At 62.7% G+C, this 113,840-nt stretch carries 108 protein-coding genes and 1 pseudogene (2 of these 109 only partly in view); 75 read left to right on the plus strand and 34 right to left on the minus strand.

Annotated elements, in window-relative coordinates:
• The 12 genes from KIO76_RS16895 to KIO76_RS16950 form a co-directional block, all read left to right on the plus strand.
• Positions 1-270, plus strand: the end of a protein-coding gene (locus KIO76_RS16895) for an ArdC family protein (RefSeq protein ID WP_132004686.1). Its footprint begins 675 nt before the window's first position; 270 of the gene's 945 nt are visible here — the last part of the coding sequence; its start codon lies off the left edge, out of view; its stop codon occupies positions 268-270.
• Entirely contained in the window at positions 267-671 is a 405-nt protein-coding gene (locus KIO76_RS16900; RefSeq protein ID WP_104959423.1) for a DUF2958 domain-containing protein, read from the plus strand. Before KIO76_RS16895 ends, KIO76_RS16900 begins: the two co-directional genes overlap by 4 nt.
• A gap of 123 nt (positions 672-794) precedes the next feature.
• Positions 795-2,921, plus strand: a complete 2,127-nt coding sequence (locus KIO76_RS16905; protein ID WP_213324346.1) for a ParB/RepB/Spo0J family partition protein — start codon at positions 795-797, stop codon at positions 2,919-2,921.
• Positions 2,922-3,345: 424 nt separating this feature from the next.
• On the plus strand, positions 3,346-3,510 hold the full coding sequence (locus KIO76_RS16910; protein ID WP_104959421.1) for a hypothetical protein: 165 nt from the start codon (positions 3,346-3,348) through the stop codon (positions 3,508-3,510).
• Between the two features lie 194 nt (positions 3,511-3,704).
• On the plus strand, positions 3,705-4,253 hold the full coding sequence (locus tag KIO76_RS16915) for a hypothetical protein (RefSeq protein WP_104959420.1): 549 nt from the start codon (positions 3,705-3,707) through the stop codon (positions 4,251-4,253).
• A 64-nt stretch (positions 4,254-4,317) separates the two neighbouring features.
• Positions 4,318-4,734, plus strand: a complete 417-nt coding sequence (locus tag KIO76_RS16920) for a hypothetical protein (protein ID WP_104959419.1) — start codon at positions 4,318-4,320, stop codon at positions 4,732-4,734.
• Entirely contained in the window at positions 4,727-5,371 is a 645-nt protein-coding gene (locus KIO76_RS16925) for a DUF8835 domain-containing pootine (protein WP_132010642.1), read from the plus strand. The genes KIO76_RS16920 and KIO76_RS16925 overlap by 8 nt, the downstream gene beginning before the upstream one ends.
• Before the next feature lie 150 nt (positions 5,372-5,521).
• Entirely contained in the window at positions 5,522-9,841 is a 4,320-nt protein-coding gene (locus KIO76_RS16930; protein WP_213324347.1) for a strawberry notch-like NTP hydrolase domain-containing protein, read from the plus strand.
• On the plus strand, positions 9,841-10,878 hold the full coding sequence (locus KIO76_RS16935) for a DUF7146 domain-containing protein (protein WP_213324348.1): 1,038 nt from the start codon (positions 9,841-9,843) through the stop codon (positions 10,876-10,878). The genes KIO76_RS16930 and KIO76_RS16935 overlap by 1 nt, the downstream gene beginning before the upstream one ends.
• Before the next feature lie 342 nt (positions 10,879-11,220).
• The gene (locus KIO76_RS16940; protein ID WP_213324349.1) at positions 11,221-12,147 is read left to right on the plus strand and encodes a DUF2493 domain-containing protein; all 927 of its coding nucleotides are present in this window, start codon (positions 11,221-11,223) and stop codon (positions 12,145-12,147) included.
• Positions 12,148-12,413: 266 nt separating this feature from the next.
• Positions 12,414-12,854 (plus strand): hypothetical protein, encoded by a 441-nt coding sequence (locus KIO76_RS16945; protein ID WP_132010650.1) that lies wholly within the window; start codon positions 12,414-12,416, stop codon positions 12,852-12,854.
• Between the two features lie 600 nt (positions 12,855-13,454).
• The gene (locus KIO76_RS16950; protein ID WP_144705347.1) at positions 13,455-13,781 is read left to right on the plus strand and encodes a DUF736 domain-containing protein; all 327 of its coding nucleotides are present in this window, start codon (positions 13,455-13,457) and stop codon (positions 13,779-13,781) included.
• A gap of 65 nt (positions 13,782-13,846) precedes the next feature.
• Here the strand turns inward: KIO76_RS16950 and KIO76_RS16955 are convergent, their stop codons facing one another.
• Both KIO76_RS16955 and KIO76_RS16960 read right to left on the minus strand, forming a co-directional pair.
• Entirely contained in the window at positions 13,847-15,088 is a 1,242-nt protein-coding gene (locus tag KIO76_RS16955; protein WP_213324350.1) for a type II toxin-antitoxin system HipA family toxin, read from the minus strand.
• Positions 15,081-15,386 carry a helix-turn-helix domain-containing protein gene (locus KIO76_RS16960; protein ID WP_213324351.1) on the minus strand — a complete coding sequence of 102 codons (306 nt, stop codon included), beginning with the start codon at positions 15,384-15,386 and terminating at the stop codon, positions 15,081-15,083. Before KIO76_RS16960 ends, KIO76_RS16955 begins: the two co-directional genes overlap by 8 nt.
• A gap of 306 nt (positions 15,387-15,692) precedes the next feature.
• On the opposite strand from KIO76_RS16960, the gene KIO76_RS16965 reads away from it, so the two are divergent.
• The 6 genes from KIO76_RS16965 to KIO76_RS16985 all read left to right on the plus strand — a co-directional run bounded on the left by KIO76_RS16965 (position 15,693) and on the right by KIO76_RS16985 (position 18,814).
• Positions 15,693-15,941, plus strand: a complete 249-nt coding sequence (locus KIO76_RS16965) for a helix-turn-helix domain-containing protein (RefSeq protein ID WP_047166147.1) — start codon at positions 15,693-15,695, stop codon at positions 15,939-15,941.
• Between the two features lie 117 nt (positions 15,942-16,058).
• The gene (locus KIO76_RS16970) at positions 16,059-16,319 is read left to right on the plus strand and encodes a DNA -binding domain-containing protein (protein WP_132010652.1); all 261 of its coding nucleotides are present in this window, start codon (positions 16,059-16,061) and stop codon (positions 16,317-16,319) included.
• 176 nt (positions 16,320-16,495) lie between these two features.
• Positions 16,496-16,771 (plus strand): transcriptional regulator domain-containing protein, encoded by a 276-nt coding sequence (locus tag KIO76_RS31070; RefSeq protein WP_291977455.1) that lies wholly within the window; start codon positions 16,496-16,498, stop codon positions 16,769-16,771.
• A gap of 46 nt (positions 16,772-16,817) precedes the next feature.
• Positions 16,818-17,261, plus strand: coding sequence for a DUF2285 domain-containing protein (locus tag KIO76_RS16975; protein ID WP_291977453.1), 444 nt, complete (start codon positions 16,818-16,820; stop codon positions 17,259-17,261).
• 135 nt (positions 17,262-17,396) lie between these two features.
• Positions 17,397-17,678: a helix-turn-helix transcriptional regulator gene (locus KIO76_RS16980; RefSeq protein WP_213324352.1), complete on the plus strand. Its 282-nt coding sequence runs from the start codon at positions 17,397-17,399 to the stop codon at positions 17,676-17,678.
• A gap of 20 nt (positions 17,679-17,698) precedes the next feature.
• The gene (locus tag KIO76_RS16985; protein ID WP_213324353.1) at positions 17,699-18,814 is read left to right on the plus strand and encodes a replication initiator protein A; all 1,116 of its coding nucleotides are present in this window, start codon (positions 17,699-17,701) and stop codon (positions 18,812-18,814) included.
• Here KIO76_RS16985 and KIO76_RS16990 read toward each other — a convergent pair.
• From KIO76_RS16990 to KIO76_RS17005, 4 genes are read right to left on the minus strand one after another with little or no spacing between them, the layout of a single operon-like run.
• Positions 18,786-20,333, minus strand: a complete 1,548-nt coding sequence (locus KIO76_RS16990) for a TniQ family protein (RefSeq protein ID WP_213322900.1) — start codon at positions 20,331-20,333, stop codon at positions 18,786-18,788. The two genes, KIO76_RS16985 and KIO76_RS16990, sit on opposite strands and share 29 nt — an antisense overlap.
• Entirely contained in the window at positions 20,320-21,216 is an 897-nt protein-coding gene (locus KIO76_RS16995; protein ID WP_249729550.1) for a TniB family NTP-binding protein, read from the minus strand. Before KIO76_RS16995 ends, KIO76_RS16990 begins: the two co-directional genes overlap by 14 nt.
• A complete protein-coding gene (locus KIO76_RS17000) occupies positions 21,213-22,883 on the minus strand; it encodes a TnsB C-terminal domain-containing protein (RefSeq protein ID WP_213322902.1) in 1,671 nt (556 codons plus the stop codon). Before KIO76_RS17000 ends, KIO76_RS16995 begins: the two co-directional genes overlap by 4 nt.
• On the minus strand, positions 22,880-23,491 hold the full coding sequence (locus KIO76_RS17005; RefSeq protein WP_249729551.1) for a TnsA endonuclease N-terminal domain-containing protein: 612 nt from the start codon (positions 23,489-23,491) through the stop codon (positions 22,880-22,882). The genes KIO76_RS17000 and KIO76_RS17005 overlap by 4 nt, the downstream gene beginning before the upstream one ends.
• A 282-nt stretch (positions 23,492-23,773) precedes the next feature.
• On the opposite strand from KIO76_RS17005, the gene parA reads away from it, so the two are divergent.
• The 22 genes from parA (at position 23,774) to KIO76_RS17115 (ending at position 43,619) form a co-directional block, all read left to right on the plus strand.
• Positions 23,774-24,427, plus strand: coding sequence for a ParA family partition ATPase (parA, locus tag KIO76_RS17010; RefSeq protein WP_213324354.1), 654 nt, complete (start codon positions 23,774-23,776; stop codon positions 24,425-24,427).
• On the plus strand, positions 24,424-24,678 hold the full coding sequence (locus KIO76_RS17015) for a ribbon-helix-helix protein (protein WP_213324355.1): 255 nt from the start codon (positions 24,424-24,426) through the stop codon (positions 24,676-24,678). Before parA ends, KIO76_RS17015 begins: the two co-directional genes overlap by 4 nt.
• Complete coding sequence (locus tag KIO76_RS17020; RefSeq protein WP_502761861.1) at positions 24,675-25,196, plus strand: DUF2840 domain-containing protein; 522 nt, start codon at positions 24,675-24,677, stop codon at positions 25,194-25,196. Before KIO76_RS17015 ends, KIO76_RS17020 begins: the two co-directional genes overlap by 4 nt.
• Positions 25,193-25,738: a S26 family signal peptidase gene (locus KIO76_RS17025; protein ID WP_213324356.1), complete on the plus strand. Its 546-nt coding sequence runs from the start codon at positions 25,193-25,195 to the stop codon at positions 25,736-25,738. The genes KIO76_RS17020 and KIO76_RS17025 overlap by 4 nt, the downstream gene beginning before the upstream one ends.
• A gap of 67 nt (positions 25,739-25,805) precedes the next feature.
• Complete coding sequence (locus KIO76_RS17030; protein ID WP_213324357.1) at positions 25,806-26,144, plus strand: DUF736 domain-containing protein; 339 nt, start codon at positions 25,806-25,808, stop codon at positions 26,142-26,144.
• A 3-nt stretch (positions 26,145-26,147) separates the two neighbouring features.
• Positions 26,148-26,918: a lytic transglycosylase domain-containing protein gene (locus KIO76_RS17035; protein WP_213324358.1), complete on the plus strand. Its 771-nt coding sequence runs from the start codon at positions 26,148-26,150 to the stop codon at positions 26,916-26,918.
• A 243-nt stretch (positions 26,919-27,161) separates the two neighbouring features.
• Complete coding sequence (locus KIO76_RS17040) at positions 27,162-28,901, plus strand: relaxase/mobilization nuclease domain-containing protein (RefSeq protein WP_213324359.1); 1,740 nt, start codon at positions 27,162-27,164, stop codon at positions 28,899-28,901.
• A 23-nt stretch (positions 28,902-28,924) separates the two neighbouring features.
• Positions 28,925-30,904, plus strand: a complete 1,980-nt coding sequence (locus KIO76_RS17045; protein ID WP_213324360.1) for a conjugal transfer protein TraG — start codon at positions 28,925-28,927, stop codon at positions 30,902-30,904.
• Positions 30,905-30,909: 5 nt separating this feature from the next.
• Positions 30,910-31,341: a CopG family transcriptional regulator gene (locus KIO76_RS17050; protein WP_213324361.1), complete on the plus strand. Its 432-nt coding sequence runs from the start codon at positions 30,910-30,912 to the stop codon at positions 31,339-31,341.
• Between the two features lie 313 nt (positions 31,342-31,654).
• Positions 31,655-32,764: a phospholipase D family protein gene (locus KIO76_RS17055; protein WP_213324362.1), complete on the plus strand. Its 1,110-nt coding sequence runs from the start codon at positions 31,655-31,657 to the stop codon at positions 32,762-32,764.
• A gap of 241 nt (positions 32,765-33,005) precedes the next feature.
• Entirely contained in the window at positions 33,006-34,010 is a 1,005-nt protein-coding gene (trbB, locus tag KIO76_RS17060; protein ID WP_213324363.1) for a P-type conjugative transfer ATPase TrbB, read from the plus strand.
• Positions 34,007-34,339: a TrbC/VirB2 family type IV secretion system protein gene (locus KIO76_RS17065; RefSeq protein ID WP_191320908.1), complete on the plus strand. Its 333-nt coding sequence runs from the start codon at positions 34,007-34,009 to the stop codon at positions 34,337-34,339. The genes trbB and KIO76_RS17065 overlap by 4 nt, the downstream gene beginning before the upstream one ends.
• Complete coding sequence (locus tag KIO76_RS17070) at positions 34,339-34,620, plus strand: VirB3 family type IV secretion system protein (protein WP_213324364.1); 282 nt, start codon at positions 34,339-34,341, stop codon at positions 34,618-34,620. Before KIO76_RS17065 ends, KIO76_RS17070 begins: the two co-directional genes overlap by 1 nt.
• A 10-nt stretch (positions 34,621-34,630) precedes the next feature.
• Positions 34,631-37,123 (plus strand): conjugal transfer protein TrbE, encoded by a 2,493-nt coding sequence (gene trbE / locus KIO76_RS17075; RefSeq protein WP_213324365.1) that lies wholly within the window; start codon positions 34,631-34,633, stop codon positions 37,121-37,123.
• On the plus strand, positions 37,120-37,902 hold the full coding sequence (trbJ, locus tag KIO76_RS17080) for a P-type conjugative transfer protein TrbJ (RefSeq protein WP_213324366.1): 783 nt from the start codon (positions 37,120-37,122) through the stop codon (positions 37,900-37,902). The genes trbE and trbJ overlap by 4 nt, the downstream gene beginning before the upstream one ends.
• 20 nt (positions 37,903-37,922) lie before the next feature.
• Positions 37,923-38,207: a putative entry exclusion protein TrbK-alt gene (gene trbK-alt, locus KIO76_RS17085; RefSeq protein ID WP_213324367.1), complete on the plus strand. Its 285-nt coding sequence runs from the start codon at positions 37,923-37,925 to the stop codon at positions 38,205-38,207.
• A gap of 6 nt (positions 38,208-38,213) precedes the next feature.
• Positions 38,214-39,578, plus strand: coding sequence for a P-type conjugative transfer protein TrbL (trbL, locus tag KIO76_RS17090; protein ID WP_213324368.1), 1,365 nt, complete (start codon positions 38,214-38,216; stop codon positions 39,576-39,578).
• Entirely contained in the window at positions 39,575-40,264 is a 690-nt protein-coding gene (gene trbF / locus KIO76_RS17095; RefSeq protein WP_213324369.1) for a conjugal transfer protein TrbF, read from the plus strand. The genes trbL and trbF overlap by 4 nt, the downstream gene beginning before the upstream one ends.
• Complete coding sequence (gene trbG, locus KIO76_RS17100) at positions 40,261-41,253, plus strand: P-type conjugative transfer protein TrbG (protein ID WP_213324370.1); 993 nt, start codon at positions 40,261-40,263, stop codon at positions 41,251-41,253. The genes trbF and trbG overlap by 4 nt, the downstream gene beginning before the upstream one ends.
• Before the next feature lie 35 nt (positions 41,254-41,288).
• Complete coding sequence (locus tag KIO76_RS17105; protein WP_502761891.1) at positions 41,289-42,389, plus strand: TraB/TrbI/VirB10 family type IV secretion system protein; 1,101 nt, start codon at positions 41,289-41,291, stop codon at positions 42,387-42,389.
• Between the two features lie 2 nt (positions 42,390-42,391).
• Entirely contained in the window at positions 42,392-42,622 is a 231-nt protein-coding gene (locus KIO76_RS17110; RefSeq protein ID WP_213324372.1) for a DUF2274 domain-containing protein, read from the plus strand.
• Positions 42,623-42,758: 136 nt separating this feature from the next.
• Positions 42,759-43,619, plus strand: coding sequence for a WYL domain-containing transcriptional regulator (locus KIO76_RS17115; protein ID WP_213324373.1), 861 nt, complete (start codon positions 42,759-42,761; stop codon positions 43,617-43,619).
• A 106-nt stretch (positions 43,620-43,725) separates the two neighbouring features.
• Here KIO76_RS17115 and KIO76_RS31075 read toward each other — a convergent pair whose 3' ends face one another.
• Positions 43,726-43,998 carry a hypothetical protein gene (locus KIO76_RS31075; RefSeq protein ID WP_249729626.1) on the minus strand — a complete coding sequence of 91 codons (273 nt, stop codon included), beginning with the start codon at positions 43,996-43,998 and terminating at the stop codon, positions 43,726-43,728.
• Here KIO76_RS31075 and KIO76_RS17120 point away from each other — a divergent pair.
• From KIO76_RS17120 to KIO76_RS17140, 5 genes are all read left to right on the plus strand, one after another.
• Positions 43,981-46,875 carry a helicase-related protein gene (locus KIO76_RS17120; protein WP_249729627.1) on the plus strand — a complete coding sequence of 965 codons (2,895 nt, stop codon included), beginning with the start codon at positions 43,981-43,983 and terminating at the stop codon, positions 46,873-46,875. The two genes, KIO76_RS31075 and KIO76_RS17120, sit on opposite strands and share 18 nt — an antisense overlap.
• Positions 46,872-47,621 (plus strand): DUF4391 domain-containing protein, encoded by a 750-nt coding sequence (locus tag KIO76_RS17125; RefSeq protein ID WP_213324375.1) that lies wholly within the window; start codon positions 46,872-46,874, stop codon positions 47,619-47,621. Before KIO76_RS17120 ends, KIO76_RS17125 begins: the two co-directional genes overlap by 4 nt.
• Before the next feature lie 10 nt (positions 47,622-47,631).
• A complete protein-coding gene (locus KIO76_RS17130; RefSeq protein WP_213324376.1) occupies positions 47,632-49,512 on the plus strand; it encodes a site-specific DNA-methyltransferase in 1,881 nt (626 codons plus the stop codon).
• An 8-nt stretch (positions 49,513-49,520) separates the two neighbouring features.
• A complete protein-coding gene (locus KIO76_RS17135) occupies positions 49,521-52,640 on the plus strand; it encodes a type III restriction-modification system endonuclease (RefSeq protein ID WP_213324377.1) in 3,120 nt (1,039 codons plus the stop codon).
• Between the two features lie 267 nt (positions 52,641-52,907).
• Positions 52,908-54,488, plus strand: coding sequence for a DEAD/DEAH box helicase (locus tag KIO76_RS17140; protein WP_213324378.1), 1,581 nt, complete (start codon positions 52,908-52,910; stop codon positions 54,486-54,488).
• Positions 54,489-54,527: 39 nt separating this feature from the next.
• On the opposite strand, the gene KIO76_RS17145 is transcribed toward KIO76_RS17140, so the two are convergent.
• Both KIO76_RS17145 and KIO76_RS17150 read right to left on the minus strand, forming a co-directional pair.
• Positions 54,528-55,199, minus strand: coding sequence for a HEPN domain-containing protein (locus KIO76_RS17145; RefSeq protein WP_249729628.1), 672 nt, complete (start codon positions 55,197-55,199; stop codon positions 54,528-54,530).
• 20 nt (positions 55,200-55,219) lie between these two features.
• Positions 55,220-56,203, minus strand: coding sequence for a helix-turn-helix transcriptional regulator (locus KIO76_RS17150; RefSeq protein ID WP_213324379.1), 984 nt, complete (start codon positions 56,201-56,203; stop codon positions 55,220-55,222).
• 148 nt (positions 56,204-56,351) lie between these two features.
• Here KIO76_RS17150 and KIO76_RS17155 point away from each other — a divergent pair, with 148 nt between their 5' ends.
• The 6 genes from KIO76_RS17155 (at position 56,352) to KIO76_RS17180 (ending at position 66,733) form a co-directional block, all read left to right on the plus strand.
• Complete coding sequence (locus tag KIO76_RS17155) at positions 56,352-59,615, plus strand: TM0106 family RecB-like putative nuclease (RefSeq protein WP_249729630.1); 3,264 nt, start codon at positions 56,352-56,354, stop codon at positions 59,613-59,615.
• The gene (locus KIO76_RS17160; RefSeq protein ID WP_249729631.1) at positions 59,616-62,846 is read left to right on the plus strand and encodes a DUF8426 domain-containing protein; all 3,231 of its coding nucleotides are present in this window, start codon (positions 59,616-59,618) and stop codon (positions 62,844-62,846) included.
• Positions 62,846-64,162, plus strand: coding sequence for a 5-methylcytosine restriction system specificity protein McrC (locus KIO76_RS17165; protein ID WP_213324381.1), 1,317 nt, complete (start codon positions 62,846-62,848; stop codon positions 64,160-64,162). The genes KIO76_RS17160 and KIO76_RS17165 overlap by 1 nt, the downstream gene beginning before the upstream one ends.
• A gap of 151 nt (positions 64,163-64,313) precedes the next feature.
• Positions 64,314-65,348, plus strand: coding sequence for a hypothetical protein (locus tag KIO76_RS17170; protein ID WP_213324382.1), 1,035 nt, complete (start codon positions 64,314-64,316; stop codon positions 65,346-65,348).
• Between the two features lie 15 nt (positions 65,349-65,363).
• Positions 65,364-65,861 (plus strand): TIR domain-containing protein, encoded by a 498-nt coding sequence (locus KIO76_RS17175; protein ID WP_213324383.1) that lies wholly within the window; start codon positions 65,364-65,366, stop codon positions 65,859-65,861.
• The gene (locus KIO76_RS17180; protein WP_213324384.1) at positions 65,858-66,733 is read left to right on the plus strand and encodes a DUF4231 domain-containing protein; all 876 of its coding nucleotides are present in this window, start codon (positions 65,858-65,860) and stop codon (positions 66,731-66,733) included. The genes KIO76_RS17175 and KIO76_RS17180 overlap by 4 nt, the downstream gene beginning before the upstream one ends.
• Before the next feature lie 333 nt (positions 66,734-67,066).
• Here the strand turns inward: KIO76_RS17180 and KIO76_RS17185 are convergent, their stop codons facing one another.
• Genes KIO76_RS17185 through KIO76_RS17195 form a run of 3 tightly spaced genes read right to left on the minus strand, consistent with a single transcriptional unit; the run spans position 67,067 to position 70,405 of the window.
• The gene (locus tag KIO76_RS17185) at positions 67,067-67,996 is read right to left on the minus strand and encodes a plasmid partitioning protein RepB C-terminal domain-containing protein (protein WP_213324385.1); all 930 of its coding nucleotides are present in this window, start codon (positions 67,994-67,996) and stop codon (positions 67,067-67,069) included.
• Positions 67,989-68,888, minus strand: coding sequence for a plasmid partitioning protein RepB C-terminal domain-containing protein (locus tag KIO76_RS17190; RefSeq protein ID WP_249729633.1), 900 nt, complete (start codon positions 68,886-68,888; stop codon positions 67,989-67,991). Before KIO76_RS17190 ends, KIO76_RS17185 begins: the two co-directional genes overlap by 8 nt.
• Positions 68,888-70,405: a recombinase family protein gene (locus KIO76_RS17195; RefSeq protein ID WP_291977033.1), complete on the minus strand. Its 1,518-nt coding sequence runs from the start codon at positions 70,403-70,405 to the stop codon at positions 68,888-68,890. Before KIO76_RS17195 ends, KIO76_RS17190 begins: the two co-directional genes overlap by 1 nt.
• 163 nt (positions 70,406-70,568) lie before the next feature.
• Here KIO76_RS17195 and KIO76_RS17200 point away from each other — a divergent pair, with 163 nt between their 5' ends.
• The gene (locus KIO76_RS17200) at positions 70,569-71,234 is read left to right on the plus strand and encodes a DeoR family transcriptional regulator (RefSeq protein WP_213324387.1); all 666 of its coding nucleotides are present in this window, start codon (positions 70,569-70,571) and stop codon (positions 71,232-71,234) included.
• 48 nt (positions 71,235-71,282) lie between these two features.
• Here KIO76_RS17200 and KIO76_RS17205 read toward each other — a convergent pair whose 3' ends face one another.
• The 5 genes from KIO76_RS17205 to KIO76_RS31620 form a co-directional block, all read right to left on the minus strand.
• A complete protein-coding gene (locus tag KIO76_RS17205; protein WP_249729634.1) occupies positions 71,283-74,063 on the minus strand; it encodes a UvrD-helicase domain-containing protein in 2,781 nt (926 codons plus the stop codon).
• 136 nt (positions 74,064-74,199) lie between these two features.
• Positions 74,200-74,397, minus strand: coding sequence for a hypothetical protein (locus KIO76_RS17210; protein ID WP_213324388.1), 198 nt, complete (start codon positions 74,395-74,397; stop codon positions 74,200-74,202).
• Between the two features lie 13 nt (positions 74,398-74,410).
• On the minus strand, positions 74,411-74,608 hold the full coding sequence (locus KIO76_RS17215; RefSeq protein ID WP_104959394.1) for a hypothetical protein: 198 nt from the start codon (positions 74,606-74,608) through the stop codon (positions 74,411-74,413).
• Positions 74,609-74,634: 26 nt separating this feature from the next.
• The gene (locus KIO76_RS31080) at positions 74,635-75,054 is read right to left on the minus strand and encodes a toll/interleukin-1 receptor domain-containing protein (protein WP_291977015.1); all 420 of its coding nucleotides are present in this window, start codon (positions 75,052-75,054) and stop codon (positions 74,635-74,637) included.
• Positions 74,954-75,586, minus strand: coding sequence for a DUF1883 domain-containing protein (locus KIO76_RS31620; protein ID WP_349629412.1), 633 nt, complete (start codon positions 75,584-75,586; stop codon positions 74,954-74,956). The genes KIO76_RS31080 and KIO76_RS31620 overlap by 101 nt, the downstream gene beginning before the upstream one ends.
• A 119-nt stretch (positions 75,587-75,705) precedes the next feature.
• Here KIO76_RS31620 and KIO76_RS17230 point away from each other — a divergent pair, with 119 nt between their 5' ends.
• The 6 genes from KIO76_RS17230 (at position 75,706) to chrA (ending at position 80,085) form a co-directional block, all read left to right on the plus strand.
• Positions 75,706-76,068 carry an ArsR/SmtB family transcription factor gene (locus tag KIO76_RS17230; protein ID WP_213324390.1) on the plus strand — a complete coding sequence of 121 codons (363 nt, stop codon included), beginning with the start codon at positions 75,706-75,708 and terminating at the stop codon, positions 76,066-76,068.
• The gene (locus tag KIO76_RS17235; RefSeq protein WP_213324391.1) at positions 76,061-76,603 is read left to right on the plus strand and encodes an arsenate reductase ArsC; all 543 of its coding nucleotides are present in this window, start codon (positions 76,061-76,063) and stop codon (positions 76,601-76,603) included. The genes KIO76_RS17230 and KIO76_RS17235 overlap by 8 nt, the downstream gene beginning before the upstream one ends.
• An 8-nt stretch (positions 76,604-76,611) precedes the next feature.
• Positions 76,612-77,037: an arsenate reductase (glutaredoxin) gene (gene arsC / locus KIO76_RS17240; RefSeq protein ID WP_213324392.1), complete on the plus strand. Its 426-nt coding sequence runs from the start codon at positions 76,612-76,614 to the stop codon at positions 77,035-77,037.
• Positions 77,038-77,046: 9 nt separating this feature from the next.
• A complete protein-coding gene (gene arsB / locus KIO76_RS17245; RefSeq protein ID WP_213324393.1) occupies positions 77,047-78,108 on the plus strand; it encodes an ACR3 family arsenite efflux transporter in 1,062 nt (353 codons plus the stop codon).
• Positions 78,102-78,815, plus strand: a complete 714-nt coding sequence (gene arsH, locus KIO76_RS17250) for an arsenical resistance protein ArsH (RefSeq protein ID WP_213324394.1) — start codon at positions 78,102-78,104, stop codon at positions 78,813-78,815. Before arsB ends, arsH begins: the two co-directional genes overlap by 7 nt.
• A 70-nt stretch (positions 78,816-78,885) precedes the next feature.
• Complete coding sequence (gene chrA / locus KIO76_RS17255; protein ID WP_213324395.1) at positions 78,886-80,085, plus strand: chromate efflux transporter; 1,200 nt, start codon at positions 78,886-78,888, stop codon at positions 80,083-80,085.
• A 29-nt stretch (positions 80,086-80,114) separates the two neighbouring features.
• On the opposite strand, the gene KIO76_RS17260 is transcribed toward chrA, so the two are convergent.
• The 3 genes from KIO76_RS17260 to KIO76_RS17270 form a co-directional block, all read right to left on the minus strand.
• Complete coding sequence (locus tag KIO76_RS17260; protein ID WP_213325317.1) at positions 80,115-82,046, minus strand: heavy metal translocating P-type ATPase; 1,932 nt, start codon at positions 82,044-82,046, stop codon at positions 80,115-80,117.
• A 218-nt stretch (positions 82,047-82,264) separates the two neighbouring features.
• Entirely contained in the window at positions 82,265-82,663 is a 399-nt protein-coding gene (locus tag KIO76_RS17265) for a cupin domain-containing protein (protein ID WP_213324396.1), read from the minus strand.
• 102 nt (positions 82,664-82,765) lie between these two features.
• Positions 82,766-83,482 carry a LysR substrate-binding domain-containing protein gene (locus KIO76_RS17270; RefSeq protein ID WP_213324397.1) on the minus strand — a complete coding sequence of 239 codons (717 nt, stop codon included), beginning with the start codon at positions 83,480-83,482 and terminating at the stop codon, positions 82,766-82,768.
• 107 nt (positions 83,483-83,589) lie between these two features.
• Between KIO76_RS17270 and KIO76_RS17275 the strand changes: the two genes are divergently transcribed.
• Positions 83,590-84,696: a heavy metal translocating P-type ATPase gene (locus KIO76_RS17275; RefSeq protein WP_291977036.1), complete on the plus strand. Its 1,107-nt coding sequence runs from the start codon at positions 83,590-83,592 to the stop codon at positions 84,694-84,696.
• Between the two features lie 161 nt (positions 84,697-84,857).
• Positions 84,858-85,433 carry a DUF924 family protein gene (locus KIO76_RS17280; protein ID WP_502761862.1) on the plus strand — a complete coding sequence of 192 codons (576 nt, stop codon included), beginning with the start codon at positions 84,858-84,860 and terminating at the stop codon, positions 85,431-85,433.
• A 551-nt stretch (positions 85,434-85,984) separates the two neighbouring features.
• Here the strand turns inward: KIO76_RS17280 and KIO76_RS17285 are convergent.
• Together KIO76_RS17285 and KIO76_RS17290 are read right to left on the minus strand one after the other, a co-directional pair.
• Positions 85,985-86,113, minus strand: a pseudogene (locus tag KIO76_RS17285) (nucleotidyl transferase AbiEii/AbiGii toxin family protein); the annotation flags it as partial.
• Positions 86,113-86,961 (minus strand): type IV toxin-antitoxin system AbiEi family antitoxin domain-containing protein, encoded by an 849-nt coding sequence (locus tag KIO76_RS17290; protein ID WP_213324399.1) that lies wholly within the window; start codon positions 86,959-86,961, stop codon positions 86,113-86,115. The pseudogene KIO76_RS17285 and the gene KIO76_RS17290, both read right to left, overlap by 1 nt.
• 651 nt (positions 86,962-87,612) lie before the next feature.
• Here KIO76_RS17290 and KIO76_RS17295 point away from each other — a divergent pair.
• The 3 genes from KIO76_RS17295 (at position 87,613) to KIO76_RS17305 (ending at position 90,328) form a co-directional block, all read left to right on the plus strand.
• Positions 87,613-88,641 (plus strand): DNA topoisomerase IB, encoded by a 1,029-nt coding sequence (locus KIO76_RS17295; RefSeq protein WP_213324400.1) that lies wholly within the window; start codon positions 87,613-87,615, stop codon positions 88,639-88,641.
• A 165-nt stretch (positions 88,642-88,806) separates the two neighbouring features.
• Entirely contained in the window at positions 88,807-89,712 is a 906-nt protein-coding gene (locus KIO76_RS17300; RefSeq protein WP_213324401.1) for a DUF72 domain-containing protein, read from the plus strand.
• 1 nt (position 89,713) lies between these two features.
• A complete protein-coding gene (locus KIO76_RS17305; RefSeq protein WP_502761863.1) occupies positions 89,714-90,328 on the plus strand; it encodes a UdgX family uracil-DNA binding protein in 615 nt (204 codons plus the stop codon).
• A 22-nt stretch (positions 90,329-90,350) separates the two neighbouring features.
• On the opposite strand, the gene KIO76_RS17310 is transcribed toward KIO76_RS17305, so the two are convergent.
• Complete coding sequence (locus KIO76_RS17310) at positions 90,351-91,013, minus strand: helix-turn-helix transcriptional regulator (RefSeq protein WP_249729635.1); 663 nt, start codon at positions 91,011-91,013, stop codon at positions 90,351-90,353.
• Positions 91,014-91,221: 208 nt separating this feature from the next.
• Positions 91,222-91,671 (minus strand): PACE efflux transporter, encoded by a 450-nt coding sequence (locus KIO76_RS17315; protein WP_213324403.1) that lies wholly within the window; start codon positions 91,669-91,671, stop codon positions 91,222-91,224.
• A gap of 100 nt (positions 91,672-91,771) precedes the next feature.
• Here KIO76_RS17315 and KIO76_RS17320 point away from each other — a divergent pair, with 100 nt between their 5' ends.
• From KIO76_RS17320 to KIO76_RS17350, 7 genes are all read left to right on the plus strand, one after another.
• Positions 91,772-92,665 (plus strand): LysR family transcriptional regulator, encoded by an 894-nt coding sequence (locus tag KIO76_RS17320; protein WP_213324404.1) that lies wholly within the window; start codon positions 91,772-91,774, stop codon positions 92,663-92,665.
• 54 nt (positions 92,666-92,719) lie between these two features.
• A complete protein-coding gene (ybaK, locus tag KIO76_RS17325; RefSeq protein WP_213324405.1) occupies positions 92,720-93,193 on the plus strand; it encodes a Cys-tRNA(Pro) deacylase in 474 nt (157 codons plus the stop codon).
• A gap of 164 nt (positions 93,194-93,357) precedes the next feature.
• Entirely contained in the window at positions 93,358-93,966 is a 609-nt protein-coding gene (locus tag KIO76_RS17330; RefSeq protein ID WP_213324406.1) for a superoxide dismutase, read from the plus strand.
• 350 nt (positions 93,967-94,316) lie between these two features.
• A complete protein-coding gene (locus tag KIO76_RS17335) occupies positions 94,317-94,631 on the plus strand; it encodes an ArsR/SmtB family transcription factor (protein WP_213325319.1) in 315 nt (104 codons plus the stop codon).
• Positions 94,628-94,987 (plus strand): SRPBCC family protein, encoded by a 360-nt coding sequence (locus tag KIO76_RS17340; RefSeq protein WP_213324407.1) that lies wholly within the window; start codon positions 94,628-94,630, stop codon positions 94,985-94,987. Before KIO76_RS17335 ends, KIO76_RS17340 begins: the two co-directional genes overlap by 4 nt.
• A 41-nt stretch (positions 94,988-95,028) precedes the next feature.
• The gene (locus KIO76_RS17345; RefSeq protein WP_213324408.1) at positions 95,029-95,652 is read left to right on the plus strand and encodes an ATP-dependent Clp protease proteolytic subunit; all 624 of its coding nucleotides are present in this window, start codon (positions 95,029-95,031) and stop codon (positions 95,650-95,652) included.
• A 79-nt stretch (positions 95,653-95,731) separates the two neighbouring features.
• Complete coding sequence (locus tag KIO76_RS17350; RefSeq protein ID WP_213324409.1) at positions 95,732-96,190, plus strand: NUDIX hydrolase; 459 nt, start codon at positions 95,732-95,734, stop codon at positions 96,188-96,190.
• A gap of 64 nt (positions 96,191-96,254) precedes the next feature.
• Here the strand turns inward: KIO76_RS17350 and KIO76_RS17355 are convergent, their stop codons facing one another.
• Together KIO76_RS17355 and KIO76_RS17360 are read right to left on the minus strand one after the other, a co-directional pair.
• The gene (locus tag KIO76_RS17355) at positions 96,255-96,920 is read right to left on the minus strand and encodes a Vgb family protein (RefSeq protein ID WP_213324410.1); all 666 of its coding nucleotides are present in this window, start codon (positions 96,918-96,920) and stop codon (positions 96,255-96,257) included.
• Positions 96,921-96,929: 9 nt separating this feature from the next.
• Positions 96,930-98,150, minus strand: coding sequence for a helix-turn-helix domain-containing protein (locus KIO76_RS17360; RefSeq protein ID WP_213324411.1), 1,221 nt, complete (start codon positions 98,148-98,150; stop codon positions 96,930-96,932).
• A gap of 117 nt (positions 98,151-98,267) precedes the next feature.
• Between KIO76_RS17360 and KIO76_RS17365 the strand changes: the two genes are divergently transcribed.
• Both KIO76_RS17365 and KIO76_RS17370 read left to right on the plus strand, forming a co-directional pair.
• Positions 98,268-99,074, plus strand: coding sequence for a DUF899 domain-containing protein (locus KIO76_RS17365; RefSeq protein ID WP_213324412.1), 807 nt, complete (start codon positions 98,268-98,270; stop codon positions 99,072-99,074).
• Positions 99,062-99,916, plus strand: coding sequence for a DUF2182 domain-containing protein (locus KIO76_RS17370; protein WP_213324413.1), 855 nt, complete (start codon positions 99,062-99,064; stop codon positions 99,914-99,916). The genes KIO76_RS17365 and KIO76_RS17370 overlap by 13 nt, the downstream gene beginning before the upstream one ends.
• Before the next feature lie 92 nt (positions 99,917-100,008).
• Here KIO76_RS17370 and KIO76_RS17375 read toward each other — a convergent pair whose 3' ends face one another.
• Both KIO76_RS17375 and KIO76_RS17380 read right to left on the minus strand, forming a co-directional pair.
• A complete protein-coding gene (locus KIO76_RS17375) occupies positions 100,009-101,406 on the minus strand; it encodes an RtcB family protein (protein WP_213324414.1) in 1,398 nt (465 codons plus the stop codon).
• Positions 101,407-102,301: 895 nt separating this feature from the next.
• Positions 102,302-103,861 (minus strand): vWA domain-containing protein, encoded by a 1,560-nt coding sequence (locus KIO76_RS17380; RefSeq protein ID WP_213324415.1) that lies wholly within the window; start codon positions 103,859-103,861, stop codon positions 102,302-102,304.
• Between the two features lie 207 nt (positions 103,862-104,068).
• Here KIO76_RS17380 and rtcR point away from each other — a divergent pair, with 207 nt between their 5' ends.
• Both rtcR and KIO76_RS31625 read left to right on the plus strand, forming a co-directional pair.
• A complete protein-coding gene (gene rtcR, locus KIO76_RS17385) occupies positions 104,069-105,676 on the plus strand; it encodes an RNA repair transcriptional activator RtcR (RefSeq protein WP_213324416.1) in 1,608 nt (535 codons plus the stop codon).
• 149 nt (positions 105,677-105,825) lie between these two features.
• Positions 105,826-106,296 carry a GNAT family N-acetyltransferase gene (locus tag KIO76_RS31625; RefSeq protein WP_213324417.1) on the plus strand — a complete coding sequence of 157 codons (471 nt, stop codon included), beginning with the start codon at positions 105,826-105,828 and terminating at the stop codon, positions 106,294-106,296.
• 121 nt (positions 106,297-106,417) lie between these two features.
• Here KIO76_RS31625 and KIO76_RS17395 read toward each other — a convergent pair whose 3' ends face one another.
• The gene (locus KIO76_RS17395; RefSeq protein ID WP_213324418.1) at positions 106,418-107,125 is read right to left on the minus strand and encodes a GntR family transcriptional regulator; all 708 of its coding nucleotides are present in this window, start codon (positions 107,123-107,125) and stop codon (positions 106,418-106,420) included.
• Positions 107,126-107,221: 96 nt separating this feature from the next.
• Here KIO76_RS17395 and KIO76_RS17400 point away from each other — a divergent pair, with 96 nt between their 5' ends.
• Positions 107,222-108,457, plus strand: coding sequence for a benzoate/H(+) symporter BenE family transporter (locus KIO76_RS17400; RefSeq protein ID WP_213324419.1), 1,236 nt, complete (start codon positions 107,222-107,224; stop codon positions 108,455-108,457).
• Between the two features lie 393 nt (positions 108,458-108,850).
• Here the strand turns inward: KIO76_RS17400 and KIO76_RS17405 are convergent, their stop codons facing one another.
• The 5 genes from KIO76_RS17405 to KIO76_RS17425 all read right to left on the minus strand — a co-directional run.
• Positions 108,851-109,867 carry an amino acid ABC transporter substrate-binding protein gene (locus tag KIO76_RS17405; protein WP_213325320.1) on the minus strand — a complete coding sequence of 339 codons (1,017 nt, stop codon included), beginning with the start codon at positions 109,865-109,867 and terminating at the stop codon, positions 108,851-108,853.
• A 153-nt stretch (positions 109,868-110,020) separates the two neighbouring features.
• Positions 110,021-110,674, minus strand: coding sequence for a L,D-transpeptidase (locus KIO76_RS17410; RefSeq protein ID WP_213324420.1), 654 nt, complete (start codon positions 110,672-110,674; stop codon positions 110,021-110,023).
• 33 nt (positions 110,675-110,707) lie between these two features.
• Entirely contained in the window at positions 110,708-111,271 is a 564-nt protein-coding gene (locus KIO76_RS17415; RefSeq protein ID WP_249729636.1) for a hypothetical protein, read from the minus strand.
• Positions 111,272-111,488: 217 nt separating this feature from the next.
• Entirely contained in the window at positions 111,489-113,411 is a 1,923-nt protein-coding gene (locus KIO76_RS17420) for an HlyD family type I secretion periplasmic adaptor subunit (RefSeq protein WP_213324421.1), read from the minus strand.
• 225 nt (positions 113,412-113,636) lie between these two features.
• Positions 113,637-113,840: the 3' end of a type I secretion system permease/ATPase gene (locus KIO76_RS17425; RefSeq protein ID WP_249729758.1), read on the minus strand. Its footprint extends 1,578 nt past the window's final position; only the last 204 of its 1,782 coding nucleotides appear in the window; the start codon falls outside the window, past its right edge — the gene reads right to left on this strand; it ends in the stop codon at positions 113,637-113,639.

A 113,840-nucleotide genomic window follows, 5' to 3' on the forward strand; every position in this document is an offset into this window, starting at 1 on the left:
GGGCGGGATATGTCGGGCCGCTTCGGCACCAGGAAATACGCATTCGAAGAATTGGTCGCCGAAATGAACGCGGCCTTCTGCTGCGCCTCGCTCGGCGTTGTGCCGACCGTACGCCATGCCGACTACATCGGCTCCTGGCTCGAGGTGCTGCGCGAGGACAACCGCGCCATCGTCCGCGCCGCTTCCCAGGCCAGCAAGGCGGCCGATTGGCTGCTGGCGCATCTGCCCCGCGAAGATACAGCATCGACGGATCGGAGGGCTGCGGCATGATCCTCCTGACCAGCACCCAGCGCGAGCAGCTCCTCGCCAATGGCCGCCAGAGCGATGTCGACCCCGTCCCCGTGGTAAAATTCTTCAATCCGTTGGGTAGCGGCGTCTGGCTTGCGACCGAATTGGATAGCGACGGTGACACCCTTTTCGGCCTTGCCGATCTGGGGTTTCCAGAGCTTGGAAGCTGGAGCCTTGGCGAAATGCAGGCGATCCGCTTGCCCTTTGATATGAGGATCGAGCGCGATCTGCACTTCACCGGCGATTTCCCGATCTCGGTCTGGGCTGACATGGCGCGGCGGGCCGGTGGCATCCGCGAGGCCGAGCGCATTCTTTACTCCGGCGCCCGAGCCGCCTCCACGCCGACCCGGAAACAGACCGATACACAGAGCCGGAAACACTGAATCCCGCTTCTCCGGCTTTACGATTTGCGCCGCTCTCTTGAGAGGAAGAGGGCGGCGCTTTGCTTCGTGACGGGTTGGTGGCCGGAGAGAGAGGCTCCCGGCGCCCGTCATGGAGTAAGGCATATGGCTGCTGCCGTTCAGAAGATCACCCTCGCGTCCTCGCGCGATATCCCGTTCAACAAGCTGGCGCTGAGCCAGGCCAATGTCCGGCGCGTCAAAGCCGGCATCTCGGTCGAGGAACTGGCCGAATCCATCGCCCGCCGCGGCCTGATCCAGTCCCTGCATGTGCGGCCAGTCCTCGACCCTGAGGGCAAGGAAACCGGCATGTTCGAGGTGCCCGCAGGCGGTCGCCGCTATCGGGCCCTTGAATTGCTGGTCAAGCAGAAGCGTCTCGCAAAAACTGCACCGGTACCATGCGTCATATCCGAGGCCGATGCCGACATCCTGATCGACGAAGTCTCGCTCGCGGAAAATATCGAGCGCGCGCCGCTTCATCCGCTCGATCAGTTTCGGGCCTTCCAGGCGCTGCGCAACAAGGCGATGAGCGAGGAAGCCATCGCAGCCGCCTTCTTTGTCGACCCGAAGGTCGTCAAGCAGCGCCTGCGTCTTGCTGCGGTCTCGCCCGTGCTTCTCGACGTTTACGCCGAAGACGGCATGACGCTCGAACAGCTCATGGCCTTCACCGTGTCGGAAGACCATGCCCGGCAGGAACAGGTCTGGGATGCGATCAAGGATTCCTGGCAGAAAGAGCCGCACTATATCCGCCGTCTCCTGACTGAAACCGCAGTGCGCGCCTCTGACAGGCGAGCGCTTTTTGTCGGTATCGAGGCCTATGAAGCCGCCGGCGGCTATGTGCTGCGCGATCTCTTTCAGCGCGACGACGGCGGCTGGCTTCAGGATCCGGAGCTGCTCGATCGCCTAGCAGGCGAAAAGCTGAAAGCCGAAGCCGAGTCCATTGCGGCCGAAGGCTGGCAGTGGGTCGAGGTAGCGGTGACCTTTCCCTATGGCCACGACCACGGCCTGCGGGAACTCGAGGGCTCGGTCGCCGATCTGACCGACGATGAGCGCGCCACCCGCGAATCCCTGCGCGAGGAATATGACCGGCTCGAAGCCGAATATGCCGAGGCCGACGAGCTGCCCGATGAGGTCGATCAGCGGCTTGGTGAGATTGAGCAGGCGTTGGAAGAATTCGAGCGCAGGCCGATGATCTATGATCCCGAACAGGTTGCGCGGGCGGGCGTCTTCGTCAGCATCGATGGGAACGGCAAGCTGCGGGCCGAACGGGGTTATGTTCGGCCCGAGGATGAAGCGGCGATTGATGGCGAAGATCCCGATGGCTCCTCCGGCCCGGCCACAGAGGGCGCAGTAGCTGGTGTGTCGCATGCGGTTGTCCAAGTCGGTGGCGGCAGCGAATCTCCGGAGGACGACGATGAGGCCGAGATTGTGCGGCCGCTGCCGGACCGGTTGATCAGCGAGCTGACCGCGCATCGCACGCTCGCGCTGCGCGATGCTGTTGCGATGAATCCCCATATTGCGATGACCGCGCTGCTGCATCGGCTGGTGATGGACACCTTCCTGCCGCAGCCCGCCAGGGGATGCCTCGAGGCCCATGTCCGCCAGGTTCACTTGCCGGCACAGGCTGAGGATTTGCGCGACAGCGTCTCGGCGCGGTCTGTTACCGAACGGCACGAACGCTGGGGCGATCACATCCCGGCTGACGATGAGGCGCTCTGGAACTGGCTGATCGATCTCGATGAGGAGTCCCGCATGGAGCTTCTCGCCCATTGCGTCAGCTTTGGCATCAACGCCCTTTACGAAAAGCCCAATCCCTATAGCGGCACGGGCGTCAGCCAACACGGGCTGGAGGTGCGTCTCTCCCAGGCGAACCGTCTGGTGTGCGCTACCGGTCTCGACATGGTGGTGGCGGGCTGGAAGCCGACCGTCAGCAACTATCTCGGCCGTGTGACCAAGCCGCGCATCCTCGAGGCGGTTCGCGAAGGTGCAGGCGAACGGGCATCGGAGCTGATCGGGCATCTCAAGAAGGGCGACATGGCCAAGGAAGCCGAGCGCCTGCTCGCCGATACCGGCTGGCTGCCCGAGCCGCTGCGCACGATCGATCCTGCTGCGGAGCCTGACGCTTCGGCGGAAGGCGATGTCGATGTGGACCTTCCTGAATTCCTCGCAGGCGACGCCGAGAATGACATTGTCGACGAAGAGGATGAGGCGCAGCAGGTGATCGCCGCGGAATGATCGTCACGCGGGGCGGCTCCGGCTGCCCCGTCTCTTCCTGACGCAATCGGGATGGAGCAAGCCGCGCCAGGGTCGCCCCAGGATCAATCCCCGTCATGGCTGGCGCAATGGGTGCCGTCCCCGGGGCTGAAGGATCATCGCTTATTGCCCGCGTGGTAACCAGGCTGGCGCGGCGAACCGATCCGCAACGGATATGCGGATTCCTGTCAGAGGCAGAACACCCCCCCCGCTTCCATTCGCAAACCTTGGTCTGAGCCGTCGTCTTTGCATTCAACCCGCAAGGGGTCGGCTTGACGCTTTGCGTGCCGCCCTCGCGGATCCGGACAAGCCGAACGCGCGAGGGTGATTGCAGATCCGGTCAGACACTTCGGGTGCCTGTCGCGCGGGGGATGGTCCCCCGCCTCCAAAACAGGAGCCGGAACCCATGTCCTATGCAGATGCCACCGCCTTTGCCGCCAGCCTCGCCACCACGCTGATGACTGTGATCGTCGTGTTCCAGGCCGGGGACGGCACCCATGGCGCCATGCCCGCCAATGAGTTCGATGGCGACGAAGAGATGGTGAAACTCGAACTTGATCCGTGGATCTGAGGCACGAGAAGAGCCTCATCCCGATGGCCCGGCGCGCAGGCAACGCAGCCGAGCCATCGCTTTGCGGATAATCTCTCACTGCCGGCGGTAGCGGCCATACCGCGATACGAAAGAGTTAGAGTGCGGGCCGGTTGGCCGTGACGGGTTGGTGGCCGGAGAGAGAGGCTCCCGGCGCCCGTCGCGGAGTAGTTCCCATGTCCCTCCACCGCTCATCCGGCTTCCGCCCGATCGGCGAAATCCTCGCCCGGCAGGTGCTGCCCGGGCTGCGTAGCGCCCTTCGGTATCCGCTACGGGTTTCCTGCCTCGGCACTGTCAGTTTCGTCGACGATCACGATACCAGCCAATTCGACCGGACTATCGTTCTCGGTGAATGTACCACTCCCGAAGACGCCATGACGATCGCGGCACAGCGCGTTTCGCGTGACGATATTCGCGTTGGAGAGGACGACACGCTGCGCTTTGAGGCGCGCATTGCCGCAATTCATGACTCGACCTACGGTCTGGTCCTCGCCGGAGAAATCCGGGCTCGGGCCATTGTCTGGCAGCAGCCTGTCATCTCTGACGCGCAAGCCCGCCGTATCGTGAGCGAGGCAAGCCGGTTGCGCGGCAGCGCCTCGGCGGCTTGCGATGCCCGGTCGGCGCGGAACCTGCGCTACCGCGCCAGTCTGCTCGAAACACGCCTGGTCGATCGCGGCTGGCGGGAGACCGCTGCGGAACTGCTTAGCCTGCCCCGCGCCGCCTGATTTTCACCTCTTCCACGCAATCGGCCTGGTCCTGCGCCAGGCCTCCTCATGTCCGGAGGCCGTCATGGCTGACTATTACACCCATTTTTCCTGCCTGCTCGATGTAGGCACCCCTGAGAACGCTGTCCGTGCGCTCGAACTCTATAATGCGCTGGCGGACGAAAATGCAGCCGAAGATCCCTCATCGGATGGCTTCCTGCTGTCGATCCAGCCCGAACATGGCGGTACGCAGCTCTGGATACGCGACGATCCCACCGGCGATCCCGAGCACGTTATCCAATTCGTCAGGCGCTGCGCCGCCGTGTTCGAGCTCAAGGGCCGGTGGGGCTTCCAATATGCCAACACCTGCTCGAAGCCGCGCCTCGATGGCTTCGGCGGTGGCGCACACGTACTCGATCTTTCGACCGGCGAGACAGTGGATTGGATCTATACCGACGGCTGGCTCTCGACCGTGCTGGAGGGAGGCGATCCCCATGCCTGAAATCATCGAAACCACAGTCTATCGCCTCGACGAACTTTCCGAAACGGCGAAGGACAAGGCCCGCGCCTGGTATCGTGAAGGCGGCTTCGACTACGATTGGTACGACGCCGTTTATGAGGATTTCCAGCGCATCGCCGAGATCCTCGGCATCCGCCTCAAGACCCGAACCGCTCGCCTGATGGGCGGCGGATCGCGGCAGGAACCCTGCATCTGGTTCCGGGGCTTCTGGTCGCAAGGTGACGGCGCGTGCTGGGAGGGGTTCTACTCCTACTGCAGGAACGCCTCTGCCGCGATCCGGGCTTACGCGCCGCAGGACGAGATGCTGCATGGCATCGCAGATGCGCTTCAGGATGCCCAGCGGCGCAACTTTTATCAGCTTCGCGCTGACGTCGGTCATCGCGGCCATTACTACCACGAATACTGCATGGACATTGCGGTAGAGCGGGCCAGCCCGAACTGGCAGGACATGACCGCCGACGCGGAGGACGTCGTCGCCGAGGCGCTGCGTGATCTCGCCCGCTGGCTCTATCGCCAGCTCGAGCGCGAATATGACTACCTGTCCTCGGATGAGGTGGTGGACGAGACCATCCTCGCCAATGGCCACACCTTCACCGAAGGCGGACTTCGTTTCGGCTGATCCCGCTTGAAGCATCCCCGCCTCATGGTCGGGGCGCTCTTCATGTCGCTCCAGCCAGAGTGAGAGGGCCGCCGGAATGGGTGAGCCTGGGCGGTCGAGAGAGAGCGCAGTCCGGGCTTTCCCGTTTCCGCTCTCCCGAGGTTCCCTTCCATGAATATGGTGTCTCCCGTGACCGATCCGGTCACGTCCTTAGCCGCAGCGCCCGCCATCCTCGCTGCGGCAACCACACTCCTTGGCCATCTGGAACGCGGCCAGCACGTCAGTGCCGCCACGCTTCGCGATGCGATGGAGGCGGCTTTCGGCGCTTCCGATTCGACCGGCGCCTGGGACTGGAAGATGGGTTATGAGACTTGCGAAGTCGCCACAGTCCTTTTCCTACGCAAATACGGAAAGGCGCTTTTCCGGAAAGCCGCGTCTCCGGCTACACGGTTTTCCGCAATTGCCCGGATCGTGGACCGGTTGCCGACCCACACGCGCCGATCCGAGGAAGGCCAGGCGCTCCAGCAATTCTCGACGCCCGCGCCGCTCGGTCTCGCGGCCATGGCAGCCGCCGCAATCACCCCCGGTGACGTGGTGCTGGAACCGTCGGCCGGAACCGGCCTCATGGCGATCCTGGCCGAGATTGCCGGCGGCAGGCTGGTGCTGAACGAGCTCGCCGATACCCGCGCTGAGCTGCTTTCTTCCCTCTTTCCGGCTGTTTCCACAACCCGCTTCGATGCCGCACAGATCGACGATCACCTCCAACCGGCAATCGTCCCCTCGGTCGTGCTGATGAACCCGCCATTCTCGGCGATGGCCAATGTTTCGGGACGAATGGCTGACACGGCGTTCCGCCATGTTGCTTCTGCTTTGGCGCGGCTGGCCGATGGTGGGCGGCTCGTAGCCATAACAGGAGCGAATTTTGCTCCTGATCAAGCTGGCTGGCGGGATGCTTTCGTCCGCTTGCAAGAGCAGGGCCGCCTTGTCTTCAGCGCTGCCATCGCCGGATCGGTATACGCAAAGCATGGCACGACCTTCGCGACGCGCCTGATCGTTATCGACAAGACGCCGGCCGAAGATCCATCTCAGTTCTCTCCCTCATCCGGCACTGCGCCCGATGTTGCGACGCTGCTCGCTTGGGTCGAGGCGCAAGTTCCACCACGCTTGCCGGTCGCAAGCCCGAAATGCCGGGAATTCATCCCGGCGGCCGCGCCAAAGACAGTGCGCGGCTATCGCACGGGCGTGGCCCCGGTGCGATCCGTCACCGATACAGTTGGCGATCCCGAGGGCGTCGAGCTCGCTTATGAGACGGTGGACTGGGCACCGCCCGAGGGCACGCGACTAAGCGATGCGATCTATGAGCAATACGGATTGCAGTCGATCCGGATTCCCGGTGCACAGCCACATCCAACCAAGCTTGTCCAATCGGCTGCGATGGCGTCGGTTGCACCACCAAAGCCGTCTTATCGGCCGATCCTGCCTGCCGACATCCGCGAGCGCCTCTCCGATGCCCAGCTCGAGACAGTGATCTATGCCGGTGAGGCCCATGCCGATTATCTGGCCGGCGCCTGGTCCGTGGACGAAACCTTCGAGACGGTCAGCGCGGCGCCCGCGGACGCAGAAGGCGCTGTACGGTTCCGCCGGGGGTTCATGCTCGGTGATGGCACCGGAGCCGGCAAAGGCCGTCAATCGGCCGGGATTATCCTCGACAGCTGGCTGCGCGGGCGGCGCAAGGCGGTCTGGATCAGCAAGTCGGACAAGCTGATCGAGGACGCGCAGCGCGACTGGTCGGCGCTCGGCATGGAGCGACTTCTGATCACGCCGCAATCGCGCTTCTCGCAGGGCAAGCCGATCACGCTGTCGGAAGGCATCCTTTTTACCACCTATGCCACGCTGCGCTCGGATGATCGCGGCGAGAAGGTTTCGCGCGTCCGGCAGATCGTGGATTGGCTGGGATCGGATTTCGACGGTGTCATCATCTTCGACGAGAGCCATGCCATGCAGAACGCCGGTGGCGGCAAGGGAGAACGCGGGACTATCGCGGCATCGCAGCAGGGGCGTGCCGGGCTGCGGCTCCAGCACGCCTTGCCCGATGCCCGGATTGTCTATGTCTCGGCCACGGGCGCAACGACGGTGCATAACCTCGCCTATGCCCAGCGGCTCGGCCTCTGGGGCGGCGAGGATTTCCCTTTTGCCACCCGTGCCGAGTTCGTTGAGGCGATCGAGGCTGGCGGCGTGGCGGCGATGGAGGTGCTGGCGCGCGATCTGCGTTCACTTGGGCTCTATACCGCGCGGTCCCTTTCCTACGATGGCGTCGAATATGAACTGGTGGAGCATCGGCTGACGGACGAGCAGCGCCGCATCTATGATGCCTATGCCGGCGCTTTTGCGGTCATTCACAATAATCTCGATGCGGCGATGGAGGCGGCCAACATCACTGGCAGCGACGGTGCGCTGAACCGCCAGGCCAAAAGCGCCGCCCGATCCGCCTTCGAATCCGCGAAACAGCGCTTCTTCGGGCATCTGCTGACCAGCATGAAAACCCCGACATTGATCCGGTCCATCGATGCCGATCTTGCGGCCGGGCATGCCGCCGTCATCCAGATCGTCTCGACCGGCGAGGCGTTGATGGAGCGCCGCCTCGCCGAACTGCCGGCTGAGGAATGGAACGACGTCCGCGTCGACATCACGCCAAGGGAATACGTACTCGATTATCTCGCCCATTCCTTCCCGGTGCAGCTCTACGAACCCTTCACCGATAGCGAGGGCAATCTCTCCTCGCGGCCGGTATTTCGCGATGGCCAGCCCGTCGAATGTCGGGCGGCCGTTGCCCGGCGCGACGCGATGATCGAGCACCTGGCCTGCCTTCCGCCCGTTCCCGGCGCCCTGGACCAGATCGTGCAGCGGTTTGGGACCGATGTCGTGGCCGAGGTCACGGGCCGTTCGCGCCGGATCATCCGCAAGTGCGAAAGCTCAGCGGCAAGGCTGGCGGTCGAGAACCGCGCACCCTCCGCGAACCTTGCCGAAACCGCCGCCTTCATGGACGATCGCAAGCGCATTCTGGTCTTTTCCGATGCGGGCGGCACCGGGCGCAGCTACCATGCCGATCTCGGGGCGCGGAACCGGCGCCTGCGGGTCCACTATCTTCTCGAACCGGGCTGGAAGGCAGACGCGGCCATTCAGGGGCTGGGCCGCACCAATCGCACCAACCAGGCGCAGCCGCCGCTGTTCCGACCCATCGCGACCGATGTGAAGGCCGAGAAGCGTTTCCTTTCGACCATCGCACGGCGTCTCGACACGCTCGGCGCGATCACGCGCGGTCAGCGCCAGACCGGAGGTCAGGGCCTCTTTCGGCCCGAGGACAATCTGGAAAGCCCCTATGCCCGCGATGCCTTGCGGCAGCTCTATATGCTGATCGTGCGCGGCAAGGTGCAAGGCTGTTCGCTCGGCCGTTTCGAGCAGATGACCGGTCTGAAGTTGATGGATGCGAACGGCATCAAGGACGACCTGCCGCCGATCACCACCTTTCTCAACCGGCTGCTGGCGCTGACCATCGACCTGCAGGCCATCTTGTTCTCGGCTTTCGAGCAGCTCCTCCAGGCGCGAGTCGACGGGGCTATCGCCTCCGGCACATACGATCTTGGTCTCGAAACGCTCCGCGCCGAAAGCTTCACTCTGACCGGCCGTCAGGTCATTTACACCCACCCCGCGACTGGCGCTGAGACCCGGCTGCTTTCAATCAGCGAGCGCAAGCGCAACAGGCCGATGTCGCTCAATGCGGCCCTGCGTGAACTGACCGATCCGCGGGCAAAACTGCTGGTGAATGAACGCTCGGCCCGCGCCGCCGTCCAGGTCCCCACCACCAGTGTCATGCTGGACGATGGCGAGATTGAGCCGCGCGTACGACTGCTCCGGCCGATGGAAAGCACGACCTTTGCTCTTCGGGCGATGGGCGAAACGCGCTGGATCGAAGCCGATCGGGACAGCTTTGCGGCCATGTGGAACCGGGAAGTCGCGCAGGTACCGGCCTATTCCGAGGGCACCCTTTACATCGTGGCGGGATTGCTCTTGCCGGTCTGGAAGCGGCTGCCGCAGGATTCCACCCGTGTTTATCGGCTCCAGTCCGATGACGGGGAGCGCATCATCGGCCGCCGTGTTTCGCCCGCATGGGCAGCCAGCGTCACCGCCACAGAAAGCGTCAGCCTGACGGCCAATGAGGCTTACGCCGCTTTGATCGACGGGCGCACAATTCTCGACCTAGCCGAAGGGCTGCAACTGCGCCGCGTCCGGGTCGTGGGGACTCATCGCATCGAACTTACAGGCTTCAGCGAAGCCATGCGCGAACGCCTGCGCGCCTATGGGCTCTTCAGCGAAATCATATCGTGGAAATTGCGCTTCTTTGTGCCGGTCGGGGCAGCCGGCACCGGGATTATCGGCAAGCTTGTCGAGCGCTTCCCGATCGAACGCATTGCCGAACGGGAGGCGGCCTGATGTCCCGTCTTTACGCCACCGATCTGGCGCAGCGTCTCGGCCGGCAGGCCGAGTCGGTTTGCCGTCACTACCTCTCGAATGGCCATAAACAGGGCCATTACTGGCAGGTCGGCGACGTCCGCAATTGCGCGGGACGCTCGATGTTCGTGCGGCTGCATGACAGCGCCAGGGGGCCGGCGGGCAAATGGTCCGATGCCGCCACCGGCGAGCATGGTGATCTGCTCGATGTAATCCGCGAAAGTCTCGGTCTCCTCGACTTCGCCGAGGTCGCTGCGGAAGCCCGCCGCTTTCTGAGCCTTCCCCATCCAGAACCAGTCCCCACCGGGCGGCGTCGCGGAACTCCGGCTATATCGGGTACGGCAGAGGCCGCACGCCGGCTCTGGCGCATCGCACAACCGATCACGAGCACGCTCGCAGAGACGTATTTGCGGAGACGCGGCATTACGGATTTGCACGGGACCGGCGCGCTGGGCTTCCATCCGAACTGCTACTGGCGGCCCGAGCATGAAGGGCCGACCGAGACCTGGCCGGCGATAATCGCGGCGGTCACCGATCGCGATGGCGACATAACCGGCGCTCACCGCACCTGGCTCGCGCGTGACGGGTCGGGCAAGGCGCCGCGTGATCCGCCGCGCAAGGCCATGGGGGACCTGCTTGGTAACGCCGTCCGGTTCGGAAGGGCACAAGATGTCATGGCGGCGGGAGAAGGCATCGAGACCATTCTGTCGCTGCGGCAATTGCTGCCACAGATGCCGATGGCCGCCGCACTCTCGGCCGGGCACCTCGCTGCTTTCCTGTTCCCGGCCCATCTGCGCCGGCTCTATATCGTGCGTGACAACGATCCGGCAGGCGACAGCGCACGAGACAGGCTCGTCGAACGGGCGCTGGCGGCCGGAATCGAGACCATCACGCTCTCGCCGATAATGGGTGACTTCAACGAAGACCTCACTTCGTGCGGGCTGGATGCATTGCGGGTACGGCTTCGCAGGCAACTGGCTGCAGACGATGTCAGCCGTTTCATGGCTTTGGCTGCATAGCCGGGATGAGAAGCGGGCGGGGGCTCGCGTTCCGTTGCGGCATACAGGAAGCCTTCCCTATTCGGCAGGGGACCGCGCCACGGCCTTCGAGAGGGCGAGCGGCCCACAAACGGCCGGGCCGGGCAATGGCGGCGCCCGACTGATTTCCGTCGGCGGCCCGCCACCCCACGCGACGAGTCGCGTGGGGACCCCGTCTCCCCCGCCTTTACAGCGCGAAGCAAATCAGCCGGGCTTTGCCATCGAGACCCTCGCGAAAGGCTCGGGCTGCCTGGCCGGACCGCCTGCGGGCTTGTCGTCGCCATGAGGCCGCGACGGTCGCGGTCCTTGCCATCGGAGCCTGCCATGTACACCTATGACGAACGCGAACCCGATCACGCGACATCTGCCACCGGCCATGTCATCGAGGAGCTTGAGCTTTACGGCTATCGTCCGTCAGAGGACGAGCCCGATCCCCGGATCTCGCCCGAGGATCACATCATCCAGAGCGCGGTCGCTGATATTTTCGACGCCCTGATCTCCACCATGGCCGACACCAGTCTCGATTTCGACCTTGCCGAGATCCTCTGGTCGAGCGTCAATACCTTCCACCGTGCTGTCGAACGGATCGAAAAGAAGCTCGACGACAACGAGCAGGCCCAGAAGCGCCTCCAGTGCGAACAGGACGGGTCCGAGGTGAAATCCGTCCAGCTCGAGACCCTGATCGGGGTCGGGCAAAGTCTCATCGAACGCCGTGACAGTCTTGAGCTTTTCCGCGAGACCGCTGCCGATATCTATCTGCGCACCCTCGGTACGCCTTGGTCGCAGCGCTCGGGTTCACGGGTCAATCATCGCCAGATGACAGCGGCCATGATCGATAGCCGGGACTTCATCGCCGCCAAGCGACGCGCTGACAATGAGGTGCTGCTACCGGCCGGCACGAAGATCGCCTTTTCGGGTGGCGAGACCACCGATCATCGATTGATCTGGGACAAGCTCGACCAGGTTCATGCCAAGCATCCTGACATGGTGCTGCTGCATGGTGGATCGCCGAAGGGCGCCGAGCGCATCGCCGCCACCTGGGCCCACAATCGCAAGGTGCCGCAGGTCGCCTTCAAGCCCGATTGGGCCAAACACGCCAAGGCTGCGCCCTTCAAACGCAACGATCAGATGCTCGGCACGATGCCGATTGGGGTCATCATCTTTCCCGGCACCGGCATCCAGGACAATCTCGCCGACAAGGCGCGCAAATTGGGCATTCCTGTCTACCGCTTCGGGACGGGCGGCGCGTGAGCGCTGCCCGCCATTCCTCAAGGCCGTCGACGAACCGGAAGCGCCTCGACGGCCTATCATGCCGGCGAAACACATCGCCTGTAGGGCGATGGGCCGCTGGATCCGACCATGTGCAGGCAGAACAAGGAAGATGGCCGGACAGGGTCAGGGGATCTCTTTGATCCCTATTTGTTCTTAATGATCGCGGGCACTTCTGCTACTGTTCCGATCGCGCCGTGGAGGTGGTGGCAGGCGCACCGTCCAATCCATTGCACGGAGACACCACCATGACCTTTCTCGGTATTCTCGTCGCCATGGCCGCCATAGGCTTCATGTGCTGGCTGCTGTTCAACCTTGCCGTATTTGCGTTGCCCTTCTTCATCGGGGTGAACGCCGGTATCTGGGCCTACGGCACCGGCGCGGGCTGGCTTGGGGCCGTTCTTGTCGGATTACTCGCTGCCGGCCTGACCTTGGCGGCAGCCCAAGGCCTACTCATTCTGGTCCGGCCTCTATGGGCGCGGTTGCTGATCGCACTCGCCTTTGTCGCTCCGGCAGTCGTCGCCGGCTTCTACGCCACGCTCGGCATCGTCAAACATATGATGCCGTCCGAGACCTGGCAGCTCATCTTCTCGGTCATTGGCGCAATTGCCGTGGGAGTGACGACCTTCCTGCGGCTTGCGGCGATGGCGTCTGCCGAGTCTGCTGGCACGGGCCATGCGCGCATCTAGCTGCGTGCAGAATCTGGTTGGAAGCTAGAACAGAGAGATAAACTCGCCGTCCTCAGAGATAAGGGGCGCGGGATCGGCGTAATGAACTCACATCAATCTAGTGGAGTGATGCGGCACATAGCGGGAGCAGGACGGGTGGCGCGAATTTCGCGGGCACATTGCGAAACCCAGACGGGATGCGTTCTCGCAGACTTCGGTTGGGTCAAATAGCGGTACGCGTGCCAAGGACAGGGGCGACGTCACGGGCATCCGTCGCCACCGGTCCGGCGGAACTCGAATGCGCCAGACTCTACGTTCTTCTCGTATCTCTGACCGCTCCAAACGGCCTCTTCCATGGCCTGATCTGGTCGAAGACCAGCGCGCGGGGGCGCGCTTCGATCGCTTTGGCGCAACAGCGTCGTCACAACTTTCTTCCCCTGACGGCCCCACCCCATGTTCCATGGGACCCCGAGGCGCGCCATTCCTCGCGCGAGCAAGAAAGTCCCTCCTGTGCTGTCCAGTCCCCGCAAACGGGGATGCGCCAGCGATCGTCTCCGTCCCGTCGATCGCCATCGAGGCCGCAATGGTGCGGGCTCGAAACCGGAAAACGGAGATTTGAAAATGGCGACCATCGGTACCTTCAAGAAGACCGGTTCGAACGAATTCACCGGCGAAATCGTCACCCTCAGTGTCCAGGCCAAGGGCGTGCGTATCGTTCCCGACATCCGCGCAAACGGCGAGAACGCTCCCAGCCACCGGGTCCTGGTCGGCCGCGCCGAGATCGGTGCCGCCTGGTCCAAGCGCTCGGGCGAAGGCCGCGATTATCTGGGTCTCAAGCTCGATGATCCGAGCTTCACCGCCCCGATCTACGCCAACCTCTTCGATGACGAGGACGGCGAAGCCTACTCGCTGATCTGGTCCCGCCCCAGCCCGCGTCGCGGCGATTGAAGCGCAAATGGCCCCGGCGACACAGCCGGGGCCATTTCTCTGTCAGGCGCACCAATGAACGGCGCTCAGTCCAAGAGGACAGGCGTCATGGCCCTCACATGGGCGTCGATCCGCTCCAGAACGATCGATGGTATCGCATCACGTTCCGGCAATTTCCACCAATGCGCATCGATACGCCTTACAGTTTCGCTGACAGTTTTCAGGACGGCGGGCTCTGGAAGCCGCGCCCGATTGGCGAAAGCCTTCCACCGCGACAGCGTCAGTGCCTTGAACGCGCGTTCGCCGCCAAGCGACAAAGCCAGATTGTCAGCCGGGATATAGGGAACCGTCGAAAGCACGTCGTAGATCGGCGCCAGGGCGGGCGAATTGCCGTCACCGGGATAGATCAACGACCAGTTTTTCAGGTGCATGTCGCCATTACCCATGACCACCGACAGGGTCAGGCGGCGGACGAACTCCAGCGCCGCTATCGGCGAGATCGCCACATTCAGCGCTGCGGCTATGTCATGATAGGCCGCGCCTTCATATTTTCGTGCCGGATAGATACCGAAGACCTGGGCGAAATCCTCGATATGAATTCGTCGCGCGCCGGAGGCGCGATCGAACCGCCGGATAAGAAGGACCAGACCCTCGGCCAGGGTCTCGAACTCTCCAGGGATGCCTTCGAACTGGTCTTTGCCCACCAGTTCGCGTTCGGGCACGTCCATGCCGATGGCTTCGGCCAGCGCGAGATTGGCGAACTCGTTCTCCGACACGCCTGGAAAGGCGGTCGAAGGAAACTTGGCGATGTACTGACCGTCGCTGTCCCCGAGCGGCACTGTCAACCCGCCGCCCTTGCCGGTGTTCTTCATCACCGAAAGCTTCATCTGCACGCCGGCGAGCGAGAAACGCGCTTTCGGCTCGCCCTCAACTGCAGCGGTTGCAGCGACGATATCTCCGTTACTCGGGATAACCCGCACAGCGCCTGGCAGGTCGGCGCCCAGCGCGGCCAGCAGATCGAAATCATTGCCAGGCCGGACGGTCCGGGCGTGATGCTTTTCCATCGCCTCGCGCAGCTTGTCCTCGGGCAGGAGGTTGGCAAAGAAGGGCGGCAAGGCGCCTGCCACCGGGCGTGGATCCTTGCGCAATCCTCCCGTCGCCGCGCGGAAGGACAGGCTCAACACGGGATGCCCTCCGCTCGCGCGGTAGGCAGGATCGAAGCTGAAGGCGTTGAAGTCGCCCGGTGTCCTGACGATCGTGCCGACCTTCACCTCATTGAGGAGAACATCGAGAGACAGGACGGTTTCGGCGGAGCGGGCTCTATTCATCGTCACCCTCCGCTTGTGGGCTGAAAGCCGGCCGGTCGTCCTCGCCCTCATGGCTGAGCAGCGCCTCAATGGCCGGGACCATCGCCTGAGGAACCAGCATCATCTCCAGGCCAAGCGCCCTTGCAACATTGATCAGAGTCGTGGCGCGTGCCGCTGCGGCTCCGGTTTCGATGTCGCGATAGCGGGGACGGGATATGCCGGCGAGATCGGCGACCTGTTCCTGCGTCAGGCCCGCCGCTAGCCGTGCGCGCCGAAAATGGTCGCCGATCATATCCAGAGCCTCTGCTTCGGTTTTCATGTGAATCCTTTACAGATCAATTTGCTCGATTTGATTCGGAAACGTATCACAAGGCGGTCTGGAAGGCAAGAATTTGATCCGCAAACATATCTCAGTAGGGCGGATTGATACGTTTGAGCGTCATTCAGCGTTCTTTGGTGGGTCAATCCATCAGCCTTGGGCGGCCGAATCAGTCGTCCGACAACAAAGGTCAGCGACGCCGTAGCTGAGGAACAGAGGCCCAATTACCGATGACTATTTGCCCAGAACGACTATTATAGTCGTAGTTCTGGAGTGCGCGCCGGTCGCAATGGGAGGTGATCATGCATGATCACCGCCCGACAGTCGCGGGCCGCGCGCGCCTTGCTGGGTTGGACACAGGAGACGCTTGCTGACAAGGCCCGTGTATCACTGACCGCGCTCAAGCGCCTCGAATCCGAAAGCGGCCTCGAGGTGTACGAAAGCACGCGCGATCAGGTCCGTCGGGCTCTCGAAGCAGCCGGTGTCGTCCTTCTGTCGACCGAGCGTGGACACGGAGTGCTGCTGGTCCATGATGGTGGTGACAAAAAGCGCTGACAGGCAAGCGGCAGACGCCGTATTCCCTCCAGGCGATATTCTCCCAAAACACACAATCCTGGAGTATCTGGTATTACCCCGCGTCCTGCAGTGGGCAGCACGCACCAGGCAACTGACATGCCCCCGATAGAACCCTTCGAGGATGCTCCGCCGGTCTCCAGCGAATTAACCGCCTACGATCGTGCCCATATCAAGCTTTACATGCGACTGCTGGATGCCGCTGCCGATGGTGCCGAGTGGACCGAAGCCGCTCAAATCCTGTTTGGCATCGACCCCGCCCTCGAGCCGGATCGCGCGCGCCGAGTCCATGATGCTCATCTGGCGCGCGCCAAATGGATGGCGCAGACCGGTTACCGTCATCTTCTCTGGAAGCGCTAGGGCTGATGTTCGCGTCAGGCGCGGCGCACGGAGACGCGCGGGGGAAATACGGCGTTTCGCGGCCTGTCGGCAGATTTTCCGCATTGCTGGCCGCCCTGTCATGCTGCTGCAACAGATCTTGTCGTAAATAGCTCGGCGAAAAATCTGACCTGCGCTTTGCACGTGAGGAGGGACGGGTGCGACCGGACACTTCCCATTGGCGAGACGGTCGTCGCTATGAATTCTTCGACACGCTCTCGGTCGAAGGGCTCGCATGGGAATGTTTGCGGCGGTTTGAACGCTACCAGGAGCATTATGGCGAACTCGTCGCCATGAAGGCCGAAGATCATCCCTATTCAACCGACGCCCAGCGTCACTGGGGGTTGCGATTTCCCGGCTCGTCCGAGCCTTTCCGCGCTTCGTCAGGACATCCTATGGTCGCCGCTCGCCAATCCGGCGGTCTTGCTTGCTGACGACGCTCCGGAATTTCTGCCTCCGTCACCATCTCCGTCGCCGGCCGTGTCTGCTGCCGTTCGCCCGAGTCCGGAAGGTCTTCATGCCATCCATCGCGGCGGCATCGTCGCGCAGATCCTGCTGCTGTCGGGCCGAAAGACCGATAGAGCCTCGGCTGTCATCCTGCCACTCGACGACAATCTGCCCGATCGGGTCGAGGCAGTGCTGCGGCTCTGGCAAGCGCTGAGCGCGCGCCCCGTTACGCGCGACGGACGCATCACGCCGTATCAGCGTCGACGTATCCGACTGATGATGCGAGCCGCTGACGGCCGGGCCAATGGCGCGACCTATCGCGAGATCGCCATCGCTCTGTTCGGCCCCGAGCGGGTTGCGGCCGAGCCCTGGAAGACCTCATCCTTGCGTGATGCCGTGATCGGGCTGATCGAAAGCGCCGGGCCGCTCATCAATGGCGGCTATCGCAAATTGCTACGGCATCGTCGCCGATCCTGAGCGCGCTTCGAGCCCGGGGTGGGGATTGTTCGCCTGTAATCTTCCCCATCCACCCCGCCTGCATTCCTTCGCCACCGTGATCGCGATCCGCCGTTGCTCCGCAGCGGCGCCCGGCAACGCCACGGAGGCCCGACAATGCGACCCAATCTCGCCGCCCTGCCGCCACGCTACCTGCGCACCAAGGAAGCGGCGGTGTTTCTCAGCCTTTCGGCGCGCACGCTGGAAAAGCACCGCACCTATGGAACCGGCCCGGCCTATCGCAAGCTCGGCGGGCGCGTCGTCTATTCGGTAGCCGATCTCGAAGCCTGGGCTTCGCGCGGCGCGGTCACGTCAACCTCCGATCCGCGCGGACAGGTTCTGCCAGCCAAACGGCACATGCCAGCGGCCTGTGGGTCGGCCGGCGGCATCAATCGCTGACCATCGCGCGAGGATTACCCATGGCGATCCGGCGACGTTCCCCGTCCGAGCGCGGGCAGCTCAACCTGTTCAGAGCGCTTCCCGGTGACTTCGCACCGCGGGACGCGCAGGACCTCATGGCGTATCCATTCTTCTCGCTCGCCAAATCACATCGCATCACCCCGATCGACTTCACCGCCGGAAAAATTGCGATCCGCGTCGAGGCGGTTGCCGACCACGGCATGGCAACGATCTGGGACGCTGATATCCTGATCTGGGCTGCCAGCCAGATCGTCGAAGCGCGCGATACAGGCCTGCGCACCTCGCGGCTCATGGCGGCGACGCCCTATGAGATTCTCACCTTCATCGGCCGCGGCACCAGCCTGCGCGATTACCAGCGCCTCAAGGCGGCACTCGACCGGCTGCAATCCACCACCATCTCGACCACGATCCGCCAGCCCGCCGAAGGACGGCGACACCGCTTCTCCTGGATCAATGAATGGCAGGAGCGAACCGACGGCAACGGGCGCCCCGACGGTATCGAACTGATCGTGCCGGACTGGTTTTATCGGGCTGTCCTGGACGATGCGCTGATCCTGACCATCGATCGGGCCTATTTCGATCTGACCGGCGGGCTCGACCGCTGGCTTTACCGGCTCGTGCGCAAGCATGGCGGTCATCAGAAGGGCGGATGGCGGTTCGATTTTCGTCATCTGCACCAGAAGTCTGGCTCTCTCTCGCCCTATAAGCGCTTTGCCTTCGAACTGCGCGATATCATCCGCCGCCAGCCGCTGCCCGGCTACAGGCTCTTTACCGAGATCGAGACCGGGCGCCGGGCGCTGCTCGCCTTCGAGCCATGGCCGGCCTGTGGAAAAGCTGTGGACGGCCTCGTGCTATCGGGAACCCGAACTATCGTGCCATCGGGAACCGGTGGCTCGTGCTATCAGGAACCCGATCCGGGTTTAAGGCACGGAGATCGTTCGGCAAATCGCGCCCGTAACAGAGAGTCTAACACAGAATCTAACCTTGAAGAGCGCAGGCGCGATGTTGAAAACCTCTGTCGGGGTGCCAGGTTTCGCGAACCGGGGCGAGGTTTCATGAACTCGCTCCAGGAAACGCGAACCGGATTCACGAACCGGGAGCCGGATCATGAGTAGATCCCGCTCCGCGCCTCGGGCCGTATCTGGGTGCCCACAAGCGGCAACGCTTTCCTCGCTTCGGCTTTCGGTGTCTCACCAGCAGCTTGGTAGCCGCATCGCCGTTGATGTCGATGCCAAGGGTTTCCCTGGCCCGCTTGAGTACGGCCTGCCGGTTCTGGTGCCTGTGATCGAGTGCGATCCATTTTCCCAGAGCTTCGGCCTGAGCACTGGTGAGCGCAGGCTTGCCGGTTGGACGTTCGAGCGCGGCTTCAAGACCGTTGGCCGCGCCGCGATGAAGCCAGCGATAGATGGTTTTTATATCGACCCCGACGAGCGCCGCTACGGCTTCGACCGACGCACCGTCTCTGAGTTCGGCCAGCGCCCGCAGTCTTTGCCGTCGATGCCTGTAGCGCTCCCGCCCGGCTTGTTCGCGCAGATCGGCGGCGACGAGCCCGTCAAGCCACGGCTTCCATGCACGCCGTCCCTGCGGCGATCTGGTCCGCGCGGCGGAGAGGATTACGCGCAAGCTGTCGCTGGTCAGTTCATCGAGGTCTGTGAAGGGAGCGAGAAGCCCTTCGAGGCGCGGCGTGCGGAGCGTGGCAATGGCCCTTGGCAGGCGGCGATCGAGATCGCCGAACAGCCAGGCCAACAGCAAAAGGCCGCCGTAATTCTCTTTCCACGGGATGCGTTCCCACGCGCCCACGGCCATTCCCATATCGCTGCCGATGGCGGCGAAGAGGCGATCGCGCTGCCGTGGCGCCCAATGGTCGCGTTTGTTCTTCGGGCGCCTGGTCCAGACCATGGCGAGCAGCACGTCGGCGAGCGCCATGGCCGTGGGCCAGTCGAGCGCGCCGATGCCGGGAAGGATCACCGTCCCGCCGTGCTTGCCGGCGATGAGCGCGGCCTGCAAGGCGAGCACGGCAGGATGTGCCGGGGTTCCCTCCGCATCGGACAGCGTCGCATTGCAGCGCCCGCAGCGCAGGTCGATCGGCTCCGAGCCATTCAGCCCGCGCAACCTCAGCCTTGTGCCGCAGGAGGGGCATCGGCTGGTCAGCATCGTTCCGTGACGAGGGCATGCGCCCGTCCAGCCGAGCGTCCAGTTCAGCCGAAGGTGCGGACGCCGCGCCTCGGCGAGGCAGAGCGCGCAGACATCCATGCGGGCCAGGCGTTTTTTGCCCTCAGCACCGGCAGTCCAGCGCTTCGCGGCGAACCGGTCAGGATCGTCGTCGCCAGGCGCAGCAGCCCAGCCATCCAGCGTCATTCCGGCCAGGTGATCGAGATCGAGGCCGGTCAGGCTGCCGATCCGCTCAAGGGTCACGGAGGCAGGCCGACGCCACCAGCCGGGGTTTTGCCGGACGTCGATGTGAAGCGCGTCGCGGCAGAAGACGCGCGGCGTCATGCCGAGAACGGCAGAGATCGCCGCCACCCAGGACAGCAGCGCCTCGCCTTCGACCGGGGCGACATGCCCCGGCAGGCCGATGCGGCCGGGAGCCGGCATCGGGGACGCCGACACCTCGAACAGATCAGACCACGACACGACGACGCTCGGAGGGACGAATGAAGCCTGTATCCTCGATCATGCGCGTGGAGATCGCTTCCGCGCCGGTCTCCACCGCCCGCACCGCCGCCCGGATGACGACGGCGATCATCTCGCCGAGCACGCCTTCGGACGCCGAGAGAATGCGTCCGGCAAGCGCGGAATCGGCAAGATGGGACGGCTTGCGCAGCGGCAGCACGGCTTCCAGCGTGCTCAGCAGACGGCGATACTCGTCGTCGTCGCCCCACAATGGCAGCGGATGCGGCTCGAAGCGGTTGACGAGTTGGTCGTCGCTGCGGATCGCGCGCAGCGCCTCTGCCGTGCCGACGCCGACCAGCGGAATCCGCAACTCGTTGCCGAGCCAGCGCAGCAGGTTGAGCAGCCGGCGCTGCTGCATCGCCGAGCCGGACAACACGTTGTGCAACTCGTCGATCACCAGCATGCGCGCGCCCATCGCCTGCATGACACGGACCGCCGTGTCCTGCTTGGTGGCGATCCGGTCGCGCGGGCTGAACGGCATTCCGAGCGCATGGAGGATGGCCCCGAAGAACCGGCCCTCGTCAGGACCGGGCGGCATCTGCACCTTCACGACGGGAAGGAGTGCCAGACCATCCTCGCTCTCGGCGGCGGCCGTTCCCGGATGCGCGCGCCGGAACTTCTCGACGATCATGGTCTTGCCGTTGTTCGTCGGTCCGACCAGCAGCAGGTTCGGCATCCGCGTCCGCGTCGGAAAGCTCAGCAGGTCCTCCAGCGCCGCCAGGACGGCTTCCGCCCGTGCGTAGCCGATCCAGCGATCCGTGCGGATGCGCCGTATCCGCGAACTGGCGTCCTCGTCGGCCAGGTGCCGGACAGACGGATGTAGATGCGCATAGCCACCGCTCATTCCCATTCCTCCACCGGGAACATGCGTTCATGCGGAGGAGTGTCAGCACCGATCTGCCGGAAGCGATCAGTCTCATCCGGCTCGACCGGGAGCAGATCGCCACGGGCTTCGGGAGCGACCCGCAGACGCCGTTCACGCTGGCGACGCGCTGCTTTGCTGGCACGGACCGCTCCATCCGCGATGGTGCGCATGGCCTCGATCGTGCGGAAGATCGCTTCCTCATCGACCAGCGACCGGCCTTCGTCCCGCAGCCGCTTCAACGCCAGGCGGTGCTCCCACAGGCTGATCGGCGGCCGCCGCAGGTCGCGGTAGCTGAGGTTGTAATAGGTGCCGTCGGGGCCGAGCAGATAAATCCGGCTGAGATCGCGCGGGTCATAGCGCACGATCATCTGCTCGGGATGGCCGATCCAGGTGCCCAGCACATCCGCCCAATAGGCGATGGAATGCAGCGCCACCCCGTCACGGCGAACCCGGCGACGCGCGATCGGCAGGAAGTCGATCAGGAAGCGGCGGGCATCGGTAACGGCAGTCGGCTCCCCGCGTCCCAGCGTCGTGCCGTCTCCGGCAATGCCGCGCTGCCACGCCGCCAACGGCGTGATGCCGAGGCCACGATGCAGATCGCGGTGATAAACGCCGGCGATCGCGTATCCCAGCCAGCGCTCAACCTCGTCGAGCGTCATCGCTGCCGTCTTCTCGGGGTTGAGATCGCCCTTAGCCCGCACGTCGGAGAAGGTGGTGCCGGGCAGCAGATGGACCTTGCCCATCATCGTGCCGATCAGCCGCTCGATATGGCCGCCGTAATGCGGCGTGCGCACCGGCCTGTAGTCGATGGCGATCCCATACTGCTCGCAGCCCCGCTTCAGCGCCTCGGACCGGAACTCCTTCGCGTTGTCGAGATGCAGGCGTTCGGGAATGCCACGCACAGGCCATTCCGCATCGATGCCGCGCTCGGCCAGCCAGCTTTCCTTGGAGAGAGCGGCGTGCGTCAGGCACAGTGCCACGGAGGTTGCGGACGGCGGTTCCAGCGACAGGTGGAAGCCGGCCACGCATCGCGAACACACGTCGATCGCCAGCGTGAGCCAGGGCCGCTGGATCGGCGCGCGCGTCTCGCTGTCGACCACGATCACGTCGACCAGCGTGTGGTCGATCTGGATCAGCGACAGCGGCCAGTGGGCTTCCAGAGAACCGACCACGGGCAGATACCGCTCGCGAACGGCCTTGCGGCCCTCACGCTTGGCGGCGACCTCACGGGCAGGACGCGCCTTCACGCGTGCGGTGATCGCCTTGCGGCTCGGAACCCGCAAGCCTTCCGCTTTGCAGCGCCGCCGCACTTCTTCAGCCAGATCGGCAATCCTTGGCCGCTGGCGCGTCAGATAGACAGTGTCGATGACATCGCGGATGACGGCGTCCACATGCTCGTCGAGCAGCGAGATGCCGCGCTCGGGGCCACGCCGACGCGGCAGCAGGCTCGTCAGACGCGCATCGGCGAGATAGCGACGCAGCAGCGCATAGGCGTGCGTCGGACCGCAACCAAGTTCGACCGCAGCCGCCACCACGTCGCCTCTGGTGCGCGCCGGGTTCTCCGCCAGACGGCGGATCACCGGCAGGCAGCGCCGCGCTTCGTCCCAGGCAGAGGCATCGACCATGGAGAGATCGGGCGCGCTCATCGCGACATCACCCGTGTCTGCGCCGTGATCGGTGCGGCCAGATCGACGACAAGCGCACCCCGCGCGATCAATCGCCACACTACGGCAAGTCCTGCTTCACGCGAGGCGGGCAGCATACCGACCAGATCGGCGAAGCTCACCGCATTGTCGCGCACATGGGCAAGCGCACGTTCCGCCAGCGCCGTGTCGATCGGCGCAGTCCTGAGCGGCAGCAATCGCTTCGCCGCATCGAGTTGCGGTCCGCGAACGCCGCGCTCGGTCGCGATGCGGAAACGTGCTCCGTTGCTGCCCGCCCATGATCGGGCGGCGGCGAAGGCAGGCCGAAAGCGCCTCCAGCCCGCGCGCAGATCAGCCCGGTACTTGATCTCGACGATCTCGCAACGGCCATCGCTCCAATCCACGCGAAAGTCCGGCGTGTACCGCCGCTGGCGACCCTCATGCTCGAATCGGATCGTTGCCGGCTGGGCCGTCACCACCGCGCTCGCATCCATGAAACTCGCGAGCGTCACGAAGTCCCGCTCCAGCGAACTCTCATGCTCCGCCACGCCCGTTTCCAAGGGCTGGAAGCCGATCACATGCGACCGATGGCTCAGCGGAATGCGCCGCAAATGCACCTCCATTTGCGAAACGAGTCGGTACGCAAACCTAGCACATTTTGGGGTCAGTTCACAAACATGGAACCACATCTATGCGCGCAAGCCATTGTTCGGACTCACGTCCGCTCTCACGCCGATTCACGAAACCTGGAAAAACGACAACCTCATCGCCCGCACCGGCCAGGCGCTCAGAGCAACGGCGAACCGGCGGCCGCCAACGCCATCCGATCACACATCAGAAATCGGCTTCGACACCATGCGTCCGCCGCGCGGTGAGCGTGAGGACGGTCAGCGATGATCGTGGCTCTGCTCAACCAGAAGGGCGGTGTCGGCAAGACGACACTGGCGCTGCATCTCGCCGGAGAATGGGCCGGAAGGGGGCAGAGGGTCACCTTGGTCGACGCCGATCCGCAAGGCTCGGCGCTCGACTGGTCTGAGCAGCGCGGCCATGAGGGCTTGCCGAGGCTGTTCGGTGTCATCGGCCTTGCTCGCGACACGCTGCACCGGGAAGCGCCGGAACTGTCCCGGCAGGCCGATCATGTCGTCATCGATGGGCCGCCGCGTGTCGCTGGCCTCATGCGATCCGCGCTGCTCGCCGCCGACCTGGTGCTGATCCCGGTGCAGCCTTCGCCCTTCGATGGCTGGGCTTCCGCCGAGATGCTGTCGCTCATCGCCGAAGCGCGCATTTACCGGCCCGATCTCGTCGCCCGCTTCGTTCTCAATCGCTGCGCGGCGCGCACCATCCTTGGCCGCGAAACCGCCGCTGCGCTCGCCGATCACGATCCTCCGGTGCTCGCGAGCCGGATCGGGCAGCGTGTCGCCTTCGCCAGCGCCGCCCAGACCGGCCGTCTCGTTCACGAATTGGACGGCGCCACGTCCGCGGTCGATGAGATCGCAGCGCTGGTTGATGAAATCGAGCGGCTCCCGCGCACGCGGAGGGCGCCATGAGCACCCGAGCGCCCAGGAGCGGCTTTGCCCGCCGGCCGGCAGATCCCGAAACCTGGGTGAGAGCCGCAAAAGAGCAGCCGGTCGGTCGGGCGGACGGCGCTGCGAACACGGCGCGGCTCACCATCGATGTGACGCCGGCGCAGCGCGGCCGCATCAAGATCGCGGCCTTTGAGCGCGGCATGACCGTCGCCGATATGCTCCGCACGCTACTGGAGCGTGAATTTCCACCTGCCGGGGGTGATAGCCAGTGACCGGCTTGGCGGGACATCGAAGGCCGGTGGTCGAGGGCGCGCGCTCCTCACCGGCTACGGCCCTGACCGAGGTGGAGCTGATCTGGATCGAGAAGTCGATCGAATATTGGGTGCGGTTCGGGAATCCGGTTCAGGAGCGTGTTATCGACCGCAGGCGCCGTGTCCTCGGCTTTCCTCCCGGGAGCCTTTTCGCCTTCGTGCGCTGGACGGCGAATGACTACGGCACCGTCGTCTCCCATCTCGACATCCTGCACGCAGTCGCGCCGCACGAAGCCTACCAGACCGTTCCCGCTGTCACGCCGGGCGGCGAGCTTCTGCTGACGGCCTCTGGCTGGCCGAAAGTCGAGCGCGCGCTGCAGCTCATCGATGCGATCGAGGCGCGCGGCATCGACGGGGCCGATGTCGCGCCCGATCACTGGCGCCACATGCATAACCGACTGGCGGCCGGGGAAAGTCCCCGCGTTTACACACGCGCGCAGCATCGCGCCTGGATCAAGCGGCGGAGCATTTGCCCATGACCCGGCGCGCCATTTTCGCCTCCGCTCTGGTTTCGGTCGGGCTGGTCATAGCCCCGGTGCTCACCGGGCACGGTCCGCGCTTCATCTGGAACGCCTCGGCCAGTGCGCCCATTGGCCTCTACGCCGTCGAGCCGGCCGACCCTATCGAAGTCACCGATCTGGTCGCAGTCCGGCCGCCAGACGCGCTGGCCGAGCTACTTGAAGCGCGCCGCTACCTTCCGCGCGGCGTGCCACTGATCAAGCGCGTCCTGGCGCTCCACGGCACGCGAGTCTGCCGCCGTGGCACGGCCATTACCGCCTACGACCACCTTTATGGCCATGCCCGTGAGCGCGACCGGATGGGCCGCGACCTGCCCTCCTGGCAGGGCTGCCGCGTGATCGCCAAACGCGATGTGTTCCTGATGAACTGGGACGCCGCCGACAGTTTCGATGGCCGCTATTTCGGGCCGCTTCCGCTTTCTGCCGTCACCGCCCGCGTCGTGCCGATCTGGACCGATGCGAATGGTGACGGCCGCTTCGAATGGCAGGCGTCGGCGCGGTGAACGCCTGTCCGCGGGCGGGCGCAATGTCCGCCCGATCGTCTTCACCGCTTGAGGAAAGGAAACCGCCATGCCGCAGATCGGTGAATTTACCAGGCACAAGACAGGCTTTGCCGGGCGCATCCAGACGCTCACGCTCGACCGGGAGATCGTCATCGTCGCGGTGGATCCGGCCAATGTCGAAAACGCCCCCGACCATCGCGTCCACCTCGGCGAAGATGACACCGGCCCCGAGATCGGGGCAGCCTGGACCCGCACTGGCGAGAAGGCCGGAGAATATCTCTCCGTGCTGATCGACGATCCGGCATTGCCGTATCAGATCCGTGCCGCGCTGTTCCAGAACGGCGCTGATGCGGCGTCCTGGTCGCTGCACTGGAACCGGCCGCCCAAACGCGATGCAAAGGACTGAGCCATGCCGCGTTGTCGCCTCGGTCACTCCGTTGCGATCGGGCGTCATCGCGCCGCCCGATCCATTGCCTTCCTTCTCCTTACCGGCCTGTTCTACAGCCCGGTCGGCGTCGCGGCGCAGGCGCAACCGAGTCTGCTCGCACCGCGCCTCCTGCACGATGCACATGCCGACCATATTGCCGAAGCTTCGCAGCGTTTCGGCATTCCTGAGTTCTGGATCGATGCGGTCCTGCAGGCCGAAAGCGCGGGCGATCGCCGCGCCATATCCTCGGCCGGGGCGATGGGCCTGATGCAGATCATGCCTGCCACCTGGTCGGCGCTGCGGCAGCGCCATGGCCTGGGCCGCGATCCTTATGATCCGCGCGACAATATCCTCGCGGGCGCGGCCTATTTGCGCGCGATGTTCGATCGCTATGGCAATGTCGCGGCGATGCTGGCGGCTTATAATGCCGGGCCGGGTCGCTACGATGAATACCTTTCAGCGGGCCGCATTCTGCCCGCCGAAACGCGCGCCTATGTCGCCAAGCTCGCCCCAATCCTGGGCAATGCGGCGCCGTCTCGCGGCGCTTCCATTCCCGCTGCGCTGCCGCTCGATTGGCGCGAGGCGCCGCTCTTTGTTGCGCGCAGCGGCAACCGATCGAGCGTTATCCGCGACGCGGCGTCTGTGCAGGCCAATGACACCCGCACCCCCGTTCCGGATGCGGCCGGCGCACCCGACCGGCGACAGCACGAGGCCATTTTTGTCACTCCAGCCGATAGCGGTGCCGCGCCATGAAGCGGATTTCACTCGATCGCACGGCATCGTGGGCCAGCGTGCCATGGCGTGCTGGCTGGCAGGGGAGGACCGCAACAACCGACCGATGGCAGGATAAAAGGCCGCACATTGTCGGCCAGACGGTCGGTTGTTTTTGCTCAGGATTTTCTGCGATTCCGCACCTTGTGGCGCAAGGGCGCAATGTGCGCGCAAGGCGGGATCGCCCGTTTTCGCGCGGGTTTTCACACATTGCGGGACCGCGTCATGCCCGATGAGCGCGAGTTCCGTATTCGTCCGGGGCGCATCCGTTCGACACGCACCCAACAGGCGCGGCCGTTCATTGCCCAGGCACTGGCGGCGGCGAAAAAGGCCGGAGGAGGCGTTTCACGCTCGGGCCGGATCGTCTCGGGCAACCGCTCGCGGTTCGGGCATGGCCAACGCGCCAGCATTCAGGCCAATCGCTTCATTACCGCGCGCTCGCGCGGCGCGGTGATCAAGGCGCGCGTTGTCCGTCACACTGCCCGCAAGGCGCCGCTCGGCACGCATCTCGATTATCTGCGCCGCGATGGCGTCACCCGGGACGGGGAGAAGGCGCGGCTGTTCGGGCCAGAGAGGGATTCAGTGGATGGATGCGCCTTTGTCGAACGGTGCGGCGGGGACAGGCATCATTTCCGCTTCATCGTCTCGCCCGACGACGCCCTCGACATGGCGGACCTCAAATCCTTTACCCGCGATCTGGCCGGGCAGATGGAAAAGGATCTCGGCACCCGGCTCGACTGGGTGGCGGTCGATCACTGGAATACCGAGCATCCCCATATCCATCTGATCGTGCGCGGCGTGCGCGACGACGGCCAGGATCTCGTCATTGCGCGCGACTACATCAAGGAAGGGATGCGCGACCGGGCGCGCGATCTCATCACCCAGGAGCTCGGGCCGCGAACCGAACACGACATTCGCCGCACGCTCGAGCGTCAGATGGCTGCCGAACGTTGGACCGGACTTGACCGCCAGCTTGTGCGCGATGGACGCGGCACCGGGATCATCGATGTCGCTCTGCGGGCTGGCGAGCCGCCCGATGAGTATCGGGCGCTAAAGCTCGGGCGGTTGCGCAAGCTCGAAACCCTCGGTCTTGCCGAACAGATCGGCCCCGGCCAGTGGGCGATCGACGACAAGGCGCAAACGGTGCTGCGTGAGCTTGGCGAGCGTGGCGACATCATCAAGCGCATGCACCGCGCGCTGACCGAGCGCGGCATAGAGCGCGGTGCGGCAAGCTATGTGCTCGCCGGCGAAAGCCTGAAGACGCCTGTCATCGGCAGGCTAGTCGCACGCGGGCTCGATGACGAACTCAAAGGCACGGCCTATGCCGTGGTCGATGGCGTCGATGGGCGAACCCATCACATCAGGCTTCCCGATCTCGATGCGGCCGGTGACAGCGCACCCGGTTCCATCGTCGAACTGCGCGGATTTGACGATGCCATAGGGCAGCGGCGAGTGGCAATCGCCGTGCGCTCGGATCTCGATCTGCACAGCCAGGTTTCGGCGCCGGGAGCGACCTGGCTCGACCGGCAGGCCCTGGCGCGCGATCCGGCTGCGCTGTCCGCAGGTGGTTTTGGGGGCGAGGTCCGCCAGGCCATGGAGGAACGCGCCGAGCATCTGGTGGGGGAAGGACTGGCCACGCGGCAGCGTCGCCGGATCATCTTCAGTCGCAACCTGATCGAGACGCTGCGCCGGCGCGAACTCGAGGCTCTCGGCAGCAGGCTGTCGCAAGAAACCGGCCTTGCCTTCAATCGCGCCGCCGAGGGTGACTATGTCGCCGGCACCTACCGCCAGCGTCTCACGCTCGCGTCGGGCCGCTTCGCCATGATCGATGACGGGCTCGGTTTCCAGCTCGTCCCCTGGTCGCCCTCACTCGAAAAGCATCTCGGCCGCCATGTTTCGGGTCTCGCCCGCGGCAATGGCGGGGTGGACTGGAGCTTTGGACGACAGCGCGGGCTTGGCCTCTGAGCGCCGCATCGAAAGGACCTGCCATGTCAGCCACGAAAATCCTCTGGGGCCAGATCCTCACGGTCTTCCTGATCATCCTGGTGACGACATGGGCGGCCACGCAATACGTCGCCTGGGAGCTCGGGTTTCAGGCTCAGCTCGGAACCCCGTGGTTTCGCCTTGCGGGCTGGCCCGTCTACTATCCGCCGGCAATTTTCTGGTGGTGGTATTTCTATGAGGCCTATGCCCCGGAGGTCTTTGCCAAAGGTGGCCTGATCGCCGCTTCGGGCGGATTCATCGCCATCGCCGTCGCGATTGGCATGTCGGTCTGGCGCGCCCGCGAAGCCAGGAACGCTGAAACCTACGGATCTGCCCGCTGGGCGAAACCGCAGGAGGTAAAGACGGCGGGCCTGCTCGATCCCGACGGCGTGGTGCTCGGCCGCTATGAGGGGAGCTATCTTCGCCATGACGGGCCCGAGCACGTGCTGTGTTTTGCGCCCACGCGTTCCGGCAAGGGCGTCGGCCTCGTCGTGCCTTCGCTCCTGACCTGGCCAGGCTCGGCCATCGTTCACGACATCAAGGGCGAAAACTGGCAGCTCACCGCCGGCTTTCGCGCCCGCCATGGCCGCGTCCTGCTGTTCGATCCCACCAATCCGAAATCGTCCGCCTACAATCCGCTGCTCGAGGTCCGCCGCGGCGAATGGGAGGTGCGCGATGTTCAGAATATCGCCGACATCCTGGTCGATCCCGAAGGCAGTCTCGAAAAGCGCAATCATTGGGAAAAGACCAGCCACGCACTTCTGGTCGGCGCGATCCTGCACGTCCTCTATGCTGAAAAGGACAAGACCCTCGCCGGGGTTGCCGCCTTCCTTTCCGATCCCAGACGGCCGATCGAGGCAACGCTCGCCGCGATGATGAAAACCGCGCATCTGGGCGAGGCCGGCCCACATCCGGTCATCGCCAGCGCGGCGCGCGAATTGCTGAACAAATCCGACAATGAGCGCTCGGGCGTGCTTTCGACCGCCATGTCCTTTCTCGGGCTTTACCGCGATCCGGTCATTGCCGAAGTCACCCGCCGCTGTGACTGGCGCATTGCCGATATGGCAGAGGCGACAGCACCGACAACGCTCTACCTCGTCGTGCCGCCTTCCGACATCAATCGCACCAAGCCGCTGATCCGCCTGATCCTCAATCAGGTCGGCCGCAGGCTGACCGAGGACCTTCATGCCCACGGCGGCCGCCACCGGCTGCTCCTGATGCTCGACGAGTTTCCCGCGCTGGGGCGTTTGGATTTCTTCGAAAGCGCGCTGGCCTTCATGGCCGGTTACGGGCTCAAGAGCTTTTTGATCGCGCAATCGCTCAACCAGATCGAGAAGGCCTACGGTCCCAACAATTCCATCCTCGACAATTGTCATGTGCGCGTCAGCTTCGCCACCAATGACGAGCGCACCGCCAAACGCGTGTCCGATGCGCTTGGCACGGCAACCGAGATGAAGGCGATGAAGAACTATGCCGGGCACCGGCTGTCGCCCTGGCTCGGACATCTGATGGTCTCGCGATCCGAAACTGCCCGCCAATTGCTGACGCCGGGCGAGATCATGCAGCTTCCACCGACCGACGAGATCGTCATGGTCGCCGGAACTCCGCCGATTCGGGCGAAGAAGGCGCGCTACTATGAGGACCGCCGGTTCACCGAACGCGTGCTGCCGCCGCCGGAGTTGGTATCGCCCGCTCCGAAGCAGTCTGACGATTGGAGTGCTTTGCCTCTGCCGGAAAGTCCAGGTTCCACGATCGAAACGGTGATGGTTGACGATGAGGACCCCACTCAGTCCGAGCACCGGCAGCAGCCGGAGCTGAGCCGCGTCGACTCGGTCGAGAAAAGCGCGCCGATCGAAAACGAGTTCGACCCCTTGTCCTATGACGGCAGCGACGATGAGGCCGCCCGCAGCCAGCGGCTGACCCGCGTGATGCGCGGGGTCGCGCGGCAGGTGTCGATGGATCCCGGCGACGGCATGGAGCTGTAAGCATCATGGTTCGTCGCAAGAAGAAGGCGCAAGTCTCAGTCTATCTCGATCCCGAGATCATGACGATGCTGGCGGATTACGCTGCTCGCCGGGACCAGTCCCAGTCGATGATCGCGGAGGCCGCTATCGCATCCTTCCTCTCGCCCGACGCCGATGAGAGGCGCGAAGCAGCCATCGCTAAGCGGATCGATCAGGTTGACCGTCGCCTGATGCGCCTCGAGCGCGATCTCGGAATCACTGTCGAGACTATGGCGGTGTTCATCCGCTTCTGGCTTTCCTCGACACCGGCGCTGCCCGAACCCGCTGCCCAGGCGGCACGGGCCAAAGCGGGCGAACGCTACGATGCCTTCGTCACGGCGCTTGGGCGCCGCCTCGCGCAAGGGCCAAAACTGCGGCAGGAAATCAGCGAGGATATAGATCCAGCTGATAAAACCTGAGGGCTCTGCTGCCGGCTCGGACGAGCGGGGAAATGAGTCTGAACGGACGCGAACTCGATCCGGACAGCTTCCGACCCCCGCTGTCTCCCTCAAGCTTCGAAGATGCATCCCGAGAACAGCCGATCGCAGCGTATGCGGACCAGTTGCGTCCCCGTATCGCGAGATCCTAGCGGGTGCTATTCGTGGCATCACAAGATGGGGGGTTAAGTCGACTATGCGGATTGCATTGCTGGATGCCAAATCAGTGGGACGGCGCCTGAAAGCGCTGATCGGGAGACACGATCACGTTTCGATGGCGGTGGCGTGGGGTCAGATGACCGAAGTTGCCGAAGCTCTTCTAGCTCGCAAAGACCGTATCGACACCGTCCTCATCGGGCTCGACTTCTCCGCCACGGATCCTGATCTTATCGATCGCCTTGCAGGAGTGCGTGGTGCGTTCGTTGCAAAGAACCGTCCGGGCTGCTTCCATCCCAAAATTTACTATTTTACCACAGGCATGAAGGCGGAAGCGATCGTCGGCAGCGCCAACTTTACCGGTGGTGGTCTCAGTGCCAACCTCGAGGCAAGCGTGTACGTCAAAGGCAGCCTCGATGACCCCTTTTTTGTGCAGATCCGCGACCACTTCGAAACCTATAAGTCGCTGCATCTGCCGATCACCAAATCGCTTGCTGATAGTTATCGTCGCCAAGCCGAAGCCGCCCGCAGCAACCCCAGGCCGCGGAACCCGACGTTACCTGACGAAACCAAGAGCTTTGAACGCTTCAACGCAGCGCTTTCGACCATGTCTTGGGCGACGTTCGTCGAGGAGGCACGGGCCGATCGCCACCACGACTTTACAAAACGAATGAAGCTGCTGCGGATCATCCAGCAGATGTTCGTGAAGACCGCCTCATTTGCTGACCTCACGATCGCCGAGTGGAAGGGAATCGCCGGTGTGGTCGGCGAGGTGGAAGCGGTCGCGGCGGGCCTCGACCATCTCGACTGGGGCTGGTTCGGATCAATGGGCGGCGCTGGCACATTCGCTCAGCTGATCGGCGAACAGAATACTGAACTTGCTGCGGCGCTTGATATGATCCCGCGGCGCGGCGACGTCACGGAGGACCAGTTCAATGACTATGTCGGAGCCTTCACCGCCTCGTTTGCGGGTCGCGCCCGGATTGCCCGGCTGGCGCCGGCGACCCGCCTGCTCGCGATGAAGCGCCCCGACGTCTTCGTGTGCGTGAACGGCGAGAATAGGACCGGTATTGCTGCAGCGCTGGCGTTCGCGCCATCAACCCTCAAACTCGACAATTACTGGGAGCGCGTCATCGAGCCGATCCGACAGGCGCCCTGGTATACGACGCCTCGTCCGACGAACCGAAACCGTGAGCTTTGGGATGCGCGCGTGGCGATGCTTGACGCGATCTACTACGAACCGTCGTGATGAACGCGCACCTAGGGGCTCACCGCTTGGCGGGATCGGCGCTGTGACAGTTCGCAAGCTCTATGCGCCTCCGACGCTTGTCGCTGCCAGGAGCCAGCCGACCGCGCCCTACGCTATTTCCTGTATTTGCACGCCAGGCTACGACGCCGCGAAGCAGATGTTGAATCGGCCCGGTTTCGGGTTCTTTTAATCGTCCCCGTCGGGACAGGATCGTCTTGTCTCCGGCCAGAACGGGGACACAATGGCGGCCTCCCACCACAATAGCGAAGGACACGCTCGCAGCTCGCGCATGCTGCGCACCGCACTCGGGTATGCCATCACCCGGCTTCTCGATGATCCCGGCGTGGTCGAAGTGATGCTGAACCCGGATGGCCGCATCTGGGTCGATCGAATCTCCGAAGGTCTCGCCGACACTACAGAACGTCTCTCGCCCGCCGATGGCGAACGCATCATCCGCCTAGTCGCCCATCATGTTGGCGCGGAAGTTCATGCTGGCGCGCCGCGCGTATCGGCCGAGCTGCCGGATAGCGGCGAGCGCTTTGAAGGTCTGCTGCCGCCGGTGGTGATGGCGCCAGCTTTTGCCATCCGCAAGCCCGCCGTCGCGGTGTTTACCCTCGATGATTATGTCGCCGCCAGGATAATGACAGCGCACCAAGCTGATGCATTGCGCTTCGGCGTTGCCGACCGGGCCAACATCCTCGTCGCAGGCGGCACCTCGACCGGCAAGACAACGCTGACCAATGCGCTACTTGCTGAAATGGCGCGGACGTCGGATCGGGTGGTGATCATCGAAGACACGCGCGAACTGCAATGTGCTGCACCTAATCTTGTCGCCATGCGCACCAAGGACGGCGTCGCTTCGCTGTCCGATCTGGTGCGCTCATCGTTGCGTCTGCGGCCCGACCGGATTCCCGTGGGTGAGGTGCGCGGCGCCGAAGCACTCGAACTGCTCAAGGCCTGGGGCACGGGCCATCCCGGTGGCGTCGGCACTATTCATGCCGGAAGCGCCATCGGTGCGCTGCGGCGCATGGAGCAATTGATCCAGGAGGCGGTGATCACCGTCCCGCGCGCGCTGATCGCTGAAACCATCGACCTCGTCGCGGTCCTGTCTGGCCGTGGCTCAGCGCGCCGCCTCGCGGAACTCTCGCGCATCGAGGGCCTCGGCCCGGACGGGGACTATCGCGTCGTGCCGGCCTGCGAGCCTTCCGCCGCCCATCCCGAAATCCTTGAGGAGCCCCAAGCATGACCCATGCCTTGCGCACCCTTCGTCGCCATTTGTCGCTTGCCGGGTCCGTCATCGTGCTCAGCATGATGATGGCGCCCGCAGCCCATGCTTCCGGGTCATCGATGCCCTGGGAAGCGCCGCTTCAGAGCATTCTGGAATCGATCGAAGGTCCGGTCGCCAAGATCATCGCGGTGATCATCATCATCGTCACCGGTCTCACCCTGGCCTTCGGCGATACGGCGGGCGGCTTTCGGCGGCTGATCCAGATCGTTTTCGGCCTGTCGATCGCCTTCGCCGCCAGTTCCTTCTTTCTCAGCTTCTTCTCATTCGGCGGCGGGGCGCTGATCTGATGGCGGTGGGTCTCGAACAGCTTGGCGAGGTGCCGGGATTCATGGTCCCGGTCCATCGCGCCCTGACTGAACATATCCTGCTCGGCGGTGCACCGCGTTCGATCGCCATCATGAACGGCACGCTTGCCGGAGCGGTCGGGCTTGGCCTGCGTCTCTGGCTGGTCGGTCTCGCTATCTGGGCGATCGGGCATTTCGCGGCAGTCTGGGCCGCCAAGCGCGATCCGCTCTTCGTGGAAGTTGGACGGCGCCATCTGCGCATCCCGTCCTTCCTGGCTGTGTGAGGGCTGAGGTATGATGAACCTCGCCGAGTATCGCAGCCGCAGCGCCAGACTGGCCGACTATCTGCCCTGGGCGGCATTGGTTGCTCCCGGCGTGGTGCTGAACAAGGACGGCTCGTTTCAGCGCAGCGCAAAGTTCCGCGGCCCCGATCTGGATTCGGCCGTGGCGGCCGAACTGGTTGCGGTCGCCGGTCGCATCAACAATGCCTTCCGCCGGCTGGGTTCGGGCTGGAGCATATTCGTCGAAGCGCAGCGCTTCGAAGCCGCGACCTATCCCGAAAGTCTCTTTCCCGATGCCGCGTCTGCCTTGGTCGACGCCGAGCGCAAGGCCGGGTTCGAGGAAGCCGGGGCGCACTTCGTGTCCAGCTACTTTCTGACCTTCCTCTGGTTGCCGCCAGCGGAGGACGCCGCTCGCGCCGAAACCTGGTTCTACGAGGGACGCGAGCAGTCCGGCGTAAACCCTCACGAATTGCTGCGCGGCTTCATCGATGGCACCGACCGGATACTGGCGCTGCTCGACGGGTTCATGCCCGAGTGCCGCTGGCTCGATGACGCCGAGACGCTGACCTTCCTTCACTCGACCGTTTCGACGAGCCGCCATCGTGTGCGCGTGCCCGAGACGCCGGTCTATCTCGACGCGCTTCTGGCCGATCAGCCTCTCGCAGGAGGGCTGGAGCCGCGTTTGGGTGATCAGCATCTGCGGGTCCTTACCATCATCGGATTTCCGAGTGCGACGACACCGGGCCTTCTTGATGAAATGAACCGGTTGGCGTTTCCCTATCGCTGGAGCACCCGCGCCATCCTGCTCGACAAGCTTGAGGCGACGCGGCTGCTGACCAGGATCCGCCGCCAGTGGTTTGCCAAACGCAAATCCATCGCCGCGATTCTCAAAGAAGTGATGACCAACGAGGCGTCGGCTCTGGTGGACACCGATGCTGCCAACAAGGCGGCCGATGCCGACCTGGCCTTGCAGGAACTCGGCGCCGATACCGCGGGCATGGCCTATGTCACGGCCAGTGTCGCGGTCTGGGATACCGATCCGCGCATCGCCGACGAAAAGCTGCGACTGGTCGAGAAGGTCATTCAGGGCCGCGACTTCAATACCATGACCGAGACCGTCAATGCGGTCGATGCCTGGCTCGGAAGCTTGCCCGGACATGCATACGCCAATGTCCGGCAGCCACCGATATCGACGCTCAATCTTGCCCACATGATCCCGCTGTCGGCCGTGTGGGCGGGGCCGGAACGGAACGAACATCTCGCGGCGCCCCCCTTGCTTTACGGCAAGACCGAGGGATCGACGCCGTTCCGGCTTTCCCTTCATATCGGCGATGTGGGCCATACCCTGGTCGTCGGCCCGACCGGTGCGGGAAAGTCCGTGTTGCTGGCGATGATGGCGCTGCAGTTCCGTCGCTACGCGCGCAGCCAGATTTTCGCCTTCGACTTCGGCGGTTCGATCCGCGCTGCCGCGCTCGCAATGGGCGGTGACTGGCATGATCTCGGCGGCGGGCTGACCGAGGGGTCGGATGCTTCGGTCTCGCTGCAACCGCTCGCCCGCATCGACGAGCCGCACGAACGCTCCTGGGCTGCGGACTGGATCGGCGCGATCCTGCTGCGCGAAGGCATCGCCATCACGCCCGAGGTGAAGGAGCATATCTGGACGGCGCTGACCTCGCTCGCCTCGGCGCCCATCGAGGAACGCACCATCACCGGGCTCGCGGTGCTGCTGCAGTCCAGCGATCTCAAACAGGCGCTGCGGCCGTACTGCGTAGGTGGTCCCTATGGACGCTTGCTCGATGCTGAAACCGAACATCTCGGTTCCGCCGATGTCCAGGCGTTCGAGATCGAGGGTCTGGTCGGCACAGGCGCGGCGCCGGCCGTCTTGTCATATCTCTTCCACCGCATTGGCGACAGGCTCGATGGTCGCCCAACACTGCTCATCATCGATGAGGGTTGGCTGGCGCTGGACGATGAGGGGTTTGCCGGCCAGCTGCGCGAATGGCTGAAGACGCTGAGGAAGAAGAACGCCTCGGTCATCTTTGCCACGCAGTCGCTATCGGACATTGACGGCAGCGCGATCGCGCCTGCCATCATCGAAAGCTGCCCGACGCGGTTGCTCTTGCCCAATGAGCGCGCCATTGAGCCGCAGATTACCGCGATCTATCGCCGCTTTGGATTGAACGACCGGCAGATCGAGATCCTGGCGCGGGCTACCCCCAAGCGGGATTACTATTGCCAGTCGCGGCGCGGCAATCGGCTGTTTGAGCTGGGGCTGAGCGAAGTCGGGCTCGCGCTCTGCGCCGTATCCTCCAAATCCGATCAGACCGCCATCGCGGGCATCCATGCCGAGCACGGAAGCGATACCTTTCTTGAGGCGTGGCTGCGTCATCGCGGTGTCGATTGGGCCGCTGACCTCATTCCCGATCTCACCAATCTCGCAAGCCGGCCGGAATTGACGGAGCCCGCCGCGCTTGGTGGCGCGCCAGAAAAGGAGACCAACCCATGATCCGTATCCCCATCGCCCGTTTCGCCAGGAGGTCGACCGTGGCGTTTGCGCTCGCCGTGCCGGTCGCTCTTGCACCCATCGCATCGAGCCCGGCCCATGCCCAGTTCGGGTTCGGGCGCATCGTCTATGACCCGACGAATTATGCGCAGAACGTGCTGACCGCCGCGCGTACGCTGGAGCAGATCAACAATCAGATCACCTCGCTTCAGAACGAAGCACAGATGCTCATCAATCAGGCCCGCAACCTCGCCAGCCTGCCATATTCCGCGCTCCAGCAGCTTCAGCAAAACGTGCAGCGCACCCAGCAGCTTCTGGGCCAGGCGCAGAACATCGCGTTCGAGGTCGGCCAGATCGACCAAGCGTTCGAGCAGCAATATGGCCAGATCTCGCTCTCGACCACCGATCAGCAGCTGATCGCGGATGCGCGTACGCGCTGGGAAAACACCGTGGGCGGCCTGCAGGACGCGATGCGCGTCCAGGCCGGCGTGGTCGGCAATATCGACACCAACCGCGCTGAAATGGCCACCATCGTTGGGCAAAGCCAGAACGCCAGCGGCGCGTTACAGGCAGCGCAGGCCGGCAATCAGCTTCTCGCGCTGCAGTCGCAGCAGCTTTCCGACCTGGTCGCGCTGTTATCGGCCAACGGCCGGTCCGAAGCGCTGATCGAGGCCGAGCGCGCCACCGCCGCCGAGCAGGGACGTGTCCAGCGCGAGCGCTTCCTCACGCCGGGTTCGGGTTATCAGCCCGGCAATGCGCAAATGTTCGGCAGCGGCAATTAAGACGCTGGGGAGGGGTGGCCATGGAGAGCAAAATGCTGGTCCGGCTTGGCGCGGTGATATTCGTCGCCATCGCGATTACCGCCACGGCGATCGAGCTGACGCGGCAGGAGGATACCGCGCGCGTCAGGTCCGTGCCGCAGCTTCAGCCCTCGGCAGACCCTTTGCAGGCGATGCTCCGCCGCTGCCAGGGACTTGGCGAAGCCGCCACCCGTGATCCCGATTGCCTGTCGGCATGGGCTGAATCTCGCAACCGCTTTTTGGGCAACACGCCGGCGCCCGCCGCGCCGCAACCGGGCGAGAGATAGCGACCCATGGGCGGAACCGGCGTCATCGACAATTTCCTGGGGGTCTTCACCAGCTACATCGATTCCGGTTTCGGTCTGCTTGGCGGCGAGGTCGCTTTCATCGCCACCACCCTGATCGTCATCGATGTGACGCTGGCGGCCCTGTTCTGGAGTTGGGGCGCCGATGACAACATCATCGCGCGCCTCGTCAAGAAGACGCTGTTCGTCGGCGTCTTCGCCTATCTCATCGGCAACTGGAACAACCTGGCGAAGATCATTTTCGAGAGCTTTGCCGGGCTCGGACTGCAAGCCTCGGGCACCGGCTTTTCCGCCGCCGATCTCATGCGGCCCGGCCGCGTGGCGCAGACCGGTCTCGACGCAGGTCGCCCGCTGCTCGAATCCATCTCGGGCTTGATGGGTTACTGGTCCTTCTTCGAGAATTTCATCCAGATCGCCTGCCTGTTTTTCGCCTGGGCGCTGGTGCTGCTCGCCTTCTTCATTCTCGCCGTCCAGCTCTTCGTCACCCTGATCGAGTTCAAGCTGACGACCCTTGCCGGCTTCGTTCTCATTCCCTTCGGGCTTTTCGGCAAGACGGCCTTCATGGCCGAGCGTGTGCTCGGCAATGTCGTTTCCTCGGGCATCAAGGTGCTGGTGCTCGCCGTCATCATCGGCATTGGCTCGACCCTGTTCGGCCAATTCACCGCGGGCTTTGGCGGCGCCATGCCGACCATTGATGATGCCATGGCGATCGTCCTGGCGGCGCTGTCGCTGCTTGGCCTCGGCATCTTCGGACCCGGCATCGCGTCTGGGCTGGTTTCGGGCGGGCCGCAACTGGGTGCAGGATCGGCCGTCGGCACCGGCCTGGCCGCCGGCGGCATGATGGTTGCCGGAGGCGCTGCCACAGGCATGGCGGCGAAAGGCGGCCTAGCTGCGCTTTCCGGAGGAGCCGCCGCTGTCCGGGGCGGTGCGGCCGCCGCAGGTGCTGCCACATCCGCCTATAGCCTTGGTTCGTTCGGTCAGACTGGTGCGGCCGGGGTGGCGTCCGGTGTTGGCGGTGTCGCCCGGGCAGCGGGGTCGGCCGCTATATCGCCGTTGAAAAACGCCGTCTCCAGGGCTTCGCAAAGCGTGAAGTCCAGCTTTTCCGATGGTGCGCGTGCCGGCCTCGGTCTGACCGGAGGCTCATCCTCCACGGGCGGCGCCGGTGGTGCGAGTGTCGCTCCAGGGGCAGCAGGGTCGTCCTCGCCGGCCGGTGGCCCGACAGCCTGGGCGCGGCGGATGCAGCGGCGGCAGGCGCTCAGCCACGGCACCACCATGACCGCCCATGCCGTCCGCTCCGGCGACAGCCATGGCGGTGGCTCTTCCGTCTCCGTCTCCGAAAGTGACCGATCATGAGCTTGTTTAAACGCCCCGCCGCCCATTACGGCAAATCCCCCGAGCCTGAGACACCCTATCAGAAGGCCGCTCAGGTCTGGGACGAGCGCATCGGCTCGGCCCGCGTCCAGGCGCGCAACTGGCGCTATATGGCGTTCGGCTCCCTGATCCTTACCGCCGGATTTTCCGCGGCGCTTGTCTGGCAATCGGCACGCGGGACCGTGGTGCCCTGGGTCGTGCAGGTCGACAATCTCGGCCAGGCGCAAGCGGTCGCGCCCGCCACGGCCGACTACCGGCCGACCGATCCTCAAATCGCTTGGCACCTCGGCCGCTTCATCGAGCAGGTGCGCTCGATTCCGGCCGATCCGATCATTGTGCGGCAGAACTGGCTGCGCGCCTATGAGTGGACGACCGATCGCGGGGCTGCGGCTTTGAACGATTATGCCCGTGCCAACGATCCGTTCGCCCTTGTCGGGCGCCAGCAGATCGCCGTTGAGGTGTCTTCGGTTATCCGGGCCTCACCGGATTCCTTCCGCGTCGCTTGGATCGAGCGGCATTATGAAAACGGACAGCTTTCCACCACCGAGAGATGGACCGCGATCCTCACTATCGTGATCCAGACACCGCGCGATGCCGAACGCCTGCGCGCCAATCCGCTTGGCATCTATGTCAACGCCATCAGCTGGTCGCGGGAGATGAGCCAATGATCTCCGCCATCCGTAAACCCGTATCGGCGGCTTTGCTGCTCGGCGCGACCCTGCTCGCCGGCTGTGCTACAAATCGAACGCCGCAGTTCAGCTACGACGCTGACGTGCCGCCGCTGCCAGCAGTCCAGGCATCCGTTACCGATGATCGGCAGCGACCGCTGCACACGCCCCCTGGCTGGACCGTTGCGCGCGGCGGAGAACCTGCGAGCACCGCGGCCGGCCGCGTTGAAAACGCCAACGCTGCCGCGCGCGTCGAGCCGCGCCGCGCGGGCTATTACAATGCCATTCAGATCTACCCCTGGTCGCAGGGCGCGCTCTACCAGGTCTATGCCGCGCCTGGGCAGATCACCGATATTGCGCTCGAACCAGGCGAAAGCCTGACCGGCGCGGGGCCGATTGCAGCGGGTGACACCGCCCGCTGGATTATCGGCGATACGACGAGCGGGTCGGGCAATGCCGCGCAGGTGCATATTCTGGTCAAGCCGACGCGGCCGGAGATTTCGACCAATCTTGTCATCACCACCGACCGGCGCACCTATATGATCGAACTGCGGGCTCGCGATGCGCTCTATATGCCGGCGGTCGCCTGGGCCTATCCGGCGCCACCACCCGGGCAGCGCCAAACTGCGCCTGTCGCGCCGGTCATCCCCAAGGAAGCGGCGCGCAACTACCGTTACGGCCTGACCGGCGACAGCCCGCCATGGCGTCCTATCTCGGTCTTCGATGATGGCCGCCGCGTCTATGTCGTTTTCCCGCGCGGCATCGTGCAGGGCGAGATGCCGCCGATCTTTGTTCTTGGGGCCGATGGCGAGCCGCAGATCGTCAACAGCCGCGTCCACCACAATATCCTGATCGTCGATCACCTCTTCGGTGCGGCCGAGCTTCGCCTTGGCAGCGGTGATCGCCAGCAAACGGTCCGGGTCGTCCGCATCGAGCAAAGGCAAGCTGCGGCATCGTCCTCTTCTGCGACCGGAGGCGCCCCGTCATGACGGAAGCTACTACCCCCAAGGACGCCGCAGCTCCAATGCGGCTGCGCGCGGAGCCGCCCCGGGTCACCCGCCTGTCCCGCAAGATGCTCGCCGCTATCGGCGGTATCGCACTTCTCGGCATTGGCGGTGCGCTCATCTACGCGCTGCAGACGCGCGATGCCGAGCCTGGAGGCGACGAGCTCTATTCTGTCGAGAACCGTCCGACGGCAGACGGGCTATCCGAACTGCCGCGCGACTATACCGGCCCGGTTCTTGGACCGCCCTTGCCGGGTGATCTCGGCGGTCCGATCCTCGATGCCCAGAACCGGGGGCAGCCGGTCACGCCGCCCGCAATCACTGCGCCGGCCGTCGATCCCGAGGAGCAGCGCCGTTTGGCCGAGGAAGAAGCCGCTCGTACCAGTCGTGTGTTTTTTCAGACCGCTCCTGCAACTGGAGCCACACCGAGTGCGGCTGCATCCAGCCTTGCCGGCCTCAATCTTGGGGGCCTGCCTGCCACACAGGACAGACACACCGCTTTCCTGAATGAGCCCGTCGATCGGCAGACGGTCGCCCTCGATCGCGTCATGGCACCTGCATCGCCCTATATCCTTCAGGCGGGAGCCGTGATCCCCGCAGCGATGATCACCGGCGTTCGTTCCGATCTGCCGGGACAGATCACCGCCCAGGTGACCCAGAACGTCTATGACAGCCCGACCGGCAGCTTGCTTCTGATCCCGCAGGGCACCCGCATCATCGGCGAGTACGATGACGGCGTGACTTTCGGTCAGCGGCGCGTGCTGCTGGTGTGGAACAGGCTGATCTTCCCCAATGGCCATTCGATCGTGCTGGAGCGCCAGCCTGGCGCGGACGCTTCGGGCTATGCCGGACTTGAAGACGGGGTCGACTATCATTGGTGGGATCTGATGAAGGCCGCCGGGCTCTCGACATTGCTCGGCATTGGAACCGAACTGGCGACCAGCGACGAGGACCGGCTGATCCGCGCCATCCGTGACGGCGCGCAGGACACCATCAATCAGGCTGGGCAGCAGATCATCCAGCGGCAATTGCAGGTCGAGCCAACGCTCACCATCCGCCCGGGTTTTCCGGTTCGGGTAATCGTCACCCGCGACCTCGTGCTCGAACCTTACAGGAGCTGATCATGGCGAAGTTGAAACTGGGTCCCATCGTCGAGGACAAACCCGTTAAGGTGACAGTGGCGCTGCCCGGGCAGCTTCATCGGGATCTGGCCGCTTATGCGGAAGCGCTGGCCCGGGAGAGCGGTCAAACCGCAGCGGATCCGGTGAAGCTGATCGTGCCGATGCTTGAGCGGTTCATTGCAACGGATCGCGGCTTTGCCCGGGCCAGAAGGGGCTCCGCAATCACGTCCTGATCCGCGCGATCTGACACGGCACCGACATTCGCATCCCTCGTAGATTGACCTGCCCTTTAGATGGGGATAGTAACTCAACGGGTCACATCGATATTCCCATCTGGTCTTTGTTTCTATCGACTTTGGGATGCTTGCGATGCCGGGGGGCAAAACGGTGCTGAAATGGGGCGTAGAGCGCCGGCTCGAATTCATTGAGTTTCGTCTTTATTGGGAAGGCGGGGTCAACCGTTCCGATATCGTCGAGGCCTTTGACGTGTCGGTGCCACAGGCATCGAAAGACCTGACGCTTTATCAGGAACGCGCTCCGTACAACGCCGTCTACGACAAAAGCGCCAAACGATACGTGGCGAGTGAGACGTTCCAGCCCTGCTTTTTAAAGCCTGACGCAGCCCATTATCTCACGCAGCTGCGATCTGTCGCCGAAGGCATATTGCCGGCCGCAGCGTCGTGGGTCGCACATTTCCCGCCCTATAGTGGTCCACCTGTCCCCGCGCGGGATGTCACCAACGAGACGCTGCAGACAATTCTCGGCGCCATCCGCGACAATCTCGCCATCGAGATCAAATATCAGTCACTTTCGCGGCCGGATCCGCGCTGGCGCTGGATCGCGCCGCACGCCATCGGCTTCGATGGCTTTCGTTGGCACGCGCGGGCCTTCTGCCAGATCGACCAAACCTACAAAGATTTCCTCCTCGCTCGGATTGTCGACGTGCGTGGTTACAAGCCCAGTGAAGTTGAGCCAGGTGGCGATACCGATTGGAAAGAGGAAATCACGCTGGAGATCGGGCCGCATCCCAAGCTGTCCGAGACGCAAGCTAAGGTGATTGCACTCGATTACGGCATGCGTGGTGGCAAGGCGAAGATCAAGGTGCGCAAGGCGTTGCTCTACTACGCCCTGAGGCGTCTCGGGCTTGATACCGATCCGAACGCGCGAACGCCTGAGGATCAACAGATCGTTTTGTTGAACAGGGAGGTGGTCGATGAAAATTATCGATAATACCTCTCAGCTTCTCGGAGATGATCTGAAGAGCACGATCGGGCGCGGGACACGGCTAAAAATCGCCGCGTCGTGCTTCTCGATCTATGCCTTCGAAGCGCTGAAATCAGAGCTTTCCAAGATTGATAGCCTGCAGTTCATTTTTACCGCTCCCACATTCATACCCACCGAAGCCACCGATCGCTTTCGCAAGGAGCGGCGAGAGTTTTTTATCCCAAAGTCGCGGCGGGAAAGTGGGCTCTATGGGACCGAATTTGAAATCCAGCTGCGGAACAAGCTGACGCAGCGTGCTGTGGCTCGCGAATGCGCCGAGTGGATACGCAAGAAAGCCAAATTTCGATCGAACACCACGAAAGCTCCGATGCAGCAGTTCCTGCACGCGGCGAGCAACGGTGGCGGGACGGCCTATATGCCGATCAGCGGCTTTACGGCCGTTGATCTAGGCTATCAGAAAGGCGACGCGGTCTCGAATTTTGTGACCCGGTTCGACGACCCGAGTCACACGCAAATGTATCTCCAGCTGTTCGATCAGATTTGGTCGGATCCGGAGAAACTCAACGATGTCACCGCCGCTGTCTGCGACCATATCGCGTCGGTCTACCAAGAGAATTCGCCAGAGCGCGTCTATTTCCTGATGCTGTACAACATCTTTCAGGACTTCCTGGAGGATGTTGACGAGGACGTTCTGCCGAAGGACCTCACTGGCTACCGCGACAGTCTCGTCTGGAACAAACTTTTTAACTATCAGAAGGATGCCGCCACAGGCATCATTAACAAACTCGAGACGTATAATGGCTGCATTCTTGCCGACAGTGTTGGCCTTGGAAAGACCTTCACTGCCCTGGCGGTTGTAAAATACTACGAGCTACGCAATCGCTCCGTGCTGGTGCTTTGCCCGAAAAAGCTCGCAGACAACTGGCGAAACTATAACACCAATCTGACCACCAATATTTTCGCCAAAGACCGGTTCAATTACGACGTCCTGGCGCATACCGATCTGTCACGAACATCGGGCGAGTCCTTCGGCATTCCGCTAAATCGAGTGAACTGGGGCAACTATGACCTGGTGGTCATCGACGAGTCCCACAATTTCCGGAACAATGACGTCTATAAGGACCGGGAGACACGTTATCAAAAGCTGATGAATAAGGTCATCCGCGCCGGCGTGAAGACCAAGGTTTTGATGCTTTCCGCAACGCCCGTGAACAATCGTTTCACCGACCTCCGGAATCAGCTCGCGCTCGCCTACGAAGGGCAATCGGAAACGCTCAGCGAGAAATTGGGTACGCAGGCCAGTATCGAAGAAATTTTCCGGCGGGCGCAAAGGGCCTTCAATGACTGGTCAGCACTTCCGCCCGAGGAGCGGACAGCGGCCTCAATCCTGAAGGCGCTGGATTTCGACTTTTTCGAATTGCTCGACGCGGTGACCATCGCGCGCTCGCGCAAGCATATCGAGACCTTCTACGACACGACCGACATTGGCAAGTTCCCGGAACGGCGCAAACCGCTCTCTTTCCATTGCCCGATTACGCAGCGGCCAGACGTAATGGGCCTGAATGAGATCTTCACGCAGCTGTCGGTGCTGAAGCTCTCAGTCTACGCCCCCATCAGCTACATTTTGCCGAGCCGGCTGCGCAAATACGAGGACATCTACGATACGCAGGTGGAGGGCGGCGGCGGCAAGCTGAGGCAGGCCGATCGTGAGCGCAGCCTCCAGGCGCTGATGACCACCAACCTGCTCAAGCGCTTGGAAAGCTCGGTCGCGGCATTTCGGCTTACGCTGCGTTCTCTCGCTGGCAATATTTCACGCACGCTCGATGCCATCGACGAATTCGAAAGAACCGGCCGCAGCGGTAGCGTCGGCGACCATCTTGCAGAGATTAGCGATTTCGATCCCGAAGATGACGATCTGTCCGGCCTTGATGAATTTACCGTTGGTAAGAAGGTTCAGATCAGCCTTGGCGACATGGACTTGCCGTCGTGGAAACATGACCTTTCGGCAGATTTGGGTCTGATCGACAGCCTGATTGCGTCGATGGACATGGTGGCACCCAGGGATGATTCAAAGCTCCAGCATCTGCTATCCCTGCTGAAGCGAAAGATCGAGGAGCCGCTCAACCCCGGCAATCAAAAGGTCATCATTTTCACGGCCTTCGCGGATACGGCAAACTATCTCTTCGAGAATCTTGCCCCGGTTGCTCAAAGCCTGGGTCTAAACCTAGGTCAGGTGACGGGATCGGGTGCGCCGAAGACCACACTCCGAAAGTCCTATGATTTCCAAAGCGTACTGACCCTGTTCTCCCCTCAATCGAAAGAGAAAGCAGTCGTCCTGCCCAATGAGCCGGCCGAGCTGGACATTCTCATTGGCACCGATTGTATTTCGGAAGGGCAGAACCTCCAGGACTGCGATTTCCTGGTGAACTACGACATCCATTGGAACCCGGTGAGGATCATCCAGCGCTTCGGACGGATCGATCGCATCGGCTCGCCCAACAGCCAGATCCAGCTGGTGAATTATTGGCCGGACATCTCGCTCGACGAGTATATCAACCTGAAGGAACGCGTTGAGAACCGGATGGTGATTGCGGACGTCACTGCCACGGGCGATGACAATGTGCTCACCGCGAAGTCCAGCGACATTGCCTACCGCAAGGAGCAGCTCAAGCGGCTCCAGGACGAGGTGATCGAGCTGGAGGATGTGAAGGCCGGCATTTCTATCACCGATCTCGGGCTGAACGACTTCCGGATGGACCTGCTCAACTACGTCAAGGCGCATGGCGAGCTCAACAACGTTCCTTTTGGGATGCACGCCGTCGTTCCGGCGCAGCCGGAGTTAGGCCTGCAGCCCGGCGTTATCTTTGTGCTAAAGAACATCCATGAGGGCGTGAACGTCAATCAGCAGAACCGCCTCCATCCCTTCTATCTGGTCTATATCGGCGATGACGGCGAGATCATTGCTGACCATACCGAGGTTAAGCGGCTGCTCGACCTGATCCGCGGCAGTTGCAAGGGACGGGAAGAGCCGATCCCGGACGTCTGCCGCATTTTCAATGAGCGGACGGAAGATGGGCGGCAGATGGGGCGTTATTCCGATCTGCTCTCAAGCGCGATCCGATCCATGATCGAGGTGAAGGAAGAGAAGGACATCGACAGCCTGTTCAGCGGCGGGCGTACGACGGCGTTGACCCACACCATCAAGGGTCTGGACGATTTCGAGTTGATCGCCTTCCTGGTCATTGAAGGGGGTGAATCATGACCCTCTACGATTGGCCGCGCGCAGCCGGCTTCGGGCGCGTGGTCCCCAAGAACAAGATCTATGAACACGCCGAGGCGAACACCGGCCTCAAGGACCTCTTCGTGCGCGAGGTCGATCAGATCGTCTGGTCGCACAAGCTGGCGCCTGAGACGGTCAATCTGGCAGCGACGAAGCAGGTGGTCGAGATACAGGTCTTCCGTATCACCGCTCGCACCGCCACGCTGGATCGTGACGTGCTGCGTGCCATAGACAAGGCCATTCCCTTTCCGCTGATCTTCGAGGTGGTCCATGGTGGCCGCGTCAGGCTGGCCGCGGCTTACAAGCGGCCGAGCGAAGCCGACAGCGCCCGCTGGGTGGTGGGCGACTATTTCGAAGGCGACTGGCTGCCCGGGGACGGGCCGCGCTCCCCGCTTCCGGTGGCGCTGAACATGGGCGCGCTGTACGAGCGACTACTGGAGCCGCTGGTGGCGGGGCAGACGGCCCGGCTTGTCACCGGCTTGGGAGAAGCGCCGCAGACGCCCTTCACCCCTCCCGAAGCGGAGCGCCCCGTGTCGCTGGAAGAGCGCATCGCGCGGGCCGAAGCAATCAAGGTGCAGGCGCGTGAGGTCGAACGCATCAAGGCGCGTCTGGGCCGTGAGAAGCAATTCAACAAGCGCGTGGCGATCAATGCCGAGTTGCGCGCGGCAAAACAAGAACTGGAGCGGTTGACGGCGAGAAACCGCAGTGCCGCTATGACGAACGAGTAAGAGGACGAGAATGGACAAGCTGAAGATGCACAGCTCCGATCTGAGCCAGGACAACATCGCGAAGATCCGCGAGATGTTCCCCGGTTGCGTGACCGAGGCACGGGACGAGGCGACAGGGGCGGTGCGTCTAGCGGTGGACTTCGATCAGCTGCGTCAGGAATTGAGCGACCACATCGTGGAAGGGCCGCAGGAGCGGTACAGGCTGGACTGGCCAGGGAAGCGGGAGGCGCTCGTGGCGGCCAATGCCCCGATAGCCCGAACAGTACGACCGTCTGTGGCAGAGAGCCTTGGTTTTAAATCCACCAAGAACCTCTTTATCGAGGGGGATAATCTTGAGGCACTCAAACTCTTGCAGCAAAGCTTCCTTGGTGCAGTCAAAATGATATACATTGATCCACCATATAACACAGGAAATGATTTCGTTTACGTGGATGATTTTTCTGAGACGACAAAAGATTTTTTTGAGCGATCAATGCAGGTTGATAATAATGGAAACAGATTGTTTGCAAATACAGAAAGTAATGGTCGATTTCACTCAGACTGGCTTTCGCTAATATACCCGCGCTTGAAGCTTGCGCGGAATCTTCTGTCAGACGACGGGCTAATCTTCATCTCTATTGGTGATGCTGAATTGGCGAATCTCAATAAACTGTGTGATGAGGTATTTGGCGGAGAAAACTTTATAGCAAATTTTGTTTGGGAGAAGCGCACGAATCGGGAAAATCGAAAGGTTGTTTCGTCTCGGCATGATTACATCGTGTGTTACACGAAGTCCCGAATTCAGGGCATACGGCCGATCGCTCAACTTCCAATGTCGGAGAAGGCGCTCGCAAACTACAAGAACCCCGACAATGACCCACGGGGGGATTGGAAGTCTGATCCCGCGACAGCCCAAGCCGGACACGGAACGAAATCTCAATTCTATGTCCTTGAAGCCCCCAACGGGAAAAAGCACGAACTCGAGAGCGGTCGATGCTGGGTTTATACGAAACCCGAGATGGATAAGGCAATCGCCGATGGTCGTATCTGGTTTGGACGAGATGGGAACGGTGTCCCTCGCATCAAGACCTATCTTGATGCCAAGGAGCGCGGCTTAACCCCTGAGACGATGATCTTTGCCGAGGATGCAACCACCAACGAAGTGGCAAAGAATGCGCTAAAGGAACTATTCGATGGTAAGGCTGTTTTCGAAACGCCAAAGCCAGTAAGCCTCCTAAAGCTGCTAATTCAGATGAGCTGCCAAGAGGGAGTTGTCCTCGACTTCTTCGCGGGCTCTGCGTCTCTGGCTCATTCCGTAATGGAATTGTCCGCACAAGATGGTGGATTGCGACAGTGCATATCGGTTCAAATTCCTGAAGAAACGCCTGCCGGATCAGAAGCCAGAAAGGCAGGATACGAGACTATTACAGAAATCGCAAAAGAGCGCATCCGCCGCGCCGGCAAGAAAATCCTTGAAGGCGAATGCCATCCCGACTGGAACCGCGATGTGGGCTTCCGGGTGCTCAAGGTGGACACGTCAAACATGAAAGACGTCTACTACCGCCCGGACGAGCTAAAGCAGTCAGATCTGCTCGACATGGTCGACAACGTGAAGGAGGGCCGCACGGCTGAGGACCTGCTGTTCCAGGTGCTGGTCGATTGGGGCGTCGACCTGACGCTGCCCATCCGCCGCGAGACGGTGCAGGGCAAGACCGTGTTCTTCGTTGACGACAACGCCCTTGTCGCCTGCTTCGATCGCGGCGTCACCGAGGATCTGGTGAAGGAACTCGCGAAGCGCGAGCCCCTGCGTGTCGTCTTCCGCGACAACGGCTTCGTCTCGGACGCGGTCAAAATCAACGTCGAACAGATCTTCCGCCAGCTCTCGCCCACCACTGACGTCAAGTCGATCTGAGGCCGGACATGAAGCTCAAATTCAAGGTTCAGCCCTATCAAACCAATGCCGTCAACGACGTGGTCGACTGCTTCGCCGGCCAGCCCATGACCTCTGGCCTGACCTACCGCATCGACCCCGGCCGCAAGGCGCAGTCCAGCGCCTTCGAGGAAGGCTTCAAGAATGCTGACCTCGCGCTGACCGATGCGCAGGTTTTCGAGAATATCCAGAGGGTGCAGAAGGGGCAGAACCTGCCGGTCTCGCAATCGCTGACGGACTTCACGACCTTCAACGCCCAGGGTGAGCGGGCGCCAGTCGCCGCGACCTACAAGCGTGATGCCCTGGCTGCGACCCGCGTTCATCTGGATGTCGAGATGGAGACAGGTACGGGCAAGACCTACTGCTACATCAAGTCCATCTTCGAGATGAACAAGCGCTATGGCTGGTCGAAGTTCATCATCATGGTGCCATCGATCGCCATCCGCGAAGGGGTCTACAAGTCGCTTCAGATCACGGCGGACCATTTCACCGAAAGCTATGGCAAGAAGGCGCGGTTCTTCATCTACAACTCGAAGCGCCTGCACGAGCTGGAGAGCTTTTCGTCGGACGCCGGGATCAACGTGATGATCATCAACATCCAGGCGTTCAATGCGCGCGGGGCCGACAACCGGCGCATCTACGAAGAATTGGATGATTTCCAGTCGCGTAAGCCCATCGACGTGATCGCCTCGAACCGGCCGATCCTGATTTTGGACGAACCGCAGAAGATGGAAGGCGCGGCGACAATGGAGGCGTTGCCGAAGTTCAAGCCGCTGTTCATCCTGCGCTATTCGGCCACGCACCGGACCCAGCACAACCGCGTTCACCGGCTGGACGCATTGGACGCCTACAACCAGAAGTTGGTTAAGAAGATCGCGGTACGTGGTGTCCATACCCGCGGGCTCGCCGGCACCAACGCCTATCTCTACCTCGAGGGCATCGACATCTCGAAGAAGGCCCCTGTGGCCCGGATCGAGATGGAAGTGAAGCTGAAGTCAGGCGAGATCAAACGCCAGCTCCGCCGACTCGAGTTCCGCGACGACCTGTTCGTGGAGTCGGGCGAGCTGGACCAGTATCGTGGGTTCACGATCAGTCAGATCGACGCCGTCAACGACACGGTCGAATTCACCAACGGTGAAGTGCTGAGGGCTGGCGAGGCAAACGGCGACGTCTCCGAACGCGACATCCGCCGCATCCAGATCCGCGAGACGATCAAGGCGCATCTGGACAAGGAGAAACAGCTGTTCGCACAGGGCATCAAGGTCTTGTCGCTGTTCTTCATCGACGAGGTAGCGAAGTATCGCGACTACAGCCAAGCCGATGATAAAGGCGAATATGCCCGAGTCTTCGAAGAACAGTACGAGTTGCTGAAGGCCGAGTACCTCTCGGAGCTCGCCATCGATAATGAGGCGTACCGGAAGTATCTCGCTGGCATCGATCCGGCCAAGACCCACAACGGCTACTTCTCGATCGACAAGCAGACCGGTCGGGACGTCGATGGTGCTATCAAACAAGAAAAAGACGCCGAGACTGGGAAGAAGGTAGCAGTCTCACAGGACGTTGATGCGTACGACCTAATTCTCAGGAAAAAGGAACAGCTACTTTCCTTTGATGAACCTACGCGGTTCATCTTTTCGCATTCGGCTCTACGCGAGGGGTGGGACAATCCGAACGTCTTCGTCATGTGCATGCTCAAGCACAGTGACAACACCATTTCCCGCCGCCAGGAAGTCGGGCGCGGCCTTCGGCTAAGCGTTGACCAGCATGGAGACCGGATGGACCATCCGGCCGTCGTGCACGACATCAACGTGCTGACCGTGGTGGCGAGCGAAAGCTACAAGAATTTCGTTGCGGGCCTGCAGAAGGAGATTGCCGAAACTCTGTCGTCGCGTCCGCGGCAGGCGACTGAGGCTTATTTCACCGGCAAGACGATCACGACCGAACAAGGTCCGGTCGAGGTGAGCGCCGCAATGGCCAAGCAGATCTACCGCTATCTGGTGAAGAACGACTACACCGATGATGCCGACCAGATCGCCGACGCCTATCACGAGGCCAAGGTGGCTGGAACATTGGCTGAGCTACCCGATGAGCTGAAGCCTCACGCCGAGCAGGTATTCCTGCTCATCGATGGTGTCTTCAGCGACTCTCAGCTTCCCGACATCGGCGATGGCCGCAAGCCCAAGACCAATCCGCTCAATGCAAACTTCGAGAAGAAGGAATTCCAGGAGCTCTGGAAGCGGATCAATCGCAAGGCGGTCTATCGGGTCGAATTCGATTCTGCGGAGTTGATCCGCAAGTGCGTCAGCGCGCTGGATAGCCAGCTGCGGGTTACCCCGCTGCAATACACCGTGCAGGTTGGTGTGCAGAATGACGGTTTGACCGACGACCAGCTTCGCGGGGGCGACGGTTTTACCGTCACGAACACGACTACCCAGCAGGGGGACTCGATCCACTCGCTGGTGAAGTACGACCTCATCGGGAAGCTGGCTGAAAACGCGCAGCTGACACGAGACACGGCCGCGACCATCCTTGGCCAAATCGAGGCTGCGATTTTCGGGCAGTTCAAGAGCAACCCCGAGCACTTCATCTCCGAGGCTTCGCGCATCATCGCCGAACAGAAGGCTGCCATGGTAATCGAGCGTCTGGCCTATGACGAAGTCGACGAGAGGTACGACGTCGACATCTTCACCGCCAATCAGACCGGGCAGGATTTCTCGCGCGCCACGGCGAAGCTGAAGAATCATGTCTATGATTACGCGATCACGGACTCGGATGTGGAACGGGCGTTCGTCAAAGAGCTCGATACGAGCAGCGAAGTCGTCGTTTACGCCAAGTTGCCGCGTGGTTTCCTGATCCCGACCCCCGTCGGCGATTACAATCCTGACTGGGCTCTTTCGTTCAGGGCCGGCAGCGTCAGGCACATCTACTTCGTCGCGGAAACGAAGGGCACGATGTCGTCCATGAAGCTGCGGGAGATTGAGAAGACGAAGATCGCCTGCGCCCGGAAGTTCTTCGATGAGATCAGCCGGCAGGTGACTGAAGATCGCGTCAAATATGACGTTGTTACCGACTATGGGAAGTTGATGGAGGTCGTGGGCGTTACTGCATGACAAATGGGGGCGGGGTGGGTTCTCGCGCATTGAAGTTGGTGGCCTGACCGACTCATGGCGATTACCCGACATTCCATACAGACTGCTTTGGAAGCAGAACGTCGTCTCACTCAGAAGGGCGGGGGCTTGGAGGTTGCCTCCGTTTTCTGGGAGGAGCACTATCTGGTTTTGAGCGTCAAGCCGCTCAAAGGCCGTAACCGTGTCGCCATTGACGAAGCCTTGGAAGGCGTGCGTGTCAAATGGGGTGCGGAACTTGAATATGCAGGCTTGATCAAGGTCGTCGATGCGGACCTCGAGCGCATCATTGTGTTGCCGGCTACCGGCGGGCAGCCCAACATTGGCGACACACTTTGGCTGTTCCCCGGAGATTTTCTTGGCCCGCTTATCGATATGTGGGGCGGGGAAATGGGCAAGCTGGCGGCGAAGCGATTGCGCCAGTCCAAAGACGAAACCGAACCGCTTCAGCAAATTCGTCCGCTTGGTCCTGAATTCGACGAGCTGCGCGAGCGGCAGAAAATTGCCGTTCAAAATGCCGCATACCGGTGCTCGGTGGTGATTGGCCCGCCCGGAACCGGCAAGACGTTTACGGTTGGCGCGCTGGGCACTTATCTTCTGCGGCGGTTCAGCAAAGCGCGCATATTGGTGATCGGCCCGACCAACGTGGCGGTGGACACGGCTCTCCTGTCCATCGATGACTGGTTGGCCAAAGCCGGGCGCCCCGACATCGCCAAGCAGATGAAGCGGGTCGGTGCGCATTTCGATCCGCGTAAATATGTTGACCGTCCCCATCTTCTGGCCGCCGGTCTGGATCAGAAAGTCACGGAATTTCTGCTTTTGGAGGCATCCGAACCATCAAAAAGCAAGATTGCCGAATATGTCCGATGGAAGGATCGCTTGGCGGCCGCACGCAAGGAGCTTGGCGCGGATATCGAAAGCGTCGCCCATAGCGCCCGTGTTGTAGGGATCACTGTCGCCACGGCGATCAAGTGGCATCATGTCTTGAAGGCCGCAGGGCCATGGCCGTTCGTCATCTGCGACGAAGCCAGTCAGATAATCGGGCCGGCGGCCCTCATGGTTCCGGCGCTGGGGCAGCAAACGATTTTTGCCGGCGATCCCAAGCAGCTTTCGCCGATCGTCCAGTCTGAGGGTCAGGTCCATGGGAATCTCCTCGCGAAGACTGCCTTTGATCTATTTGCCCACGCGCCCACCACGTTTCTGAACGAGCAGTCCCGTATGGCCATGGGGATTTGCCATGCAGTGAGCAGAACCTTCTACAATGGCGAGCTGACGGTTTGCCGCAAAGCTCGGCGGGACAAGGCCTGGAAGATGTACCGCAGTCCGTATTTCGTGAACGGGCGTGAAGTGCCGCGCGTGTGTTTCGAGCAAGTGTCGGAACCCTACCAATATTCGCAGAATTACGGCGGCTTCATCCGTTTTCAGTCGGCCAAAATGGTTGAGACGATTATTGATCATCTCGCTGGCTCTTACATCGATGCGGATGACGTTCTGATCCTTACGCCTTTCCGTGCGCAACGGACCCTGATCAGGAGTTTCCTGAAGCGCCGGCACCCGACGATCTCCGTCAGTACAGTCCATCGCGCGCAGGGTAGCGAGCGCAAGGTGATCATTTTTGATCCGGTCGACGCAACGTCCAGTTTTCTCCGTGGGAAGGAAGGTGATCGGCTGATCAATGTGGCGATCTCACGCGCCCAAGCCCATGTGATCATCCCCTATCATGTGTCCGAACTTACCAATCCGACGATCTCTCGCCTCCAGCATATTTCCTCAGGCATCTTCCAGACCAGCGGCCGATATATGCGGCCGTTTTCCTTTGCGACGGCTGGATAAGGCTGCGAACGATCTGTCCCACCGATGCCTTGCAGCCTATCAAGGGACGACAGGGTAAAAGGGCTTGCCCCAGTCCTTGTCGGGATTGTCCATCATTAGATCGGTGAAGACCGGCATCAGGAAGCCGAGGATTGCGGCGCCATCGCGGACCTGGGTCCGGTTGACGCCACTGTTCCAGGTCGAGCCGCCATGAACGAGCTGATTGCGCAGTACATATAGTCGGTCGAAGACGAAGCTGAGCACGCGCTGGGTGTCGCCGCTCTGGATGGCTTGCGCGAAGGCGCGAGAGGAGGCTTTGAAGCGCGCTTCCCAATCCTCGAAGCCGGCAATCCCGTTATGGTGCTGCCAGAACGGATTAAAGACGTAGCGGTTCTCCATCAGCAGTCGCACCGGTCCCGAAAAGCGCTGCCAGATCGCTCCATAGATACGACGCTGCTCGTCGAGCGCGATCAACTTTCCGAAGAAGTCTGCGAAAGCGGCGCGTTCGCCCGGCTGGATCGTCTGGAATTCTCCCTCGTCGGCATAAGCGGCGTTGAACGCGATCCATAGGAAGATGAATTTGGCGTCGTCGTCAGCCCCGCAGGCCTCGGCGCGGCCGATCCAGCTGATAGCGCGATGGACGCGCAGGCCCATTGTCTGCGGAAAGCCGTCGCGGATCGCGCGCTGCTTGGTTTTCAGTTCTGCATGTGTGAGGCCGGTCTTTTTGGTCATTCCGCTTCGTTCCTGTTGCCTTATGGCAGGGCGCCAAAATCGCTCCTGCGGTAATTTTCGACCAGCGTGCGCAGCCCCTGGGGCGCGATAACCTCAACCGCATCGCCCCATTGATAGAGATGCCACGCCATTTCGAGCCAGCCCGCCGCGTGAAAGCGCACGATAAGCCCGCCATCTTCTTGCACCTCAACGGTTTGCTTTGGGTGAAAGCAGAATTCGGCCGCCCTTGCTGCGGCATGCGGCGCAAAATGCCAGATGACCTCGTCATATTGCGCCGGGTCCTGATAGACGCCGAAGGATTGCGCCGCGTAGTCCTCCAGCGAAAAGCCGGGCATCAGGCTGAAGCTCTCATCCAGGGTCTGGGCGCTCAGGATCTGGTCCATCCGGAAGTTCAGCATGTCTTCGCCGCGCGCCGGCTGGCGCGCCACCAGATAGCTGCGATGCCCCAGCAGGAGGCCGTGCGGCTCGATGATCCGTTCAGGCGCATCCTGGTCCCGGTAGCGCAGCCGCAGACGAAACGGGCCGCGCAGCCCCTCGATCACGGCATCGAGCACCGCCGGCGCCAGACTGACGCGCGGACCGGGGCGCGTCACCGAGCCCATTGCCAGCAGGACCGCCTCGACATCGGCTTCGGTGCGCAGCGCATCCTTTGGTGTCAGCCGGGCCAGCAATCCGTCGCGCAGGTCTTCAAGGGCCGCCGCGTGGCGTAGTCGGCCATCGCCGCGCGCCGTTCGGCCGGCAATCTCCAGCGCTTCGACCGCAGTTTCCTGGCGGGTCTGAAGCCGGTCGAGCATGGGGTCGGCGACACGCCAGCGCCGCCGGCGATCGTCACCATCCACCGCTTCGACATTGGTGAATACGGTCTCCAGCGCATCGGTCATGCGCTGCGCCGTGCGATGCGAAACGCCGAATTCCTCGCAGATCTCATCAAGACCGATCCCCGTCCGCCGCGTGGCGGCCAGACGCGCCAGCCTGATCAGGTCCTGAGCCTTGGTGAACGACATGATCCAAATCCTGGTCACAGACTATGTCAGATATTGACACCCACGCACGCTATGGCTGAACGTGCAATCTGTCGAGACGCAAGTCTTGTTGGAGATTGCGTTCGACGAGGGGGCAACAATGCGAGCTATTGAGGGGGATCGGATACTCTTGTCCGCATCGGATCTGATGCGGTTCATGGGCTGCGCTCACGCGACCAGGCTCGATCTCGCCTATATGCACGGCAAGGGGCCAGTGCCGCGCGAAGATACCGAGGATGCCGCGCTACTCCAGAAGCAGGGCGATGCCCACGAAGCTGCCCATCTGGCCAAGCTCAAGGCATCGGATGTGTCCGTGATCGAAATCGACCGGTCCGACCTTGCCGAAAATGCGCAGGCAACCCGGGCGGCTTTGGCAAGCGGGCCGCAGATCGTCTTTCAGGGCGCGCTGCTGGGCGACAATTGGGGCGGTTGGTCGGACTTTCTCGAGCGCGTCGAACGCCCATCGGATCTCGGTTCCTTCAGCTATGAAGTCACCGACACCAAGCTCAAGCGGCGACCCCATCCCAAACATGTGCTGCAGCTGGTGCTCTATTCGGATTTGCTGACCGAGATTCAGGGCGTCGCCCCCGAATTTGCCCATGTTGAACTCGGTGATGGCAGCCGGGCGCAGCTACGGCTCGCGGACTATCAGGCCTATGCGCGCATGGCGCGTCAGCGGCTCGAGGCATTCCTGGAAAACCCGGCGCCGACCCGGCCGATCCCTTGTGCCGATTGTGGACTTTGCCGCTGGGGCGATCACTGCGAAAGCCAGTGGCAGGCCGAAGACAGCCTGTTCAACGTCGCCAACATTACTCGGACACAGGTCAAGAAGCTCGAAGCGGCTAGCATCACCACCATGGAGCGGCTGGCCGGGCTCGATCATCCCATACGCGGCATGGCTGAGACCACTCGGGCGCGGCTGGTGACGCAGGCGCGCCTGCAGCACGCCCGCAAGACCGGGGCGCCGGCCTTCGAGTTGCGCGAGGCCGAACCCGGCAAGGGCTTCGAACTTTTGCCCGCTCCGCAGCCGGGCGATCTTTTCTACGATATCGAGGGCGATCCGCATTACGAAGGTGGCCTCGAATATCTCCACGGCGTCTGGTTCGACGGCCAGTTCCAGGCTTTCTGGGCCCATGATCACGGCGCCGAAGCGCGGGCCTTGTCGGACCTTCTGGAGTTTTTCCGGCAAAGGCTCGCGGCCTATCCCGAAGCGCGCATCTATCACTATGCACCCTATGAGATCACCGCCTTGCGGCGGCTGACTGCCCAATATGGAATCGGTGAGGCTTTTCTCGATCGTCTGCTGCGCGAGCGGCGCTTTGTCGATCTTTTCGCGGTGGTGCGCGGCGCGCTGATCGGCTCGGAAGCCAATTACTCGATCAAGTCGATGGAAGCCTTCTATGGCCGGGTGCGCGAAGGTGAGGTGAAAACCGCCGGCGGCTCGGTCGTTGCCTATGAGCGCTGGCGCGAAACCGGCGAACAATCGATCCTCGACGAGATCGAAGACTATAACCGCATCGACTGTATCTCGACCGAGGAGCTGCGCGACTGGTTGGTGAGCATCCGCCCCGCTGCGCCCTGGCCAATACTGGCAGTGGATGCCGGCGACAAGGAAGTCGAGGAAGACGCCGATACGCAGGCCTTGCGCGCGAAGCTTGCCGCATCCGGTCTGCCGCAGGAGCGGCAAGACATGTTGTTCAACCTCGGCCTGTTTCACAAGCGCGAGGCCAAGCCTGCGCAATGGGCGGTCTTCGACAGCGCCGGCAAGGACGAGGACGAGCTGATCGACGATCTCGATGCACTGGCCGGTCTGGAAGCCATTGATCCGGCAGAACCCGTCAAACGCTCGGTGCTGCGCCGCTATCGTTTTCCGCTTCAGGAGACCAAGCTGCGGGCCGGCCGCAAAGCGACGGTTCCGGTCATCGACGGGCCGCCGGCCACTGTCAGCATCGAAGAGCTCGACCGCAGTGAGCGGATCATCGCGATCAAGGCGGGGGCGGCCAAAGCGCATCTTTTGACCGATCGTCTGACGCTCCACCCCGACTGGCCGCTCAATACGGACGTCATTGCCGCGGCCCTGCGCGATGTAATCGACGATCAATGCGGCGTGCGTCGACTGACGGCGCTCGATGATTTGCTTGCGCGCACGGCCCCGCGTCTGGTGACGGGACCCCGCGCCGATCTGCTCGATGGCGACGATCCCTTGACCGGCACGATCGCGGCGATCGCCGCCATGGATGGCACCGTGCTGCCGATCCAGGGGCCGCCGGGAACCGGCAAGACCTATGTCACCGCGCGGGCAATCCTTGCGCTGGTGCGCCAGGGGCACCGCGTTGGCGTGGCCTCGAACAGCCATGAGGCCATCCGCAATGTGCTGATGGAATGCCTTGCCGCGCAAGATGATGGTGATTCTGTCCCGGGCCTATGCGTCGGGCACAAGGTCAGCAGCGGCGAAGACGGTTATCCGGACGACTGCTTCGGCGTCATCCGCTCGACGGCCAATGACGATTCCCTCTGGGGCCGCGCCCATGTGGTCGGCGGCACCGCCTTCTTTTTTGCCCGGTCGGAGCACGAGCAGGCGCTCGATTGGCTCTTCGTCGATGAAGCCGGGCAAGTTGGGCTGGCCAATATGGTCGCCATGGGGCGCTGCGCGCGCAACATCGTCTTGGTCGGCGATCCACGTCAATTGCCGCAGGTCATCCAGGGTGCCCATCCCGATCCGGCCCACCTTTCCTGTCTCGAGTGGATGCTGGGCGAGCACGCCACCATCCCGCCCGATCGCGGCATCTTCCTGCCGGTCTCACGCCGCATGCATCCCGATGTCTGCGGGTTCATCTCGCAGCAGGTCTATGAAGGCAGGCTTGTTAGCGCGCCCGATACAGCCGTCCAGGCAGTCCGCGGGACGGGCTTTCCTGAAGCTGGCGCTTTCTGGGTGCCGGTCGTCCATGAGGGCAATGCCCAGATCGCAGCCGAGGAAGTCGCTGCCATTCAGGCGGCGATCGACGATCTGCTCTCGGGGAGCTGGACCGATAAGGATGGGACACCGCGCGCCCTTCAGCCCGTCGATATCATCGTCGTTGCGCCCTATAATGCGCAGGTCAATGCCCTGCAGGACGCGTTGCCCGCTGGCATTCGTGTCGGCACGGTCGACAAGTTCCAGGGGCAGGAAGCACCCGTCTGCCTGGTGTCCATGACCGCCTCCTCGGTCGAGGAAACCCCGCGCGGCATGGATTTCCTGTTCTCGCTCAACCGCATCAATGTCGCTGTCTCGCGCGCCAAAGGCCTGGCGCTCGTCTTCGGCGCACCGCGGCTGCGCGAAGCAAAATGCAACACCGTTGAACAGATGCGCCTCGTCAACACGCTTTGCGCATTGCCTGAATTTGGAGACGTTTGAATGTGGGAGAATTTCGAGGCACGCCTCGATGAAAATGAGCGCGAAGGCTCCATTCCACTGCGAAGAGCGCTTTTCGAAATATTGCGCAGCTCGGGGCTCCGTCCCGGCGCGGGTATCACCAAGAAGATGGTGTCGCTCGAATTTGGCGCTGGCGAGCGGCTCGTGTGGGAAATCCAGAATCCGTCCAACGTCTTCCTGCACACAAAATGGCGCGATTCTGCCGAGGCGAATGGCTTTGCGACCGAGCTGCGTCCCTATCAGCGCGGCATGAAGGATGGCGGTCGGCATTCCGCCCTCAGCCGCGACTGGTCCTTTGGCGACGCTGACTGCTTTGTTGTCAGGATTGAAGATGCCGAAACCCTGCGCCGGCTGATCGCGGTGCTGTTGCAGTCCGGCGATGCGCTGATGCTCAATCCGGCGGCGATCACCCGCTGGATCGAGCGGCTACGCCATTTCTTTCCCGCCTTCGACCGTTTCGATCCGCCCGATCCGCATTTCGATGAGGCGGAGCGGACCTACAAATTGGCGATTGCGGCCGAGCTCAGGACGGCGATCGAACAGGCCGGCTCCGACCAGGAACTGGCCGATGCCGTCAACACCGCGCTGGCCAAAAGCAATCTGCTGCAATGGCGCGCCTATTGGCCGATGTCGCCCAAAGGCGACGGCGATCGCGAGCAGCTCTGGCCGGCCTTGCGCGCGCTTGTCGACGCCGCGCTTGGCGAAGCGGGCGGTCACGCCTTGGCGCTGGAGGCCTTTGTTGCCGCGTGGATTGCGGCGGTTCCGGATGGCAAGCCCGATCCGGCGCGCCAGATCGCCGAATTCCTGTTCCTCCATCTCGCCCCTGATGACGGCATCTATATCCGCCATTCGGTGCGCCAGGATCTGTGGCTCGAAGCGGTTGGCAGCCGCTTCCCCGATCATGCGTCGATGGCCGACACCTATCGCGACGAATGGCGCTTCATGCAGGCCGTGCGCGCTGCTTTTGCTGACCGGGGTCTGGCGCCGCGCGACATGATCGACGTGCAAAGCGCGCTGTGGATCGTCCACAACTACAAGGAAGAAGATGCCGCGACCTTTTCGCGCGAAGCGATCGAGGCGGCGATGGTCGCCTATGATAGCTACCGCCAGTCGGGCGAGCACGCCGCCATCTTCGAGGCCTTTGGCGAGCCGCGTGACTATTGGGTGCGCTCGACACGCGCGCGGCCGGGTCGCGTTTATCCGTCCAAGCCGATCGTCGGTTTCCTGCGCGGCAAGACGCAGCTCAATGGCGGGTGGGGACAGAAGGCCGATGCCGCAGCCCAGCTCCACAATGCGGGTTACATCATCGTCGATGCCGATGACGCACCGGTCCCCCCGCCCGAGCGCTACGAACATCTGATCCGCGACGCAGATCGCATCCGGCTCTGTGCGCGAAACTATTATGTCGAACCGGCCCGTGAGAACGGCGCGGCAGACATTGCAATCCGCGCTGGCGATCTTGGCCGCGACATGGGGCTGCGCGACGCGTTCCCGGCGATCTGCAGCGCGCTCGGCGGCGAGAAATTTCAGAAGCTCGCCAACGTTCCCGCGCCTTCGCACACGCTGCCAAATCCCAGCAGTTCCACCGTCTTCACTTACCAGCTCGCCTCAGCGGAAGGGCACCAAATCATGACCTTTGAACCCATGACCGCGATGCCGGCGACCACCAATCTCATCCTTTACGGCCCGCCCGGGACCGGCAAGACCTATGCCACCGCCTGGGAGGCCGTGCGGCTTTGCCTGGGCGATGCTGCAGCCGAACCACTGCGCGATGACCGCGATGCCCTGATGGCCGAGTATCGCCATCTTGCCGGCGAAGGACGGATCGAATTCGTCACCTTTCACCAGTCCTTCGCCTACGAGGATTTTGTCGAGGGGCTGCGGCCGACGACAGGCGTTGACCAGGAAGGTGACGATGAGGCTGCCAGCACGTCGGGGGGCTTCAGTCTCAAGCCCCATGCCGGCGTGTTCAAGATCATCAGCGAGAGAGCGCGGCTCGACACCGGCGATGCGCCGGCCAAGCGGCTCGATCGCTCACGCCCGATCTACAAGGTCGCGCTCGGTCAGCGCGGCAGCCAGGAAGACCGGATCCGCGTAGGCCTCGATGGCGGGCTGATCCATCTCGGCTGGGGCGGCGATATCGACTGGTCCGACGAGCGCTTCGATGATTTCGAAGAAATCCGGAAAACGTGGAACGAGGAGAAGGATCCCGACGCATCCGGCAAGGACCCCAATATCGAGATGCTTTACGCCTTTCGCTCCGGCCTGCAGGTCGGCGACTATGTCGTCATCTCCGATGGCCGTGACAGCTACCGTGCCTTTGGCCGGGTGAGCGGCGAGTATTATTTCGATGCCGACGCCGATTTCCATCCGCATCGACGCAGCGTCGAATGGATCTGGCGCGATGATAATGGCGCCGAGCGCGCACCGTTCTACGCCCGCAATTTCCGTCGTCAGTCAGCCTACCGGCTTGATCCGGACCGGATCGACTGGGATGCGCTCGAAGCGGTGGTGATCGATCCCAATGCCGAGCGGCCAGTAGCCGGCGCGCGGCCGCATGTACTGATCATCGACGAGATCAACAGGGCCAACATCTCCAAGGTGTTCGGCGAGCTGATCACGCTGCTCGAAACCGACAAGCGGCTCGGCTGCGAAAATGAGGTCCGGGTGCGGCTTCCCTATTCGGGGACGAGTTTTGGCGTGCCGGCCAACCTGCACATCATCGGCACGATGAATACCGCGGACCGCTCGATCGCGCTGCTCGACACCGCTCTGCGCCGCCGCTTCACCTTCCGCGAGCTGATGCCCGATGTCGAGGACCTGCGGCGGGCGCTGGCGGCCAGGGGGCTCGATGCAGCAAATCTTGAGGGGATCGATCTGTGCAAGCTGCTGCACACGATCAACGAGCGGATCGAATATCTCTTCGATCGCGAACACCAGATCGGCCACGCCTATTTCACTGGCTGCCGTAGCCGCGCCGACGTCGAAGACGTCATGCGCCATAAGGTCATCCCGCTCTTGACCGAGTATTTCTACGAGGATTGGTCAAAGGTCGCTGCGGTGCTCGGCGATGGCGACGGCACCAATGGCTCCCATTTCCTCGATGCGCGGCGGCTGACGGCGCCGGCCGGTTTTGCCGACGATGAGCTGGGCGGCGACAAGCGGCGCTGGAGCGTCAAGGCGCGCTTCGACTTTTCCGAGTTTGCCGCCTGATGCCCGCCTATACGGTTCGGGAATGGGACAAGCTCGCCTATGGCGAAGGCGCGGGGCAGATTCTCGATGGCCATGCCGAGAGGCTGGCGGCCCTGGCGGCACGCTCGGCCTTTGCCGGACGCGGCGGTAGCGGCGTACTCGAACATGGCCGGCATGCCTTGCGCGCGCGCGGCGTGGTCGGAATTCTGGCAGCGGGCGATGCGAGCCTGGAGATCTTGCCCAAGATCGATGTGGCGCCCGGTGAAACAACCGATCACCAGAACGCGGCGATCCGCAAGCGCCTGGTGCACATGCTGGCGGTTGCGCTGGATTTGAAAATTGACCTGGGCGTCATCACCGATCTCGCCTGGCAGCGCGAGACCCTGCTCGAAATCCTGATCCGCATCTTTTGCGACAAGCTGACCGAAGCGCTGCGCAAGGGCATGCCGCGCCGCTATATCACCTGCGAAGACGATCTGCCGACCTTGCGCGGCCAGCTCGACATTACCCGCCAGTTCACCCGCCATGCGGTCAATCCCTCGCGCCTTGCCTGCCGCTTCGATCTTCTGTCCGAAGACACGCCGCTCAACCGGATCATGAAAGCGGCAGTGCTGCGCCTGGCGCGGCTCTCGCGCCGGCCCGCAAACCAGCAACGTCTGCGCGAGCTGGCTTTCGTCTATGCCGATATTACCGACGTGCCGGTGGCCGCGCTGCGCTGGGATCAGGTGATAATCGACCGCACCAACCGGTCCTGGCAAGAGCTCTTCGCCATGGCTCAGCTCTTTTTGCAGGACCGCTATCAGACGACGACCGGCGGCGCCGGCCAGGGCACCGCCATGCTGTTCGAGATGAACGCGCTGTTCGAGGAATATGTCGGGCGCTTGATCGCCCGCGCCCTGGCAGGAACCGGGCTCACTGTTTCGTTGCAGGGCGGACGGCTGTTCTGTCTGAGCGCGCAGGACAGCGGACGCGCCCTGTTCCAGACCCGGCCCGATATCCTGATCCGCCAGGGTGGCAGGGTCGTTCATGTCATCGACACCAAGTGGAAGCGGATATCGGCGCGGATCGATGATCCCAAACAGGGCGTCTCGCAGGCAGATGTCTACCAGATGATGGCCTATGCCCAGCTCTATGACGCGCCGCGCCTGACGCTGCTCTATCCCCACCATCCCGGCCTCGGCGGCCAAGACATGGTTCATGGGCGTTATGCGATCACCGGACACGCCACGATCCTGGAAACCGCAAGCATCGACGTGGCCAACAGCACCGACATGCTGGGGCGGCTTCGCCGCCTGATCCTGAGGGAAGAGCCGGTGGATCTGGAACCGGTAGGATGATGGGCTGGCGATCTCAGGGAACGAAGCTTGGTCCAACCGGCGGCGGTTACGCACTCATCCGGGCAATTTACAAGCGTTGCGAGGGACGAAAATGAGCAATTTCCGCTTCCGGCGTCTTGAGCGCCATAGAACAGGAGGTACGCGCGATAAGATGCAGCTTTCCTACCCGCTGCCCCGCAGTCCTTCGTGCAAGGCCTACCAATATTCTCCGAATCCGAGCGCGGCGCCCCGGCTATTTCTGATCGGGGACCCTCCAGAGACGCGTGCGATATCGGAAGAACACCGTCTGGCCATCCGACGCGAGCCGGGCCCGGGACAAACGGTATGTCCCTATTCTGGCTTTGTGGCCGATGACGATGAGTTCATCCATTTCTCCGACATCGAGGCCGTCAAAAAGCAAGTGGCGTGGGAAGCAACAGCGGACGTCGAGGATCATATCGCCGATCTGGCGAAGAGCTTTAACCGACGTCAGGGCAAGAGCGGGCTGATCTCGATAAAGATGGATTTCAAGCCGAGCAGACGACCGCAGCCTCTCGCCATCCGTGAAGACCTCCTGCGAGAATTGACCTGCAATGTCTGCGCGCGAGAGTACGCTGTCTACGCCATCGCGCTGTTCTGCCCCGATTGTGGTGCGCCGGGCTACGGCCAGCATTTTGAGCGGGAAGTCGAGCTGGTGCGCGAGCAGGTTGCGCTTGCTGACGCGCAGGATGAAGCCGGACGGCCCGAGACGGCGTATCGCCTGATGGGAAACGCCCATGAAGACGTTCTGACGGCGTTCGAGACTGCCCTAAAGACGATTTACCGCCATCTTGTTCGTGAAGGCCTGCCGGACAAAGCCGAAGGACTGCTGAAAAAGAAAACGGTCGGTAACGCCTTCCAGAACATCGGGCGTGGACGTTCCCTTTTCAAAGGGATTGGCATCGATCCATTCCACGTCCTGTCCGAAGACGACCTCGAATTGCTGCGCCTGAATATCGAGAAGCGCCACGTCATCGGGCACAATCTCGGTATCGCCGATGAGCATTACGTCGAACTCACGCAATCAGACCAGCCCGGCGAAACGGTACGCCTGATCGGCGGCGAGATCGAGCGCTTCGCTGCGCTCTGCCTGCGAGTCGTGCTTGATCTGGAAAAGTCTCTGCTGCCTGGCCGCCGGATACACACGAACAGACCAGTTGATCAGTAAGAAGAGGGGGGAGCTATGGGCTACCGCAACAAGACCTATGTGATTTTTGATGGCGACAACGACATGTGGGCCTATGCCTACATGAAGGGTTGGAACCAGAACAAGAAGATCGATTTCAACTTCAACGACGCCCATGATCTGAACACGATCACCAATGCGTCGAGTGAGGCGAACACTAAACGGAAACTCCGCGAGCGGTTCTCCACTGCGAAGCAGGCCATAGTGTTGATCGGGGAGTCGACCAAGAACCTGTATCGCTTCGTGCGGTGGGAGATCGAAGTCTGCCAGACGCTCGGCCTGCCGGTCGTGGCTGTGAATCTGAACAAGATGCGGCGCTATGATGCCGACCTCTGCCCACCGATTCTTCGTGATGCAGACGCCGTGCATGTGTCTTTCAATGCCCGGATCATCAAGTACGCCCTCGATGATTTCTGTACGAGCTACAGTAAGTACCAGGGCAAAGGGGATAACTGGCATTATAAGGAGCAGGTTTATAAGGACCTCGGCTTGTGACGCCCGAAGATTACCCCGCTCTGTTCCATTCCGCTGACGCATCCTCGGTTGCCGCGCAATCGAGCTACCTATGGCTGATCCGGCTCCAATATGGGCTGTTGATCACGGCCGCGTCAGTCGCGTTATGGTTCGATTATGCGCCCGCGCTTCTCCTCGTTTACGCGTTTATCGTCGGAGCATCGACGGCGTTGCTGATCTATATGTCGGTCAAGAAGCCGGAGAAGGACTGGTACGGTTGCCGCGCGCTGGCAGAGTCCATCAAGACGTCGACCTGGCGCTATATGATGCGCTCCGAGCCGTTCGAAGACGTTCCTCAGGTAAGTTCGGTTAAGCAGAAGTTCGCCGCGTTCCTCAAAGAGATTCTGGACGCAAATGGCCATGTGCGCGATTCAATCAGCCGCCGCCCCACGCCCGGCGATCAGATTACGCCCAAGATGAATGAAATCCGTGCCCTTCCTCTTGAGGAACGCCGTGAGTTTTATCGGACCAAGCGCATTGTAGAACAACGCAACTGGTATGTTGGGAAGGTAAACACCAACCGACGGCATTTTCGGGGCTGGATTGCTTTCTGCATCCTCATTCAAGGCAGCGCTATCGTTCTTGCGCTCATCCGTTCGCACTATCCTGAAGGTTGGTCGGTCTGGCCGGCAGAACCGCTGCTTGTCGCCGCGTCTGCTGCGATCGGTTGGATTCAGATCAAGAAATTCAACGAGCTGGCCTCGGCCTATAGCCTCACAGCTCATGAGATCGGTATCATACAGACCCGGATCAGCGATGTTACGACCGAGTCTGAATTCTCTGAATTCGTGAACGAGTCTGAGCGCGCATTTTCGCGCGAACACACCCAATGGGTGGCGCGTCAGAACGATTGACGCGGTGGCTAGTCGGCCACCGTCTTTCCTACTCGGGTCGGGTATCGAGTTCCGGGCTTTTGACGACTGTCATACCGCCTGCGGCAACTAAACGGTTTGACGGACAGCGCTTCGAGCAATGCAAGATCGGCGTGCCGGAAGGCGCCTTCCGGCACGCCGATCTGTGGTGCGGGAGCTTGTGGTGCTTCCGCAGGGCGGCTGGACCTGATGGCGGCCAGCCTGGTGGGCTTCCTGCGGGTTCGCCGCCATTCCCACCACCATGCTCGATCCGCCCCACAGTGCGGCGTCTCCCATGGTCCCCGCGCTTATCGGGTCCGGGTCCCCATTGCCTGCTCAGGCGTCAGGCTCAGCGATCGGCGCGAGCGTGTCGATCTCGGCGATTTTCTGGAATTCGCCGAGATATTCCTGGCGGTGGCTGGCAAGCCAGCGCGCCACTCGGCCATTGGCCAGAAGCTTGGCAACATAGCCGCGCGCCACCGTCAGATGCAGATTGTCGACCCCATAGGTTTCTTCAACCGATTTGACCTGCGTCTGCAGCGCCGCCAGTTCGCGCTCCATGCGCGCGATCTGCTGGCCGGACGGCGTCGGTATGCCGGCGCCTTTACCTTTCTTGGCTGTCGCCAGCTGATTGTCCGGGGTCGCCGCGCGAAGGGCGCGGGCGAACATGATCGAAAAATTGTTCTGCCCAATCATCAGGTCCGCCGCCTCGATCTGCCGCACCGCCGACATTTGCCGCAAAATGTCGAACACCTTCATCGAGCAGGGCGTGTCTTTCAGCATCTCGGCCGCTTCCGGGCTGATGCCCTCGAGCAGGCGGAAACGCCGGATGACCGATTCCACCTGCAGGTTGAGCGCCTCGGCAATATCGGTGGCCGCCACCCCGCGATCCATGGCCCGTGCGATCATCCGATGCTCCTGGATCGGTGGGATCCGGTTGACCCGCTTGTTATAGGTATAGGTGTCGTCGTCGGTGGCGATCAGGCATTCGACCTGTTCAATGCCAAGCTCCTTCAGCGCTTCGATCCGCAAATGCCCATCGAGCAGGAAATACGAGCCGGTCTTGGCCGTATCGGCCATGACCGCCGGGGCTTCGATCAGCCCGACCGCCTTGATCGAGGAGAGCACCTGCGCGAAGGTTCGACCTTCACGCGCGCCATCGGGCAGCGTCTTGAGCGGCACGATGCTTGCGACGGGTATGGTCACGAACTGGCTTTCGAACGCCTGATGGATGCGATCGCCAGGATCGTCGATCCGCTCAGCCATCGTGCTCTCCCGCAATCCGCATTGCCAGCGCCCGCGGCATCGTCGCCAGGCCTTCGGCTCTGAGCAGGTTAAGAAAGCTCTCGTCGGTGAGCAGGTCTTTGAGCGCCTCGACAATGAACAAGAGCCGCGTCTGCGTGAAATCGGATTTCTTGACCAGGAGCCGCTGCTTTTCCGCCTCGCGCTGGTAGACCTGCATGAGATCGTTGGCGGTCATCCGTCTCCCGCTGCCCTTGCGGCCCAGTCGCCCCGAAGGCAGCCCCTTGCGCTGCGCCCGCAAGCGCATGTCGAGAATGCGCCGCGCAGCCGCCAGCTTCTTGCCTCTGAGCTTGCCGGTCTCATAGGCGTCGAGCAGCAGGGTCTGGGCTTCTTCGCTCTCGGCCTTGGAAATCTCCATCGCCAGCGTGATCGGGATGACGCCGGTTTCGACCGCAGCGACCAACCGTTCCTCGCCGCGCTCAAGCAGCGAAGCGATCATGTTGACCCAGGACGCGCCGACGCCGAGCTTTTCGCCGATCGCCGTGTCGTTAAAGCCGCGGGCGCGCAAGGCGCCGATCTCGCGCATGATATCGATCGGACGCGGCGTGCGCCGGGCAATGTTTTCAACCAGGCTCATCACCAGGCATTGGCTCTCGCTGGCCTCGATCACCACGGCCGGGATTTCGCTCTGGCCGAGCATCTGGAAGGCCTCAAGCCGGCCTTCGCCGCAGACCAGATCGTAGCGCGCGCCGCCCGGGCCATCATGGCGCGCCACCGTGATTGGGCGCTTGAGCCCGATCGCCTCGATATTGTTGACGATCTCGCGGTGCTGGCGCTTGTTGCGCGCCCGCGAATTAAGAACCGTGATCCGCGAGATCGGGATCATTTCCACCTGTGTCGAACGCACGGCAGGCATCAGGCAGCCTCCGGTAAGGGGATGGGAGCGGCGATGGTGTAGAGAAGATCGAGGTCGTCGAAGCGGTAGGCGTCGAGGACAAGCGCATTGTCTTCGCTCAGCCGGACCTTCTCGGAAAGTGTCTCGATGCGCGGGAAAAGATAATAGTCGAATGGCGCGCGGTTGGTACGGTCCATGCGCACGACCACGGTGATGTCGGGCGCAAGCGAAGCATCGAAACGCAGCTTCCAGCGCAAAAGCCCCGTCGGGGTCTCGAAACAGCGCGCGATCACCACCGAGACGCTGAATTCGCCATTGACGATCACCCGGTCGCTCTCGTCCTCCTGCCAGCTCTCGCTGCCCGTGGCCGTAAGCCCCGCAATCAGCTCGGTCACAATGCCGGGATGAAGCTGGCGCAGCTGCCGGTTGATTTCGATGTAGCGATAGTCCCGCTCTGGCGTGAACCCGACCAGACTATAGGCTCTGAGCAGGCTGCCGAACCGCGAACTGTAAGCGCTGCTCGAGGCCATGGCCTCGCATTCGTCGATGATGATCCCCGAAAGCATGCCCTGACGCTGGTAGAGTTCGGCCAGGGCCTGAAGCATCTCCTCATCGCTCAAGCGGAACGAGCGCGCGGCGATGATCGTGCGCGCCGCCTCGAACAATTCGCGTTCGACAATAGCCTCAAACGCGCCATCGGCGCGGATCCACATCTCGGGCGCATTGCGCACCCGCTTCTTCTTGAGCTTGAACGAACGGCGGTTCCAGACATTGTCGCCAACATATTTCTCATTGATCAGGACCTGATGGACCGTGCCGCGCGTCCAAAGCCGGCCAAGATCGGTTTTGAAGCCGCGCGCATTGAGGTCGGCCGCGATCGCGCTTTCGCTGCGGCCTTCATGGACAAAGGCGCGGTAAATCTCGCGCACCAGCGCGACCTCTTCCTCCGGTCCCGGCGTCAGGATCACCCGGTCGGTCTGGATGCTCTTGTGCTCGCCGCGCGAAAGAACCCCCTTGATGGCGCCATGCTCATCGATCAGCATGCGGCGCAGGCCAAAACCGGCCGGTCCGCCCTGGCGAAAACCCTTTTCGATCAGCCTTCCTTGCCCGGCAAACACCTTGGTCGAGAGCTCGCGGCTATATTCGCCGGCCATGGCGCGTTTGACGCCTTTGACGATGGTCGAGACCGGGCTGCCATCATTGTCGAATTGCTCGGCGCAATATTGCACGGCAATCCCGGCGCGCCGGCAGATATATTCGTAGTAGGCGCTCTCATCGGCATCCTGGAACCGGCCCCAGCGGCTGACATCATAGACCAGCACCAATGTGAAATCGGCCGTGCCGGCCTCAACATCCTCGATCAACTGCCTGAGCGCATCGCGGCCCTCGATCTTGAGCCCGCTCTTGCCAGCATCGGCATAGGTGCGCACGATCTCGATGCCGCGCGCTTCTGCATATTGCCGGATCGCGTCGGATTGGTTTTCAGTCGAATATTTCTGATGATCGGTCGACATGCGGACATATTCGGCCGCGCGCACCAGAGGTGCCGGCTCGGATCGGTCGTCGTCGTTAAGATCCCATCTCGGCAAACTTTGCCCTTTCCTGCTTTACCTGAGGCGGTCCGGGCAACCGACCGCCTCAGCACGTGGCCTCGCCACCGCTTCCGCACCTCGACCAGTTTAACTGCGGAGAGACCGGAAGATGTTGCAGAAAAAGGGCAGGAAATTACCGCCATGGAAAGGTGTCCTGGCCACGCGCCAGATCTATGCGCAAACCATGGCCGAACTGCTGCGCAAGGAGCACGGCGACAGCCACCGTGCGATCAAGCAGATCATGCGCCAGACCCATGCCAGCGAGCGCACCGTCAAACACTGGCTCTCGGGCCAACACGGTCCCGATACGGTGTTTTTCTTGCGTCTCGTGGTGTCCTCACCAGTCATTCGCGCGTTCGTCCTCGGGATCATCGAGGGACCGGTGGCCGCCAAACTGTCAGGGCCAGTCGATCGCTATGCGCTGGCGGCGGCCAGGTGCGCCTATGTCGTCGGCGAGTTTGCCGGGGGCAGGAGACCTGCCGATCACCGGCCAAATGACCCTAAAGATGACTCTAATCGCGACCCTATGAATGACCCTGATCGGGCTGAACTCAATGAGCGCCAATACTGGTTTCTGGCCAGACTCGCCGAAGGCGATCGCTGCGGCGCCAGCGAGATCATGGCCTTGTGGCAAGTCAGCCTCAAAACCGCGCGCCGCGACATCGCTGCGCTGAAAACGGCGAACCTGATCTGCTATGTCGGATCGCGGCGGAAAGGGCGATATCGACGAACAAGCGCTGCTTCGGAAACCGACGCGCGTCCGCTCGGCGGATGAGGCCGTCATTGGGGCGAATTGTACTTCGTTCCAGCCGCCGACCCGGCCTTATGCGCGTCGTCGCAAGCGCGCGGCCGAAGGCGCCTCGGCTCCTTCACTATGCCTGCAATCGGGGAACTGGTTGCACCCGCTGAACACCGTGCCGTTCCTGTTGCGCTTCTCGACCATCTGCCCGACCAGACACTTGGGGCATTGACGCAGCGCCGCGCCTTCGATCGTCTCAAACCGGATCTCGTCGCCCGCGATCTCGCACAGCTCCCGGATATAGCGGGATGGCTGCCGGCTATTGGTGATGAGATATGCGCCTCGGCTGGCGCGTGTCAGCGCAACGTAGAACAGACGTCGTTCTTCCGCATATGCGTAGGTCTCTGGGCGCGGAATAACCAGATTGAGCAGTTCATCGTCCTCGATGCGGCTCGGCACACCGTAGTCGCCCTCGCTCACATCGAGCAAAACCGTGTAATCGGCCTCAAGCCCCTTGGCCCGGTGAAAGGACATCCCCGAAACCTCGATATGGGCAAAGGCGGGCGGACGTCCTGCGAAGGGATCGAGCAGATTGTACCGCCATAAAACCAGAACCTTGAGCTTGGCGTCCGGCTCCTTGCGCCACTGCGCGGCGATACCGCCCAGAGCCGTGTCGAGCCGTTCGAGCAGGCGATGGCAAGCCTGAGCAAAATCGGGTCTGCCGCGCTCATCTTCAATGGGAATGACGCGGATCGAGCGCGCAATTGCGGGCCGGGTCGAGCGGACCGCTTTGGCGATCTGCTCGGGATTGCGCTGGACGAACTTGGCGGCCGTTTCGGCAATCAGCTGATTGCAGCGATATGTCTGTTCCAGGCGCCCCCGCCAGCTTGCCCCGAAATTGGCCTCGAACTGCGTGAAGATCGTGATGTCCGATCCGGCAAAACGGTAGATCGACTGCCAGTCGTCGCCGACGGCGAATACCTTGCTGAACGCCTTCTGCTGCTTGAGCGCTTTGATGAGATTGGCGCGCGGCTCGGAGATATCCTGGAACTCGTCGACAAGGATCAGCGAGTAGGGACTCTGATAGCGGCCGGTTTCGACAAGCCGTACGGCATCGGCGATCATGGAATCGAAATCGATCCGGTTGGTCTCTTCCAGGCGCCGGGAATAGTCTTGCGCGATCGACCAAACGACACGGGCATAGAGCTTTGCCCGCTCCTTGTCGTGCAGCGTTTTCGCACGCTCGAGCAGCATGTCGAGCGTCAACTGGCTGGCGCGAATGTGCTTGATGCAGATCGATATGAGCTTGTGGTAATGCTTGATCACCACCGGCTCGAGCGCTTTGGTGATCTCGGCATAGCTCTTGCGCTCCAATGGCACGGCGCGCTGCGCCAGCTCGGCTTCGAGCGTGCTCAAGAGCGTTTCGCTGCTGGCCTGTGCTGACGTCGTCTCGAAGAAATCGATGCCTTTGCGGCCATAGGCCTGCCGCTTGCTCTCGGCATGCTCGACATAGTCCGTAAACGGTGAGGTCCCATCGGCATTAAGCGCGAAATGCTCATGCACCGTATCGGACTGCGGGTAATAGAAGTCGGGATGGAGGTGGCGCACCGTGCCATCATCGTCTTCGACCGCGATCTGCCGCTCATAATCGAAGGCCACGGAATGCAGCCATAGCCAATTGACGATCTTCTGCTCCTGCAGGGATTTGACGACGGTGCCGGCAAGCGAACCGATTGTGGCAGACCCCTTCCTGAGGCGATCGGAGACATAGCGATTGTAGTCGGTTTCCGTGTCGAAGACCTCGACCGGAATGTCGGCCTTGGGATGCACCACCAACAGGTCGCTCCACATCCGCGCGAATTCCGGATCGCTCTCGACCAAGGTTTGGATGATCTCTTCGATGACCCTGGTTTCGCCGGCGGGGTGCTCGACCCAATTGGCCAGTTGGGGCGGCCGGCCCTCGACCTCCTCGATAATGCCGCGTCCCAGCGCATGAAACGTCGTGACGCGGCAAGCCAGTTCGCTTTCCTCGACCTGCAACTGCCGGGCGATCCGGGTCTTCAATTCATCGGCAGCACTCTTGTTGAAAGCCAGAAGCAGGATCTCCTCAGGCCGGTAGAGCTGCTTTTCCAGGACATAGGCAACCTTGCCGACCATGGTCGCGGACTTGCCCGAGCCCGCCGAGGCGACCAGCAAATTGTTGTCCTCGAGGCGAATGCAGGCTTCGCGTTGCTGATCGGACAGGGACCGCCCGTCGAGATCGTCGAAGAACGGCCCGAATTTTTCCAGCTCCGCGGCGACGAATGCTTCATTATAGGCTTGGCGAACGCCCGGATCCGTCAGGAAGGTGAATGACGCCGGCAGAGACGCCTTGAGCTTGACCGGCATCAACTGTGAATTCAGGAGCGGATGCGCGAGGGCCGCCGCCGCATCGCCTGGCACGCTGGCAATCGCCCGGCCAAGATCGGCCTGAGCGAGATACTGCCTGCTGCCTTCGGTGATTTTCCGAAGCCGGGCATCGACATCGTGCAAGCGGCCAGTTTCGGCGCCAATCAGGCCGAAAAGATGAGTATTGATGAAGGCGTGAAGGTCGGCGACCAATTGCGCGGCTGCTTCACCCGTCAGGCCGGACAGACCATCCGTTCTGCCGCGAGAGCGGATCTCAACGCTGTGCCACAGCAGAGCCTTGCTGGCCGAAATCGACACGATATCGAGGCAGGCAAGCTCGATATCGCCATCCTGGCGCAGCCGGATGCGCCCGGATGATTTCGGATCCAGGGTCAGCTTCCATTTTCCGGAAGCAAACAACCTTGCAAGAAAGCCGGGGCGGTATGTCTGCGCCCGGCTGGACAACAATTTGCTCAATGCCACATTCGATATGCCCGAAACATCCAGAATTCACATGGCTGATTATCAGCAACGTGTTGAGATGTTCCAAACCGGTGGCGGGCAGAGTCTTGAATGAGCGGTCATGAGCGCCGCAGGAACGACGCTCTGACTGCTAATCGATGCGGCGCACGCGCACCGCCTTGGGCATGCCCTCGACATGCATATACCGGCCGTCGATCACTACGTGCGGCCGGTATTTGTACTGATAACGATAATAGTACTGATCCTGGCGCCAGACCGTTCCATTGGCGAGCTTGACAATGGTATCGCCGCTCCAGCCCGTCCAGGCTCCTGCAATACGCGTCTGCATCGGCGTTGTTCTCCTAGTCGATTCGGCGGACGCGGATGCCGCGGCTCATGCCCTCGACATGCATGACGTTGCCGGACAGGGTCACCGACGGGCGGTAGGCGTAGCGATATTCATAATGATACTCCTCCTGGCGCCACACCGAACCGTCGGTCAGCCGGACGATGGTGTCGCCGTCCCAGCCGCTCCATTCATCCTCAACCTGTTTTCTCATCTGAGTCTCTCCTGGCGCCTCTGGCGTCACGCCGCGTTCGGCAAGCGCACGACGTCCGCGATTTCCGCGGCAATCTCTTCGACGGTGTGGGTGGCGGTGCTGCGCGCCAGTCGATCGGCGAGCGAAGCCGAGTAGCCGATCACCTCGCGTTTGGAGACGTTGTGCCAGATCGGGAGCAGGATCTGCTCGCCCGATACGGCGCGGGTGACGAGCCCGTCGAGCTCGTATTCGGGCCAGCCTTTGCCAAAGAACGCCTGCGACAGGACAACCACGCCGAAGCGGCTGCTTCCTAGGCCCCGGTCGATTTTGCGGCGAAGGCTGTCGCCGATCCGCAGTTCGAATTCGTCATACCAGACCGACAATCCTGCTTCGCGCAGTGCATTTGCCAGCGGTCGGACGACCTCGTCCTTGTCTTCGGACGCATGAGAGATGAAAACGTCGAACACTCGGCCATCGGGTGCCTCCGGGGGGCGGCGCGAGATCATCATCGGCGTCGCGGACGAGTGTGGGGACGCTGCGCAGCGGTGCCTCGTTGATCGTGGGCAGTGGGTTGAACGCCGCACCCGGGACGACCTGAACACCGGACCGCACCGATCCGCGAAGTCCCTGCATGTCGACGGCGACATGCCAGGTGCCGGAATGCGGTACCGGCAGCCGCACCGGAGAACGTTTGGCGAGTCCGCCGACGTAGCGATGCTGGCGCCCGGACTTGTAGCTGTTGAAGTTCGAACCATCCATGAGGCGGACGTTGGCCGCGCTGCCGCTGAGCGTCACCACGACGACACTGCCTCGTTCGACGTGTCCCAGATTGTAATGCGTGAAATTCATCGAGCTCTCCCGAGTACCGGCGTCCAGCTGACCGAAGAGCAGACTATCCGGGGCGCGGTGAGCCATCGCGAATCGTCTGTCTCTCAGGACAGATTCGCATGATAGGGTGACAAAATCTGGCACCGACGGCGGTCGCCAGAGCAGTCCCATGTGTCCCGACGCATAGCTGTACAATCGACAGCTATCATGTGGGTGCACACAGGGACTGGTGCCCTGCGACCTTTTCCGATATCCATCATCTCAATGATTCTTGAAACATTGAGATGAATATGGACGAGAAGCAGGCTCTCACGGCGTTTGCCGCGCTTTCGCAGGAGACAAGGCTACGTATCGTTCGGCTTCTTGTGACGGCCGGGCCCGAGGGAATGGCCGCAGGCGCCATCGGCGAAGCAGTGGACGGCGCGTCCTCCTCGCGCATGTCCTTTCACCTGAGCCATCTCGAACAGGCCGGGCTTGTCGAATCCCGGCGTGCCGGACGCTCCATCATCTACACCGCTGCACTCGGGGCGCTCTCGGGCCTCGTCGAATTCCTCATGCGCGACTGCTGCCAGGGCCACCCGGAAGTGTGCAACCCGGCCATGGCCGCGTTGTCACGTTGTTGCGAACCGACGAAAGCCGCCGCCCATGCCTGAAGCAACCCACCCCGATCGCATTTTCAATGTTCTGTTTCTGTGCACCGGTAACTCGGCGCGCTCGATCCTGGCCGAAAGCATCCTGAACAAGGATGGCGCGGGTCGCTTTCGCGCCTTTTCCGCCGGCAGTCAGCCCAAGGGAGACGTCCATCCTCTCGCGTTGAAGGTCCTGAAAAGCTTTGACTATCCCGACGGTGGATTGCGCTCAAAGAGCTGGGAAGAGTTCGCTGCGCCTGATGCGCCGGCCATGGATTTCGTGTTTACGGTCTGCGACAGCGCGGCCGGTGAAGCCTGTCCGGTCTGGCCGGGTCAGCCGATGACTGCGCACTGGGGCATCGAAGATCCCGCCGCGGTGGAAGGCTCCGAAATCGAACAGGAAGCCGCTTTCGTTGCGGCCCTTCGTTACCTCAAGAACCGCATCTCCATCTTTACCGCACTACCCGTAGCCAGCCTCGACAAGGCATCCTTGCGCGCCAAGCTCGTGGAGATCGGGCAATCGGACGGGGCGTCCTCGCCCCGCAACAGCGCCGCGTGAGGTCAGCCATGGACATCATCATCTATCACAACCCCGACTGCGGCACTTCGCGCAACACGCTGGCGATGATCCGCAATGCCGGTATCGAACCTCACGTCATCGAATATCTCAAGACGCCGCCGTCAGGGGCGATGCTCGCCCGGCTCATCCAGCGCATGGGCATTCCCGTGCGCGCCCTGCTGCGCGAAAAGGGAACGCCTTATGGGGAGCTTGGTCTTGGCGATCCGGCGCTGACCGACGACCAGCTTTTCGACGCCATGATGGCGCATCCGGTCCTCATCAATCGACCAATTGTCGTCACACCCAAGGGCGTGAAACTCTGCCGGCCCTCGGAAGAGGTGCTCGACCTGCTGCCGCCGCAGCAAGGCGAATTCATCAAGGAAGATGGCGAGCGCGTCATTGACGAGCACGGTCGCCGCGTGGCGAGCGCATAAGGGAAATCCATGTCCACATTCGAACGCTATCTGACCCTGTGGGTCGCGGTTTGCATTGTCCTTGGCATTGCACTTGGCCATTTTGTGCCGGGCGTGTTCCAGGCCATTGGCGCAGCCGAAATCGCCAACGTCAATTTGCCGGTGGCTGGGCTGATCTGGCTGATGGTTATACCGATGCTGCTCAAGATCGACTTCACCGCGCTCGGCGAAGTTGGCCGACACTGGCGGGGCATTGGCGTGACGCTGTTCATCAACTGGGCGATCAAGCCCTTCTCGATGGCCTTGCTCGGCTGGCTGTTCATCGGCTGGCTTTTCCGGCCCTATCTGCCGGCGGGCCAGATCGACAGCTATATTGCTGGCCTCATCATCCTCGCCGCCGCGCCTTGCACGGCGATGGTATTCGTCTGGTCGCACCTGACCAAGGGTGAGCCGCATTTCACGCTCTCCCAGGTCGCACTCAACGACGCGATCATGGTGGTGGCCTTCGCGCCGATCGTTGGTTTGCTGCTCGGCCTGTCGGCGATCACCGTACCATGGGGCACGCTCGTCCTATCGGTTGTGCTTTATATCGTGATCCCGGTGATCATCGCCCAAATTCTGCGCCGACGCCTCTTGGCAACCGGCGGACAAGCCGCGCTCGATCGGCTGCTCGCCAGGCTAAGCCCGGTCTCGCTGACGGCGCTGCTGGTGACACTGGTGCTGTTATTCGGGTTTCAGGGCGAACAGATCATCGCCCAGCCCATGGTCATCGGGTTGCTCGCTGTGCCGATCCTGATCCAGGTCTATTTCAATTCCGGACTGGCCTATCTGCTCAATCGGATCTCGGGGGAACAGCATAGCGTTGCCGGCCCCTCGGCGCTGATCGGCGCGTCCAACTTCTTCGAGCTGGCGGTTGCCGCCGCCATCAGCCTGTTCGGCTTCCATTCCGGCGCAGCGCTCGCCACCGTCGTCGGCGTGCTGATCGAGGTCCCGGTCATGCTCTCGGTCGTGTGGATCGTGAACCGCTCGAAAGGTTGGTACGAGCGGGGCAGCAAGACCGCGACTGTCGCGGAGGCGAACCACTCATGCTGAACGCTCTACCCAATATCGATCCCGGTTGCATCGCTGTTCCCGATACTGACCGGCTGCGGGCATCGCCTTCGGCGCATCGGCCGCGCATCCTGCTGCTTTATGGCTCGCTGCGCGAGCGCTCCTATAGCCGGTTTCTGGCGCAGGAGGCCGAACGACTGTTGAATGCCTTCGGCGCTGAAACACGCATCTTCGATCCGTCCGGCCTGCCATTGCCGGATGGAGCCGAGGTCGGTCACCCGAAAGTGCAGGAGCTGCGTGAGCTGTCGCTTTGGTCGGAGGGGCAGGTCTGGACGAGTCCGGAGCGGCACGGCGCGATGAGCGCGGTGATGAAGGCGCAGATCGACTGGATACCCCTTTCGGTCGGGGCCGTCCGGCCGACGCAGGGCCGAACACTGGCCGTCATGCAAGTATCGGGCGGCTCCCAGAGCTTCAACGCCGTCAATCAGATGCGGGTACTCGGTCGATGGATGCGCATGGTGACGATCCCCAATCAGTCATCCGTCGCCAAGGCGTTCCAGCAATTCGACGAGTCTGGCCGCATGAAACCGTCCTCCTACTATGATCGCGTGGTCGACGTGATGGAGGAGCTGGTCAAGTTCACGCTGCTCACACGGGATGTCTCGGTCTATCTCACCGATCGCTATTCGGAGCGCAGGGAGAGCGGGGAGGCTATGATGCGCCGCGTGAACCTGTCGGCGGCGACCTGACGCGTCATCCGATTGTACCCATCGTCACATAATCAACGGCGGCAATGTCCGTGCATATGAGAATTTCTGAATGGATCATGGCCGGCAACAACCACAAGGTAGCGTCTCCGAGGTTTTTCGCGTCTTTCTGAAGCTTGGCCTGACATCCTTCGGTGGCCCCATCGCCCATCTCGGCTATTTTCGTGATGAGGTGGTGACGCGCCGCAAGTGGCTCGGTGAGAGCGCCTATGCCGATCTGGTGGCATTGTGCCAGTTCCTGCCCGGCCCGGCCTCCAGCCAGGTCGGCTTCGCGCTCGGCCTCATGCGGGCTGGCTGGGGCGGGGCGGTCGCTGCCTTCCTCGCCTTCACGCTGCCGTCTGCGCTGCTCTTGTTTATCCTCGCCCTGACGGCAGCGCGGGTTGAAAGTCCCGTAGGCCTGGGCGTCCTGCACGGGCTGAGGATCGTTGCCGTCGCCATCGTGGCGCAGGCAGTCTGGGGTATGGCGCGCAATCTTTGTCCCGACAGGGAGCGCGCGACCATAGCGGTGGCGGCCGTAATCCTGCTGGCATTTACCCCAGGCGCTCTCGGGATGATGGGCGCAATCTTTTTAGGAGCCGTTGTCGGGCATGGCCTTGGTAAGGGACAAGAAGCGACCGGCACGCATTTGCCCGTGCCAGTCTCGCGGCGAGCGGGGATGACTGCGCTGGCGCTGTTCGCCTTGCTCCTGGTTGGGCTGCCGGCTCTGGCCGAGCTCGGCCAGGGATTTGCGCTGACCGACAGTTTCTATCGCGCCGGCTCTCTGGTCTTTGGCGGCGGCCATGTTGTGCTGCCGCTATTGCAAGCCGAAACGGTCGTACCGGGTTGGGTAAGCGAGGATGCGTTCCTAGCTGGCTATGGCGCAGCGCAGGCGGTGCCCGGACCGCTGTTCACCTTTGCCGCCTGGCTGGGCGCAGTCATGGGACCTGAGCCGAATGGTGTTACCGGTGCTGTGATCGCACTTCTGGCGCTGTTTCTGCCGGGCTTCCTGATCCTGATTGGCGCACTGCCCTTCTGGGACCAGTTTCGGCGCAAGGCATGGGCGCAATCGGCCATGCAGGGCGCCAATGCGGCGGTCGTGGGCATTCTCGGCGCAGCACTCTATTCACCCGTCTTCACCAGCGCCCTCAGCGGGATGCCCGACTTTGCGCTGGCCCTCACCTGTTTCGTCGCGCTGACAGCGTGGAAAGCCCCACCTTGGGCGGTCGTCCTTCTGGCCGCAGCAGGTGGCGTTGCGTTGGGCTTGATGGTGTAAGCGCGCGCATCCGGCCACTGGCGCATCTTTCATGCTGCACGCCGCGCTATCTTTCTGCGGTAGGCGTGGCGTGGGACCGGTTGGCCCGCGACCGGATTGCTTGCCGGCGGCGAGGTTGGTGTCCTTTCCTTGGCGCGAATAGGATCGCGGAGGAGGCGCAGGCCGTTCAGCACCACAAGCACTGTGCCGCCTTCATGGCCGATGACAGCCAGCGGCAGCGGCAATTCGAAGAACAGCCCGCCAACGACGAGAACCGCCATGGCGCCCATGGCAAAAATCAGGTTCTGGCGGATGATCGTGGCTGTGCGGCGCGCTAGCCGGTGGGCGTCGGCCAGCCTGCTCATATCTTCCGAAAGCAGCGCCACGTCAGCGGCCTGGAGCGCAACGTCCGAACCGGCTGCTCCCATGGCGATGCCGACATCGGCGCGCGCGAGCGCCGCAGCGTCGTTGACGCCGTCGCCGACGAACGCCACCTTGCCTGTCGTCGCAAGTTCGCCCGCCATCCGGACCTTGTCCTCCGGTAGCATATCGGCGTGGATCTCTTGGGGCTTCAGCCCGAGTTCCTCGCCAATTCGTAAGGCGACGGGAAGGCGGTCGCCCGTCATCATGACGATCTTCTCCACACCGCCCTCACGCAACGCTGTGAGCGCCGGCCCGGAGGTCGAGCGCGCGATATCGGCGACGGTGACCGCGCCCAGCACCCGCGCATCCCGACCGGCATAGATGACTGTCTGCGCATCCTGCGCCAACGCCAGCAGCGCGGGGTGGTCGATGGACGCGCCCATCTGGGCGGCAAGGCGCGGGTTGCCTGCCCACAGAAACCCTTCGCTATCGCTGCCGACAATCCCCGCGCTGGGCCGCGTGGCCACATCCTTCACATCGATAGGCGTGACGCCGCGCGCGGCGGCCTCATGGCGGATAGCCGCGGCGCTATGATGCTCCGACTGGGCCTCAAGGCCGGCAAGCAGCGACAGGAAACCTTGCTCATCGCCATCAAGCGCCACCACTTTGTTCACGGACGCCTTGCCGGTCGTCAGCGTTCCGGTCTTGTCGAAAGCAAAGGTGTCGACAGCAGCAAGTGTTTCAAGCGCGGCTCCGCCCTTGAATAGCACTCCGCCGCGCGCGGCGGCCGACAGCGCCGACAGAATGGCGGCAGGCACCGAGATGACAATCGCGCACGGGCTTGCCGCCACCAGCAGCGTCGCGGAACGGTAAAGCGCTTCCTCCCAGCCGCGCCCCAGCCAGTAGAAGGCCGCGAAGGCAAGGACCGCGCCCACCATCACCGCAACCGTATAGCGCTGCCCGAACCAGGCGCTGAACCGTTCCGATGGGGCCTTTGCCGCCTGCGCCTCGGTGACCAGCGCGATCATGCGCGCCACCGTGCTTTCCGCGACTGACTTGGTCACGATCGCCTCAATCACGCCATCGATATTGACGGTCGCTTCAAATATCTGCGCGCCTGGCTCCTTTGCCACAGGCATGGATTCGCCGGTGATGTTGGCCTCATCGAGCGAGCCGCGCCCGCTAACGATCACCCCGTCGGCAGGAACGCGCGCGCCAGGACGCAGCACGACGATGTCGTCCACCTTCAGATCGGCAGCCGGAACCTCGAGGACCGTTCCGTCCGTTCCCTTGCGCAGGGCCGTCTCCGGACGCAGTGCCATCAGCGCCTCAATGGCCCGGCGGGCCCGGCCGAGCGCGCGTTCCTCCAACGTGGTCGAGATACTGAATAGCGTCAGCAGCACAGCGCCCTCGAAGGGTGCGCCGACTGCCGCCGCTGCGACCGCTGCAACGACCATCAACAGGTCGATATCGAGGATGCGCTCCTCCCATAAGGTGACGGCGGCCCGCCAGCCGGCGGGCAGGCCACCGGCGAGATAGACAAGAGAAAGGCCCGCGAGCGAGGCAGCACTGGCTGCATTCCCTTGGAGCGGCCAAAGCGCCAGAACGGCCAGAAGCATACCGATAACGGTCAGCGTCGTCAGAACCGTCGAACGATCAAGGTCAAGCAGTTTCTTCACGGTATCTCCTGGGGAAGGGATACTTACTTGCCATCATTTTGGCCGACCCGCGAATGGGCTACCCCTCCCGCTGATCGGCAAGAGGGGTCAATAGATCGAAGCAGCAAGGCTGTTGGCCATACACAATGAGGGCTGCTCATGGCTTCGGCAGTGAAGAACTACCCTTCGCTCGTTTTGCCGTCGAAGTGTTCATGAGCTGCGTCGGCCTCGGCCTTGGTTGGATAAACGACACCATCGATATGCTCTGGAGGACTGTAGATCGTATAAAACTTCAACGGCTTGTCGCCAGTGTTCTTTACATTGTGCCGCGCGCCTGCGGGTACGATCATGGCCATATCGGACTTGATCTTGCTCACCGTCCCATCGATCCAGATTTCGCCCTTGCCCTTCTCAACGCGAAAGAACTGATCTCCGTCATCGTGCACTTCTTCGCCAATTTCCTCGCCGGGCTGAAGCGCCATCAGGACGAGTTGCAGGTTTCTTGCGGTGTAGAGAACACGACGATAGTCCGTATTCTCTTCGGTCAGCTCTTCTATGTCGTCCACAAATCCACGCATAATAGGCTCCTTCTTGCTATTTGTTGCATGAGATGTTGGTTCGCTCGTTGATGTCGCTCAAGGTGCTCCACATTCCACCTGCTTGGATATTCTCACACATCATCATATTGCAGGTGCGACTTCGGTGTCATTGCGAAACTGCCCTCCCAGCAGCGGCGCTTCCTTCGCTAACGCCTCCGCGAGGAAATCGAGGAAAGCCCGGATACGCGCCGTCCGGCGCAGATCCTCATGGGTCAAAAGCCAAAGATCGAGCGCAAAATCATCGGGCAGTGGTGCAACGCGCACAAGGTCGGGCTCGAGATCGGCGATGCCGCAAGGCAGTGGTGCAAGTCCCAGGCCCGCCTTGGCCGCGGCAACAGCCGCCGCCACAGAATTGGCGCGCAAGGCTGGCGTAACATCGGGCAGAAAGCTGGCAAAGCGCCGGACCAGTGCCGCATGTTCGGCGTCAAAGCCGATCCAGTCGTGCTGCGCAAGATCGGGCTCGGTGTACCTGCCGCAATAATCGGCGCTGCCATAGACGGCGAAGACCAGCTGTCCGACGCGGCGGCCCACGAGGCTCTCCGGCGGCTCGTTGCCGACACGAAGTGCTACGTCTGCCTCGCGCCGACTGAGATTAAGTGCGGCGTTGCCGACGACGAGTTCGATCTCGATGCCGGGATATAGCTTGCGGAAATCGGCGAGGTGACGCGGCAGCAGCCCGTAGGCCAGCATGTCGATGGTGGTGATCCGCACCGTACCGCTCAGGCGCAAATCCTGCCCCGTGACCTTGCGGCTGAGGCCCGCGATCTCCTCCTCGACCCGCAGAGCACCCGCCTGCATCTCCTCGCCGGCAGGGGTCAGCAGATAGCCGTGTTTCCTTCGCGGTAACGCAGGATATTCGCCTGGCGCTGACCCTGCTGGTCGTTGGCTGCCCCGGCGCGCTGGTCATCTCGACGCCGGTCTCCATCGTCGCCGGCATCGGCCGCGCCGCGCGCAGCGGCATCCTGATCAAGGGCGGCCAGCATCTGGAAAGCGCTGGCCGCATCGACACGCTGGCGCTCGACAAGACTGGCACGCTGACGGAGGGCAAGCCGCAGCTTGCCTCCATCGTCGCGCTTGGCGGCATCACCGAGGCCGAGCTGCTGCATCTGGCCGCCACCGCCGAGGCCGGCTCCACCCACCCGCTCGGGCGCCCCATCGTCGAGGCCGGCCGCGCGCAGAGGCCGCTTTCGACGCCCGAGGCGCTGGAGGAACATGCCGGCATGGGCCTCACCGCCCGCATCGACGGCCAAACCATAGCCGCCGGCAACCGCCGCCTGATGGACACGCTCGGCATTACGCTGGGCGAAGATGGTGAAACCGCATTGGACCGTCTGTTGGCTAATGGCCAGACGCCGATCCTGGTGGCGCGTGACGGGCGGTTGATCGGGTTGCTGGGCATGTCCGACATGGCTCGCGAAGGGGCGAAGGAAGCCATCGCCCGCTTGCGCGATATCGGTATAGGACGCGTGGTCATGCTGACCGGCGACCAGCTTGGCGCGGCCGAAGCGATTGCCCGCAAAGTCGGCATCGACGAGGTCCATGCCGGCCTGATGCCCGAGGACAAGCTGGACCTGATCCGCAAGATGAAGACAGACGGCGCGCATGTCGCCATGGTCGGCGACGGCATCAACGACGCGCCCGCGCTCGCGGCGGCGGATACCAGCATCGCCATGGGCGCGGCGGGTAGCGACGTCGCCATCGAGACCGCCGACATCGCGCTCCTGAAGGACGATCTTGGCAAGATCCCCGAGGCGATGGCGATCTCGCGCGCCACGCTGGGCAACATGCGCCAGAACCTCGTCATCGCGCTGGTGACGGTGGCGGGCCTGCTGGCCGGCGTGTTCACCGGCAACGTCCATATGGCCGGGGGCATGCTGGTCCATCAGCTCTCGGTGCTGATCGTCATCGCCAATGGTATGCGCCTCCTGCGCATGCCAAAGGCCGCAGCGGCGGGCGCCAACGACTCGAGAGCGGTTGCTGCCCGACAGGCGGCCGCTGCTTCGCAAAGCTGAAGCGTTCTCTCAGGGACCCCGCGATAGGGCGCGGGGTCCCTTGTCTTTGCCGCATTAAAGCGGTCTCATCGCGCAAGCCGGAAAGGATCGACATGACTGCCAGGACCGCTCCATGGAACGACATTCTCGACTTCTGGTTTCCCGAAGGCCGATCGCTAGAGGTGGATGCCGAAATCCATCGCAAATATTGGTCATGGCGGTTGCATGGCGGCGCGGACACCAAGATCGTCGAGCGCTTCGCCGATCTTACGAGGAGCGCAGCAGCAGGCGATTTCGACGACTGGGCCGCCGACCCCCAAGGCAGGTTGGCGCTTATCGTCATGCTCGACCAGTTCTCGCGCTCGCTGTGGGGCGGCACACCGCGCGCCTTTGCGCAGGATCCTGCCGCGCTGACGCTGGCGATAGAGGGGTTTTCCAACGGTCACTATGCGTCCCTAAGCACGCCATGGTTCAAGATCGTCTACAGCCAACCCCTTGGCCACTGCGAAGGCGCCGATCACCTCAACCGCATCGATCTGCTCATCAGGCTGCGCGAGGAAATCGCGAAGCAAGCGCCCGCTTCGCTTCAGCCGATCTACCAGTCGCTGGTGAAACAGGCCGGTGACGTGCGCAAGGTCGTCGCCGCGTTCGGCCACCATCCACACCGCAACCGAGTTCTGGGCCGGCAATCGACTCCACAAGAGGAGGCATACATTTCGGAGGGGGATTTCCCGCATGAGAGGGCGTTTCGAGGCTGACTTCCGACAGCTCGAGAACTGTTTTCGGTCGATCAAAGCCCCGTTGCAGCGGCTGTTCTCCGCAAGGCTTTAATCCAATCGTGGATATAGCGGCCTCAACCGGTTATTCACCGTCACAAGCTGCTGAAGGAGAAGCGGCTGTCGACGCTTCAACGACATCCTTCAGCAGGATCTTGAGCGGGCGAACACGGTCCTGGCCGGCATAGACGAGGCCCAATCCGCACGCGGTTCCTGAGGAGAGTTGGGTGCTGCTTGCGCCGGTGGCCCGCCCGGCGTGCTTGAGCGCGCGATGCCCGACGCATCCGCGCAACGGCTGACGCCGTCCTCCGCTTGCGCTTCGGCTCACCGATCGCTATTCGGAGCGCAAGGAAAGCGCCGAAGCGCTGATGGAGCGGGTGAATCTTTTGGCCGCTACCTGATGGCTCGCCGATGATGATGACGGCCGACCTTCTCCGAACCTAGGTTGCCAGAACCTCTTCAAGCTGCCGCACCAGTGCCTGGCGCTTCTCTGCCTTCAGACCATCGAGGTTCTGTTGCCGCCATCGCACGGCCGGCAGTTCGCGCACGAACAGATTAATCGCTGTGCCGCCCTTCATCGCGAAGCAGTCCTCCGCGGCCACCGAAGGCAGTGTGCGGATCAGTAATGCGACCTGATTTCGGTAAGTGTCCGCAAATGCCATCAATACGTCTCGGCCAGTTCCTTGGGGACGGTGATCGCGTAGGTCGGGTCGTACCTGCCATCCTTGACCAGCATGCGCTTGCCCGATCCCAAATCGATTGCGGTCCGGTCGACATGCTTGAGCCATGCATGGCGATGCCGGTCGGCAAAGAAGAAGAACAGGCGCTTCACCTTCACACTGCGGCAGCGGACAAGCAGCTTCTGGATCCGCCTCGGCGCAAGATCGCTCAGACCTTCCATAAGCACGTCGACCTGATCGAAACTTTCATGTTGCGGGAGTTCATCGAGAAGTTCGAGAACCGCCCGTTCGGGCGTCGATACCGTCAACGGCCCATCCCATTGGCCCCAGGGCAGAGCGCGCAGTCCGGCATCCTGAAAAGATCCCGCATCTCGGGCATCAGGTGCGCGCTCGGAAACGAGGGAAGGGAAGCTGATCTCCTCCAGGTCAACCCCGAAAAGCGGCGTGCTGTTATGATACGCGAACTGTTCCTTGAGTGGCAGCGTCGTGAGCCAGCTGGGCGGCCTTGCCGGACCGTGAAGATGGATCTCGGAAAGATCCTGCGAGAGGTAATGGGCATAGCCTTGCAGCTCGAGGGCTGTCCGGCCGCCAACGGTGAGACGATAGCCGAGAAGCGTCTGCAGCGAGACGACCACCTGCTGCCAGCCAAGCTGCCCGCGAGGACGCCGATAGACTCGGCGGGCCGGCTGCTCGAGCCAGCCCGAGGCGACATATTTGGTGCGCAGTGAGGTTGAGTAGCCGTGAGCAGAAAGCCACGCGGCATCGACGAGCAATCCCTCTGGCAGGAGGTGCTCCAGCTGCTTTAACTTCCCCGTTGTTTGCTCGCTCATGGTGAGTATTTTAGCATGATTTCAAACTATGCGTCAGTTTGAAGGAGTCTTGGTTTGCTGCGCTGTGGTTAGCAAATCCGCACAAACGCAAACCGACCTCTTGTTCGAGGCAGGTCGCTCATTGTGGTCAGCGGTGTTTTCTGATACAGATCGGCAATTGACGTGGGGTGGCCTTCAAAGGGTCCAAACGGGCGATAGACGCCGATTATCCTTGAAACCCACAGATTTTTTTTCGACCCTTTTTCCTTTTAAAATCAAAAGCGTAACATTTTGACTAGCCAGTAGTCGGTTTTTGTGTGCGCAAAGGCCATATTGACGTGTAATATCAATAACTTAATCCACATTTGGACGATTGAGTGGGAATGATTTTGCCTTCCGTGTAGGTCACCATGCAGCTTCTGGATATGGAATAGCGATAGCGCGACGTTGTTCCTCATTGCGGCATATGCCGGATAGGCGCGGCTGAAGTGGTGCGTACTAGCGGTACCATGCGGGTGTCGGGCAAGTGCATGTTGCGACGCGGCTGGCTTTGCCGCTCGTCTGCTGTTTTCTTTCGGCGCTTAGAAAAGCGCTGACATGGCGCTGTTCGGCCGGAACGCCCCGAAGCCTTGCGACGTTGAGGCTGCGGTGTACGGAGGCGTTTCATTTCAGATGGCCGACAAGATCACGATCAGGCGCCTTGCGCGCCGCTATGACATGCGAATTGTGTCTCCCTCCGAGCTCACTATCCTTCGCAAACGCCGCGGCCTGGGCTTCAGCTATCAGACCCAGGAGGGGGTGTTGTTGAAGGATGCGGAGATCGTCGCCCGGCTCAGGAGCCTCGCAGTTCCACCGGCCTACCAGAATGTGCGCTTCGCTGCCGATCCCCGCGCGCATCTGCAGGCGATCGGGGAGGATGCAGCCGCGCGCCTGCAATATCGCTATCATCCCGACTGGACACGCGTGCGCGAGGCCATGAAGGCAAACCGGCTGTCCAGCCTTGCCCAGGCACTCCCCACCATCCTGCGGGCCGTGCGCCGTGAACTGCGCCGGGCGGAGACCGACCGGTCGTTTGCCCTCGCTGCCGTTGTGCAGCTCGTCGCGCTGACCGCCATTCGCGCCGGTAGCGATGAATATGCAGAAGAACATGGCACACGCGGCGCGACGACATTGCTCCGCTCGCACGTGCGCATTGCGGGCGATGAGGTGGCACTCGCCTTCACGGGAAAGGGGGGCAAGCCTATCCGCAAGAAGGTCCGGGACGCCAACCTTGCTCGCGCGCTGGAGCGGCTTAAGACGATCCCGGGGGCGCGTCTGTTCAAATACCGTGATGATGCGGGCACCATCCACATCATACGGGCGAACGAGGTCAACACGTTTCTGAAGGCAATCAGCGGCCATCTCATCTCGCTGAAGGATTTCCGCACCCTCACGGCGTCGCTCGGCGTGATCGAGCGGCTCGGACAATTGGAGCCGGAAAAAAGCGTCCGCGGCCGGCGACGACAGATCCGGGAAGCCATTGCGCCCCTGGCCGATGAACTCGCCAATACGCTGACCGTCTGTCGAACAAGCTATGTCCATGACAGTGTGATCGCCGCTTTCGAAAGCGGAAAGCTGGGGAAAGCGAGCTCTGCAGCCCAATCCCAGACCGCGCGCATGCAGGTGCTCGCGCGTCTCCTTCGTAGCAACGCCTGTCGCTGAGCGCGGCCGCGCCCTGACCTCTCCGCAGAAGGCGAACGGCTCCCGAGAAGGAACGGCACCGAAGGAATGTTGCTCCCGCGAGGGAACTCGGCCGGAGGCTGGCGGATTCTCCAAGAGAATGCCTCTGAGAGAGCCATGGTTCTCCCCTGAACCGGAAGGATGTTCATGAGTCGGCGACATGGTGTTGTACGCATCGGCGTTTCCGGCTGGACCTATGCGGGCTGGCGCGGACATTTCTACCCGGAAGGAACTGTCCAGAAGCGCGAGCTCGCCTACGCTGCAACACGGTTCCCGGCACTGGAGATCAACGGCACATTCTATGGCCTGCAGAAGCCGCCGATCTTTGCGCGATGGGCAAAGGAGACGCCGGACGGCTTCATCTTCGCGGTGAAGGGATCACGCTACATTACACATTCCAAACGATTGCGCGACGTCGAGAGCGCGCTCGCCAATTTTCTGGCTTCGGGGGTTCTGCGGCTGGGCCCGAAGCTCGGCCCGCTGCTCTGGCAGTTGCCGCCAAACCTGCGTTTCGATCCCGGGCTGATCCGCGACTTCCTCGCCCTCTTACCGAAAGACACCGACGCCGCTTCGGCACTGGCACGGCATCATGACAGTCGCGTCGACGGTCGAGCGGACACCGAGACCGATGCGCGCCGGCCGCTGCGCCACGCCCTTGAGATCCGCCACGAGAGTTTTCGCGATCCGGCCCTCATCGATCTTCTGCGGGAGGCCGGAGTGGCACTGGTTTGCGCCGATACCGTGGACTGGCCGCGTCTTATGGATCTTCCCGCGGATTTTGCCTATTGCCGCCTGCACGGGTCCGATGAGCTCTATCGCTCACGCTACAGCGATGCTGCGCTTGGGACCTGGGCCGCCAGGGTGGCCGCTTGGGCCGCAGGACGCACGATGAAAGATGGGGATTTCATCGGCTCCGTGGAACGTCATCCGACGCCGCGTGACGTGTTCGTGTTCTTCGACAACACCGACAAGCGGCACGCTCCGGAGGATGCATTGCGGCTCATGCAGCGGCTCGGCGTGGAATGGCATGCCGAAGACAAGAAGGCTGCTTGACATGCCAGAAGCGGATGATGCTCTCACGAGAGAAGACGACTTCCCGTCGATCGAGGCATTTAACGCGGCGTTGGCCGAGAGGCAGGCGCCCACGCCGGGTGAAGCGCGGCCTGTCCAGGGGGAAGGTCCCGTGGGGGCGCCGATCGCCTTTGTCGGCGAACAGCCCGGTGATGAGGAGGACCGACAGGGGCGTCCCTTCGTTGGCCCGGCGGGGCGGCTGTTTGACCGGGCACTTGCGGAGGCGGGCATAGAGCGAGCCCGCAGCTATGTGACCAATGCCGTCAAGCGTTTCAATTTCGTCCAGCGGGGCAAGCGGCGTATTCACCAGAAGCCGACGACTGGGGAGATCGCGCATGAGCGGTGGTGGCTCGAGCGCGAGCTCGCGCTCGTCCACCCGCAGGTCGTGGTCGCCCTGGGCGCGACGGCGGGTTACGCGCTCGCTGGCCGGAAGGTCGCCGTAACGCGTGAACGCGGCGCGCTCGTTTTCGGCAACCGGCGCGGATATCTGACCGTGCATCCCTCCTACCTCCTGCGGGTGCCGGACGCGGCGGCCAAGCGAGCCGCCTACGAGGCTTTTATCGCTGACCTCAGGGCTGTGCGCGATATGATCAGCTAGAGAAGTACGCCCGACGACGGCGCTAGGCGGCCTCGAGGCGGATGCGATAGGCGCAGCGGCGTGCGCCGAGGATGATGTGGTCCACCCGTTCAATCGAACAACCTGGCCCCAGCATTTCTCGAAATATAGCCAGTTCGGCACGGCAGAAGCCCTGGCACACGGCCGCCGCCGTGCAAATGGGGCAATGATTTTCAATCAAGAGCCAGCCGTCGCCATCGTCCGCTTCTCGGTATTCCGCCATATAGCCCTCGCGAGAGCGGATCGCCGCAAGCGCAGCGATCCTGGCCTCCAGGCCGGCGATCGGGCGCAGTTCTGCGCGATAAGCAGCACGCATCTCATCTTCGCGTGCGCTGATCAGGCGATCGAGCGCGTCAGTTCCAAGCAGATCACGAATATTCTTCAGTAGGCTGGCGGCCAGTTCGCCATGGGCATCCGGAAACCGTGCGTGCCCCTTCGCAGTGAGCCGCCAATATTGGGCGGGGCGGCCGACCCCGCGAACGACAACCTCAGTTTCGACTACGCCTTCCGTCGCAAGCTTCGACAGCTGTTGACGCGCGTTCTCGCCGGTCGTGCCAAGAGCGTGCCCCAGCTCCGCCGCAGTCAGAGGGCCTCGGGTCTTCAACAGCACCAGGAAGCGATCCGGGCTGGGACGTCCCGGCAATTTTTCCGAGGCCGGCATGGGCATGTTCAAGCTATCGATATTCAAAGCAATCGCTTGATTTATAACCCTTGCAGCCAAGCAGCGCAACAACCGGGTTGGCTCGCTCAGTTCGCCGCGCGCTGTCCTGAAAGTGGCCTTGGCCTTGGCTGGTATCGGCGGGCTTCACCTCCAAAGATGCGGCTGCGGACGGAGTCCATGCGCGCGTTGCCGGCAGCGCTGCCAAGCGTCCGCCTCATTCCGCAGGGGAGAGGGCGAATTCCTTGGGGTCGGGAACCGGAAAGACGCGATCGTAGACAATATTGAAGACGAATGCGTAGACGAGATAGAACGCGACAATCGCGATATCCATCATCAGGGCGGCCCAAAGGCTGATGCCGAGATACCACGCGATCATCGGGATGAGCATGATGACCAGCCCGCCTTCGAACAGGATAGCGTGCGTAACCCGGATCATGACCGTCTTTCTGCTATGTCCGCGGAGACGGACGAGGGCGTGGTCGAATGCGAGATTGAACAGGAAGTTCCAGGTTGTGGCGATGGTTGCCGAAACCACGCCGATAACGCCCATATGGGCAACCGGCTGGTTGAAGAGCAAGGCGGCTGTTGGGGTGAAGACGGCAAGTCCGATGACCTCGAACAGGATGGCGTGCCGCATCCGGTCCGGGAATGTACGCAGAGACATAGTGAGACCTGTTGAATGTATCAGCTTGATAGCGTTGCGGCTGGCTTTCTATCTTATTCTGGAAGATACTAAAGTTAGATAATATCTGGAAATGAGATAGATGGCCGTTTCTATGGAGCAATTGGAGGCCTTTGTCGCCGCTGCGGACACGGGATCTTTCTCTGCGGCCGGACGGGCCCTGCGCAAGGCGCAATCGGCGGTCAGCACGCAGATCGCCAATCTGGAAGAGGATCTTGGACTGGCGCTGTTCAGCAGGGTCGGTCGCAACCCCGTTCTCACCCCGGCCGGGGAACAGCTCCTGCCGGAGGCGAGGCTTATCCTCGACCGTCGTGAGCACCTGATCGGCATGGCGGCCAGCTTCGAAGCGCATGTGGAAAAGCGCCTCGTCGTCGCGATCGACGAACTCTATCCCGAACCTGCGCTAGGCGAACTGTTCGCTGATTTCGCCAGCCATTTCCCGCATGTGGAGCTCGAACTGCTGTTCCCGATGATGGAGGACGTGAGCCGCCTGGTTTTGGACGGGAAAGCCGATATTGGCGTGATGTGGCGGCAGGAGGTGCTTCCCACGGAGCTCGGCTTTCACACGATCGGATGGGTGCCGCTTGCGCTTGTCTGCGGAAAGAAGCATCCGCTCGCCCATGCCGTCGTGGACTGGGAAGACCTCAAGCGGCATCGTCAGATCATGGTGACGGTTCGCACCGAGGGGACGGAGCGGCACAGGCTGCGCGTCGCCGCAGAGGTCTGGTGGGTCGAAAGCCACTGGGTGATCCTCCAGATTCTCAAACAAGGCATCGGCTGGGCGCTTGTCCCTGTTCATATCCTCAGGAACTCGCCGGTCACTCAGGATCTCGCGACGCCGGCCTTGCAGTTCGACGAAGGTATGCACCCTGTTGCGCTTGAGGCGGTTTGGCATAAACAGCGTCCCGCAGGGCCAGCAGCGAGATGGTTGCGCGACCGTATCGCCACGACGAAGATCGACGCATTTACAGGATAAGTGTTGGTGGTGATCGGCGGCTGCCCCCACAAGTGATGAGAGCAGGAATGATCGATGTCTAAAGCAACGCGCGCGACCAAGACGCTCGAGAAGGCGGGCGTCGCCTTCACGGTGCATAGCTATGACTATGACCCGGATGCCGAGCGCGTAGGACTCCAGGCAGCGGAAGCGATCGGCGAGGAGCCGGAACGCGTATTGAAGACGCTGATGGCGCTCGTGGACGGCAAGCCTGTTTGCGTGATCGTGCCATCGGATCGGGAAGTCTCCATGAAAAAGCTCGCCGCAGCTTTTGGCGGCAAGTCAGCGGAGATGATGAAGCCCGCGGATGCGGAGCGGATCACAGGCTACAAGGTTGGCGGCATCAGCCCATTCGGACAGATGCGGCGGGTTCCTGTTGCCATTGAGCAGCAGTCACTGGCGCATGCGCTTGTTTATATGAATGGGGGGCAGCGCGGCCTGCAGGTTCGCCTTGCGCCTGCAGATGCACGTACGGCACTGGATGCAAGGGTGGCGGCCATCGTGGCATAGCGGGTGGGTCAGTAAATTTTACAAGCGTTGGCTTGACAAACTTTCCCTGCCATTTATCAAATTGATTGCTTGGTAAATCAGCTTCCGGTGATCGCGGCCCGAGGACCGACGTCCACCTGTGGAGATCGCCGGAGAGATGCCTCACCTTCTCAAAGGAGCTTTTGATGGCCTTCGAACTTCCAGCCCTCCCGTATTCTACAACTGCCCTCGCTGCCGCCGGCATGAGCCAAGAGACGCTTGAGCTCCACCACGGTAAGCACCATCAGGCCTATGTGACGGCGCTGAATGGCTTTGTGGAGAAGAACGAGGAGCTGAAAGGCAAGTCTCTGGAAGAGATCATCCGCTTCACCGCAGGCAAGGCGGATCTCGCACCCGTCTTCAACAACGCCGGCCAGCACTGGAACCATATCCTGTTCTGGCAGGCGCTTTCGCCGCGGGGTGGCAAGATCCCGGGCGGCCTTGAGAAAAAGCTTGTCGCCGACTTTGGGAGCGTCGATGCCTTCAAGGAGGCCTTCAAGACCGCTGCGACTACCCAGTTCGGTTCAGGGTGGGCATGGCTTGTCCTTGGCGATGACGGCAAGCTGAAGGTCACGAAAAGCGCGAACGCGGACAATCCTCTCGCGTCCGGTCAGGGGAGGGCACTCCTTGGCCTCGATGTATGGGAGCACAGCTACTACGTCGATTTCCGCAACCGCCGGCCGGACTACACAGCCAACTTCCTCGACAAGCTCGCCAACTACGAATTCGCGGAAGCTGAGCTGAACAAGGCTTAACGGCTTTCGAGCGGCCGGCTGGCCGCCGGTGAGGCTGGCGCTCTGACGGCCGTCGCGCCAGCCGAACATAGCCGAGACCGTTCGCACAACCGGATCAAATGGAGCCATGGTCGCCGTGGCTCCTTTTCTGCTTTGGGCGCGAATTGTCCAAGGATCTTCATGACCCCCCTGGCGACCACCGCACTCTTGGCGATCGGCGCTCCCGGATGTGAGGGGATCGATCGGGCGACCGTTCTGGCGGCGCGTGGGCCGCATCTCTGCTCGCCATGGCTGTCCGCCGTCCCGACATCGCGGCCCTTATTAAAAAAAAAAGAGTTGCCATTCATATAAGTCGTTGCTTATCTATCGGCATGATCGAGAACGAGATCTTCCGGGCCCTGTCAGATCCCACGCGCCGTGCGATCTTCGAGAAGCTCGCGGCAGGTGCGATGAACGCGACCTCTCTTCGCGCGGGGCTGCAGATTAGTCAGCCCGCCATGTCCCAGCATCTTGCGATTCTACGGAGTGCGAAACTGGTGCGGGAAGAGCGGCAGGGGCGGTTTGTGAACTATGAGGTCGATCCTGAAGGTTTGACTCTCATCGCACAGTGGTTGGCAAAATATCGCGCGTATTGGCCTGCGCGTATTGAGTCCCTGAAGGTCTTGCTGAAGGATATGGACCAATGAGCGGCGAAAAGACGGAAGACCAGAAAAAGGGCGTCGAGCTCGAATACCATATCGATGAACCGCCCCATAAGGTCTGGCGCGCTATCACCGTTCCTGAGCTCCGTGACGTCTGGCTCCCCAAAGAAGCGTTGGCGGATCCGGAAGCTACGTCGCTGACGCCTGGAGAAGAGGTCAGCTACAGGATGCGTGAAAGCGCTCCGCCATTTCTTGAAAGCGTGGTGACTTTCCGCGTGTCGCCCAATACTTCGGGTGGAACCAGCTTGCGTATCATCCACGTACTCGCGGATATCAGGTCTGGCTCAACGAATGCGGCTGCTGCGAACGACGACATGATGCCGGTCCTGCGAGCGGCCTGACGGCTCAAATCCTCAATCATCTGCAAGATTGGAATTCGCCGATGCGCGAAGCGATGCAACTCGTGCCCATGGTCATAGAACAGTCGAGCAAGGGAGAGCGCTCTTTCGACATCTTCTCCCGGCTGCTGCGCGAACGGATCATTTTTCTAAACGGTGAGGTCAACGATTCCGTATCCGCGCTTGTTTGCGCACAGCTGTTGTTCTTGGAAGCAGAAAACCCGAAGAAGCCGATAAACCTTTATATCAATTCTCCAGGCGGTGTCGTAACCAGCGGCCTTGCCATGTACGACACCATGCGCCACGTTCGCGCCCCGGTGCACACCCTGTGCATGGGGACCGCCCGCTCGATGGGATCGTTCCTGTTGATGGCAGGCGAGCCCGGTCACCGCGCGGCGCTGCCCCATGCAAGTTTGCTCGTTCATCAGCCGTTGGGCGGCTTTCAGGGACAGGCTTCGGACATCCTCATTCATGCCGAGGAGACGCGACGGATCAAGCATCTGATGACGCGGCTCTATGCCGAGCATTGCGGCCGGACCTACGAAGAGGTTGAACGCGCGCTCGACCGCGATAACTTCATGACGGCGGAGGAGGCCCGGGAATGGGGGTTGATCGATCGGGTCCTTCATGTGCGCGCGGACGAGGGCGTATTATCGGGCTCGATATGACATCGACCACCGCGTATCTCCCATGTTATCGGCCGCATCCTTCGGGCCGTGAGAGGCAGTTGTGAAACCGGAAAGCTCCATGCGTAAGCGGCCGTCCGCGCGCGTCCTTCTGCTGGATCAGTCAGGATGCGTCCTTCTTTTCAAATTTGTGCACAGGTCGGGGCCGCTCGCCGGGCGAAGCTATTGGGCGACACCTGGCGGAGCGGTGGAGGAGGGCGAGACCTTCGAGGAGGCTGCCCTGCGCGAGCTGGAAGAAGAGACCGGGCTCATCAGGAATGAGATCGGTGCCGAGGTTGGCCGTCGAAGCCTTGAACTTCAGCTTACCGACGGAGAGACCGTGTGGGCGGAGGAACGATTCTTCGCTCTCCAAATAGCGCGGACCGCAATCTCGGATTGGGGCTGGAGCGCTATAGAGCGAGAAGTGATGGCCGAACATCACTGGTGGTCTGCTGAAGAAATCCGGACGACGTCAGAGATCATCTTTCCCGATAATCTTCTGGAACTGATCGAGGCGGTGCCTGCACCAAAAGGCGTCTGATTGCGCCGTGATCCGCTCGCGGCGCATCCAAGCGGGCGCCGCGAGAGACAGCAAGGTGCACGGATCAACTGGAGACATCCAGCCCGTCCGCTTTGGCATCCTGCCTCGGGCGACGGACGGCTCTCACCTTTCCGCTGGGGCCGCCGCCGCAGAAGAAGCGGTCGGCGCCATCGGACTCGAGCCCCGATACCCCTACGCCGGGAGGCATCTGCACTTGCTCGAGAACGTTCCCGGTTCTGGGGTCGATGCGTCGCAATTCGCTCTCATCACCTTCCCACGTGCCATGCCAGAGTTCACCGTCCACCCAGGTCACCCCGGTGACGAAACGGTTGGAGGCGATGGTCCGGAGAACGGCGCCCGTTTCGGGGTCAATCTGGTGAATCTTGCGCTCTCGACATTGGCCCACCCAGAGGGTGCCCTCGGCCCAAGTGAGGCCTGAGTCGCTGCCGCCGCCTGGCGCCGGGATCGTGGAAAGCACGCGCCCGGTCCGAGGGTCGATCTTCTGAATGCGATCGGCGGCGATCTGAAAGAGATGCTCACCGTCGAACGCCGTGCCGGCATCCGCGGGGATGTCGATCGCACCTGTTGTCGTCCCGCTTGCGGGATCGATGGCATTGAGCTTGTCGCCCGATGCAAACCAGACGCGCTGACCGTCGAACGTGACGCCATGCACCTGGTCAATGCCCGGAAAGGGCCCGTATTCGTGGAGGATTTCAGCTGTCTGTTTCATGGCTCGAGGCTAGCCGCTTGGCAGCGAGGGCGGGAGTAACAAGGTTGTCGTGAATCCCGGCATGGGCGGGGTGAGCCAACGACGGGCCCGTCCTTGTCCGAATGCCTCGACCTTGGAGGCTGCCGCGAGTTCGTCGAGCGCGCGCTGCACGGTGCGCTGGCTCGCGTGAAGGGCAAGCGCCAGCGCCGAACTCGACCAGGCCTCGCCATCGGCGAGGAGCGCCAGAACAGCCGCATGCCGTTCTTCGACGGGCCGTGCCAGAACGATCACCTGGTCCGCGCGGCGCGGGGTCAGCGCGAAACCCTGCTTCGTCGCATCGACATCTGCCCAATCCCGGAGGACGTTGCGCAGCCGTCCGATTTCGACCCGAAGCCTTGCCCGATGGGATTCGTCCGCGCGCTTCGCTCGGAACGCTCGCGCAACGAGGCCGTCCCGCGAAGCTTCACGCGGCCAGGCTTCGGCCAGGGAACGCACGAGGGTGAACAGAACCGGGCGTGTGGCGAGCGAGATGATGGCTTGCTTGTACCGTACGACATGGCGGCATGCATCGATGATGAGAGCGTCCGATGCCAGCAGCCGCTCGACGTCATCCAGAATGAGCTGTTGATCCTGCCCATCCGTGATCAGGCGGGCGGCTGGCGCCTCCAGCGTGAGGGATGCGGCGGCGACCTCCGCGATCAGCGCGGAAATACCGGCATGCTCCGCGGCCACTCTCCCACGCGCCAGAGCGGCGCGCGCCTCACCGATCCTCAATCGTCGCATAGCGATCCCGGCGAGTATCATCTCGTGAATGGTGCGCAGAGGCGGGGGCAGCGGTGCCGGATCAAGCCCACCCAGTGCCTGCTCCGCCTCCTCGAGGCGCCCGATGAGAAGAAGGCGCCGGACTTTGAGATGCTGCGCATGCGCAGCATTGATCCGGTCTCCATGCAGTTCGAGAACTTTCCGCGCCGCATCAAGGGCCTTGGTCGGCCAGCCGAGATCGCGCGCGGCGAAAGCGACATCCGCCTCGGCGACGACGCAACGCGCGCGGGCCACGTCCTCCTTCGGCCCAAACGCGCGCGTGGCGTTGCGCAGGAGGAGCCGCGCGCGGGCAAGATCGCCGAGCTGGGCCATTGCAATGCCCCGCAGCGCAAGCGCGGGAGCGTCTTCGCGAAGCGCGACATAGTTCAGCGCGGAGAAGGGATCACCGGCGGCGAGGGCGCGCGCAGCGGCCGTGATCAGCGAATCCATTCAAATCCCGCCACACTTGTCACTCCCACCCCGAGATCTCTGGCCCCTACCCTTATCTCATGATCAGCGATCGGCCGTCACATCATGCGCCGAAGAAATGATCGAGGGAGTGACATCATGACGAAACATTTGACCGGAACACGAGAGGAATGGCAGGCGGCGCGGCTTGATCTGCTGGCGGCGGAAAAGGAGGTCACGCGGCTCAGCGATGCCCTCGCGCAGCAGCGTCAGCGTTTGCCGTGGGTGCGCGTCGACAAGGAGTATCGTTTCGAGACGCGCGAAGGCGAAGCATCTCTCGCGGACCTCTTCCGGGGACGCTCGCAGCTGCTCGTCTATCACTTCATGTTTGGAGCGGATTATACGGCGGGATGTCCGTCCTGCTCGGCGATCGCGGACGGCTTCAATGGTTTCGTGCCGCATCTCGCCAATCATGACGTCATGCTGTGGGCCGTGTCCCGGGCGCCCCTCGCGAAGTTGCAGGCTTACCAGCAACGCATGGGCTGGACGTTCCCCTGGGCATCCTCGTTGGCGAGTGATTTCAATGCCGATTTTGGCGTTTGGTTCTCGGAAGAGGAGCAACGCGGGGGTGGTATTTCATATAACTACCGGCCCGAGAAGGCATTCGCATGGCGTCCGGGACAGGAGGGCGGCGGCGCGGATGCTGAGGCGCATTTGGCGGCCACCTGCGGGACCGACACGGCCACCTACCAGCGCGAAAGGCCTGGCATGAGTGCCTTTGTGCGGGAGGACGGCGTCGTCTATCACAGCTACTCCACCTACGCGCGCGGGGTGGATGGCCTGTGGGGGATGTATCAATGGCTCGATCGCGCTCCCAAGGGGCGAAACGAAACGGGCATCTGGTTCCGCCGCCATGATGAGTACGGAGAGCCCGCAAGCAGCTTGGGTGCATCGTGCTGTGCCTGAGCCCGGCGGAGCGCGCCTTCGGCCTCACTGCGGACCGGGCACGCGACGACGCGATGGCGTGCGGGCACGGCCGTCAGCGCGTTGTTTCAAGCGTCGCAGCGCTGGTCTTCGTGGCCAGCACAGCTGCCACAATCCTTGGATGTGCCTCCATGGAGACGATGGACGGGATGCCGATGCCCGGCGACTGGTCAATGTCTCTGGCATGGCTGCCGATGTGCGGTCAGACCTGGTCCGACGCGGCCCTGAGCTTTCTCGGTATGTGGACCGTGATGATGGTCGCCATGATGCTCCCGTCCCTGATGCCGATCCTATGGCGCTACCACCGGGGGAGCAGCCTGTCCCGTGCGGGGCAGCCGGGTCTCCTGACCTTGCTCGTCGGCGCCGCCTATTTCCTTGTCTGGGCGCTGTTGGGGATGCTCGTCTTTGTGATCGGCTCCCAGCTGGCGACACTCGCGATGAGGCGACCGGACCTCGCCCAAACCACGCCGATGCTCATGGGAGCCTGGCTCCTGCTCGCCGGCGTGTTCCAGTGCACGCCGTCAAAGGCGCGCCTCCTGGCATGCTGCCGGAGTGCGCCGGAAGGAGGCGGGCAATGGGCGAACGGGTTCGCGGCCTCTGCTTATGGGCTCCGGCTCGGTCTCATCTGCTGCCTCAGCTGCTCCGCTCTTGTCGCTGTCCTTCTGGTCCTCGGCGTGATGGACCTTCGCGCTATGCTTCTCGTGACAGCGGCGATCACCGCTGAGCGTCTCGCCCCCAGAAGTCTCCGCGTTCCTGAGGCCATAGGAACCGTCACCGCCGGGGCAGGCGGCCTCTTGATCGCGCAAGCCGCTGGCCTCACCTGAAGAGCCCTCAGCGCACAAGTTCCACCCGCGAACCGCGTCCGCGGGTGGAGCTTTTTTAGGAGCGTGAGCCCCCAAGAGTGGGGTTTTTGTGGTCAGGCTGGAGCGCGGGCCTGCTTCTTCTTGCGCCAGGGCGCGTTTGCCGCCCAGTCGCCGGCCATGATGCAGCCGTAGGGGATCACCTCGTCGACGATCTCGGCGAGGCCATAGTGCTCGATCTGCCGGCGCACCGACGCAGCGTTCTTGTAGGCGCTCGGTAGCTCCGAGATATCCGTCACACCCGAGAAGAAGCGCGCGTCGATACCCTGGGTCTCCGCGGCGAAGATCTCCGCGTCCGTCCGTCCCGCCTGAAGGCGCTTGTGCTGGCTACGCGAGAAGTTGCGACCCGCGCCATGAGGCGAAAATCCAAGGCCGTTCGGCGCATCCTTGCCACGCACGATCAGTACAGGCTCCGCCATGTTGAGCGGAATGAGCGTCAGGTCCGTGGCGTCTTCGGCCCAGCCGGCGAAGGCCGGCGTCGCGCCCTTGCCGTGGTAGAACAGCCCGTCCGAGCGCCGGAAGACGAAGTTGTGCTCGTTCCAGAAGCGGTCCGAGACCTTCGCCGACAGCCGTTCGGCGGCCGCGTCGTGGATCAGCATATGGTTCGCTTTCGTCCAGGCCCGGATGGTCTGCAGAGCCTCCCAGTAGCGGTCGCCCTCCTCGGTATCGGCTGGAATCCAGGCGTTGTCGCGATGGGTTTCCGGCGACGTCATCATGCGTACGGCATTGGCGATCATCATGCCCTTGCCATAGAGGCGAGCGCCCGGCGAACGCGAGCCGTGATGCGTCACCAGAGCCGTCTCGCCCGTCGACTTGATGGTTCCGACGAAGGCAAAATGGTTGCCGTCGCCCTGCGTGCCGAAATGCTCGATCGCCGCGCTGGTGATGTCGGCGAGCAGCGCGTTCGTGGTGAAGCGCTCCATCAGCGCCGGCTCCGGCCGGAACTGCTGGCCCCGCGGCCGCCCGCCCGGCCCGAAATGCGTCACCGCATGCACGGTGTCGAGGAGAGCCTGCGGCGCGACGCCGGGATAGACCGAGATTGCCATGGAACAGCAGATATCAGCCGAGTGCATGCCGGGATGGATGGCTTCCGACACCGCGATGCCGCCGACCGGGATCGTACCCATCGGGCCTGCCGGGCACGCATCCGGCATCACGGCGCCGGCCCGCACGACCGGAGTGCGCATCAGTTCCGTCATGCTTCGCGTCACCGCATCGACATTGGCCTGCTCGACCTCGTTCTCGGCATCGATGTTGATGTGGAACGGCACGGCGCCGGTGGGGCGCAAAGGGGTCGCGGGCGGCGGCTCGAACTGGCGCGCGGCCTCCACTGCGGCTGCAAATGAACCGCCGCTTTCCAGCACGGCGTTGCCCGCGGCGAGCGCCTTGCCAAACCACTTGCCTTGCCGCATCCCGGCATCGATCAGGTCCTGTCCACTTAAAATCTCAGTCATCTCATTGTTCTTTCTGGCCACCCGTGGCGGCCGTCTTCGGCGTTCAGGACGACAAGTCGTGAGCGCAACGTCTTTTTCCGCCACCGCATCCGGGCCTCCGGCAGTCCCGGACTTGGGAAGGGATCGAACCTTCACGCCTCACGGCATCCGGTTATCCCGGATCGCGTCTTCCAATGGAGTGGCGCTCGCATTCGTCCTGATCGGCCGCTGGCGACAAGCGTGACGCAGGACCTCTTCCCTGAGCTACATCCGATCCCGAAGGACCGGGAGGGGTGACTTGAACACCCGACCTTCCGCCTCGAGCGAGGCGGACGCTCTGACCTGTAGTCCTGCAGGCATTCGCCGGCGGAGTGGTCTTCGAAGCACGGCGACAAGGATGGATGAAACCAGGAATGTCCCGCTCATGCCAGAGAGCGCCTGCAAGGTGAGGAGTCGAACCCCACGGAGCATTCCGTCTATGCTGCTGTAGTTCCATCCGGCATTCGCCGTTCTTTGAAGGTCTTTATTCCATTGATTACTGTCCAGAAGCGGTCCGGTTAAGGTCATGACGACAACGGTCGGCGAAACGCTTCTGCTCTACCACTGAGCTACGGGCCAAAGAGGAGGCCCGACGGGGATCGAACCCGCGACTTGATGTAGTTTCGCCTGCATTCGTCATGGCTGTTGCCTCGGATCGTCGTTGTTCATGAAGAAGGCATGACGACAAGGGATGATGAAACCTCTCCCACCGTAAGCGGGAACCCGCTCTGACCACTGAGCTACGAGCCCGCAGTTGGTGGACCCGGCGGGATTCGAACCCGCGACCTGGAGGGGACAGCCTGTAGTTCCATCGGCATTCGTCATGCCAGGCCGTTAGTTCCTGTTGTGCCCCGGCGGCGGACCGCCGGAGCTGCCGTTAGAGTTCTATGGCGTCGATCGCCTTCACCCAGTGATCCCGGTCTCGTCCGCTCTTCGCCATGGCGGCGATGAGTGTGAACACCTGGTCCGAGAAGCCGCCGACATTCAGGATGTCCGCTTGGCCCTTGGCCTGGGTCGTCGTGCTCGGCTGGATATCGATGCAGACGAGTTTCGCAGCCGGATTGAGGACCTTGATCCTGTTCCACGCCTGCATTGTCGCCGTGCCGTGGTGGCGATGGGGCACCCCATCCACCCACGATTCGTTATCCGACACGAACACCACCAGATCGACCTTCGCCTTCTCTGCAGCTAGCTTTTGCAGCGGCGCGGAGCAGTTCGTTCCGCCACCGCCGATCGCCGCCAGCTTCGCCGCGTTGGTCATGACCGTGTCGCGCGGGTTGAGGTCGACGCCGACCACATCATGCTCGAACGGCAGCACGCGCGCGGTCCTGTTGGCCCGCAGGAGCGCCGCGGCAACGAGTGCCGCGACATCGACGCAGCGCACCGTCGTGGTGGCGCCCCGGCGATAGCCGGTCACGGGCGAGCACATCGAGCCCGACACATCAGGGCAGACCACTACGTTGCCCTCGATCTCCGGCACGTTGGCGAGCGCGATCTCCATCGCATCCTGCAACGCGTTCTTGACCGCGGTCGGCACGCTGCTGTCCGCCATGGTGAAGGCCACCATGAGCTGATACGGGAAGACCCGGGCGCGCCGGATCTCGGCCGCGTCGGCGAGCCGTCCGGCCAGCCGCTCCGTGAATCCCTCCACCTCGAACACGCCGTGGCGGGCGAAGGTGTTGAGGTTCTGGCGCAGCATCTGCCAGCCGGCTTTGTCAGCGATCTCCACCCAATGCGCCTTCGACAGCGGCATCGCGGTGAGCATCTGGAACGGCACCGGTGGCACCGGCAGGGAGGGATCGCGCTTGAATGCCTCGAAGGCCTTCACCACCTCCGGCAGGGCCAGCACGTCATAGGGCTTGCCGATGAGATAGCCGTAGAGCGCCTCACGCGAGGCCGATGCCGGCTTCGGGTGAACCATCTTGATGATGTCGGCCAGCGACGGATCGTTGCCGACAGCGGCGCGCATGATCTCGATGTCGTCGGCCTGCTCCAGCCATCCCTGCACGAGGCGCTTCGGCCGGCTGCCGAGCGACTTGCGGCCCGTGACGCCGGAGCGCATGAGCTGCACGAAGTTGCGCAGCATCTTGCCGTTCCGGACGATGCGCGGGAAGGCCCGCGAGAACTCCGGCCCCGGCATCATCGACAACGCCGCCAGAAGCAGCGCCGGCATGTCCTTCATCAGGCCGCGCTCGTAGGCATGGATCGCCGCCTTGGCGACGAATTCCGGCTCAACTTGCCAGACGAGCTTCAGCACCTCGTCGAGCTGCTCGCGCGGCTCGGCGTAGAAGGTCGCGTTGAACGTCCCCGTCGCCGCCAGCTGCGCGAGTGCCTGATGGGGCGTGAGCGCATAGGCCAGCGCGCCTTCATGGTTGACGCTGTCGGTCTTCGGCAGCAGCTTTCCTGCGATCGTCGCAAACACGGATTTGTTTGCCATGGGTCCGTTCCTTCTGTTCACGCCCCGTCTAGTTCAAGCAGCGTGCCAGTCCGGCGGTGATGGCGGGAAAAATGACCATTTTTTTAGTAAATGCTTGAAATTGTTATATTTCATTTTTTGAGCGCACGTGCGCAAGGCGGAGCGCGGTTGCTGGCGCGTTTCTCTGATGATATTGCTATCTAGCATTTTAGAAATTTGGATAAGCGAATGCGCCGCCGCATTGCCATCAGCGTCCTGGGAACCACACTCGACAGCGGCGGGCGCAAGGACCGGTGGAAACGCTGGCGGCCGACGGTTGCGCTCTGCCAGCAGCCCAACCTGTTTATCGACAGGCTGGAGCTCATCCACGGCGCCAAGCACCTGCCGCTCGCAACACAGATCACCCGAGACATCGAGCAGATTTCGCCCGCTACAGAGGTGAGGCTGCATGAGATCACCCTGCGTGATCCATGGGATTTCAGCGAGGTTTACACAAGCATGCGCGATTTCGCGCACGGCTACAGCTTCGATCCCGAGCGAGAAGACTATCTCGTCAACATCACCACCGGCACCCATGTCGTGCAGATCTGCTGGTTCCTTCTGACGGAGGCGCGTTATATCCCCGGACGGTTGGTGCAGCTCTCGCCGCCGAGGAAAACCGAGGATCCCGGCGATTATTCCGGGACGCATTCGATCATCGATCTCGACCTGTCGCGCTACGACGCGATTGCCACGCGCTTCGCGGCGGAGCGCGCGGAGGCGACGTCCTTCCTCAAGTCCGGCATCGCAACCCGCAATGCCACGTTTAACGAGATGATCGAGCAGATCGAGAAAGTTGCGATCCGCTCGCGCGCGCCGGTGCTTCTGACCGGGCCGACCGGGGCGGGCAAGTCACAACTGGCCAAGCGCATCTATGAACTGAAGCAGGCGCAGAGGCAGGTTTCAGGTGCTTTCGTCGAGATCAATTGCGCCACGCTACGGGGCGATCACGCGATGTCGACCCTCTTCGGACACGTCAAGGGCGCTTTCACGGGCGCGCAAGCGTCGCGCGCGGGGCTGATGAAGGCAGCCGACAAGGGCATGCTGTTCCTCGACGAGATCGGCGAACTGGGCCTCGATGAGCAAGCCATGTGCCTGCGCGCGATTGAGGAGAAACGGTTCCTGCCGGTCGGTGCCGACAGCGATACCACCTCCGATTTCCAGCTGCTGGCAGGCACGAACCGGGATCTTGCCGTCAGCGTCAGGGAAGGGCGCTTTCGCGAGGATCTGTTCGCGCGGCTTAATCTGTGGACGTTTGAACTGCCGGCGCTCAAGGATCGTCGCGAAGATATTGAACCCAATCTCGATTTCGAGCTGAAGCGCTTCAGCGAGCGGGAAGGACTGAACGCCACCTTCAACAAGGAAGCGCGCGCGCTCTATCTTGCCTTCGCCATGAAGCCGGAAGCCGCCTGGCGCGCCAACTTTCGCGATCTCTCTGCATCGGTGACCCGCATGGCGACGCTCGCGCCACAGGCACGGATCAACGAGGATACGGTACACCAGGAAATTGATCGCCTCAGGCGGCAGTGGTCATCGGCGACTGACGGTGATGGATCAGAGGAGTTGCTCGTCAGCATACTCGGGCAGGAGCGGGCGGCTGAGCTAGATCTCTTCGACCGGGCACAGCTCGCAACCGTCATCAAGGCCTGTCGCGGCAGCGCCTCGATCAGCGCGGCCGGGCGGCAGCTGTTCGCCGTATCGCGACTGCAGAAATCCACCGGCAATGATGCGGACAGGCTGAGAAAATACCTGCTGAAATACAATCTCACATTCGAGGATGCCAGCCGGCCGCACTGAGGCGGCGTGAAAAGCGCTTCGCCGTGAGCGTCAAAGCGAGGCCGCTGCCGTGCATGCCGCGACAGCCTTGCGCCTTAGCGCCTGATGTCTAATAGGCTTGGGTGCCACGTGCCGCGGCGGTCGGCCGGGCCGAGAGAGCGAGGGCCGTTGTGACGTCTGAAATTGATGCGTTTCATATCACCACCCTCCACCAGGATCCTTCTTTCCGCGAGGTCGTGTCGGACCGGATCTGGAAAGCTTGGTGGCGTGACGAGGGTTTCAGCTTTGAACAGATTGACCAGCGCGTTGGCCTCAGCCTAGGACCGGAGACGATTCCATCTGCACTAGTTGCGAGCAGCGAAGCTCAGTTTCTGGGAACCGTGTCCTTGATCGACAGCGACATGGATGAGCGACCCGCTTACAGCCCTTGGGTCGCGGCCCTTTGGGTAGAGCCCGAGCATCGCCGCAAAGGGATTGGGGCCATGCTGGTGAAAGCGGCGGCGACCATGGCCTTCGAAGCTGGAAAGGCGGAAGCGTACCTCTGCGCCACGCCTGACAACGCGCCCTTCTATATCGGCCTGGGCTGGCGACAGATCGAACACGATGTGAAGGGCCTCATTATCCTGTCGCTCTCGCGTTAGGACCGCGCGATACTACCGGACCGGTAGACGGCACTATTAGGGTTGGTGCGTCGTGGCCATGATTTTACATTGCGCCGGGTTTCTGCGCAGACGACTTACCTGAGACTAGCCACGATCGGCCCTAACCGGGCTTTCCGCGAGATTGATCGCCGCGCTGCGCGAAAAACGCGGCGATCGTGCGGGCGGCGGTCGTCAAATGTGCGCGCAGGACCTCGACCGCTGTCGCGACATCCCGTCGCCGCGCGGCCGCCACCATGGCGCGGTGGTCGTCCTGGGACATGTGGGCACGCCCCTTGGCCGCCAGGTGAAAGCGCAGATAGCGATCGAAGGAGGCAAGCTGGCTTTCGGTGAGCGCTATCAGCTTGGGATGGCCCGCGGCACCATAGAGCGTCATGTGGAAGCGGCGGTTGAGCTCGCCCATCCGCCCCGGCTCGTTGACTGTGTCCATGTCGACAATCAGATCCTCCGCGAGAGTGAAATCCTCATCGCGCAGATGGGGAATGGACAGCGTGAGTGCCGCCGGTTCAAGGGCCATCCGGATCGCGTAAGTGTCCGCCGCGTCGGCCGCCGAGATCTCCGTCACCACGGCGCCCTTGTGGGGCACGAAGTCGAGGAGCGCCTGCGCTTCCAGTTGCCGCAAGGCCTCGCGCACCGGCATGCGGCTTACGCCGAAAGTTGCCGCAAGATCCTCCTGTCGCAGCGGCGTGCCGCCCGGCAGACGTCCGGACAGGATGGCATCGCGCAAGGTCGCTTCGACAAAGGCCGTCGCGGTGCGATGGCGCGTGCCGCTCGCCGCAATGAGGTCTGCTATAGGCTGGAGATCTGACATCCAATATCCAATTGTTCATTGGATCCAATTGTGGCATACCTCGGGAGCGTTGTCATCGGTGACTGCGGCCGGCAGCCGTTCCAGTGGACTCATTCCATGCATGATCAGGCGAAACATTCCTCGCAAGAGGCACAGGGCAGCGTCGTCACACCAGCGGCACCGTCTTTGGAAGACGGACTGATCCAGCCGATTGCCGCAGGCACGCTTGCGGCGGTTGTTGGTTTCGCCAGCGCCTTCACCATCGTTCTGCAGGGGCTGGCCGGCGTCGGCGCCACGCCGGCGCAGGCGGCGTCAGGGCTGCTTGTGCTCTGCGTCGGGCAGGGAATTCTGGCGGTCGCGCTCAGCCTGATGAACCGCCAACCCATCAGTATTGCCTGGTCGACGCCGGGCGCCGCCCTGCTTATGGGGGCGGGCGTGCCACAGGGCGGTTTTGGCGTCGCCGTCGCAGCCTTCCTCGTGACCGGCCTGCTCATCGTGGTCGCAGGGATCTGGCGCCCGCTCGGCCGGGCTGTGTCCGCCATTCCGTTGCCGCTTGCGAATGCCATGCTCGCCGGGGTTTTGCTTGAGCTTTGCTTGGCGCCCTTCCGTGCCATCGCTGCCGCCCCACTGCTCGCGCTGCCCATTGTCGTCGCATGGGCATTTGGTTGGACTTTCGCGCGTCGCTTCGCTGTGCCCATCGCCGTTGCGATGACAGGCCTCATCGTGGCGCTCGCAACCCCCATACCGGCGGAGGCCTGGGCGCATCTATGGCCGCAGCCCGTATTCGTCATGCCGGTCTGGGAGCTTGTGCCGGTGATAGGGCTCGCCATCCCCTTGTTCATCGTCACCATGGCCTCGCAGAACGTTCCCGGTCTCGCTGTCTTGCGCAGCAACGGCTATGATGTGCAGGTTCGACCAGTGTTCATCGCGACGGGCATCGCAAGCTGGGCGGTTGCCTTTTTCGGCGGCCACGGCCTCAATCTTTCCGCCATTACGGCTGCGCTATGCGCCGGGCCTGAAGCAGGAGGGAATCCGGCACGGCGCTATATCGCCAGTGTCGCCGCGGGGCTGGTGTATATCGCCCTTGGGCTCGGCGTCGGCTTTGCGGCGACATTCATAGCCGCTTCGCCGCCCCTCCTGATCCAGGCGGTGGCCGGCCTTGCCCTGCTGACCAGTCTCGCGGGGGCGCTGGCTGGGGCTCTCGCACGCGAAGCAGGTCGCCTGGCGGCGCTTCTGACGTTCGTCACGACGGCTTCAGGGATCAGCGTCTTCGGTATCGGTGCCGCCTTCTGGGGGCTCGTCGCCGGCGGATTGATGGTGATGCTCGAGCGTCGGCAGAGTCCGGCGGCTTAGCGCCGTCGCGCCAATTGGAACGCTGGCGTCGACCCGGACGTAGAGCGACACTGTGCTTTCCGCGAGGAAGATTCGATCTTTCCCCTTTCTGTTAGATTACAGCCGTATTTCAAAAGCTTAAGTTGATGCAGCTCGGGATGTCGGCATGATGCACGGCGCGGGAGGGAGGGCCCGCCGCCCCGGCTGCAGCTGGTGTCCGGTCTCACGTTCGCCCCGTCTATGTGATCGCCGCCCCCGGCGGTCGTGCGAACGTCGTTCGAGATCGTGCCTTGAGCGATTCGCCAGGCGGACCGCGCGGCCGGGGCGTCATTTTCACGGAGGCCTCATTGAAACGGCAACGGGGCCCTGGGGCCCCGTCATGGTCTACGCTGGATGGATGCTAATCGCCTAGCGCTAGCGTATCGGCGGGGCGTAGAGGATGCCGCCCATGCTCCAGAGCTGGTTGAGGCCGCGCGGGATGCCGAGTTTCGACTGTACACCGAGATTGCGCTCGTACATTTCCGCATAGTTGCCGGACGCCTTGACGGCCTGCTGCGCCCAGCCGTCACCAAGCCCCAGCATCTTGCCAAGTCCGCCTTCAGCGCCCATGAAACGGCGCACGTCAGGCTTGGTGGAATTCTGGGCCTCGGTGAGATTGGCGCTGGAGACGCCCAACTCCTCGGCATTGACGAGGGCGAAGTTCACCCACTGAACGATATTCGACCAGGCAACATCATCGTTGCGCGTGACTGGTCCCAGGGGTTCTTTGGAGATCACGTCGGGCAAGACGACCGCCTCGCCCGGCTTTCCAAGCTTGAGCCGCTCCGCATAGAGGGCCGACTGGTCGCGGGTGAGCACGTTGCACTGCCCGGCCTCGAAGGCCTTGAGCGCCTCGGCGGCGCTCGGGAAGCTCAATTCCTCATAGGTCATGGAATTGGCGCGGAAGTAGTCCCCGAGATTGAGCTGGGTCGTGGTGCCCGCCTCCACGCAAACCTTGGCCTTGTCCAACTCCAGCGCCGAGGACACGTCGAGGCTGCGCGCCACCATGAAGCCCTGGCCATCGTGGTAGGTTATCCCGGCGAAGGTGAGACCAAGGCCGGCTTCACGCTCGAGCGTCCAGGTGGAGTTGCGCGAGAGAAGGTCCACACGCCCGTCTTTCAGGGCCTTGAAACGCTCGCTGGCCGAGAGAGGGACGAAGGTGACCTTGGCGCGATCGTCGAAGATGGCGCCAGCGACCGCTCGGCAGAAGTCGACGTCGAAGCCCGACCACTGCCCCTGGGCGTCCTTCTCCGAAAATCCGAAAAGACCTTCACTGACCCCGCACTGCAGCTGCCCGCGCTGCTTGACCGTGTCGAGCGTCGCGGCCGAGGCGACCGGCGCCAGAAGGCATGCCGCGGCGATGCCGGCCGTCGCCGCGAGGGCACGGCGCATGTGCCTTTGCGCTATCCGCGTGGTGGCGTGGAACCCGGCGCGGGGTTGGGCCGCTTGCAGCATCGTCTTCGTTCTCCTGGTCGCCCGTGTATGGTCTTTCGAGAACCCGCCGCCCATGGTGCGCCGGGAAACCTTTGTTAAAGCCGCCGCGGCTCAGATCGTGGCGCCGTGCCGGATGATCACCTTCGTGCCGACAGGGACCCGCTCGTACAGATCGATGATGTCACCGTTGGCGAGGCGGAAGCAGCCAGAGGAGATCGCGTGACCGATCGTCTCGGGCTGATTGGTGCCGTGAATGCGAAACACCGTCGAGCCGAGATAAAGCGCGCGTGAGCCCATGGGATTGCCGGGGCCGCCCGCCATGAAGCGGGGCAGATAGGGCTGGCGGGCGATCATCTCCGGCGGCGGACGCCAGTCCGGCCATTCCGCCTTGCGGCTGACATTCACGAGGCCCGACCACTGGAACCCTTCGCGGCCGACGCCGATGCCGTAACGGAGCGCCCGGTTGTTGCCCTGAACGAGATAGACGAAGCGCTCTGAGGTATGGATGACGAGCGTGCCGGGCTTCTCGTTGCTGCGAAAGAAGACCATCTGGCGCGCGTAGGGGCCGTCGGTGATCACGACCTCTTCGGTCGAGACGCGGCCGGGCTCATCGCCGATGTCCAAGGTTTCCTTGCCCGGGATGCGCGGCGCGCTTTGGGCGAGAGCAGCCCCTGCCACCGCGGTCGAGAGCGATAGTCCGGCGAGAACGGCAAAGGCCGCTCTCAACGTGGACCGTCGAAGGGTCTCGTTGATGTCCTTGAGCATTCCGTACTCCACTTGTACCTGCTGCGAGCACGCTCAGTTGCCGCAGCGCGCGAAAATGAACGTGCCGTACCGGCGATTCGCGTCAGGGTCGACGAAGCGCATCACGAGGAACTCGCCATTGTAGGAGAGAACTTCGCGGTCCTGCGGATGGCCGGCCGGAGCCTCGAAGCCGATGTAGGTCCTGCCATCGGCGCCGCGCTTGAGGGCCAGCTCATAGAGCTGCGCGTCGTCGGCGACATGCATCATCACGCCGTTGGTCGGGCCCTTGGTGATGACGTAGGGCTGGCTGCACTGCGCGCGGGCCTGGGCCTCGGTGCGCTTGCGATCCTTCTCCTCATGGAACGACGCTATGCCCCAGCGTCCGACGAGCTGGTCGCGGGTAATCGCAAGGCCCGCGGGCGCTGTTTGGCTGAAGCTCTGCCGCTCTTCCGGCATCATGGCGCAGCCTGTCAGGGTGAGGGTGCCCAGCAGAAGGGCAGCAATCGCGGCGCCGCGAGTGCGCGAAGATTGCAAGTTGTTCGGAGGCAACTGTTGGGAAGGCTTGTCCGGGTGAGCCGCCATGAAGGCTCGGCCGCCAATAGAGTGTAGCCCGTGCATCGTTCCTCCCACGTCTCAGCACTGGACAGTCAGGATTGCTTTTGCTGTGCAACCCAGACGTCTAGCATAAGCTATAGTATGAGAAGGTGATGACGGAAAGAGCAAGACGCACCAGCGCGCGGCCTAGCCGCGCGGGCGGGGCTGTCGTCTTGTGGTCGACCGTTGAGAGGACGTCGCGGCGCCGGATCAACCGTTCCGCGCCGCCTTCCTCGCCGCGTCAGTGTTCCCTGAAGGCGCCGGACATGGCGTCTGTGAGGGGTCTCATGAGGTAGCTCATGACGGTCCGCTCGCCTGTATTGAAGATGATTTCGGCGGGCATACCGGGTCTGAGGCGTCCCTTGAGCTCGGAGGGGATATCGGTATCGGCGACGGAGATGAGGGCGAGGTAGTAGGGTTCGCGGGTCTGCTCGTCGACGAGGCGGTCGCGGGAGACGTTGCGCAGGGTGCCGAGGATGAGCGGCGTGGTGCGCGAGTGGAAGGCCGGGAAGCGGACTTCCGTTGATGTTTCCGTCCTGAGATTGTCGATATCGGTGACCTGGACGCGGGCCTCGATGACGAGCTCGTCGTCCTGGGGAACGATCTCGACGAGGGTGTCGCCGGGGCGTACGACGGCGCCGACGGTGAAGATGCGCTGATTGATGTTCTGGGCTTCGCCGGCGCGTGGCGCGCGGATTTCGGTGCGGCGCAGGACATCCTCGGTGACGTTGAGCTTCTCGCGCATGTCGCCGAGCTTCTGGCGGATGTCGAGGAGCTGGGCGCCGACCTCCTCGATGAACTTCTGGCGGGTCTGGGTCGCCTGCAGGTTCATCTCGCCGATATTGTTCTGGGCCTTGGCGGCATCGGCGAGGTTGCGGCCGACGACGCCGTCGAGGCGGGCCTTCTCACGCTCCAGCGCCGACTGGCGCGACTTCGGGACGAGACCCTTGAGGGCGAGGTCGCGGATGCCGACGAGCTCGTCGTTGATGAAGTAGAGCTGCTGCTCGGCGGATTTGCGCTCACGGTCGAGGCCGTCGATCTCGGCCTTGAGCTGGTCGACGCGACCGTTGATGATGTTGAGCTGGCCGGTGATGGAGGCGCGCCGGTCGGTGAACTGGGCGGTCTCGTCGGCGATGACCCGCTTGACCACCGGATCGTCGGGATGGTCGACGAGGAGGGCGGGGAAGGTGATCGCCGGGGCGTCGTCGCGCTCGGCGACGAGGCGGGCCTCGAGCGCCAGGCCCGCATACACCTGGTTGCGCACCGCGTCGCGGTTGGCGAGCGCGGTGGTGTCCTCGAGGCGGAACAGGAGGTCGCCCTCCTCGACCTTCTGGCCCTCGCGGACCTTGATCTCCTTGATGATGCCGCCTTCCAGGTGCTGCACGACCTGGCGCTTACTCTCCACGGAGATGACACCCGGCGCCACGACGCCGGCGTCGATATTGGCGAGCGCGGCCCAGCCGCCCATGACGCCGAAGGTGAAGATGATGATGGCATAGCCGGTCAGCGCGATGCGGCGGAAGTCGCTGTCGGGCTTGCCCGGGGAGCCGGTGCCGTCGCTGCCGCCTTCCGCCTTGTCGCGCTTGCTCTTGCCCAGGCTGAGGGCGGCATCGATGGCCTTTTCGAGGAAGGGCAGCTTGCGTCCGGTTTTGTCCTGCATGGCCTTGTTCTGCAGAGGCTGGCCCTGGATGGCCTCATGGGCCGGCACCTTCGCCGGCGTGATGGCGGCGAAGGGGGTGGACCCCGCTGTTTCGCCCTCGAACCTCGCTCCCGAAACGTCTTCCGGCGCGGCGGCTGTCGCCGCGGGGCCGGCGGGTCGCGCTCCGGCCGGAAGGGGAGGGGTGGGCTGGCCCGACATGGGTTGGCCCATGGTGGGCTGGCCCATGCTGGCCTGGCTTTGAGGGGGCTGGTTTGGCGGAATGGGTCTGCCGAAGGTCAGCGGCCGCGGAAAGCGCGTGCTCTCGCCGTCGGCGCCGGCCGGGACGCCGCCGGGGGCTGACACGGCCACCCGCGAATGGTGACCCGCAACGGGCTGTGCGAACAGGGACTGGCTCGATGCGGGCGGGTTGGGGGCGGGCTGGTTTGGGGCCTGCCCTGTCTCGGCCTGCACAGGCGCTTTCTGCACAGGAGCCTTCTGCACCGGGGGGATCTTCTGCTCGGACATCAACCACGCTCCAGCGTCACAGACCAGACTCCGGACCAAGCCGGAGGAACAACAGGGACAAGCGCTGTCCGGACCACGCGGCAACCGGGCCAGCGAACATAAACACCGGCGCCGCCGCTCGCCACAGGAGAGCCGCCGGCTCCGATCACATCGGTGTTAGCCCCCTCGGGGGTCATTGGGCGGCCGCTTGAGGTCACGCGAGGCCCCTTTGGAGGCCAGGCTTGCTCAACCCGGCGCGGCGGCCGCGGCGATGCCCGGCTGGCCGGGGGCGGCGGTCGCCGGCCCTGCGCCCTGCGGCCCGACGATGCGCGGCCCGAGCACCTTGGCCAGCACCTCGTCGCGCGGCCCGAAGGCCTGCACGCCACCTTCCGCCAGCACCAGGATGGAATCGCACAAGGCCAGGGAATTGGTCTTGTGGCTGATCAGGAT

The sequence above is a fragment of the Chelatococcus sp. YT9 genome, assembly GCF_018398315.1.
GTDB lineage: Bacteria > Pseudomonadota > Alphaproteobacteria > Rhizobiales > Beijerinckiaceae > Chelatococcus.

What these genes read in the sequence shown, in the direction of transcription:
- KIO76_RS17210 (WP_213324388.1), bottom strand. Translation starts at nt 74,397, where the DNA reads ATGCAGACGCGTATTGCAGGAGCCTGGACGGGCTGGAGCGGCGATACC.
- KIO76_RS17290 (WP_213324399.1), bottom strand. Translation starts at nt 86,961, where the DNA reads ATGAGCGAGCAAACAACGGGGAAGTTAAAGCAGCTGGAGCACCTCCTG.
- KIO76_RS16905 (WP_213324346.1), top strand. Translation starts at nt 795, where the DNA reads ATGGCTGCTGCCGTTCAGAAGATCACCCTCGCGTCCTCGCGCGATATC.
- KIO76_RS16960 (WP_213324351.1), bottom strand. Translation starts at nt 15,386, where the DNA reads ATGAAAACCGAAGCAGAGGCTCTGGATATGATCGGCGACCATTTTCGG.
- KIO76_RS17270 (WP_213324397.1), bottom strand. Translation starts at nt 83,482, where the DNA reads ATGCAGGCGGGTGCTCTGCGGGTCGAGGAGGAGATCGCGGGCCTCAGC.
- KIO76_RS16930 (WP_213324347.1), top strand. Translation starts at nt 5,522, where the DNA reads ATGAATATGGTGTCTCCCGTGACCGATCCGGTCACGTCCTTAGCCGCA.
- trbJ (WP_213324366.1), top strand. Translation starts at nt 37,120, where the DNA reads ATGATCCGTATCCCCATCGCCCGTTTCGCCAGGAGGTCGACCGTGGCG.
- arsC (WP_213324392.1), top strand. Translation starts at nt 76,612, where the DNA reads ATGGACATCATCATCTATCACAACCCCGACTGCGGCACTTCGCGCAAC.
- KIO76_RS17110 (WP_213324372.1), top strand. Translation starts at nt 42,392, where the DNA reads ATGGCGAAGTTGAAACTGGGTCCCATCGTCGAGGACAAACCCGTTAAG.
- KIO76_RS17350 (WP_213324409.1), top strand. Translation starts at nt 95,732, where the DNA reads ATGCGTAAGCGGCCGTCCGCGCGCGTCCTTCTGCTGGATCAGTCAGGA.
- KIO76_RS17345 (WP_213324408.1), top strand. Translation starts at nt 95,029, where the DNA reads ATGCGCGAAGCGATGCAACTCGTGCCCATGGTCATAGAACAGTCGAGC.
- KIO76_RS17200 (WP_213324387.1), top strand. Translation starts at nt 70,569, where the DNA reads ATGTTGCAGAAAAAGGGCAGGAAATTACCGCCATGGAAAGGTGTCCTG.
- KIO76_RS17415 (WP_249729636.1), bottom strand. Translation starts at nt 111,271, where the DNA reads ATGCACGGGCTACACTCTATTGGCGGCCGAGCCTTCATGGCGGCTCAC.
- KIO76_RS17305 (WP_502761863.1), top strand. Translation starts at nt 89,714, where the DNA reads ATGCCAGAAGCGGATGATGCTCTCACGAGAGAAGACGACTTCCCGTCG.
- KIO76_RS16955 (WP_213324350.1), bottom strand. Translation starts at nt 15,088, where the DNA reads ATGAATAGAGCCCGCTCCGCCGAAACCGTCCTGTCTCTCGATGTTCTC.
- KIO76_RS17065 (WP_191320908.1), top strand. Translation starts at nt 34,007, where the DNA reads ATGACCCATGCCTTGCGCACCCTTCGTCGCCATTTGTCGCTTGCCGGG.
- KIO76_RS17160 (WP_249729631.1), top strand. Translation starts at nt 59,616, where the DNA reads ATGTGGGAGAATTTCGAGGCACGCCTCGATGAAAATGAGCGCGAAGGC.
- KIO76_RS17165 (WP_213324381.1), top strand. Translation starts at nt 62,846, where the DNA reads ATGCCCGCCTATACGGTTCGGGAATGGGACAAGCTCGCCTATGGCGAA.
- KIO76_RS17310 (WP_249729635.1), bottom strand. Translation starts at nt 91,013, where the DNA reads ATGCCCATGCCGGCCTCGGAAAAATTGCCGGGACGTCCCAGCCCGGAT.
- KIO76_RS16950 (WP_144705347.1), top strand. Translation starts at nt 13,455, where the DNA reads ATGGCGACCATCGGTACCTTCAAGAAGACCGGTTCGAACGAATTCACC.
- KIO76_RS16910 (WP_104959421.1), top strand. Translation starts at nt 3,346, where the DNA reads ATGTCCTATGCAGATGCCACCGCCTTTGCCGCCAGCCTCGCCACCACG.
- KIO76_RS17025 (WP_213324356.1), top strand. Translation starts at nt 25,193, where the DNA reads ATGACCCGGCGCGCCATTTTCGCCTCCGCTCTGGTTTCGGTCGGGCTG.
- KIO76_RS17050 (WP_213324361.1), top strand. Translation starts at nt 30,910, where the DNA reads ATGGTTCGTCGCAAGAAGAAGGCGCAAGTCTCAGTCTATCTCGATCCC.
- trbB (WP_213324363.1), top strand. Translation starts at nt 33,006, where the DNA reads ATGGCGGCCTCCCACCACAATAGCGAAGGACACGCTCGCAGCTCGCGC.
- chrA (WP_213324395.1), top strand. Translation starts at nt 78,886, where the DNA reads ATGGATCATGGCCGGCAACAACCACAAGGTAGCGTCTCCGAGGTTTTT.
- KIO76_RS17355 (WP_213324410.1), bottom strand. Translation starts at nt 96,920, where the DNA reads ATGAAACAGACAGCTGAAATCCTCCACGAATACGGGCCCTTTCCGGGC.
- KIO76_RS17105 (WP_502761891.1), top strand. Translation starts at nt 41,289, where the DNA reads ATGCGGCTGCGCGCGGAGCCGCCCCGGGTCACCCGCCTGTCCCGCAAG.
- KIO76_RS17410 (WP_213324420.1), bottom strand. Translation starts at nt 110,674, where the DNA reads ATGCTCAAGGACATCAACGAGACCCTTCGACGGTCCACGTTGAGAGCG.
- KIO76_RS17400 (WP_213324419.1), top strand. Translation starts at nt 107,222, where the DNA reads ATGCATGATCAGGCGAAACATTCCTCGCAAGAGGCACAGGGCAGCGTC.
- trbG (WP_213324370.1), top strand. Translation starts at nt 40,261, where the DNA reads ATGATCTCCGCCATCCGTAAACCCGTATCGGCGGCTTTGCTGCTCGGC.
- KIO76_RS17115 (WP_213324373.1), top strand. Translation starts at nt 42,759, where the DNA reads ATGCCGGGGGGCAAAACGGTGCTGAAATGGGGCGTAGAGCGCCGGCTC.
- KIO76_RS17000 (WP_213322902.1), bottom strand. Translation starts at nt 22,883, where the DNA reads ATGAGCGCGCCCGATCTCTCCATGGTCGATGCCTCTGCCTGGGACGAA.
- KIO76_RS17320 (WP_213324404.1), top strand. Translation starts at nt 91,772, where the DNA reads ATGGCCGTTTCTATGGAGCAATTGGAGGCCTTTGTCGCCGCTGCGGAC.
- KIO76_RS16940 (WP_213324349.1), top strand. Translation starts at nt 11,221, where the DNA reads ATGTACACCTATGACGAACGCGAACCCGATCACGCGACATCTGCCACC.
- KIO76_RS17405 (WP_213325320.1), bottom strand. Translation starts at nt 109,867, where the DNA reads ATGCGCCGTGCCCTCGCGGCGACGGCCGGCATCGCCGCGGCATGCCTT.
- KIO76_RS17215 (WP_104959394.1), bottom strand. Translation starts at nt 74,608, where the DNA reads ATGAGAAAACAGGTTGAGGATGAATGGAGCGGCTGGGACGGCGACACC.
- KIO76_RS17375 (WP_213324414.1), bottom strand. Translation starts at nt 101,406, where the DNA reads ATGACTGAGATTTTAAGTGGACAGGACCTGATCGATGCCGGGATGCGG.
- KIO76_RS16935 (WP_213324348.1), top strand. Translation starts at nt 9,841, where the DNA reads ATGTCCCGTCTTTACGCCACCGATCTGGCGCAGCGTCTCGGCCGGCAG.
- KIO76_RS17360 (WP_213324411.1), bottom strand. Translation starts at nt 98,150, where the DNA reads ATGGATTCGCTGATCACGGCCGCTGCGCGCGCCCTCGCCGCCGGTGAT.
- KIO76_RS16965 (WP_047166147.1), top strand. Translation starts at nt 15,693, where the DNA reads ATGATCACCGCCCGACAGTCGCGGGCCGCGCGCGCCTTGCTGGGTTGG.
- KIO76_RS17330 (WP_213324406.1), top strand. Translation starts at nt 93,358, where the DNA reads ATGGCCTTCGAACTTCCAGCCCTCCCGTATTCTACAACTGCCCTCGCT.
- KIO76_RS17230 (WP_213324390.1), top strand. Translation starts at nt 75,706, where the DNA reads ATGGACGAGAAGCAGGCTCTCACGGCGTTTGCCGCGCTTTCGCAGGAG.
- KIO76_RS17125 (WP_213324375.1), top strand. Translation starts at nt 46,872, where the DNA reads ATGACCCTCTACGATTGGCCGCGCGCAGCCGGCTTCGGGCGCGTGGTC.
- KIO76_RS17235 (WP_213324391.1), top strand. Translation starts at nt 76,061, where the DNA reads ATGCCTGAAGCAACCCACCCCGATCGCATTTTCAATGTTCTGTTTCTG.
- KIO76_RS17130 (WP_213324376.1), top strand. Translation starts at nt 47,632, where the DNA reads ATGGACAAGCTGAAGATGCACAGCTCCGATCTGAGCCAGGACAACATC.
- KIO76_RS17300 (WP_213324401.1), top strand. Translation starts at nt 88,807, where the DNA reads ATGAGTCGGCGACATGGTGTTGTACGCATCGGCGTTTCCGGCTGGACC.
- KIO76_RS17175 (WP_213324383.1), top strand. Translation starts at nt 65,364, where the DNA reads ATGGGCTACCGCAACAAGACCTATGTGATTTTTGATGGCGACAACGAC.
- KIO76_RS17045 (WP_213324360.1), top strand. Translation starts at nt 28,925, where the DNA reads ATGTCAGCCACGAAAATCCTCTGGGGCCAGATCCTCACGGTCTTCCTG.
- KIO76_RS17035 (WP_213324358.1), top strand. Translation starts at nt 26,148, where the DNA reads ATGCCGCGTTGTCGCCTCGGTCACTCCGTTGCGATCGGGCGTCATCGC.
- arsH (WP_213324394.1), top strand. Translation starts at nt 78,102, where the DNA reads ATGCTGAACGCTCTACCCAATATCGATCCCGGTTGCATCGCTGTTCCC.
- KIO76_RS16945 (WP_132010650.1), top strand. Translation starts at nt 12,414, where the DNA reads ATGACCTTTCTCGGTATTCTCGTCGCCATGGCCGCCATAGGCTTCATG.
- KIO76_RS16915 (WP_104959420.1), top strand. Translation starts at nt 3,705, where the DNA reads ATGTCCCTCCACCGCTCATCCGGCTTCCGCCCGATCGGCGAAATCCTC.
- KIO76_RS17335 (WP_213325319.1), top strand. Translation starts at nt 94,317, where the DNA reads ATGATCGAGAACGAGATCTTCCGGGCCCTGTCAGATCCCACGCGCCGT.
- trbF (WP_213324369.1), top strand. Translation starts at nt 39,575, where the DNA reads ATGAGCTTGTTTAAACGCCCCGCCGCCCATTACGGCAAATCCCCCGAG.
- KIO76_RS17260 (WP_213325317.1), bottom strand. Translation starts at nt 82,046, where the DNA reads ATGCTTCTGGCCGTTCTGGCGCTTTGGCCGCTCCAAGGGAATGCAGCC.
- KIO76_RS17185 (WP_213324385.1), bottom strand. Translation starts at nt 67,996, where the DNA reads ATGGCTGAGCGGATCGACGATCCTGGCGATCGCATCCATCAGGCGTTC.
- KIO76_RS17150 (WP_213324379.1), bottom strand. Translation starts at nt 56,203, where the DNA reads ATGTCGTTCACCAAGGCTCAGGACCTGATCAGGCTGGCGCGTCTGGCC.
- KIO76_RS17055 (WP_213324362.1), top strand. Translation starts at nt 31,655, where the DNA reads ATGACCGAAGTTGCCGAAGCTCTTCTAGCTCGCAAAGACCGTATCGAC.
- KIO76_RS17145 (WP_249729628.1), bottom strand. Translation starts at nt 55,199, where the DNA reads ATGACCAAAAAGACCGGCCTCACACATGCAGAACTGAAAACCAAGCAG.
- KIO76_RS17015 (WP_213324355.1), top strand. Translation starts at nt 24,424, where the DNA reads ATGAGCACCCGAGCGCCCAGGAGCGGCTTTGCCCGCCGGCCGGCAGAT.
- KIO76_RS31620 (WP_349629412.1), bottom strand. Translation starts at nt 75,586, where the DNA reads ATGGGACTGCTCTGGCGACCGCCGTCGGTGCCAGATTTTGTCACCCTA.
- KIO76_RS16985 (WP_213324353.1), top strand. Translation starts at nt 17,699, where the DNA reads ATGGCGATCCGGCGACGTTCCCCGTCCGAGCGCGGGCAGCTCAACCTG.
- KIO76_RS17315 (WP_213324403.1), bottom strand. Translation starts at nt 91,671, where the DNA reads ATGTCTCTGCGTACATTCCCGGACCGGATGCGGCACGCCATCCTGTTC.
- KIO76_RS17380 (WP_213324415.1), bottom strand. Translation starts at nt 103,861, where the DNA reads ATGGCAAACAAATCCGTGTTTGCGACGATCGCAGGAAAGCTGCTGCCG.
- KIO76_RS16920 (WP_104959419.1), top strand. Translation starts at nt 4,318, where the DNA reads ATGGCTGACTATTACACCCATTTTTCCTGCCTGCTCGATGTAGGCACC.
- rtcR (WP_213324416.1), top strand. Translation starts at nt 104,069, where the DNA reads ATGCGCCGCCGCATTGCCATCAGCGTCCTGGGAACCACACTCGACAGC.
- KIO76_RS17395 (WP_213324418.1), bottom strand. Translation starts at nt 107,125, where the DNA reads ATGTCAGATCTCCAGCCTATAGCAGACCTCATTGCGGCGAGCGGCACG.
- arsB (WP_213324393.1), top strand. Translation starts at nt 77,047, where the DNA reads ATGTCCACATTCGAACGCTATCTGACCCTGTGGGTCGCGGTTTGCATT.
- trbL (WP_213324368.1), top strand. Translation starts at nt 38,214, where the DNA reads ATGGGCGGAACCGGCGTCATCGACAATTTCCTGGGGGTCTTCACCAGC.
- KIO76_RS17365 (WP_213324412.1), top strand. Translation starts at nt 98,268, where the DNA reads ATGACGAAACATTTGACCGGAACACGAGAGGAATGGCAGGCGGCGCGG.
- KIO76_RS17030 (WP_213324357.1), top strand. Translation starts at nt 25,806, where the DNA reads ATGCCGCAGATCGGTGAATTTACCAGGCACAAGACAGGCTTTGCCGGG.
- KIO76_RS17190 (WP_249729633.1), bottom strand. Translation starts at nt 68,888, where the DNA reads ATGCCTGCCGTGCGTTCGACACAGGTGGAAATGATCCCGATCTCGCGG.
- KIO76_RS17070 (WP_213324364.1), top strand. Translation starts at nt 34,339, where the DNA reads ATGGCGGTGGGTCTCGAACAGCTTGGCGAGGTGCCGGGATTCATGGTC.
- KIO76_RS17120 (WP_249729627.1), top strand. Translation starts at nt 43,981, where the DNA reads ATGCAGCAGTTCCTGCACGCGGCGAGCAACGGTGGCGGGACGGCCTAT.
- KIO76_RS16995 (WP_249729550.1), bottom strand. Translation starts at nt 21,216, where the DNA reads ATGAGCGGTGGCTATGCGCATCTACATCCGTCTGTCCGGCACCTGGCC.
- KIO76_RS17135 (WP_213324377.1), top strand. Translation starts at nt 49,521, where the DNA reads ATGAAGCTCAAATTCAAGGTTCAGCCCTATCAAACCAATGCCGTCAAC.
- trbE (WP_213324365.1), top strand. Translation starts at nt 34,631, where the DNA reads ATGATGAACCTCGCCGAGTATCGCAGCCGCAGCGCCAGACTGGCCGAC.
- KIO76_RS17040 (WP_213324359.1), top strand. Translation starts at nt 27,162, where the DNA reads ATGCCCGATGAGCGCGAGTTCCGTATTCGTCCGGGGCGCATCCGTTCG.
- KIO76_RS16980 (WP_213324352.1), top strand. Translation starts at nt 17,397, where the DNA reads ATGCGACCCAATCTCGCCGCCCTGCCGCCACGCTACCTGCGCACCAAG.
- parA (WP_213324354.1), top strand. Translation starts at nt 23,774, where the DNA reads ATGATCGTGGCTCTGCTCAACCAGAAGGGCGGTGTCGGCAAGACGACA.
- KIO76_RS17170 (WP_213324382.1), top strand. Translation starts at nt 64,314, where the DNA reads ATGCAGCTTTCCTACCCGCTGCCCCGCAGTCCTTCGTGCAAGGCCTAC.
- ybaK (WP_213324405.1), top strand. Translation starts at nt 92,720, where the DNA reads ATGTCTAAAGCAACGCGCGCGACCAAGACGCTCGAGAAGGCGGGCGTC.
- KIO76_RS16970 (WP_132010652.1), top strand. Translation starts at nt 16,059, where the DNA reads ATGCCCCCGATAGAACCCTTCGAGGATGCTCCGCCGGTCTCCAGCGAA.
- trbK-alt (WP_213324367.1), top strand. Translation starts at nt 37,923, where the DNA reads ATGGAGAGCAAAATGCTGGTCCGGCTTGGCGCGGTGATATTCGTCGCC.
- KIO76_RS17295 (WP_213324400.1), top strand. Translation starts at nt 87,613, where the DNA reads ATGGCCGACAAGATCACGATCAGGCGCCTTGCGCGCCGCTATGACATG.
- KIO76_RS17340 (WP_213324407.1), top strand. Translation starts at nt 94,628, where the DNA reads ATGAGCGGCGAAAAGACGGAAGACCAGAAAAAGGGCGTCGAGCTCGAA.
- KIO76_RS17265 (WP_213324396.1), bottom strand. Translation starts at nt 82,663, where the DNA reads ATGCGTGGATTTGTGGACGACATAGAAGAGCTGACCGAAGAGAATACG.
- KIO76_RS16925 (WP_132010642.1), top strand. Translation starts at nt 4,727, where the DNA reads ATGCCTGAAATCATCGAAACCACAGTCTATCGCCTCGACGAACTTTCC.
- KIO76_RS16900 (WP_104959423.1), top strand. Translation starts at nt 267, where the DNA reads ATGATCCTCCTGACCAGCACCCAGCGCGAGCAGCTCCTCGCCAATGGC.
- KIO76_RS17420 (WP_213324421.1), bottom strand. Translation starts at nt 113,411, where the DNA reads ATGTCCGAGCAGAAGATCCCCCCGGTGCAGAAGGCTCCTGTGCAGAAA.